General features: G+C 72.2%; 105 protein-coding genes, 1 other RNA gene and 3 pseudogenes (2 of these 109 running past the window's edge). 38 read left to right on the forward strand and 71 right to left on the reverse strand.

All coding sequences use genetic code 11. The features are described 5' to 3' along the window. Nucleotides 1-418 carry the 5' portion of a DUF2017 family protein gene (locus ACGIF2_RS05495; RefSeq protein ID WP_396044345.1) on the reverse strand. 239 nt of this gene lie to the left of the window's left edge, so 418 of the gene's 657 nt are visible here — the first part of the coding sequence; its start codon is at nucleotides 416-418; its stop codon lies beyond the left edge, outside the window. After that, entirely contained in the window at nucleotides 418-711 is a 294-nt protein-coding gene (clpS, locus tag ACGIF2_RS05500) for an ATP-dependent Clp protease adapter ClpS (protein ID WP_396044348.1), read from the reverse strand. Before clpS ends, ACGIF2_RS05495 begins: the two co-directional genes overlap by 1 nt. A gap of 49 nt (nucleotides 712-760) precedes the next feature. On the opposite strand from clpS, the gene ACGIF2_RS05505 reads away from it, so the two are divergent. After that, the gene (locus ACGIF2_RS05505; protein WP_396044351.1) at nucleotides 761-2,113 is read left to right on the forward strand and encodes a nicotinate phosphoribosyltransferase; all 1,353 of its coding nucleotides are present in this window, start codon (nucleotides 761-763) and stop codon (nucleotides 2,111-2,113) included. 41 nt (nucleotides 2,114-2,154) lie between these two features. On the opposite strand, the gene ACGIF2_RS05510 is transcribed toward ACGIF2_RS05505, so the two are convergent. The 10 genes from ACGIF2_RS05510 to ACGIF2_RS05555 form a co-directional block, all read right to left on the reverse strand. Further along, nucleotides 2,155-2,313 (reverse strand): hypothetical protein, encoded by a 159-nt coding sequence (locus tag ACGIF2_RS05510; protein WP_396044354.1) that lies wholly within the window; start codon nucleotides 2,311-2,313, stop codon nucleotides 2,155-2,157. Between the two features lie 234 nt (nucleotides 2,314-2,547). Further along, the gene (locus ACGIF2_RS05515; protein WP_396044759.1) at nucleotides 2,548-4,362 is read right to left on the reverse strand and encodes a DEAD/DEAH box helicase; all 1,815 of its coding nucleotides are present in this window, start codon (nucleotides 4,360-4,362) and stop codon (nucleotides 2,548-2,550) included. Between the two features lie 14 nt (nucleotides 4,363-4,376). Next, nucleotides 4,377-4,775 carry a DUF3039 domain-containing protein gene (locus ACGIF2_RS05520; protein ID WP_396044357.1) on the reverse strand — a complete coding sequence of 133 codons (399 nt, stop codon included), beginning with the start codon at nucleotides 4,773-4,775 and terminating at the stop codon, nucleotides 4,377-4,379. A 50-nt stretch (nucleotides 4,776-4,825) separates the two neighbouring features. Next, nucleotides 4,826-5,620, reverse strand: coding sequence for a glucosamine-6-phosphate deaminase (gene nagB / locus ACGIF2_RS05525; protein ID WP_396044359.1), 795 nt, complete (start codon nucleotides 5,618-5,620; stop codon nucleotides 4,826-4,828). Continuing rightward, a complete protein-coding gene (locus ACGIF2_RS05530) occupies nucleotides 5,620-6,612 on the reverse strand; it encodes an ROK family protein (RefSeq protein WP_396044362.1) in 993 nt (330 codons plus the stop codon). Before ACGIF2_RS05530 ends, nagB begins: the two co-directional genes overlap by 1 nt. 1 nt (nucleotide 6,613) lies before the next feature. Beyond that, nucleotides 6,614-7,549, reverse strand: coding sequence for a carbohydrate ABC transporter permease (locus ACGIF2_RS05535; protein WP_396044365.1), 936 nt, complete (start codon nucleotides 7,547-7,549; stop codon nucleotides 6,614-6,616). Then, the gene (locus tag ACGIF2_RS05540) at nucleotides 7,546-8,493 is read right to left on the reverse strand and encodes a carbohydrate ABC transporter permease (protein WP_396044368.1); all 948 of its coding nucleotides are present in this window, start codon (nucleotides 8,491-8,493) and stop codon (nucleotides 7,546-7,548) included. Before ACGIF2_RS05540 ends, ACGIF2_RS05535 begins: the two co-directional genes overlap by 4 nt. Nucleotides 8,494-8,581: 88 nt before the next feature. Then, nucleotides 8,582-9,922, reverse strand: coding sequence for an extracellular solute-binding protein (locus ACGIF2_RS05545; protein WP_396044371.1), 1,341 nt, complete (start codon nucleotides 9,920-9,922; stop codon nucleotides 8,582-8,584). Nucleotides 9,923-10,025: 103 nt separating this feature from the next. Further along, on the reverse strand, nucleotides 10,026-11,138 hold the full coding sequence (locus tag ACGIF2_RS05550) for an ROK family protein (protein ID WP_396044761.1): 1,113 nt from the start codon (nucleotides 11,136-11,138) through the stop codon (nucleotides 10,026-10,028). A gap of 94 nt (nucleotides 11,139-11,232) precedes the next feature. After that, entirely contained in the window at nucleotides 11,233-12,273 is a 1,041-nt protein-coding gene (locus tag ACGIF2_RS05555) for a PfkB family carbohydrate kinase (RefSeq protein WP_396044373.1), read from the reverse strand. 213 nt (nucleotides 12,274-12,486) lie between these two features. Between ACGIF2_RS05555 and ACGIF2_RS05560 the strand changes: the two genes are divergently transcribed. Continuing rightward, nucleotides 12,487-12,849: a GntR family transcriptional regulator gene (locus ACGIF2_RS05560; protein WP_396044376.1), complete on the forward strand. Its 363-nt coding sequence runs from the start codon at nucleotides 12,487-12,489 to the stop codon at nucleotides 12,847-12,849. Between the two features lie 19 nt (nucleotides 12,850-12,868). Here ACGIF2_RS05560 and ACGIF2_RS05565 read toward each other — a convergent pair whose 3' ends face one another. Both ACGIF2_RS05565 and ACGIF2_RS05570 read right to left on the reverse strand, forming a co-directional pair. After that, nucleotides 12,869-13,108 (reverse strand): hypothetical protein, encoded by a 240-nt coding sequence (locus ACGIF2_RS05565; RefSeq protein ID WP_396044379.1) that lies wholly within the window; start codon nucleotides 13,106-13,108, stop codon nucleotides 12,869-12,871. Then, nucleotides 13,101-13,451, reverse strand: a complete 351-nt coding sequence (locus ACGIF2_RS05570) for a hypothetical protein (RefSeq protein ID WP_396044381.1) — start codon at nucleotides 13,449-13,451, stop codon at nucleotides 13,101-13,103. Before ACGIF2_RS05570 ends, ACGIF2_RS05565 begins: the two co-directional genes overlap by 8 nt. 119 nt (nucleotides 13,452-13,570) lie before the next feature. On the opposite strand from ACGIF2_RS05570, the gene pgi reads away from it, so the two are divergent. Beyond that, a complete protein-coding gene (gene pgi, locus ACGIF2_RS05575; RefSeq protein ID WP_396044383.1) occupies nucleotides 13,571-15,256 on the forward strand; it encodes a glucose-6-phosphate isomerase in 1,686 nt (561 codons plus the stop codon). A gap of 23 nt (nucleotides 15,257-15,279) precedes the next feature. Here pgi and ACGIF2_RS05580 read toward each other — a convergent pair whose 3' ends face one another. The 4 genes from ACGIF2_RS05580 to ACGIF2_RS05595 form a co-directional block, all read right to left on the reverse strand. Next, nucleotides 15,280-16,353 (reverse strand): S1C family serine protease, encoded by a 1,074-nt coding sequence (locus ACGIF2_RS05580; protein WP_396044385.1) that lies wholly within the window; start codon nucleotides 16,351-16,353, stop codon nucleotides 15,280-15,282. Between the two features lie 213 nt (nucleotides 16,354-16,566). Continuing rightward, nucleotides 16,567-17,907 carry a S1C family serine protease gene (locus ACGIF2_RS05585; protein ID WP_396044387.1) on the reverse strand — a complete coding sequence of 447 codons (1,341 nt, stop codon included), beginning with the start codon at nucleotides 17,905-17,907 and terminating at the stop codon, nucleotides 16,567-16,569. 119 nt (nucleotides 17,908-18,026) lie between these two features. Next, nucleotides 18,027-19,268 (reverse strand): amidohydrolase, encoded by a 1,242-nt coding sequence (locus ACGIF2_RS05590; RefSeq protein WP_396044389.1) that lies wholly within the window; start codon nucleotides 19,266-19,268, stop codon nucleotides 18,027-18,029. 82 nt (nucleotides 19,269-19,350) lie between these two features. Next, entirely contained in the window at nucleotides 19,351-19,566 is a 216-nt protein-coding gene (locus tag ACGIF2_RS05595; protein WP_396044391.1) for a hypothetical protein, read from the reverse strand. Between the two features lie 250 nt (nucleotides 19,567-19,816). Between ACGIF2_RS05595 and ACGIF2_RS05600 the strand changes: the two genes are divergently transcribed. Together ACGIF2_RS05600 and ACGIF2_RS05605 are read left to right on the forward strand one after the other, a co-directional pair. Beyond that, complete coding sequence (locus ACGIF2_RS05600) at nucleotides 19,817-20,317, forward strand: DUF5994 family protein (protein WP_396044393.1); 501 nt, start codon at nucleotides 19,817-19,819, stop codon at nucleotides 20,315-20,317. A 175-nt stretch (nucleotides 20,318-20,492) separates the two neighbouring features. After that, nucleotides 20,493-20,696, forward strand: a complete 204-nt coding sequence (locus ACGIF2_RS05605; protein WP_066582527.1) for a cold-shock protein — start codon at nucleotides 20,493-20,495, stop codon at nucleotides 20,694-20,696. 60 nt (nucleotides 20,697-20,756) lie between these two features. Here the strand turns inward: ACGIF2_RS05605 and ACGIF2_RS05610 are convergent, their stop codons facing one another. Next, nucleotides 20,757-21,260, reverse strand: coding sequence for a hypothetical protein (locus ACGIF2_RS05610; RefSeq protein WP_396044395.1), 504 nt, complete (start codon nucleotides 21,258-21,260; stop codon nucleotides 20,757-20,759). A 141-nt stretch (nucleotides 21,261-21,401) separates the two neighbouring features. Here ACGIF2_RS05610 and ACGIF2_RS05615 point away from each other — a divergent pair, with 141 nt between their 5' ends. The 3 genes from ACGIF2_RS05615 (at nucleotide 21,402) to ACGIF2_RS05625 (ending at nucleotide 23,199) form a co-directional block, all read left to right on the forward strand. After that, entirely contained in the window at nucleotides 21,402-21,782 is a 381-nt protein-coding gene (locus tag ACGIF2_RS05615; RefSeq protein WP_396044397.1) for an RNA-binding S4 domain-containing protein, read from the forward strand. Nucleotides 21,783-22,042: 260 nt separating this feature from the next. After that, complete coding sequence (locus ACGIF2_RS05620) at nucleotides 22,043-22,495, forward strand: S-ribosylhomocysteine lyase (RefSeq protein WP_396044763.1); 453 nt, start codon at nucleotides 22,043-22,045, stop codon at nucleotides 22,493-22,495. Beyond that, the gene (locus ACGIF2_RS05625) at nucleotides 22,492-23,199 is read left to right on the forward strand and encodes a 5'-methylthioadenosine/adenosylhomocysteine nucleosidase (RefSeq protein ID WP_396044399.1); all 708 of its coding nucleotides are present in this window, start codon (nucleotides 22,492-22,494) and stop codon (nucleotides 23,197-23,199) included. Before ACGIF2_RS05620 ends, ACGIF2_RS05625 begins: the two co-directional genes overlap by 4 nt. 59 nt (nucleotides 23,200-23,258) lie before the next feature. Here ACGIF2_RS05625 and ACGIF2_RS05630 read toward each other — a convergent pair whose 3' ends face one another. After that, a complete protein-coding gene (locus ACGIF2_RS05630; protein WP_396044401.1) occupies nucleotides 23,259-23,906 on the reverse strand; it encodes a dihydrofolate reductase family protein in 648 nt (215 codons plus the stop codon). 94 nt (nucleotides 23,907-24,000) lie between these two features. Continuing rightward, nucleotides 24,001-24,723, reverse strand: a complete 723-nt coding sequence (locus ACGIF2_RS05635; protein ID WP_396044403.1) for an AAA family ATPase — start codon at nucleotides 24,721-24,723, stop codon at nucleotides 24,001-24,003. A gap of 178 nt (nucleotides 24,724-24,901) precedes the next feature. Between ACGIF2_RS05635 and ACGIF2_RS05640 the strand changes: the two genes are divergently transcribed. Further along, a complete protein-coding gene (locus ACGIF2_RS05640) occupies nucleotides 24,902-25,666 on the forward strand; it encodes a metal-dependent hydrolase (RefSeq protein WP_396044405.1) in 765 nt (254 codons plus the stop codon). Nucleotides 25,667-25,773: 107 nt separating this feature from the next. Further along, nucleotides 25,774-27,096: a class I SAM-dependent methyltransferase gene (locus ACGIF2_RS05645; RefSeq protein ID WP_396044407.1), complete on the forward strand. Its 1,323-nt coding sequence runs from the start codon at nucleotides 25,774-25,776 to the stop codon at nucleotides 27,094-27,096. Nucleotides 27,097-27,139: 43 nt separating this feature from the next. Here the strand turns inward: ACGIF2_RS05645 and ACGIF2_RS05650 are convergent, their stop codons facing one another. Together ACGIF2_RS05650 and ACGIF2_RS05655 are read right to left on the reverse strand one after the other, a co-directional pair. Continuing rightward, the gene (locus tag ACGIF2_RS05650) at nucleotides 27,140-28,249 is read right to left on the reverse strand and encodes a DUF1524 domain-containing protein (protein ID WP_396044409.1); all 1,110 of its coding nucleotides are present in this window, start codon (nucleotides 28,247-28,249) and stop codon (nucleotides 27,140-27,142) included. Nucleotides 28,250-28,365: 116 nt separating this feature from the next. Further along, nucleotides 28,366-28,824 (reverse strand): hypothetical protein, encoded by a 459-nt coding sequence (locus ACGIF2_RS05655; protein WP_396044412.1) that lies wholly within the window; start codon nucleotides 28,822-28,824, stop codon nucleotides 28,366-28,368. Between the two features lie 151 nt (nucleotides 28,825-28,975). On the opposite strand from ACGIF2_RS05655, the gene ACGIF2_RS05660 reads away from it, so the two are divergent. Next, nucleotides 28,976-30,535: a molybdopterin-dependent oxidoreductase gene (locus ACGIF2_RS05660; protein WP_396044414.1), complete on the forward strand. Its 1,560-nt coding sequence runs from the start codon at nucleotides 28,976-28,978 to the stop codon at nucleotides 30,533-30,535. A gap of 33 nt (nucleotides 30,536-30,568) precedes the next feature. On the opposite strand, the gene ACGIF2_RS05665 is transcribed toward ACGIF2_RS05660, so the two are convergent. The 15 genes from ACGIF2_RS05665 to ACGIF2_RS05735 form a co-directional block, all read right to left on the reverse strand. Continuing rightward, nucleotides 30,569-32,332 (reverse strand): dipeptide ABC transporter ATP-binding protein, encoded by a 1,764-nt coding sequence (locus tag ACGIF2_RS05665; RefSeq protein ID WP_396044416.1) that lies wholly within the window; start codon nucleotides 32,330-32,332, stop codon nucleotides 30,569-30,571. Continuing rightward, nucleotides 32,329-33,279: an ABC transporter permease gene (locus ACGIF2_RS05670; protein ID WP_396044418.1), complete on the reverse strand. Its 951-nt coding sequence runs from the start codon at nucleotides 33,277-33,279 to the stop codon at nucleotides 32,329-32,331. The genes ACGIF2_RS05665 and ACGIF2_RS05670 overlap by 4 nt, the downstream gene beginning before the upstream one ends. After that, nucleotides 33,272-34,198: an ABC transporter permease gene (locus ACGIF2_RS05675; RefSeq protein WP_396044420.1), complete on the reverse strand. Its 927-nt coding sequence runs from the start codon at nucleotides 34,196-34,198 to the stop codon at nucleotides 33,272-33,274. Before ACGIF2_RS05675 ends, ACGIF2_RS05670 begins: the two co-directional genes overlap by 8 nt. A 99-nt stretch (nucleotides 34,199-34,297) precedes the next feature. After that, nucleotides 34,298-35,923 (reverse strand): ABC transporter substrate-binding protein, encoded by a 1,626-nt coding sequence (locus ACGIF2_RS05680; RefSeq protein WP_396044422.1) that lies wholly within the window; start codon nucleotides 35,921-35,923, stop codon nucleotides 34,298-34,300. A 206-nt stretch (nucleotides 35,924-36,129) separates the two neighbouring features. Beyond that, on the reverse strand, nucleotides 36,130-36,690 hold the full coding sequence (locus ACGIF2_RS05685; RefSeq protein ID WP_396044424.1) for an HdeD family acid-resistance protein: 561 nt from the start codon (nucleotides 36,688-36,690) through the stop codon (nucleotides 36,130-36,132). Between the two features lie 170 nt (nucleotides 36,691-36,860). After that, nucleotides 36,861-38,249: an FAD-binding oxidoreductase gene (locus ACGIF2_RS05690; protein WP_396044426.1), complete on the reverse strand. Its 1,389-nt coding sequence runs from the start codon at nucleotides 38,247-38,249 to the stop codon at nucleotides 36,861-36,863. Nucleotides 38,250-38,253: 4 nt separating this feature from the next. Continuing rightward, a complete protein-coding gene (locus ACGIF2_RS05695) occupies nucleotides 38,254-39,501 on the reverse strand; it encodes an LVIVD repeat-containing protein (RefSeq protein ID WP_396044428.1) in 1,248 nt (415 codons plus the stop codon). Further along, nucleotides 39,501-40,508 (reverse strand): ABC transporter permease, encoded by a 1,008-nt coding sequence (locus ACGIF2_RS05700; protein ID WP_396044430.1) that lies wholly within the window; start codon nucleotides 40,506-40,508, stop codon nucleotides 39,501-39,503. The genes ACGIF2_RS05695 and ACGIF2_RS05700 overlap by 1 nt, the downstream gene beginning before the upstream one ends. Next, entirely contained in the window at nucleotides 40,505-42,052 is a 1,548-nt protein-coding gene (locus ACGIF2_RS05705) for a sugar ABC transporter ATP-binding protein (protein ID WP_396044432.1), read from the reverse strand. Before ACGIF2_RS05705 ends, ACGIF2_RS05700 begins: the two co-directional genes overlap by 4 nt. Continuing rightward, nucleotides 42,049-43,155, reverse strand: a complete 1,107-nt coding sequence (locus ACGIF2_RS05710) for a sugar ABC transporter substrate-binding protein (RefSeq protein ID WP_396044434.1) — start codon at nucleotides 43,153-43,155, stop codon at nucleotides 42,049-42,051. Before ACGIF2_RS05710 ends, ACGIF2_RS05705 begins: the two co-directional genes overlap by 4 nt. A gap of 440 nt (nucleotides 43,156-43,595) precedes the next feature. Beyond that, a complete protein-coding gene (locus tag ACGIF2_RS05715) occupies nucleotides 43,596-44,387 on the reverse strand; it encodes an SDR family NAD(P)-dependent oxidoreductase (protein ID WP_396044436.1) in 792 nt (263 codons plus the stop codon). After that, entirely contained in the window at nucleotides 44,384-45,091 is a 708-nt protein-coding gene (locus ACGIF2_RS05720; RefSeq protein WP_396044438.1) for an acetoacetate decarboxylase family protein, read from the reverse strand. Before ACGIF2_RS05720 ends, ACGIF2_RS05715 begins: the two co-directional genes overlap by 4 nt. A 98-nt stretch (nucleotides 45,092-45,189) precedes the next feature. After that, entirely contained in the window at nucleotides 45,190-45,633 is a 444-nt protein-coding gene (locus tag ACGIF2_RS05725) for a hypothetical protein (protein WP_396044440.1), read from the reverse strand. Nucleotides 45,634-45,703: 70 nt separating this feature from the next. Then, nucleotides 45,704-46,318, reverse strand: a complete 615-nt coding sequence (locus ACGIF2_RS05730) for an NUDIX domain-containing protein (protein ID WP_396044441.1) — start codon at nucleotides 46,316-46,318, stop codon at nucleotides 45,704-45,706. A 22-nt stretch (nucleotides 46,319-46,340) separates the two neighbouring features. Continuing rightward, nucleotides 46,341-47,003 (reverse strand): alpha/beta fold hydrolase, encoded by a 663-nt coding sequence (locus ACGIF2_RS05735; protein WP_396044443.1) that lies wholly within the window; start codon nucleotides 47,001-47,003, stop codon nucleotides 46,341-46,343. A gap of 108 nt (nucleotides 47,004-47,111) precedes the next feature. Here ACGIF2_RS05735 and ACGIF2_RS05740 point away from each other — a divergent pair, with 108 nt between their 5' ends. Then, nucleotides 47,112-48,773 (forward strand): class I adenylate-forming enzyme family protein, encoded by a 1,662-nt coding sequence (locus ACGIF2_RS05740; RefSeq protein WP_396044445.1) that lies wholly within the window; start codon nucleotides 47,112-47,114, stop codon nucleotides 48,771-48,773. Continuing rightward, nucleotides 48,766-50,007 carry a beta-ketoacyl-[acyl-carrier-protein] synthase family protein gene (locus tag ACGIF2_RS05745; RefSeq protein WP_396044447.1) on the forward strand — a complete coding sequence of 414 codons (1,242 nt, stop codon included), beginning with the start codon at nucleotides 48,766-48,768 and terminating at the stop codon, nucleotides 50,005-50,007. Before ACGIF2_RS05740 ends, ACGIF2_RS05745 begins: the two co-directional genes overlap by 8 nt. A 41-nt stretch (nucleotides 50,008-50,048) precedes the next feature. Here the strand turns inward: ACGIF2_RS05745 and ACGIF2_RS05750 are convergent, their stop codons facing one another. Together ACGIF2_RS05750 and ACGIF2_RS05755 are read right to left on the reverse strand one after the other, a co-directional pair. Further along, complete coding sequence (locus tag ACGIF2_RS05750; RefSeq protein WP_396044449.1) at nucleotides 50,049-52,343, reverse strand: LLM class flavin-dependent oxidoreductase; 2,295 nt, start codon at nucleotides 52,341-52,343, stop codon at nucleotides 50,049-50,051. A gap of 1 nt (nucleotide 52,344) precedes the next feature. Then, on the reverse strand, nucleotides 52,345-53,256 hold the full coding sequence (locus tag ACGIF2_RS05755) for an LLM class flavin-dependent oxidoreductase (RefSeq protein WP_396044451.1): 912 nt from the start codon (nucleotides 53,254-53,256) through the stop codon (nucleotides 52,345-52,347). Nucleotides 53,257-53,349: 93 nt separating this feature from the next. Here ACGIF2_RS05755 and ACGIF2_RS05760 point away from each other — a divergent pair, with 93 nt between their 5' ends. Together ACGIF2_RS05760 and ACGIF2_RS05765 are read left to right on the forward strand one after the other, a co-directional pair. Next, nucleotides 53,350-53,853, forward strand: coding sequence for a MarR family winged helix-turn-helix transcriptional regulator (locus tag ACGIF2_RS05760; protein WP_396044453.1), 504 nt, complete (start codon nucleotides 53,350-53,352; stop codon nucleotides 53,851-53,853). A gap of 17 nt (nucleotides 53,854-53,870) precedes the next feature. After that, a complete protein-coding gene (locus tag ACGIF2_RS05765; protein WP_396044455.1) occupies nucleotides 53,871-54,263 on the forward strand; it encodes an HNH endonuclease in 393 nt (130 codons plus the stop codon). Between the two features lie 58 nt (nucleotides 54,264-54,321). Here the strand turns inward: ACGIF2_RS05765 and ACGIF2_RS05770 are convergent, their stop codons facing one another. Then, complete coding sequence (locus ACGIF2_RS05770; protein WP_396044457.1) at nucleotides 54,322-55,569, reverse strand: flavin-containing monooxygenase; 1,248 nt, start codon at nucleotides 55,567-55,569, stop codon at nucleotides 54,322-54,324. 222 nt (nucleotides 55,570-55,791) lie between these two features. Between ACGIF2_RS05770 and ACGIF2_RS05775 the strand changes: the two genes are divergently transcribed. Together ACGIF2_RS05775 and ACGIF2_RS05780 are read left to right on the forward strand one after the other, a co-directional pair. Then, a complete protein-coding gene (locus ACGIF2_RS05775; RefSeq protein ID WP_396044459.1) occupies nucleotides 55,792-57,462 on the forward strand; it encodes an FAD-dependent oxidoreductase in 1,671 nt (556 codons plus the stop codon). Continuing rightward, a complete protein-coding gene (locus ACGIF2_RS05780; RefSeq protein ID WP_396044461.1) occupies nucleotides 57,459-58,877 on the forward strand; it encodes an ATP-binding protein in 1,419 nt (472 codons plus the stop codon). The genes ACGIF2_RS05775 and ACGIF2_RS05780 overlap by 4 nt, the downstream gene beginning before the upstream one ends. Before the next feature lie 9 nt (nucleotides 58,878-58,886). Here the strand turns inward: ACGIF2_RS05780 and cofC are convergent, their stop codons facing one another. Together cofC and cofD are read right to left on the reverse strand one after the other, a co-directional pair. Next, nucleotides 58,887-59,627, reverse strand: coding sequence for a 2-phospho-L-lactate guanylyltransferase (gene cofC / locus ACGIF2_RS05785; RefSeq protein ID WP_396044463.1), 741 nt, complete (start codon nucleotides 59,625-59,627; stop codon nucleotides 58,887-58,889). Beyond that, nucleotides 59,624-60,589, reverse strand: a complete 966-nt coding sequence (gene cofD, locus ACGIF2_RS05790; protein ID WP_396044465.1) for a 2-phospho-L-lactate transferase — start codon at nucleotides 60,587-60,589, stop codon at nucleotides 59,624-59,626. Before cofD ends, cofC begins: the two co-directional genes overlap by 4 nt. A 239-nt stretch (nucleotides 60,590-60,828) precedes the next feature. Between cofD and ACGIF2_RS05795 the strand changes: the two genes are divergently transcribed. The 3 genes from ACGIF2_RS05795 (at nucleotide 60,829) to ACGIF2_RS05805 (ending at nucleotide 64,714) form a co-directional block, all read left to right on the forward strand. Next, nucleotides 60,829-61,863, forward strand: coding sequence for a putative F420-0 ABC transporter substrate-binding protein (locus tag ACGIF2_RS05795; RefSeq protein WP_396044467.1), 1,035 nt, complete (start codon nucleotides 60,829-60,831; stop codon nucleotides 61,861-61,863). 109 nt (nucleotides 61,864-61,972) lie between these two features. Next, nucleotides 61,973-63,262 (forward strand): NYN domain-containing protein, encoded by a 1,290-nt coding sequence (locus tag ACGIF2_RS05800; RefSeq protein WP_396044469.1) that lies wholly within the window; start codon nucleotides 61,973-61,975, stop codon nucleotides 63,260-63,262. 84 nt (nucleotides 63,263-63,346) lie between these two features. Continuing rightward, nucleotides 63,347-64,714 carry a glycoside hydrolase family 10 protein gene (locus ACGIF2_RS05805; RefSeq protein WP_396044765.1) on the forward strand — a complete coding sequence of 456 codons (1,368 nt, stop codon included), beginning with the start codon at nucleotides 63,347-63,349 and terminating at the stop codon, nucleotides 64,712-64,714. A gap of 71 nt (nucleotides 64,715-64,785) precedes the next feature. Here the strand turns inward: ACGIF2_RS05805 and rlmC are convergent, their stop codons facing one another. Continuing rightward, nucleotides 64,786-65,910, reverse strand: a complete 1,125-nt coding sequence (rlmC, locus tag ACGIF2_RS05810; RefSeq protein WP_396044471.1) for a 23S rRNA (uracil(747)-C(5))-methyltransferase RlmC — start codon at nucleotides 65,908-65,910, stop codon at nucleotides 64,786-64,788. A 68-nt stretch (nucleotides 65,911-65,978) separates the two neighbouring features. Here rlmC and ACGIF2_RS05815 point away from each other — a divergent pair, with 68 nt between their 5' ends. Further along, nucleotides 65,979-66,641, forward strand: a complete 663-nt coding sequence (locus ACGIF2_RS05815; RefSeq protein ID WP_396044473.1) for a hypothetical protein — start codon at nucleotides 65,979-65,981, stop codon at nucleotides 66,639-66,641. 26 nt (nucleotides 66,642-66,667) lie between these two features. On the opposite strand, the gene ACGIF2_RS05820 is transcribed toward ACGIF2_RS05815, so the two are convergent. Continuing rightward, entirely contained in the window at nucleotides 66,668-66,979 is a 312-nt protein-coding gene (locus ACGIF2_RS05820) for a DUF1905 domain-containing protein (RefSeq protein ID WP_396044475.1), read from the reverse strand. A gap of 28 nt (nucleotides 66,980-67,007) precedes the next feature. Next, entirely contained in the window at nucleotides 67,008-67,514 is a 507-nt protein-coding gene (locus tag ACGIF2_RS05825) for a MarR family winged helix-turn-helix transcriptional regulator (RefSeq protein WP_396044477.1), read from the reverse strand. Between the two features lie 166 nt (nucleotides 67,515-67,680). On the opposite strand from ACGIF2_RS05825, the gene ACGIF2_RS05830 reads away from it, so the two are divergent. Beyond that, nucleotides 67,681-68,049, forward strand: coding sequence for a DoxX family protein (locus tag ACGIF2_RS05830; RefSeq protein ID WP_396044479.1), 369 nt, complete (start codon nucleotides 67,681-67,683; stop codon nucleotides 68,047-68,049). A gap of 21 nt (nucleotides 68,050-68,070) precedes the next feature. Here ACGIF2_RS05830 and ACGIF2_RS05835 read toward each other — a convergent pair whose 3' ends face one another. Continuing rightward, entirely contained in the window at nucleotides 68,071-69,726 is a 1,656-nt protein-coding gene (locus ACGIF2_RS05835; RefSeq protein ID WP_396044481.1) for a collagen-binding domain-containing protein, read from the reverse strand. A gap of 85 nt (nucleotides 69,727-69,811) precedes the next feature. Continuing rightward, nucleotides 69,812-70,621 carry an SDR family NAD(P)-dependent oxidoreductase gene (locus ACGIF2_RS05840; RefSeq protein ID WP_396044482.1) on the reverse strand — a complete coding sequence of 270 codons (810 nt, stop codon included), beginning with the start codon at nucleotides 70,619-70,621 and terminating at the stop codon, nucleotides 69,812-69,814. 149 nt (nucleotides 70,622-70,770) lie between these two features. Here ACGIF2_RS05840 and ACGIF2_RS05845 point away from each other — a divergent pair, with 149 nt between their 5' ends. Next, complete coding sequence (locus ACGIF2_RS05845) at nucleotides 70,771-71,091, forward strand: DUF5808 domain-containing protein (protein WP_396044484.1); 321 nt, start codon at nucleotides 70,771-70,773, stop codon at nucleotides 71,089-71,091. Between the two features lie 22 nt (nucleotides 71,092-71,113). Here the strand turns inward: ACGIF2_RS05845 and ACGIF2_RS05850 are convergent, their stop codons facing one another. Both ACGIF2_RS05850 and ACGIF2_RS05855 read right to left on the reverse strand, forming a co-directional pair. Further along, on the reverse strand, nucleotides 71,114-71,818 hold the full coding sequence (locus ACGIF2_RS05850) for a DUF4389 domain-containing protein (protein ID WP_396044486.1): 705 nt from the start codon (nucleotides 71,816-71,818) through the stop codon (nucleotides 71,114-71,116). Between the two features lie 86 nt (nucleotides 71,819-71,904). Beyond that, nucleotides 71,905-73,377, reverse strand: a complete 1,473-nt coding sequence (locus ACGIF2_RS05855; protein ID WP_396044488.1) for an MFS transporter — start codon at nucleotides 73,375-73,377, stop codon at nucleotides 71,905-71,907. A gap of 118 nt (nucleotides 73,378-73,495) precedes the next feature. Between ACGIF2_RS05855 and ACGIF2_RS05860 the strand changes: the two genes are divergently transcribed. Together ACGIF2_RS05860 and arr are read left to right on the forward strand one after the other, a co-directional pair. Next, complete coding sequence (locus ACGIF2_RS05860) at nucleotides 73,496-73,981, forward strand: MarR family winged helix-turn-helix transcriptional regulator (RefSeq protein WP_396044490.1); 486 nt, start codon at nucleotides 73,496-73,498, stop codon at nucleotides 73,979-73,981. 91 nt (nucleotides 73,982-74,072) lie between these two features. Next, nucleotides 74,073-74,501: an NAD(+)--rifampin ADP-ribosyltransferase gene (gene arr, locus ACGIF2_RS05865; protein ID WP_396044492.1), complete on the forward strand. Its 429-nt coding sequence runs from the start codon at nucleotides 74,073-74,075 to the stop codon at nucleotides 74,499-74,501. A gap of 7 nt (nucleotides 74,502-74,508) precedes the next feature. Here arr and ACGIF2_RS05870 read toward each other — a convergent pair whose 3' ends face one another. Next, a complete protein-coding gene (locus ACGIF2_RS05870; RefSeq protein WP_396044494.1) occupies nucleotides 74,509-75,111 on the reverse strand; it encodes a hypothetical protein in 603 nt (200 codons plus the stop codon). 1,049 nt (nucleotides 75,112-76,160) lie between these two features. Between ACGIF2_RS05870 and ACGIF2_RS05875 the strand changes: the two genes are divergently transcribed. After that, nucleotides 76,161-76,838, forward strand: coding sequence for a hypothetical protein (locus ACGIF2_RS05875; RefSeq protein ID WP_396044496.1), 678 nt, complete (start codon nucleotides 76,161-76,163; stop codon nucleotides 76,836-76,838). A 47-nt stretch (nucleotides 76,839-76,885) separates the two neighbouring features. Here ACGIF2_RS05875 and ACGIF2_RS05880 read toward each other — a convergent pair whose 3' ends face one another. Next, entirely contained in the window at nucleotides 76,886-77,161 is a 276-nt protein-coding gene (locus ACGIF2_RS05880) for a hypothetical protein (protein WP_396044498.1), read from the reverse strand. 446 nt (nucleotides 77,162-77,607) lie between these two features. After that, on the reverse strand, nucleotides 77,608-78,627 hold the full coding sequence (locus ACGIF2_RS05885; RefSeq protein ID WP_396044500.1) for an aldo/keto reductase: 1,020 nt from the start codon (nucleotides 78,625-78,627) through the stop codon (nucleotides 77,608-77,610). Nucleotides 78,628-78,778: 151 nt separating this feature from the next. Between ACGIF2_RS05885 and ACGIF2_RS05890 the strand changes: the two genes are divergently transcribed. Next, nucleotides 78,779-79,366, forward strand: coding sequence for a TetR/AcrR family transcriptional regulator (locus ACGIF2_RS05890; RefSeq protein ID WP_396044502.1), 588 nt, complete (start codon nucleotides 78,779-78,781; stop codon nucleotides 79,364-79,366). A gap of 38 nt (nucleotides 79,367-79,404) precedes the next feature. On the opposite strand, the gene ACGIF2_RS05895 is transcribed toward ACGIF2_RS05890, so the two are convergent. From ACGIF2_RS05895 to ACGIF2_RS05915, 5 genes are all read right to left on the reverse strand, one after another. Continuing rightward, nucleotides 79,405-80,151: an anti-sigma factor gene (locus ACGIF2_RS05895; protein ID WP_396044504.1), complete on the reverse strand. Its 747-nt coding sequence runs from the start codon at nucleotides 80,149-80,151 to the stop codon at nucleotides 79,405-79,407. Further along, on the reverse strand, nucleotides 80,138-80,746 hold the full coding sequence (locus ACGIF2_RS05900) for an RNA polymerase sigma factor (protein WP_396044506.1): 609 nt from the start codon (nucleotides 80,744-80,746) through the stop codon (nucleotides 80,138-80,140). The genes ACGIF2_RS05895 and ACGIF2_RS05900 overlap by 14 nt, the downstream gene beginning before the upstream one ends. A 47-nt stretch (nucleotides 80,747-80,793) precedes the next feature. Further along, nucleotides 80,794-81,291 (reverse strand): class F sortase, encoded by a 498-nt coding sequence (locus tag ACGIF2_RS05905; RefSeq protein WP_396044508.1) that lies wholly within the window; start codon nucleotides 81,289-81,291, stop codon nucleotides 80,794-80,796. Nucleotides 81,292-81,551: 260 nt separating this feature from the next. Beyond that, nucleotides 81,552-82,397: a DUF4397 domain-containing protein gene (locus tag ACGIF2_RS05910; RefSeq protein ID WP_396044510.1), complete on the reverse strand. Its 846-nt coding sequence runs from the start codon at nucleotides 82,395-82,397 to the stop codon at nucleotides 81,552-81,554. Nucleotides 82,398-82,566: 169 nt separating this feature from the next. After that, complete coding sequence (locus tag ACGIF2_RS05915) at nucleotides 82,567-82,932, reverse strand: substrate-binding domain-containing protein (RefSeq protein ID WP_396044512.1); 366 nt, start codon at nucleotides 82,930-82,932, stop codon at nucleotides 82,567-82,569. A 14-nt stretch (nucleotides 82,933-82,946) separates the two neighbouring features. On the opposite strand from ACGIF2_RS05915, the gene ACGIF2_RS05920 reads away from it, so the two are divergent. Beyond that, nucleotides 82,947-84,143, forward strand: a complete 1,197-nt coding sequence (locus ACGIF2_RS05920; RefSeq protein WP_396044514.1) for a cytochrome P450 — start codon at nucleotides 82,947-82,949, stop codon at nucleotides 84,141-84,143. Between the two features lie 335 nt (nucleotides 84,144-84,478). On the opposite strand, the gene ACGIF2_RS05925 is transcribed toward ACGIF2_RS05920, so the two are convergent. Then, nucleotides 84,479-85,375, reverse strand: coding sequence for an SDR family oxidoreductase (locus ACGIF2_RS05925; RefSeq protein WP_396044516.1), 897 nt, complete (start codon nucleotides 85,373-85,375; stop codon nucleotides 84,479-84,481). A gap of 128 nt (nucleotides 85,376-85,503) precedes the next feature. Between ACGIF2_RS05925 and ACGIF2_RS05930 the strand changes: the two genes are divergently transcribed. Next, nucleotides 85,504-85,842, forward strand: a complete 339-nt coding sequence (locus ACGIF2_RS05930; RefSeq protein ID WP_396044518.1) for a sensor histidine kinase — start codon at nucleotides 85,504-85,506, stop codon at nucleotides 85,840-85,842. Further along, entirely contained in the window at nucleotides 85,839-86,498 is a 660-nt protein-coding gene (locus tag ACGIF2_RS05935; RefSeq protein WP_396044520.1) for a response regulator, read from the forward strand. Before ACGIF2_RS05930 ends, ACGIF2_RS05935 begins: the two co-directional genes overlap by 4 nt. Before the next feature lie 149 nt (nucleotides 86,499-86,647). Here ACGIF2_RS05935 and ACGIF2_RS05940 read toward each other — a convergent pair. Together ACGIF2_RS05940 and ACGIF2_RS05945 are read right to left on the reverse strand one after the other, a co-directional pair. Beyond that, a pseudogene (locus tag ACGIF2_RS05940) lies at nucleotides 86,648-87,115 on the reverse strand (DUF2399 domain-containing protein); the annotation flags it as partial. A 24-nt stretch (nucleotides 87,116-87,139) separates the two neighbouring features. Next, complete coding sequence (locus tag ACGIF2_RS05945; RefSeq protein WP_396044522.1) at nucleotides 87,140-87,625, reverse strand: TIGR02679 domain-containing protein; 486 nt, start codon at nucleotides 87,623-87,625, stop codon at nucleotides 87,140-87,142. Between the two features lie 57 nt (nucleotides 87,626-87,682). Between ACGIF2_RS05945 and ACGIF2_RS05950 the strand changes: the two genes are divergently transcribed. After that, the gene (locus ACGIF2_RS05950) at nucleotides 87,683-88,570 is read left to right on the forward strand and encodes a hypothetical protein (protein WP_396044524.1); all 888 of its coding nucleotides are present in this window, start codon (nucleotides 87,683-87,685) and stop codon (nucleotides 88,568-88,570) included. 454 nt (nucleotides 88,571-89,024) lie between these two features. Here ACGIF2_RS05950 and ACGIF2_RS05955 read toward each other — a convergent pair. From ACGIF2_RS05955 to dcm, 5 genes and pseudogenes are all read right to left on the reverse strand, one after another. Then, a pseudogene (locus tag ACGIF2_RS05955) lies at nucleotides 89,025-89,383 on the reverse strand (transposase); the annotation flags it as partial. Between the two features lie 53 nt (nucleotides 89,384-89,436). Next, nucleotides 89,437-90,492 (reverse strand): PD-(D/E)XK motif protein, encoded by a 1,056-nt coding sequence (locus ACGIF2_RS05960; protein ID WP_396044526.1) that lies wholly within the window; start codon nucleotides 90,490-90,492, stop codon nucleotides 89,437-89,439. A gap of 16 nt (nucleotides 90,493-90,508) precedes the next feature. After that, nucleotides 90,509-93,307, reverse strand: coding sequence for a Z1 domain-containing protein (locus ACGIF2_RS05965; RefSeq protein WP_396044528.1), 2,799 nt, complete (start codon nucleotides 93,305-93,307; stop codon nucleotides 90,509-90,511). Between the two features lie 10 nt (nucleotides 93,308-93,317). Further along, nucleotides 93,318-95,222: a DUF262 domain-containing protein gene (locus tag ACGIF2_RS05970; RefSeq protein WP_396044529.1), complete on the reverse strand. Its 1,905-nt coding sequence runs from the start codon at nucleotides 95,220-95,222 to the stop codon at nucleotides 93,318-93,320. Nucleotides 95,223-95,277: 55 nt separating this feature from the next. After that, nucleotides 95,278-96,645 (reverse strand): DNA (cytosine-5-)-methyltransferase, encoded by a 1,368-nt coding sequence (gene dcm, locus ACGIF2_RS05975; protein ID WP_396044531.1) that lies wholly within the window; start codon nucleotides 96,643-96,645, stop codon nucleotides 95,278-95,280. A gap of 347 nt (nucleotides 96,646-96,992) precedes the next feature. On the opposite strand from dcm, the pseudogene ACGIF2_RS05980 reads away from it, so the two are divergent. Next, nucleotides 96,993-97,238 (forward strand): annotated as a pseudogene (locus ACGIF2_RS05980) (transposase); the annotation flags it as partial. Between the two features lie 742 nt (nucleotides 97,239-97,980). Here the strand turns inward: ACGIF2_RS05980 and ssrA are convergent. Next, nucleotides 97,981-98,350: a transfer-messenger RNA gene (gene ssrA / locus ACGIF2_RS05985) on the reverse strand. Between the two features lie 187 nt (nucleotides 98,351-98,537). On the opposite strand from ssrA, the gene ACGIF2_RS05990 reads away from it, so the two are divergent. Together ACGIF2_RS05990 and ACGIF2_RS05995 are read left to right on the forward strand one after the other, a co-directional pair. Beyond that, entirely contained in the window at nucleotides 98,538-99,092 is a 555-nt protein-coding gene (locus tag ACGIF2_RS05990; protein ID WP_396044533.1) for a DUF6328 family protein, read from the forward strand. A 151-nt stretch (nucleotides 99,093-99,243) separates the two neighbouring features. Further along, nucleotides 99,244-99,456 carry a hypothetical protein gene (locus ACGIF2_RS05995; RefSeq protein ID WP_396044535.1) on the forward strand — a complete coding sequence of 71 codons (213 nt, stop codon included), beginning with the start codon at nucleotides 99,244-99,246 and terminating at the stop codon, nucleotides 99,454-99,456. A 118-nt stretch (nucleotides 99,457-99,574) separates the two neighbouring features. Here the strand turns inward: ACGIF2_RS05995 and ACGIF2_RS06000 are convergent, their stop codons facing one another. Further along, a complete protein-coding gene (locus ACGIF2_RS06000) occupies nucleotides 99,575-100,207 on the reverse strand; it encodes a TetR family transcriptional regulator (protein WP_396044537.1) in 633 nt (210 codons plus the stop codon). 124 nt (nucleotides 100,208-100,331) lie between these two features. On the opposite strand from ACGIF2_RS06000, the gene ACGIF2_RS06005 reads away from it, so the two are divergent. Next, nucleotides 100,332-102,284 (forward strand): FAD-dependent oxidoreductase, encoded by a 1,953-nt coding sequence (locus ACGIF2_RS06005; RefSeq protein WP_396044539.1) that lies wholly within the window; start codon nucleotides 100,332-100,334, stop codon nucleotides 102,282-102,284. On the opposite strand, the gene ACGIF2_RS06010 is transcribed toward ACGIF2_RS06005, so the two are convergent. Further along, nucleotides 102,285-103,343: an ATP-dependent DNA ligase gene (locus ACGIF2_RS06010; protein ID WP_396044541.1), complete on the reverse strand. Its 1,059-nt coding sequence runs from the start codon at nucleotides 103,341-103,343 to the stop codon at nucleotides 102,285-102,287. A gap of 62 nt (nucleotides 103,344-103,405) precedes the next feature. Further along, entirely contained in the window at nucleotides 103,406-104,224 is an 819-nt protein-coding gene (locus ACGIF2_RS06015; RefSeq protein ID WP_396044542.1) for an SDR family oxidoreductase, read from the reverse strand. Between the two features lie 206 nt (nucleotides 104,225-104,430). Here ACGIF2_RS06015 and aroA point away from each other — a divergent pair, with 206 nt between their 5' ends. Genes aroA through ACGIF2_RS06030 form a run of 3 tightly spaced genes read left to right on the forward strand, consistent with a single transcriptional unit; the run spans nucleotide 104,431 to nucleotide 110,788 of the window. Further along, nucleotides 104,431-107,538 (forward strand): 3-phosphoshikimate 1-carboxyvinyltransferase, encoded by a 3,108-nt coding sequence (gene aroA / locus ACGIF2_RS06020; RefSeq protein ID WP_396044544.1) that lies wholly within the window; start codon nucleotides 104,431-104,433, stop codon nucleotides 107,536-107,538. After that, nucleotides 107,535-108,722: an acyl-CoA dehydrogenase family protein gene (locus ACGIF2_RS06025; protein ID WP_396044546.1), complete on the forward strand. Its 1,188-nt coding sequence runs from the start codon at nucleotides 107,535-107,537 to the stop codon at nucleotides 108,720-108,722. Before aroA ends, ACGIF2_RS06025 begins: the two co-directional genes overlap by 4 nt. Next, nucleotides 108,719-110,788, forward strand: a complete 2,070-nt coding sequence (locus tag ACGIF2_RS06030; RefSeq protein ID WP_396044548.1) for an FAD-dependent oxidoreductase — start codon at nucleotides 108,719-108,721, stop codon at nucleotides 110,786-110,788. The genes ACGIF2_RS06025 and ACGIF2_RS06030 overlap by 4 nt, the downstream gene beginning before the upstream one ends. Before the next feature lie 46 nt (nucleotides 110,789-110,834). On the opposite strand, the gene ACGIF2_RS06035 is transcribed toward ACGIF2_RS06030, so the two are convergent. After that, nucleotides 110,835-112,262, reverse strand: partial view of an ATP-dependent DNA ligase gene (locus ACGIF2_RS06035; RefSeq protein WP_396044550.1) — the 3' portion only. The gene runs 114 nt beyond the window's last position; only the last 1,428 of its 1,542 coding nucleotides appear in the window; its start codon lies beyond the right edge, outside the window; its stop codon occupies nucleotides 110,835-110,837.

A 112,262-nucleotide genomic window follows, 5' to 3' on the forward strand; every position in this document is an offset into this window, starting at 1 on the left:
TCGCGGCCACCCCCGCGCCCTGGTCGCCCGGGACCACGAGGGCGTCGGCCAGCCAGCCGTCGCCGGGTCCGCGCACCAGGGCGTCCCACAGCCACACGAGCCGGTCGACCTTGACGCGTCGCAGGTCGTCCTCGGTGAGCCGGCGGAACTCGGCCGCGACCTCCTCGTCGTCGACCGACGCGTCGGGCAGCAGCCGCCGCACCGCGTCGTCGTCGGGCGGCTCGATCTCCTGCGTGCGCATCGTCACACCGAGCGCGGTCGTCTCGGGCGTGGGGCTGGGCTCGTCGCCCGAGCGCTCCTCGAGCCGGCCGCCGCCGAGCAGGTCGACCACGTCGGCCACGACCGCGGCGAACACCCCGCGCTCGGTCGCGTCGAGCTCGGCCACGTAGGCCCCCCGCTCGCGTCGGAACGCGCGCATCACTCGCCTCCCCGCTGCAGCGTGGCCCAGAGCCCGAACGAGTGCATGGCCTGGACGTCGACCTCCATCTGCTCCCGGTTGCCGGTCGAGACGGCGGAGCGCCCTTCCTGGTGGACCTGCCGCATGAGCTTCTCGGCCTTCTCCCGGGGGTAGCCGAAGTAGCTCTGGAACACGTAGGTGACGTAGCTCATGAGGTTGACGGGGTCGTTCCACACGATGGTGACCCACGCGTCCCCGAGCCGGGTTCCCGCCTCTGACGCGGTGGTCTCCTCGGGCGCGATCTGGACTGACACCCGCCCACTGTAGGTGCGCCGCGTGTGCACGTCGTCCTACGTTGTGCCCATGAGCGCCCCGACCACCCCCGCCCGTCCGAGCACCGCGTTGCTGACCGACCGCTACGAGCTGACGATGCTCGAGGCCGCCCTGCGGCGCGGCACCGCGGACCGGCGCTGCGTGTTCGAGGTCTTCACGCGGCGGCTGCCCGCCGGGCGGCGCTACGGGGTGCTCGCGGGCACGGGCCGCCTGCTCGAGGCGATCCAGGACTTCCGGTTCACGGCCGATGAGCTCGAGTGGCTCGCCGCGGCGCGCGTGGTCGACGACGCGACGATCGAGTGGCTGGCGGGCTACCGGTTCACGGGGTCGATCACGGGGTACGCCGAGGGCGAGGTCTTCTTCCCGTACTCCCCCGTGCTCGTGGTCGACGGCACGTTCGCCGAGACCGTGCTGCTCGAGACGCTGGTGCTGTCGGTGCTCAACTTCGACTCGGCGGTCGCGTCGGCCGCGTCCCGCATGACGAGCGCGGCGGTCGACCGCCCGTGCCTCGAGATGGGGTCGCGTCGCGCGCACGAGGACGCCGCGGTCGCTGCCGCGCGGGCAGCGGTGGTCGGCGGGTTCGTGGGCAGCTCGAACCTCGAGGCCGGGCGCCGGTACGGCATCCCGACCATCGGTACGGCCGCGCACGCGTTCACGCTGCTCCACGACGACGAGGAGGAGGCGTTCCGCGCGCAGGTCGCGGCGCTGGGTGCCGGCACGACGCTGCTCGTGGACACCTACGACGTGCGGCGCGGCGTCGAGCTCGCGGTCGAGGCGGCGGGCACCGGGCTCGGCGCCGTGCGGCTCGACTCGGGCGACCTGGGGGTGCTCGCGCTCGAGGTGCGTGCCCAGCTCGACGCGTTGGGCGCGCGTGCGACGAAGATCACTGTGACCTCGGACCTCGACGAGTACTCGATCGCGGCCCTGGCCGCGGCGCCCGTGGACTCGTACGGCGTGGGGACCTCGGTGGTGACCGGATCGGGCTCGCCGACGTGCGGCATGGTCTACAAGCTGGTGGCCCGCGAGGGTCGCGACGGGGCGCTGGTGCCCGTGGCCAAGACGTCGCAGGCCAAGACGGGGACCGGGGGCCGCAAGGCGGCTGCCCGACGACGCGGGGCCGACGGACGGGCCGTCGAGGAGGTGCTGGTGACCGGGGCGGACGAGGACGTCGCGGCGTGGGTGCCGCAGGACGACTCGCTGCGGGGGCTCCAGGTGCCGCTCGTGTCACGCGGCGAGGTCGACGGCCGCTGGACGGGACCAGGAGGGTTGCTGCTGGCAGCAGAAAGGCACCGGACCTCCCGTGACGAGCTGCCACGGGGGGCCCGGCGCCTGTCCGCGGACGAGGCCGCGGTTCCGACTGTCACGCTGCGCCTGGGCGGCTGAGCGCGGCAGGGGGCCTGCCCTGCCGCCCGGCGCAGCGCCGGTCAGATCCTTGCGCCGCGACCACGCCCCACGAGGCCGAGGATCAGGCTGACGACGAGGACGACGACGCCGATCCAGATGAGGAACTGGCCGATGTTGGTCGCGACGCCCAGGACGACGAGAACAGCACCGACGATGATGAGGAGGAGCCAGGAAGGCATGAGCCACACCCTTTCTCTTGCTCGGAACCGACCCCCGGGGGGATCCGGAGTCGGTGGCACGAGAAGAAGATTGGCAGTGCTGCGCGGGTTCGGCATCCCGAGGACAAGAGTTGCGAATCCGGCGACTTTTGCTAAGTGGTCACGTGTCCAGGGCTCTGACCTGCGGTTTTACGTGGCAAGCCCCTGTCCACCATCTGAGACGATCTCTCTCCCGGTCCGGTGCGGGACCACGCCTCAGCGCTTGCCGACGAACCAGCCACGCAGCAGCTCGAGGCGTGCCGCGAGCTGTGCGGGGTCGGCCAGCGCGACCTCCGGCCCGCCGCAGCGGCGCCGCAGCTCGGTGTGCACCGAGCCGTGCGGCTGCCCGCTGCGCCGCGCCCACGCCCCCACGAGCTGAGCCAGCTCCTTGCGCAGCTCGGCCTGCTTGCGGTGGTCCATCTCCGCGAGCTCCTCGGCCTGCTGCTGCGCCGAGCGCCGCGACCGGCGACCGCTCTGCTGCTCGGCCTGACGCTGCTTGAGCAGCGTGGTGACCTGGTCGGCGTCGAGCAGCCCGGGCAGGCCCAGGAAGTCGAGCTCCTCGGCCGAACCGAGGTCTGCCCCGGTGCCGAACTCACCACCGTCGAACAGCACCCGGTCGAACGACGCCTGCGCCTCGAGCGCCTCGAACGCGCCCGCCTTGCCGTCGGGCCCCACGGCGTCGGGCCCGTTGCGCTCCGCGTTCGCCTCGCCGAGCAGCGCGTCCTCGGGCGAGAACACGTCGCCCTGCTCCTCGGCCGTGAGCGGACGGTCGAGCGCGTGGTCGCGCTCGGCCTCGAGCGTGTTCGCGAGCGCCAGGAGCTGCGGCACGCTCGGCAGGAAGATCGAGGCCGTCTCGCCGCGGCGACGGGCCCGGACGAACCGGCCCACGGCCTGGGCGAAGAACAGCGGCGTCGCTGTGCTCGTGGCGTACACGCCGACCGCGAGACGCGGCACGTCGACCCCCTCCGAGACCATCCGCACCGCCACGAGCCAGCGCGAGTCGGAGGCCGAGAACTCGTCGATCCGGTCGCTCGCGCCGTCGTCGTCGGAGAGCACGACGGTGGGCGACGTGCCGGTCAGCCGCGCCAGGTGGCCCGCGTAGGCCCGCGCGTCGTTCTGGTCGGTGGCGATGACCATCGCGCCCGCGTCGGGCACCGTGCGCCGCACCTCGGTGAGGCGACGGTCCGCGGCGGCGAGCACGGACGGGATCCACTCGCCGTTCGGGTCGAGCGCCGTGCGCCACGCCTGCGCCGTCAGGTCCTTGGTCAGGGCCTCCCCGAGCCGAGCGCTGACCTCGTCGCCGGCCTTGGTGCGCCAGCGCATCGAGCCGCTGTACGACAGGAAGATCACGGGCCGCACGACGTGGTCGCGCAGCGCTTCGCCGTAGCCGTAGGAGTAGTCCGAGGTCGAGCGGCGGATGCCGTCGGGGCCCCGCTCGTAGGACACGAACGGGATCGCGGCGGTGTCCGAGCGGAACGGTGTGCCCGTGAGCGCGAGCCGTCGCTTGGCGCCGTCGAACGCCTCGCGCACCGCGTCACCCCAGGACAGCGCGTCGCCGCCGTGGTGGATCTCGTCGAGGATCACCAGCGTCGGCGCGGCCGACGTCCGGGCGGAGTGCAGCGCGGGCTTGCTCGCGACCTGCGCGTACGTGACGGCGACACCGTCGAAGCCGTGCCCGTGACGCCCCTGCGCGTTCGAGAAGTTCGGGTCGATCTTGATGCCGACACGGGCAGCCGCGTCGGCCCACTGCCGCTTGAGGTGCTCGGTCGGCGCCACGACGGTGACGCGACGCACGATCCCCGCCTCGAGCAGCTCGGTGGCTATCCGCAGGGCGAAGGTCGTCTTGCCGGCACCGGGTGTCGCGACCGCGAGGAAGTCCCGCGGGTTGCGGACCCGGTACAGCTCGAGAGCCTCGGCCTGCCAGGCGCGCAGCTTGCCTGCTGTCCCCCAGGGCGCACGCGCGGGGAACGCCGGCGGCAGCTGCGAGGCTGCCGACGACGACGCGTGGCTCGCTGGTGACGAATCAGGCAGGCGCTGCGGGGCGCTCACTTCCCGCCGGAGGAGTCGCCCGAGCCCTTGCCACGGCCGAAGCCGCCCCATCGGCGACCACCGCCCGAGCCGCCGCCCTCACCGCCGGAGCCACCGTCCTGCGGCTCGCGCAGGCCCTCGTAGATCTCCTTGCACACAGGGCACACGGGGAACTTCTGGGGGTCGCGGCCCGGCACCCACACCTTGCCGCACAGAGCGATCACGGGCTGGCCGCTCAGCGCGGAGTCCAGGATCTTCTCCTTGCGCACGTAGTGCGCGAACCGCTCGTGGTCACCCGGCTCGACCTGCTCGGTCGCCTCGGTGCGCTCGAGCACGCTCGTCGAGGTGCCCGTGCCACCCGGGTCCGAGCTGAACGGGTCGTTCGGTTCGGGGCTGGGAAGAAGGGGCTCGCTCATGCCCACGAGTCTACGGCGGACCGCCGACAGGTCGGTCAGCCGTCCACGCCCTAGAGCCCCTGCCAGGTCGGCTTCGCCGCGTACGCCTCACGGTAGAAGCCGGCGAGCTGCAGCCGGCATGCCGCGTCGTCGTCGACCAGGACGCTCACGTGCGGGTGCAGCTGCAGCACCGTCGCGGGCCACAGCGCACTGACCGGCCCCTCGACGAGCTGGTGCACAGCCTCGGCCTTGCCCCGGCCCGTGGCCAGCAGCACGAGGTGGCGGGCCTGCATGATCGTCGCGAGCCCCTGCGTCAGGCAGTGCAGCGGCACCGCGTCGAGGTCGCCGCCGAAGAACCGGGCGTTGTCGACCCGCGTCCCGTGCGTGAGCGTCTTGAGGCGGGTGCGGGAGGCCAGCGAGGAGCCGGGCTCGTTGAACGCGACATGACCGTCGGTGCCGATGCCGAGGATCTGCACGTCGACGCCGCCCGCCTCGAGGATCGCCGCCTCGTACGCGGCGCACGCCGCCGGCAGGTCCGGCGCGAGACCGTCGGGCCCGTGCACGTCGGCAGGGTCGAGATCGACGCGGGCGACCAGCTCACGCTCGATCACGTTGCGGTAGCGCTCCGGATGGTCGGCCGCCAGGCCGACGTACTCGTCGAGCATGAACGCCTCGACGCCCGCGAACGACAACCCGTCCTCGACGTGGCGGCGCGCGAGCTCGTCGTACACGGCGAGCGGGGTCGACCCGGTCGCGAGACCGAGCACGGCGTGCCCGCCCTCGGTGGCACCGGCGCGCACCAGCCGCTCGACCACGTCCGCCGCGAGCCGCGCGAGCCGGTCCGCGGGAGCGATGACGACCTCCATCAGCTCTCCCCCCGTCCGACCAGTGCAGCACCGACCGCGCCGACGGGCACCCCGCGCGGGGCGAGCCGCACCCGGTCCTCGATCCGCATCGACGCCAGGAACGGCGACGACTTCGACTCCCGGACGAGCGACTCGACGACGACGTCCAGCAGCGGCGCGCCGAGCGCGCTCACACCCCCGCCGATGACCACGTGCTCGACGTCGCACGTGAGCACGAGCACCCGCACCGCGGCACCGACGGCCCACGCGACCTCGTCGCGCACAGCCACGGCCCGGGGGTCGCCCGCCGCGGCCGCCGCGAACAGCTCGACAGGTGCGGGACGTCCCTCTCCCGGAGAGGGCCACGCCTGCGCGATCGCGCTGCCCGAGGCGTAGCGCTCGAGGCAGCCGAGCTGGCCGCACGAGCACGCCCGGCCGCCGGGGACGATCGTCACGTGCCCGATCTCCCCCGCCGACCGGGTCGCCCCCCGGCGCAGCGTGCCGTCGAGCAGCAGCCCCGCCGCGACCCCGGTGCCGAGCGCCAAAAAGGCGAGGTCCCGCACCGGCTCGGGCGAGACGTGCGCCGCCCCCAGGACGGCCGCGTTGAGGTCGTTCTCGAGGTGCACCTGCACCCCATCGAGTGCCTCCCCCAGCATCCTGGCCAGCGGGAACGCCGACTCGATGCCCAGGTTGACGGCATGCTCGACGCACCCCTCGACGGGATCGACCACCCCGGGCACCCCGGCACCCACCCCGCCCAGCCGTGCGACGGGCACCCCGGCCAGGTGCGCGAGCTCGCGCACCGCGCTGGCCGCGGTCGCCACGACCCCGGGCCCGCCCGTCGCGGTCGGCAGACGCACCTCGTGACGGACCGCGCCCGACGCGTCGAGCAGCACCCCCAGCACCTTCGTCCCGCCGATGTCCAGACCCACGCTCCCTCGTCGGGCCACGTCCTGCATGTCCCCGCCCTGCTCGTCGCCGCCCTGCATGTCCTCGTCCTGTCGAGCGCGCACGTCAGCCCTTCACCGCACCCGAGACCAGGCCGCTGGTCATCCGCCCCTGCACCAGCAGGAAGAACACGATGACAGGCACCGCGAGCAGCGTCGAGGCGGCCATCACCTGCCCCCAGTCCACCTCGCGGCTCGCACTGGTCTGCACGAAGCTGCGCAGCCACACGGGCAGCGTCTTGGCCGAGTCGGCCGGGAGCACCACGAGCGCGACGGTGAACTCGTTCCACGCCTGCAGGAACGCGTACACGCCCGAGGCGACCAGGCCCGGGGCCAGCAGCGGCAGGGTGATGCGGACGAACGCCTGCGTGCGGCTCAGGCCGTCGACCATGGCGGCCTCCTCGAGCTCGGCCGGGACACCCGCGACGAAGCCCCGCAGCATCCAGACCGTGAACGGCACGACCGCCGCGGCGTACAGCACCGAGACACCGATCACGGTGTTGAGCAGCTGGGTCGAGCTGAGCATCTTGTACTGCGCGATGAACAGCCCCTCGGCGGGCAGCATCTGGATGATGAGCACAGCGAGGATGAAGCTGCGTCGGCCCCGGAACCGGAAGCGGCTCACGGCGAGCGCCGCGAGGAACGCGAGCACGAGCGCGGCGACGACGGTGAGGCCGGTCACGGCCAGGCTCATGCGCAGCGCAGGCACGAACGAGCCGGAGTCGAGCACCGCGCCGAAGTTGTCGAACGAGCCGCGCGTCGGCCAGAACGTCGGGGCCCCGGAGGTGAGGCGCACGTTGGGCAGCAGCGAGGAGATCAACATCCAGTACACCGGGAACGCCCAGACCACGGCGACGGCCAGCGCGACGAGGCTCAGCAGCGCCTTGCCGACCAGCCGGCCCAGGGGCGGACGACGGTGCGCCGGGGGCCGGGTCGCGTGCCGCGGTGCGGAGCCCGCACGGACGACGGGGGCGGCGGTCGTGGCGTCAGGGGTGGTGGTCATGACTCGTCCTCCTCACGCAGCAGTGCGCGGACGTATCCCCAGCTCAGCGCGATGGTGAGCAGGAGCACGAAGATCGACACGGCGGACGCGGTACCGAAGTCCCCCGAGCCGACACCGACCTGGTAGATGTACGTGCCGAGCAGGTTGGTCTCGCTCGGCACGCCGCCCGCGTCCTGCAGCAGCCGGATCTGCGCGAACACCCGCAGGTCCCAGATGATCTGCAGGAGCAGCACGATCCCGAGCACGGGGCGCACCATCGGCAGGATGATCCCGAAGAAGCGGTGCCAGGAGTTCGCGCCGTCGATCTGCGCGGCCTCGAGGACCTCGTCGGGCACCTGCATGAGGCCCGCGTAGACCGAGAACGCCACGAACGGCACCGACATCCACACGACGATCACCGTCGCGACGAAGAAGAACGAGAGCGGCTGCTCGAGCCACGAGTGCCCGGTGAAGTCGAACCCGAGCCGGGTCAGCAGGTAGTTCACGACCCCACGCTGGTAGTCGAACAGCCAGCGCCACACCGTCATCGCCGCGACCACGGGCATGGCCCACGCGAGCAGCATCGCGACCTGCAGGACGAGCGCGACGGCGCGCGGCACGGCCTTCATGAGCAGCGCGAGCAGCACGCCGACGAGCACGGTGAGGAACGCGTTGACCAGGCAGAACAGGACCGAGCGGACCACGATGGTCCACATCGTGGGGTCCGTGAACAGCCGGACGTAGTTGTCGAGGCCGACGAACTCGGCCGGGGCGCCGAACTGCTGCTTGAGGCCGAACTCCTTCATCGACGTCAGCACCTGCCACCCGACGGGGTAGGCCAGGGCGACGAGCAGCAGCACGATCGCGGGGACGAGCAAGAGGTAGGGGGTGCGCGGGCGTCGCTTCGCTCGCACAGCCACCGGTTCGGCCTCCGTCTCCGGAGCCGCCGCGGTGGTGCGGGACATGAGGGTCTCCTTCGTCCGCCGGGCAGGCGGCCCGGGTCCCGGGAGCGCGGGTGTGCGCGCCCCCGGGACCTGAGGTCAGCTCGTCAGGTCAGCTGCTCTTGCCGTTGAGGATCGGCGTGGCTGCGGCGTCGAACGCCGTGGCCGTGGCCTCGACGTCGGCACCGCTCGCGATCTCGCCGAAGAACTCCTCGAGCTTCTTGCTGTTCTCGAGCGCGGCCCAGCCCGGCGCGGCCGGGGTCAGCTTCGAGTTGAGCGCGGACTCGACGAGCGCCTTGGCGAACTGGTCGTCGCCGAGCGAGCTCACGTAGTCGGAGTTCGCCGGACCCAGCCCGTTCTCGCCCAGCAGCTGCTGGTACTCGGGCGAGAAGATGATCCGCATCAGGCTCTTCGCCAGCTCGGGGTGCTGGGACTTGGCGGAGATGCCGATGTTCGAGCCGCCCGCGAAGACCGGCGCGGCACCCGTGCCGTCGACGTCCGGGAGGGCGAACACGCCGAAGCGCTCGTCGTTCCACTCGCGGACGTCCTTGCCGTCCTTCGAGACCAGGTCGCCGATCGACCAGTGGGCCCAGCCCGGCGCCATGATCGTCGCCGCGTCGAGCGAGTACGACGTGGTGGTGCCGTCCTCGCCCTCGACCGCGTCGGAGTCGTTGAGGTGGTTGTAGGTGTTCGCGTCGGTCGCGTCACGCGGCGCCTTCGACGCGCTCGTCCAGAGCTCCTGGAGCTGGGTGAGGCCCTCGATCGACTTCGGGTCGGACATCGTGGAGACCCACTCGCCGTCCTTCTGGACCGCGAGCTCGCCGCCGTTGGCGAAGATCCACGAGATGGCGTTGCGCCAGTCCTGGCCGCCGATCCAGAAGCCCGAGAGGTTCGGGACGCCGTTCGGCTGCGCGGCCGTGATGCTCGCGACCGTCTTGTTGAACTCGGCGAGCGTCGTGGGCACCGTGGCACCGGCCGCGGCCCAGAGGTCCTTGCGGTAGAAGACGTACCGCGAACCGAAGTAGTACGGGAGCGTGTAGTGCGCGCCGTCGACCATGCCGGCCTCGACGAAGCCGTCGAGCAGCTTGGCGCCCCCCAGCTCGTCGTACATGTCGCTGATGTCGAGGAACGCGCCCACGTTCGTGAACGTCGAGGACTGGGTGTTGCCGAGCTCGACGACGTCGGGGGTGTTGGCCGCGTCGGGCATCGACGTGGTGAGCTTGGTGACGAGGTCGGACCAGTCCTGCTGCTCGATGACGAGCTTCGAACCCGGGTTCTGCGTCTCGAACGTCGTCGTGAGGTACTCGCGGAGCTCGTCGGGGGTGTCCCCGCCCGCGAGCCACAGCTTGATCGTCGCGGCCTCGGCCGTGCCCCCGGAGCTGGTGTCCGACGGGCTGTCACCGCTTCCGCACGCCGTGAGCGCGAGTGCTGCCGCCACTCCGACGGCCGCCATACGTAGGATCTTCACGTTGGGGTTCCTCCCAGATGCGAGGCGATCGCCGTACGGCGTCGCCGGGGGTGGTGCGTCCGACCTGCAGGAGGTCGGCTCGGGGTCCTCACGAGACCCCGAGCTGACCGGACAGGACGAGGACAGCGGCCCCGAAGAGCGCGGCGTCCTCACCCAGTGAGGCGGTCCGGAGCCGCAACGCGTGCCCGATGACGGGCATGGTCCGCAGCCGGACGGTGTCGAGCGCCGCCTCCCGCAGAGGTCCGTCCAGCAGCTCCGGCGGGCCGGAGAGCAGGACCTCGGCGAGGTCGAGGGCGCTCACGACGGGTGCCAGGGCAGTGCCCAGCAGCCGTCCGACCGACGCCAGCGCGGCGTCGGAGTCCTGGGGGGTCAGTCCGGCGACCCGGCGGCGCAGGGCCGGCACGGAGAGCACGGTCTCGAGGCAGCCGCGGCGCCCGCACGCGCAGGCCAGCAGCGGGACGCCGTCCGCCTCGTCGCGCTCGTCGACGACGGTCACGTGCCCGATCTCGCCCGCGGCGTCGTGCCGTCCGCGCACGAGGGCCCCGTCGACCACGAGCCCGGCACCGACGCCCTGCCCGACGGTGACGACCATGAGCCCGTCGCCACTGGCCCCGCCGTAGGTGTACTCCCCCAGCGCGCGGGTGTTGGCGTCGTTCGCGACGTGCACGGGCACGCCGAGGTCGCGGGCGAGGTCGGTGGCCAGCGGCACGTCGTACCAGCCGCGGTTGGGGGCCTCGACGACCGTCCCGGCGGGGTCGATGACGCCGGGCGAGCCGATGCCGACGCCGATCACAGGCCGGTCGGCGGCCGCGAGCAGGTCGCGGCACAGGTCGCGCAGCACGTCGACCGCCTCGGTGCCGGTGCGCCCGTCGAGGGCCACCGTGCGTCGTGCGACGACGTCGCCCGTGAGCGTCATGACCGCGCCGCTGAGGCTCGCGTCGTGGGCCAGGTCGACCGCGACGACGTGGAAGTCTTCCGTGCGCATGCCGACGAGCGTCGCGGGCTTGCCCACCTTGCCCTCGGGCCGGGTGCCGAGCTCCTCGACGAGCCCCTCGGTGAGCAGCGCGGCGACGAGGTCGGACACCGTGACCCGGGTCAGTCCCGTGCTGCGTGCCAGGTCGGCGCGCGACGTCGGGCCCGAGTGGAACAGGTGCTGGAGCACCATCGAGCGGTGATGGACCCGGGCGTGCTCGGGCAGCATCTTGGCCGTGGGACGCAGCGTGCGTCCCGGGGCCCGCGCGGCGGCGGTGCTGCTGGTCCGGGTGTCGATCACGTTTGTTAGTAGACCTGCCTTATTAATCGCAGGTCAACACTTCCCTGTGACCGTGACCACACCGTGATGAACCCACCCCCTTCCTCAGGGGGTGTGGTTGATCCGTGAGGGGGTCAGTGGTGGGGGTGGTGGTCCAGCCGCGGGCGCCGGCGAAGCGGACCGAGTGGGAAGCGACCTGGACGGCGGTGTCGAGGGCCTGGGCGACGGTGGTGCCGCGGGCGAGCTCGGCAGCGAACGCGCCGTGCAGCACGTCGCCCGCGCCGAGCGTGTCGACCACGTCGCCCGGCGCCACGTCGGGTGGACGCACGGACCGCACCGGCGTCGGGCCGTCGACGCGACCGGAGCGGTCGATCCAGCGCAGGGGTCTGGCGCCCGCCGAACGCGCGACAGTCCGCGGTCCCAGGGCGGCGACCGCCGCCAGGTCGGCCCACGACCCCGGCTCGGGTCGGTCCCCCTCCCCCGCCACCCGGTCGGACGGCAGCCGGAAGACGGCCGAGAGCACAGCGTGGTCGACGAGCGCCAGGACGTCCTCGAGCCCGTCCTTCCAGCTGCCCCCGTCGAGGGCCACTGGTACCCCGCGCGCACGGGCGTCCTGCGCGACGACCCGCGCCGCGCCGAGGTGGTGCCCGTCGAGCAGGACCGCCGCCGCCCCGTCGAGCAGCCCCGCGGCGGCACGGGCACAGGCCAGCGCAGCGAGGTCGCGCACCCCGGACGCGTTGACCGAGACGACGGCCCGCTCCCCTGTCGCCTGCGTGACCAGCACGGTCGAGACGGCGGGGCTCGCCTGCTCGCCCTCGAGCAGGTCCACCACGTCGACCCCCGCGTCCGCGAGGCCCGCGCGCACGAGGTCCGCGACGGGTCCGCTCCCGATCGCCGTGACCAGGCGCGTCCGCACCCCGAGCGCGACAGCGGTCGCCGCGGCGTTGGCCGCCGGGCCGCCGAACGTCACGTCGAGCCCGTGCGCGACGAGCTTCTCGTCGGCCGCGGGCACGTGGTCGACGACCTGGAGCACGTCGAGCGTGACCAGGCCGCAGCACACCAGCCAGGGGGTGCGGTCGTCCATCGGGATGCCTCCGTCCGGCGCACGCCGTCACATCCGTGCGCGCCGCCCTCACCCTAGGGCGGCCGATGCCGCACCCACGGGATCAGCGTCAGCGACCGGGCGGCAGGTCGGCCGGACGACAGTGCGGGCGGACCTCGGGCCGGCGGGTCCTGCTACCTTGCGACCCCGCCCGCAGCCCTGCGGCCCGCCCGACCCGGCCCCGAAGGTGCACCGATGATCCTGAGCATCGACCCCGGCTCCGCCGTCCCCCCGTTCGAGCAGGTCCGGGCGCAGGTCGCCGAGCAGGTGCGCGCGGGCACCGTGCCGCCCGGCACGCGACTGCCCACCGTGCGGCGGCTCGCCGAGGACCTGGGGCTCGCGACCAACACGGTCGCGCGCGCCTACCGCGAGCTCGAGCAGGCCGGAGTCGTGGAGACCCGGGGACGCAACGGGACGTTCGTGCGGGCGTCGGACGCCGCGACCGACAGCGCCGCCCTCGCGGCCGCCCAGGACTTCGTGCGGCAGGCGCGTGCGCTCGGTCTCGACGACGAGACGGCGCTCGGCTGGGTGCGCGCGGCGCTCCGCGCGGCTCAGTGAGCAGGGGCCGGCGCGGCTGCTAGTCCTGCTCGGTCGGCCCGGACGGGGTGCCCGGGGCCGGGCGCTCCACGAGGTACGCGTGCCCGTCGGGCCCGACCACCCGCGCGAGGGTCGTGCGCAGCTCCTGGTCGCGCCCGCGCTCCTCGGCGCTCGCGGGGCGGAGCGGTGCCTTGTGGTCGCCGAGCTGCGGCGGCCCGAAGATCGTCAGCAGCTTCTCCGTGATCCGCATGCCCAGCGGCGTCCTGCTCTTGTCAGCCATCGTGCCCTCCTCGTGCACCCGCACCGATGCGCTCGCGTCCGTCGCCCCGCGCGTCGACGAGCCACCACGTCGCGGCGCCGAGCACCAGCGCCGCGAGCACGACCGCCGGCCACGCGCCCACCGTCTGCGCCACCAGGTGGGAGCCGACGAAGGCCGCACCACCCACCAGCACCACGACGGCCACGCGCCACCACCCGACGCGCGGCACGGCACGGACCGCGCACCACGCGACCCCGGCGACGAGCACGACGCCCGCGAGCGCGCGCACGTGCGTCACCTGCCCCACCGCGAAGCCGACGACGAGGGTGAGCGCGGCGATCAGCGCCGTGGGGATGCGGGACACCGGACCACTCTAGGCAGCCCGCCTGGACCTGCTGACGCCCTGATCGCTCCCTGGTCCCGGGCGCGCCGGGCCGTCGGGGCAATACCGTGGTGCCACTGACCTGAACGAGAGGGACCCTTGTGACGACCGATCCGATCGACGCGACCACCACGACGGCCTGGGCGGACCTGACCGCGCAGCGTGACGCGCTCGAGCCTGACCTGCGCGCCTGGTTCGCGGCCGACCCCGGACGCACCGAGCGCCTCACGCGCACGGTCGCCGACCTGCATGTCGACCTGTCGAAGAACCTCGTGACGGACGACACCCTCGAGGCGCTCGTGCGCCTGGCCGACGAGGTCGGGCTGGCCCGGCACGTCGAGGCGATGTTCGCGGGCCAGCACATCAACGTGACCGAGGACCGCGCGGTGCTGCACACCGCGCTGCGCCGCCCCGCCGGCGCGAGCCCCGAGCTGGTCGTGGACGGCCAGGGCGTGGACACGGACGTGCAGCGCGAGCTCGACAAGGTCTTCGCGTTCGCCGACACGGTCCGCTCGGGTGCGTGGACCGGTGTGACGGGCGCGCGCGTCGCGACGGTCGTCAACATCGGCATCGGCGGCTCGGACCTCGGCCCGGTCATGGCGTACGAGGCGCTCGCGCCGTACGTCCAGGAGGGGCTGGAGCTGCGCTTCGTCTCCAACATCGACCCGACCGATCTGGCCGAGACGGTCAAGGGGCTCGACCCCACGACCACGCTGTTCATCGTCGCCTCCAAGACGTTCGGCACGATCGAGACGCTCACCAACGCCCGCCTGGCCCGCGAGTGGCTCTGGGAGCAGCTGCTCGCTGCCGGGGCGATCGAGGACACCGACGAGGCACACGCTCAGGCCGTGGCCCGCCACTTCGTGGCCGTGTCGACCGCGCTGGACAAGGTCGCCGCGTTCGGCATCGACCCGACCAACGCGTTCGGCTTCTGGGACTGGGTGGGCGGCCGCTACTCGGTCGACTCGGCGATCGGTACCTCGCTCGCGATCGCGATCGGCCCCGACGGGTTCCGCGACTTCCTCGCCGGCTTCCACGCGGTCGACGAACACTTCCGTACCGCTCCGTTCGCGCAGAACGTGCCCGTGCTCATGGGCCTGCTGAACGTCTGGTACGTCAACTTCCTCGACGCCGCGACCCACGCGGTGCTGCCGTACGCGCAGCTCCTGCACCGGTTCCCGGCGTACCTGCAGCAGCTGACGATGGAGTCGAACGGCAAGTCGGTCCGCTGGGACGGCAGCCCGGTCACGTCGCAGACCGGTGAGGTGTTCTGGGGCGAGCCCGGCACCAACGGCCAGCACGCGTTCTACCAGCTCATCCACCAGGGCACGCGCCTGGTCCCGGCCGACTTCATCGCGATGGCCAACCCCGCGTACCCGCTCGAGGACGGCGGCACCGACGTCCACGAGCTGCTGCTGGCGAACTTCTTCGCGCAGACCAAGGCGCTCGCGTTCGGCAAGACGGCCGAGGAGGTGCGCGCCGAGGGCACCGCGGAGGAGATCGTCCCCGCCCGCGTGTTCACGGGCAGCCGCCCCACGACGTCGATCCTGGCGCCGTCGCTGACGCCGTCGGTGCTGGGCCAGCTCATCGCGCTGTACGAGCACATCACGTTCGTGCAGGGCGTGGTGTGGGGCATCAACAGCTTCGACCAGTGGGGCGTCGAGCTCGGCAAGAAGCTCGCGCTCGAGGTCGGCCCGGCCGTCTCGGGCGATGCCGAGGCCCTCGCCGCGCAGGACCAGTCGACGCGCAGCCTCATCGAGTACTACCGGGCGCACCGCACGCGCTGAGCCCGCACGCCGTCGGGGTCCGGTCAGCCGGCCGGACCCTCGACGAGCGTCACGGTCGCCGTGCGTGCGGTGCCCGTGGCCTTGCTGACCCACCCGACCCGCACCCGGTCGCCCGGCTCGTGCTCGTCGATCCGGGCGCTGAGCTCGTCGGCCGATCTGACGTCGTGCCCGTCGAACGTGGTCACGACGTCTCCCGTCACGAGTCCGGCGCGGGCGGCGGGGGTCCCGGGCAGCACCCCGGCCACCGGGGCGCCGCGCACGGAGCCGAACGTCGTCGCCCAGGGAGCGCCGACCTGGGTGCCGCCGGCCAGCGCGCCGGTGGGGCCCTCGGTCGCGCCGAGCACGAGCTGCACCCCGAGGAACGCGGGGTAGCCGATGGTGACGGTGCCGCTCTCGTCGCCGCTGAGGACCTGCGCAGCGATGTCGAGCACGTCACCCACCGGGATCGCGTAGCCGCGCAGGTCCTCGTCCCCCACCGACGCCGCGGTCGTCATGCCCACGAGCTCACCGTCCGCGTCGAGCACAGCGCCGCCCGAGTCGCCCGCGACGACCTCGGCGTCGACCTCGATCAGCCCTTCGAGCTCACGTCCCACGGCGCTGCCCTGGGCCCGCGTCGTGATCGTCCGGTCGAGCGCCGTGACCATCCCCGCGGCGGCGACGAGGCTGTCGGCGCCGCGGGCGTTGCCGACCACCGTGACGCTGTCGCCCGGCGCCAGGTTCTCGTCCTGGTCCACCCGGACGGGCACGAGACCGTCCGGGTCGTCGATCTGGAGCACGGCGACGTCACGGTGCGCGTCCGACCCGACCACGGTCGCGGTGTAGGTGACCCCCGGTCGTCCGACGGTGACGCGCACCTCGGTCGCCCCCGCGATGACGTGGGTGTTCGTCAGGACCACGCCGTCGGCCGTGAGCACGAGGCCCGTGCCCGCCGCCTGGACGCCCTGGTAGCCCAGCGTCGTGTCGACCATCGCGACCCCGGTCTGCTGGTCGGTCCCGGCGGCGACAGGCTCGCGGGCGATCGTCGTGCCGGGCGCCGGCGCAAAGCTCCACGACCCGGGGTTCGGGCCCGAGGCGAGCGCCGACCCTCCGGCGAGCATGCCTGCCGCGAGCACCAGACCGGCGCCCCCCGCAACCGCCCTCCGCCGCGGACGGCGCCGTCCGGGCGCGCCCCTGCTGACCGGATCGTTGACCGGATCGCTGACCGGCTCCTCGCCCATCGCGCACCCCCGCACCGGCGCCCCTCCGGCGCCGCCCCCTGTCTCCAGGAGAACTCACGGCGGCCGAACCGGCCTGCGGTGGGGGCGTGCGCGTCAGGCCGCGGGGCCCTCGGCGAGCGTGACGTCGGCCGTCTGCGTGGTGCCGTCGGCCGCGCTGGTCCAGGTCAGCGTCACGGTGTCGCCCGGGTCGTACCCGGAGAGGGTCTGGGACAGCGCGTCGGACGAACCGACCGCGGTCCCGTCGACGGCCGTGATGGTGTCGCCCGCCGCGAGGCCAGTGCCGGCCGCGGGGGTCCCGTCGATGACACCGGCGATCGTCGCACCGGCCGGCGTGGTGCCGCGCTGCGGGGAGGCGCCGGGGCCGCCGGGCAGCACCTGCATGGTGCTGCTGCTCGTCCCGAGCTGCACCCCGAGGAACGCGGGGTACCCGATGCTCACGGTGCCCGACTCGTCGCCCGCGAGGATCTGCGCGGCGATGTCGAGGGCGTCGGCGACCGGGATCGCGTAGCCCGTGATGGCGGCCGCCCCGGACGAGGCCGCGGTGGTCATCCCGACGACCTCGCCGTCCGCGTCGTACACAGCACCGCCCGAGTCGCCGGCCACGACGTCCGCGTCGATCTCGATGAGCCCGTCGAGGGTCCGCCCCGCGGTGGTGCCCTCGTCCTGGGTCGTGATGGTCTCCTCGAGCGCCGACACGACGCCCGGGGCGGCGAGGAGCTCGCCGCCGCCCTCGGCGTTCCCGACGGCGGTCACGGCGTCGCCGATCGCGAGCGAGCCGTCCTGGTCGATCGCGGCGGTCGTCAGGCCCGAGGCGTCGTCGAGCTGGAGCACGGCCACGTCGTGCGTGGCGTCGGTGCCGACGACCCGCGCGGGGTACGTCTCACCGTTCTCGCCGAGGGTCACCTGCACCTCGGTCGACCCCGACACGACGTGGTTGTTGGTGAGCACGACCCCGTCCGAGGTCAGCACGATGCCGGTGCCCGCCGCGGCGGCCTCCTGGTACCCGAGGGTCGTCTCGATGATCACGAGCCCGGCCTGCTGCTCGGCGGACGCGGTGGTCGCCTCGAGCGTCGCCGACGACGACCCCGACCCCCCGTTCCGGGTGCCGCCCCAGCCGCCCCACCGCTGTGCGCCGCCACCTCCCGGCGCGGGCACCTCGAGCACAGGCGCCGAACCGCTCGTGGTGCCGGGCACGACGACGCTCGCAGTCGTCGGGCCGTCGGCCGGCGCGAGCACCCTGCCCCCGACGAGGAGCCCGCCCCCGAGGACGAGGGCGGCTCCCCCCGCCAGGAGCCGCCGCGCGAGGCGACCGCGCGGCGGCTCCTGGGGCGACGACGGTCCGGTCTCCGTGGGCGGGGTCCCCGGGCACTGACCACCGTGGCCGGGCACGTGTGTGCGTGCCTGCTGGTCGTCGAAACCCTGGCTGTGGTCCATGAGACGCCTCCCCACGGCACCCCGGTGGCGCCGTCCTCCTCAGGAGACCGCGCGAAGCCGGACGTTCGCTGTGAAGCCGCTGGACCGCAGCGATGGATCGGGGCCGGGTCCGAGGGGGCTCAGGCCTCGAAGCGAGCCGAGCGCTCGACCACGCGACCCTGGTGCGCCTGCGCGTCCCACGTGTAGACGCTCATGCCGTCGATCAGCACGTGCTCGGCACGCGAGGCCACGTCGAGCGGGTCGCCCGACCAGACCACCACGTCGCCGTCCAGCCCGGGCGCGAGCGCACCCACGCGACCGTCCAGGCCCAGGAACGAGGCCGGGTTGACCGTGAGCGCCTCGAGAGCCGTCTGGCGCGGCAGGCCGTCGCGGACGGCGAGCGCCGCCTGGAGGACGAGCAGGTTGATGGGGACGACCGGGTGGTCGGTGGTGATCGCGACGCGCACGCCGGCCGCGGCGATCGTCGCGAGGTTGACGATCGCGCGGTCCCGGAGCTCGACCTTCGAGCGGCTCGTGAGCATCGGTCCGAAGATCACGGGGACGTCGCGCTCGGCGAGCACGTCGGCGATCTTGTGGGCCTCGGTGCCGTGGTTGACCACGAGGCGGTAGCCGAACTCGTCGGCCAGCCGCAGCGCCGTGGCGATGTCGTCGTGGCGGTGCGTGTGCTGGTCCCACACGAGCTCCCCGTCGAGCACGCGTGCCAAGGTCTCGAGCCCGAGGTCGACCGCGAACGGCTCACCCTTCTGGGACGCGGCCGCCCGTGCCGCGCGGTAGTCCTGCGCCCGGGTGAACGCGTCGCGGATGACCAGCGCCGTGCCGAGCCGCGTGGAGGGGAGCTGCTTCTTCTCGGCGTAGACGCGCTTGGGGTTCTCGCCCAGCGCCGACTTGACGCTCACAGCGTCGCTGATGACCTGCTCGTCGATGGTGCGCCCGCCCCACGCCTTGAGCGCGACGCTCTGGCCACCGATCGGGTTGCCCGATCCGGGCTTGACCACGATCGAGGTGACCCCGCCCGAGAGCGCGTCACGGAAGCCCTCGTCGTCGATGTCGATGGCGTCGATCGCGCGGACGGCCGCCATGTTCGGCCCGGTCATCTCGTTGGTGTCGTTGCCCTCGAACCCGACGCCCTCCTCGTGGATGCCCACGTGCCCGTGCGCCTCGACGAACCCGGGCAGCACCCAGCGTCCGGTGGCATCGATCACGTGGGCGCCGGCCGGCACCACGACGTCGGCGCCGACGGCGGTGATGCGACCGTCCTCGATGAGCACGGTGCCGCCCTCGATCGGCGGGGCGGACACGGGGACGACGTAACCGCCGGTCACGGCGACGACGGACGGGGCGGAGGCGGGGCGGTAGGTCATGGACCCACCGTACGTCGCACGCACGCGGTCACCCGGGCCCGGGCCGCCCCGTGCGGAGCGTCCCGGTACGCGGTGGTGCGGGTCAGGCGAACGTGTCGAGCGTGGCCGTGCCGGCCTGCGAGATCGCGAGCTGGTCGGCCGTCACCGCGGCCTGGTCGGCGGCGAGGGTGGCCCGGTCCGCGCCCGCCCTCTGGTGCTCGGAGAGTGCCCGCTGGTCCACGAGCAGCTGGCGGCGCAGCGCTGCGAGGCTGGTGCTGGTGCTGGTGCTGGTGCTGCTGGTCGAGCTGGAGATCTCCATGAGGTGACGGTCCCTTCACGCGGGCGGCTCTCGCCCTCGTCCCGCTGATCGGCCGAGACGCCTGGACATGACGGTTCGGAACCTGAGGAGAACCTGTGGATCTCGCCGGTCCCACCCGGTCGGCCGCACCCGGCTCACCGGAGGCGGGCGTACCCTGAGCACCGCGGGGCCTCTTCGAGCGTCGGCGGTCGGCCGCTGCGAGGACCCGCTCTCCAACGACACCCGGGCCAGGCCCGGAGTCTGGTGTCTGATGAGCATCGCGTCGCACGCCCGCCCCCACTCGTCACCCTCGACCCGCTCGGCCCGGAGCTCCTCGGTGTGCCTGCCTCCCGAGTCGTGGTTCCGCGAGCCTGCGCCGGAGCCGACGGTCCGGCTCGAGCTCCACACCGACCCGGGTGAGAACCCGGTCGCCGGCGCGTGGTGGCCGTGGAACCGCGACCTCGCCGCCCAGGCCCCCGCCCTGCTGACCGCCGTCGGTGCCGCCTTCCGCTCGAGCGTCGTGCACCTCGTCTACGACCGGGCCAGCTGGTCTCCGGTGCCGCACCGCCTGCCGATCGGGGGCGGGTACGTCAAGGCCGGCTGGTTCGATCTCCAGGACCCGCACCAGGTCTCGCTCCGCATGTACGACGGGCACCGCGTGGTGCTGCTGGTGGTGCCGCCCGAGGCGGGTCGTCGGACCGCCCTGCGGGCGATGCACCAGGCCGCGGACCCGTACAACCGGCTCGGACCCGCGCAGATCCTGCCGCGTTGACCTACGCCTCTGGCCTTGCCCGCGAGAACCGTGTACAGTGACGAAGGATTTGCTGTGCTTGCACGTCATACATCGCCTGGTTTGACCGGGCGCGCGTTCCCGCAAGGGGCGGACGACGAACACCGTAATCACTAGGTCCCGAAATCCGGGGTCGTCTGCATTTGAGGAGAACAACATGGCTACTGGCACCGTGAAGTGGTTCAACGCCGAAAAGGGCTTCGGCTTCATCGCTCCCGACGACGGCGGCGCCGACGTCTTCGCGCACTACTCGGCCATCGCGAGCAGCGGCTACCGCTCGCTCGACGAGAACCAGAAGGTGCAGTTCGACGTCACGCAGGGCCCCAAGGGCCCGCAGGCCGAGAACATCACGCCGCTCTGATCGAGCGCGTCTGACTCACCAGGAAGCCCCGGCCGGGAACGGCCGGGGCTTCCTGGCGTCTCAGGTGCCGACTGGCGGCATCCCTGCAGGTGCGAGGGTGTCCCAGAGCCTGATCTGACGCGCCTGGGCCGCCGCGAGCTCGTCCGCACCCACTGTGACCTCGATGATCTGCCCGCTGCCGCGGATGCTCACGACGAGATCGTGATCCGCCTGTGCCGGCGCGAGGCGCAGGACCCACGCCGCGCGGGTGGGGGACGTCGAGGTGCCGTGCAGCGCGTGGGGCTCGTGCACCGGCGTCCCGAACGTCAGGCCGGGCTGCCGTGCCACGACCACGACCCCGTGCTCCGTGTCGTCTCCGGCCCTGGTGAGCATCTGCACCTCGTGGGCCGGCACCGGTGACCCGGGGGGCTCGTAGACCGTCACGAGGTACTCGATCTGCGCGTCCCACACCCACAGCGGCCCCACCACGTACGCCATGCCGTCGATCCGCCCTGCGAGCTGCACGTTCGCCACGCACCCCGGCACCACCATCTCGGCGTGGCGCACTTCGCCCGATCCCGTCACGGCTCCCCCTCGTTCCCGGTCGGCGCATGAGGTCTCGCGACCACGCACCACGTGAGTCCACCGAACACCGGAGCACCCCGGGCGGCAACCGCTCGGCGACCCGTGGACCGTCCGAGGCGCCGTTGCGCCTATCGTCGAGGGATGAGCACAGCCCCGAGCGCGGAGACGACCCGCCTGGACCGCTGGCTGTGGTCGGCCCGGCTGTTCCGTACTCGTGCCCTCGCCGCCGCCGCCTGCCGGTCAGGACACGTGCGCATCAACGGCTCGCACGCCAAGGCCGCCGCACCCGTGCGGGTCTCCGACGAGATCCGGGTACGGGGCGAGGGCCGCGAACGGATCGTCGTCGTCTCCCGTGTCATCGAGAAGCGGGTCGGGGCGGGCGTGGCCGCCGACTGCTTCGTCGACCACACTCCCCCGCCGCCGACGCCCGAGGAGACGCCGGGCGTCCCCGTGCGGGACCGCGGCGCGGGTCGCCCGACCAAGCGCGAGCGGCGCATCCTCGACCAGCTGCGCGGCCGCTGAGCTGCACAGGCTCGGCTCGAGGGCTCCGTTCGAGGGCTCAGCAGTCGAGCAGCTGCTGGCACCCGGCGTCTCCCGCACGGGTCAGGTGCGGCGAGAATGGGTGCCGTCGCCCTCCCACCAGGTGGACGTGTGCCCCGGAACGTTCGGTCCCGGGCCGTGTCCGTGGAATCCTCGGGGTGGCCCGCGGGTTCTTCTCGTGCGAGAGAACCCGCCGACGACCCGCACCGACGAGCAGAAGGCCCACCGTGAACCAGCCCCGCATGAACGTCGAGTCGTTCAACCTCGACCACCGCACCGTCGCCGCCCCCTACGTGCGGCTCGCCGACACGAAGGTCCTGCCCGGTGGCGACAAGATCGTCAAGTACGACGTGCGGTTCTGCCAGCCCAACCAGGACCACCTCGAGATGCCGTCGCTGCACTCGCTCGAGCACCTCATGGCCGAGCACTCGCGCAACCACTCCGACCGGGTGATCGACATCTCCCCCATGGGCTGCCAGACGGGCTTCTACGTGATCCTGCAGGGCGAGTGGGAGTACGACGCTGTGCTCGACCTGGTGCAGGCCACGCTCGAGGACGTGGTGCAGGCCACCGAGGTGCCTGCCGCGAACGAGATCCAGTGCGGGTGGGCCGCGAGCCACACGCTCGAGGGCGCGCAGGCCGTGGCTGCCGCGTTCCTCGCGAAGCGCGACGAGTGGGCGCAGGTGAGCGCATGATCGCCATCGACGCCATCGTCGTCACGGCCATGCCCGACGAGTCCGCGCCGTTCATCGAGCGCGCCGACTTCGTGGGCCAGCCCACCCAGGTCGGTCACGCGGTGCACCGAGCCCTGACGTTCGGCGGCCGCGGCGTGCTGCTCGTGCAGTGCGGCATCGGCCTCGTGAACGCGGCCACCGCCACGGCCGTCGCTGTCAACGCGACCAAGGCCCACGTGGTCGTCAGCGCGGGCAGCGCGGGCGGCATCGGGGCCGACGTGCGGGTCGGTGACGTCGTCGTCGGTTCGGACTACATCTACTCGGGGGCCGACGCGCGCGCCTTCGGGTACTCGCTGGGCCAGGTGCCGGGCATGCCCACGCACTACGTCGGTGACGAGGCGCTGCTCAAGACGGCCGCGAACGCCGACGTGCCCGATCTGCGCGTGCTGACCGGCACCATGATCTCGGGCGACGCGTTCATCGACGGGACCATGGTCGACCCGATCCGGGCCGCCTTCCCCGCCGCGCTGTCGACCGACATGGAGTCGGCGGCGATCGCCCAGACGTGCCACCTGTACGGGGTGCCGTTCCTGTCGGTGCGCGGCATCTCGGACCTGTGCGGCCCGCAGGCCAACGACGACTTCCTCGGGCACGTGGACGACGCCGCGGACCGCTCCGCACGCATCGTGATCGCGTCCCTGCCGGAGATCGCCTCGCGGTACTGACCACGGCGGGCCGCCTCCCTCCCGACGGTGCGGCGGGGAGGCGACCCGAGGTCAGCCGGTCATGCCGTGCGGGTCAGGCGCACGTGGGCGACGGACCCTGAGCTCGCGAGCTCGGTGCAGCTGTAGGCGTCGGACGCTTCGCTGACCCGCTCGAAGAGCCGCTCGCCGCTGCCCAGCAGGATCGGGACGATCGCCACGTGCAGCTCGTCGACCAGCCCCGCGCGCAGGTACTGCTGGATGGTGGACGCTCCCCCGCCCAGCCGCACGTCCTGACCGTCGGCCGCGGCGAACGCCTGCTCGAGCGCCGACTCGATGCCGTCGACCACGAACGTGAACGTCGTGCCGCCCTCCATGGTCACGGGTGGGCGCGCGTGGTGGGTCAGCACGAACACCGGGTGGTGGTACGGCGGGTCCACGCCCCACCAGCCGGTCCACGTCTCGTCCGGCCAGGCCCCGCGCACGGGGCCGAACATGTTGCGTCCCATGATCGTCGCGCCGATCCCGGCGTCACCCTGCTCGATGAAGTCGGCGTCCATGCCGACGTCCCCTCCGGGCAGGTCGTGGCTCTCCCGGAAGGGCCGCGTCGCGAAGACCCAGCCGTGCAGGCCCTCCCCGCCGATACCGAGCGGGTGGTCGAGGTCCTGCCCGGGACCCGCGGCGAAGCCGTCGAGCGAGACGGCGAGGTTGTGCACGCGCAGCTGGGGCATGGTCGCTCCGTCGTCGGTCTGTCGTGACCTCCTGGATGCCTTCGATCCTGGTGCATCCGAGCCGGTCGAACCACCCAGCCGACGCCGACGCGGGTCAGGGGGTGTCGAGCACGTGCCGCAGGTAGCGGCGGGGGTCGTCGAGGAAGCCGCGCCAGCGCAGCACGACCTCGAGGTCCTCCCACGCGCTCGTGCGCAGCCCCCACTCGCCGACCTCGGTGATCTGCGCGCCGGGCAGCGCGGCCAGCACCGGCGAGTGGGTCGAGAGGATGACCTGCGAGCCGCGCGCGACGAGGTCGTGGAGGTGCGCGACCAGCGCCAGGCAGCCGGTGAAGGACAGCGCGGACTCGGGCTCGTCGAGCACGTACAGCCCGTGCCTGGTCATCCGCTCGGACACCAGCGCGAGGAACGACTCCCCGTGCGACATCTCGTGGAACGCCGGTTCGGGGCCTCCCGGGTTGTCCTCGAGGTAGGTGTAGAACGCGTGCATGGTCTCGGCGCGCAGGAAGAACCCGCGGCGCGGCGCCCCCGCCTCCCGGCGCAGCAGCACGTGCCGCCACAGCTCGGACTCACTCGTCCGGGTGACGTGCATCGAGCCGGTCGAACCACCTTCGGGACCGAGCCCGAACGCGAGCGCCACAGCCTCGACGAGCGTCGACTTCCCCGCCCCGTTCTCCCCGACGAGCACAGTCGCCGGGGCCAACGGCCAGCCGTCGTCGAGCACCTGTGCCACGGCAGGGACAGCCCGGAACCACGCGTCGGCGGGTGGCCGGTGACGTGGGTCGGGGACGACGGCTCGCACGATCCCCGCAGTGGTCATGGCCCTATGGCTAGCACACGGCACCGACGTCGGGGGCTCGTGCGACGCGCCACCCGTTGCTCCATTCGGGGTACCCTCCCTGCTGCCGGACGGTCGACCGATCGTCCCGGTCCAGGAACGTCAGCCCTGCGCGGTCGCAACGGGATGTGCGACAGCGAGCGGAGCACCGAGCACCATGATGGGCGCGCACCACGCAGCGACCGGCGCGGCGGCATGGGTCGCCGTCGCCGGCACCGTCCCCTTCACGTTGGGCTGGTACCCGGTGTCGAGCTCGGGGCTGCTGGTCGGCTCGATCGTGTGCGCGGGCGCCGCGCTGCTGCCCGACGCCGACCACCACGCGGGCACGATCAGCCGGTCGCTGCCCCCGCTGTCGAAGGTCGTCACACGGGGCATCGCCGCCGTCTCGGGCGGCCACCGCCACGGAACGCACTCGCTGCTGGCCATCCCGCTCGCCACCGCGCTGGCGTTCGCGATCGGGCTCGTGGGGCTCGAGAGCGAGACCTTCGGCCGCATCGCGATCGGGGCAGGCCTCGTGTCGGTGCTGCTCGTCGCGTACGCCCTCAAGGGGTTCCACCTGACGCGGGAGGGATCGTGGCGGCTCGCCTGGTTCCTCGCCGTGACGATCTCGGTGGCTGTCACCCTCTTCTCGTCGAGCAGGTGGGACTGGCTGCCGGTGTGCGTGGGGCTGGGGGTGGCCGTGCACATCGTCGGCGACATGCTCACCAAGGGCGGCGTCCCGCTGCTGTGGCCGTGGGAGCCCCGCCCACCGGCCTGGTGGAACGAGATCCCGGTGCTCAACGACATCTGGCAGCGCGGCGGTCGCATGGGGCTGCCGATCCTGGGCCGCACGGGATCGATCCGCGAGTGGGCGCTCGCGATCCCGGTCTCCCTGTACGCGAGCTACGGGGCCGTCGCGGCCGTCATGGGGATGCTCGGCCGGTGACGCACCCGCACACCTGCGGACGTGCTGTGGCCGGAGCGCCGCCGACACGGTAGACCGGACCAAGGCGGGCGGTGCCGGGCCGGTCGCGCACCACGGGGGGTGGAGCGATGAGTGTCGCCAGGACGGTCGAACCGCTGCTGCGGCAGTCGCTGGGCCAGGACGTCCCGATCCGCATCAGGTGCTGGGACGGGAGCACGACCGGGCCCGCGACCGCCCCCGTGCAGCTCACGTTGCGGCGCCGCCGCGCGCTCCGGCACCTGCTCTGGTCCCCCGACGAGCTCGGCTTCGCCCGGGCGTTCGTCGCCGGCGACCTCACCCTCGAGGGCGACCTCCTCACGGGCCTCGAGGAGCTGCAGCGGGTCGCCGCGCCCGGTGACGGCCCCGGGGTGCAGGTGACCACGGCGACGAAGCTCGCGCTCGCGCGCGCGGCGATCCGGCTCGGGGTCGTCGGGCCGCGCCCCCGGCCCCCCGCCGAGGAGGTGCGCCGGCTGCGCGGTGTCCGGCACTCGAAGAGCCGCGACGCCCAGGCCGTCTCGCACCACTACGACATCGGGAACGACTTCTACCGGCTCGTGCTCGGCGACACGATGACGTACTCGTGCGCGTACTGGGACCGCCCGGACGCCGACCTGGACGCCGCCCAGATCGCGAAGTGCGACCTCGTGGCCCGCAAGCTCGGGCTGCGACCCGGCATGCGGGTGCTCGACGTCGGCTGCGGGTGGGGCACGTTCGCGCTGCATGCGGCGCGCACGTACGGAGTGCACGTCGTGGGCGTCACGCTCGCCCGCGAGCAGGCCGCGTTCGCACGCAAGCGCATGGCCGACGAGGGGGTCGCGGACCTGGTGGAGATCCGCGTGCAGGACTACCGCGACGTGCACGACGGCCCGTACGACGCGATCGCGAGCGTCGGCATGGCCGAGCACGTCGGTGCAGCGATGCTCTCGACCTACTCCGCCGACCTCTTCGCGCTGCTGCGCCCCGAGGGTCGGCTGCTGAACCACGCGATCGCCCGGAGACCCCGGGCCGACGACGACGCCCCGGCCCCCCGGCGCGGTCTGCGGGCGTCGACGTCGTTCGTCGACCGCTACGTCTTCCCCGACGGCGAGCTCGAGACGCTCGCCACGATGGTCGGTGCGATCGAGGGCGCCGGGTTCGAGGTGCGCGACGTCGAGTCGCTGCGCGAGCACTACGCCCTGACGCTACGGGCCTGGGTCGCGAACCTCGAGTCGCGCTGGGACGAGGCCGTGGCGGTCACGAGCGCCGGCCGTGCACGGGTGTGGCGGCTGTACATGGCGGGCTCGGTGCTCGCGTTCGAGTCGGGCCGGATCGGCGTCAACCAGGTGCTGGCCGTCCGACCGGCCAGTGGTGGGACGAGCGGCATGCCGAGGACCCGAGAAACGCTGCTGGCCCGGCAGGTCGCCGCTCCCTGAGCGCACCGACCCACCGGGCACGGAACCAGGCGACCGCGTCGCGTCAGGGGCGGTTCTCGCAGCCGACGCCGTCACCATCCCGGTCGAGGTGCTTGCCGTAGCCCGGCGAGCCCAGCAGCACGGGTGCGGCGCCTGCCGCCCACGCCGCGGTGCAGTTCTTGAAGTAGACGGCATCGCCAGCGACCTCGGGTGCCGGTTCGGGTGCCGGCTCAGGCGCCGGTGCGGCGGGAGCGGGCGCCGGGGCGGGGGCGGCAGGTTCGGCCGCGGGCGGCGTCTCCACCACCGGCTCCGGGGGCACGGTCGCCCCCGACGGCAGCGGCTCGTCGGGACATGTCGAGAGCACGCTGACCATGGCGTTCTGCTCGGCCTGCGTGACCCACAACCCGTAGGTGTACTTGACGCCCACCTGACGTGCGACGTACGCGCACCGGTAGGCCTTGTGGGGCGGCAGCCACGTCGCGGCGTCACCGGCCTGCTTCTGCTGGTTGAGCGGGCCGTCGACCGCGAGCAGGTTGAGGAAGTCGTTGGCGAACTTCTCGCGCGTCGCCGCGTCCCACGCCTGAGCGCCCTTCTGCCACGCGTCCGCGAGCGCCACGACGTGGTCGATCTGCACCGCCGACGAGGTGCTCTGACCTCGCTCGAACGCGATGCTGGCGCCGCTGTAGGGATCCGCGAGCACCCCCGACAGGACCACGCAGCCCTTCGTGCCGGGCTTGAGGGCGATGTCGGTCAGGTCGCGGGCGAGCACGTCGTTGCGCTGGTCGCAGCCGTTGCGGTCCACGTCCTTCCACGCGCCGCCGAACTGGTCGCGTGCGTAACCCGTCTTGGGCGCACGGCCCTTGACCTCGAGCAGCATCACGGTGGCCAGAGCGGTCCGAGGAGTCGCACCCGCAGCCGCCTGGGCGACGTCCACCTCGTCCGCGAGCTCAGGGGTCGCCAGCGCGGCGACCTCGTCCGCGAGCAGGGCGGCGTCCGAGAAGTCGGGGTCGGACGACTCGTCGGCGGCCGACGCTGCCGACGTGCTGAGGGTCGGGCTCGCGGCCGTGCTCCCCTGTCCCGCGCACCCCTGCGTCAGCAGGACCGCACCGAGGACACCGCCGAGCAGGACGAGACGTCGGGCAGCCCGGGGCCGACCCGGGATCGCGGTGCGCATGCCCCGGTCATCGGCAGACCGAGTGCCGAATGGGAGGTCTCCGGTGGGTGACGTCGACCACGGGCGGGCCCGCGTTCGCGGCTCACGGGAAGATCGGACGGCCTCGGCTTCGGTCGCTACGACGCGCCGACGACGAACTCCTCGTCGTCGATGAGGACCGTCAGGTCTGCGGCGTCCGGAGCGTCCGGAGGCAGCCGCAGAACACTTGTGGTCTGTGCCGAGTCAGCCGTGCAGATCTCGTCCGGGGTCACGTCTCGTTCCAGCGTGACGCGCAGCACCTGCTCGTCCTCGTCCCAGGTGGCGCTGACCGGCACGTGGGGGCAGCTGGAGCTGCCCAGCGTCACGACGAGAAGATGTCGAGGGTCGTCGTCGGTGGACACGGCCAGGGGGACCGGGGTGGCGACGTCGGGCGGCGCACCGGGTCTGACGGTGGCGAGGTCGGCAGGGTCGGTCGACAGTGACCGGTCGCTCTCGGTCGACGCTGACCGGTCGTCGCAGCCCGGCACGAACAAGGCCACGCCCAGCGCGACCGCGCCGAGTCGCCACCGCCGAGGTCGTTGCGCTTGCGACGTCATGGGGAGCACCTCCGATGCCGGCCACGATGAGGGGGTGGGGCCACCTGGATGGTGTCGTCAGCCCCCCAGTCCTTGCGGGCCGCGTCCGTCCACGCCCCTCCCAGCGTCGTCGACCGCGCGCGGCTCGGGGGCCCACCGCCATACTCGGCGTGTGAACCGCACCGTGTCCGCGTCGCTCGCCGGTGTCGCCTCGGGGGCGCTCACGCTCGGGGTCGCCTCGCTCGCCGCCGCCGTCGTCTCGCCGCTGTCGGACCCGCTGCTCGCCCTCGGCGGCGCGTTCGTGGACGCGACGCCCCGCTGGCTCAAGGACGCGGCCGTGCAGCTCTTCGGCACGAACGACAAGCGGGCGCTGACGGTCGGCACCGTGCTGGTCGTGGCGGCGCTCGCCGCCCTCGCGGGGGTGCTCGCCGAGCGGTGGTGGGCGCTCGGAGCCGGGCTGGTCGTGGTGCTCGGCGGGGTCGCCGCCGTCGCGGCGGCGACCCGGCCCGACGCCGGGGCGCTCGCACCGCTGCCGAGCCTGCTCGGGGCCGGGGCCGGGCTGGTCGCGCTGCGCCTGCTGCTCAACCGGCTCGACACGTCCGACGCCCCGACCACGCCCGACCCCGCGGACGAACCCACGGCCCTCCCGCCGGCCGCCGGTCGACGCACGTTCCTGCTCGCCGCCGGGGCGGTCACGGTGGTCGGCGTGGTCGGGGCCGTGGGCGGACGGGTGCTGGGGGCGAGCCGTCGCGCGGTCGATGCGGCCCGCGACGCACTGCGGCTGCCCACCCCGACCCGCACCGTGAGCGTGCCTGCGGGTGCGGGCGCCGCGCTCGACGGCACGGCGGTCGGGGGCCTGGACCCGTGGGTCACGCCGAACGCCGACTTCTACCGCATCGACACCGCGCTGGCGGTTCCTCAGGTCGACCCCGCGGCGTGGTCGTTGCGGGTGCACGGCCTGGTCGAACGCGAGGTGACGCTCACGTTCGACGAGCTCCTCGCGGACGACCTCGTCGAGGCCTGGGTCACGCTCGCGTGCGTCTCGAACGAGGTGGGCGGCGACCTGGTCGGCAACGCGCGCTGGCTCGGCCTGCCGCTGCGCACGCTGCTCGCCCGGGCCGTCCCGCGCGACGGCGCCGACATGGTCCTGTCGACGAGCGCCGACGGCTTCACGGCGTCGACGCCGCTCGAGGTCCTGACCGACGACCGCGACGCGCTGCTGGCGGTGGGGATGAACGGCGAGCCCCTGCCGTTCGTGCACGGCTTCCCGGTGCGGATGGTCGTCCCGGGGCTCTACGGGTACGTCTCGGCGACCAAGTGGGTCGTCGACCTCGAGGTCACCCGCTTCGCCGACGCCACGGCCTACTGGACGGACCGCGGCTGGTCGCCGCGCGGACCGGTCAAGACGCAGTCGCGGATCGAGGTTCCGCGTGCGGGCGCCTCGGTCGACGCCGGGCGCGTCGTCGTCGCGGGCACCTCCTGGGCCCAGCACCGCGGGGTCGTGGGTGTCGAGGTGCGGGTCGACGACGGTCCGTGGCATCAGGCCACCCTGGCGGCCGACGGCGGCATCGACACCTGGCGCCAGTGGGCGTACGCGTGGGACGCCGAGCCGGGCCGCCACACCCTGCAGGTCCGCGCGGCCGACCCCGACGGCCCGCAGACCGGGAAGGTCACCGGCACGGTGCCCGACGGCGCGACCGGCTACGACACCGTGACCGTCGACGTCAGCTGACCTCGCCTGAGGTGATGTCAGGCCCGCGGACTGCTACACGACGTCGGCCACCTGGGCTGCGTCGGGGTCCCCCGGCGCGGGGGTCTCGAGCCGGGACCCAGGGATCGCGGCCAGCAGGTCGCGCGTGTACTGCTCGCGCGGGTGGTCGAAGACCTCGTCGGTCATGGCCGCCTCGACGATCCGTCCGTCCTGCATCACGCAGACCTCGTCGGCGATCTGGCGCACCACCGCCAGGTCGTGCGTGATGAACAGGTAGGTCAGGTCCAGCTCGGACTGCAGGTCGTTGAGCAGCGTGAGGATCTGCGCCTGCACCAGCACGTCGAGGGCGGACACCGCCTCGTCGCACACCACGACGTCAGGTTCGAGCGCGAGGGCCCGCGCGATCGCGATGCGCTGGCGCTGGCCGCCCGACAGCTCGTTGGGGAACCGGCGCAGCGTCGACTGGGGCAGCGCGACGAGGTCGAGGAGCTCGCGCACCCGGGCCTCGCGCGAGCGGCGGCCCCCCACCCGGTGGACGCGGAGCGGTTCCTCGATGGTGCGGAAGATCGAGTACATCGGGTCGAGCGAGCCGTACGGGTTCTGGAAGATGGGCTGCACGCGACGCCGGAAGTCGAAGAGCTGGGCCCGGTCGAGCGTGCTCAGGTCGGTCCCCTCGAAGAGGATCTTCCCGCTGGTCGGGTCGAGCAGGTTGAGCACGATGTTCGCGACCGTGGACTTCCCCGAGCCGGACTCCCCCACGAGCGCCGTGGTGGTGCCGCGCCGCAGCGTGAACGACACGTCGTCGACGGCCGTGAACTCCTGGGTGCGGCCCGGCCGTCCGCCGGGCAGCCGGAAGACCTTGGTGAGGTGGTCGACCACCACGAGGTCGTCGCGGCGGTCGATCTCGGCCTGGTCGCCGCCGGTCGGCGCGAGCAGCTCGGTGGCCTCGACGCCCCGCTCCTTGGCGCTCTGGATGCGCCGCGACGCGAGCGAGGGCGCCGACGCGACGAGACGCTGGGTGTACGGGTGCCGGGGAGCGCCGAGGATCTCGCGCGCGGGGCCGGACTCGACGACCCTGCCCTGGTACATCACCACGAGGTGCTCGGCCCGCTCGGCAGCGAGGCCCAGGTCGTGCGTGACGAGCAGCACCGCGGTGCCGAGCTCACGCGTGAGCCCCTCGAGGTGGTCGAGGATCGTGCGCTGCACCGTGACGTCGAGCGCGGACGTCGGCTCGTCCGCGATGAGGAGCTTGGGGCGTGCTGCGAGCCCGATCGCGATGAGGGCGCGCTGCAGCATCCCGCCCGAGAACTCGTGCGGGTACTGCTTGGCCCGCCGCGGCACGTCGCGCAGCCCGGCCTCGGCGAGCAGCTCGTGCACGCGGGCGGTCGCGGCGGCGCCGGTCGCGACGCCGTTGGCGACCAGCGTCTCCTTGACCTGGAAGCCGACCTTCCACACCGGGTTCAGGTTGGACATCGGGTCCTGCGGCACGAACCCGATCTCCGAGCCGCGCAGCGCCACGATCTCCCGGCGTCCCGCCTGCGAGATGTCACGACCCTCGAACAGGATCGACCCGCCGGTGACCCTCCCCGTGCCCGGCAGCAGGTCGATCACGGCGTGCGCGGTGGTGGACTTGCCCGATCCGGACTCGCCCACGATCGCGACGGTCTGGCCCGCGTACACCGTCAGGTCGACGCCCCGCAGGGCGCGCACCGGACCGTTCGCGGTCGAGAACGACACCTCGAGGTCGCGGATCTCCAGCAGCGGGGTGTCGACAGGGGTCCGGGTGTCCGCGGTCGTCGCGGCGGTGACCAGGCTCATCTCTTGCGCGCCTTCGGGTCGAGGGCGTCGCGCACGACGTCGCCCATCATGATGAAGCTCAGCACCGTCAGGGCGAGGGCCCCGGCGGGGTAGAACAGCACCTCGGGCCGCGTGCGCAGCGAGGCCTGGGCCTTGGCGATGTCAGCGCCCCACGACGTGATCTGGGGCGGCAGCCCGATCCCCAGGAACGACAGCGTGGCCTCGGCGACGATGTACGTGCCCAGCGCGACCGTCGCGGTGACGATGACGGGGGCCGAGGCGTTCGGGACCACGTGCCGCACGAGCGTCCCGGCGCGCGTGGCCCCGAGCGCCTTGGCAGCCGAGATGAAGTCCGCGTGCTTGACGGCCATCACCGCCCCGCGCGTCACGCGGGCGAGCTGCGGCCAGCCGAACAGCCCCAGGACGAGCACCACCGTCAGCACGCTGCGGTTGTCCTTGAACATCTGCATCACGACGATCGCGGCGAGCACGAACGGGACGGCGAAGAAGATGTCCGTGACCCGTGACAGGAGCGCGTCGAACCACCGGCCGTAGAAGCCGGCCACGGCCCCCACGATCCCGCCCACGACCACGACCATCAGCGTGGTGAGCACCCCGACCGCGACCGAGGCGCGCGCACCGTAGACGGTCCGGGCGAAGATGTCGCAGCCCTGCCGGTCGAAGCCGAACGGGTGACCGTCGGTCGGGCCGCGCAGGCTGTTCCCGAGCTCGCAGAACCGCGGGTCGAGCGAGGTGAACAACCCCGGCGCGACGGCGGCCGTGACCACCAGCACGATGAGGCCCGCGGCCACCCAGAACAGCACCCGTCGCCGCAGGTTGCGCCAGGCGTCGGTCCACACGCTGGTGGGTGCGACCGACTCGTCGACCTGGTCGACCGCGTCGAGCCCCGCCGCGTCGAACGTCGCGACGACGTGCTCCTGGTACGGGCGGACGCGGGCGTCAGGCATAACGGATCCTCGGGTCGAGCGCGGCGTAGAGCAGGTCGACGCACAGGTTGGCGACGATGTAGATCACGACGAGCACGGTGGTCAGCGACACGACGGTGGTCGCCTGGCCCTGCTGGATCGCCCGGAAGAGCGTCCCGCCCACGCCGTTGATGTTGAAGATCCCCTCGGTGACGATCGCACCGCCCATCAGCGCACCGAGGTCGGTGCCGAGGAACGTCACCACCGGGATGAGCGAGTTGCGCAGCACGTGCACAGTGACGACCCGGTGCCGCGGCAGCCCCTTGGCGGTGGCGGTGCGGACGAAGTCGGCCGTGAGGTTCTCGGCCACCGACGTGCGGGTCAGCCGCACCACGTAGGCGAACGACACGGTGCCGAGCACGATCGCCGGCATCAGCAGCGTCCGCAGGCTCACGTCGGACCCGACGGTGGGGGGCAGCCAGCCCAGCTTCACCCCCACCACGAACTGGAGCACGAAGCCGACCACGAACGTGGGCACCGAGATGAGCAGCAGGCTCACGACGAGCGCGGACGCGTCGAACAGCTTCCCCTTGCGGAGCCCTGCGACCAGGCCCACGACGATGCCGAGCACAGCCTCGAACGCCAGCGCGAGCATCGCGAGCTGGAACGTGACGGGCAGCGCGTCACCGATCACCTCACGGACCGGTCGCCCCGAGAACGTGGTGCCGAAGTCGAACGTGAAGATGCCCTGGAGGTAGAGCAGGTACTGGACGAAGAACGGCTTGTCGAGGTTGAACGCCGCCCGGATCTGATCGGCCACCGCAGGGTTCAGGTTGTGCTGGCCCCCCAGCGCGAGCACCGGGTCACCCGGGAGCGCGAAGACCATCGCGTAGATCAGCAGCGTCGCCCCGAGGAAGACGGGGACCATCTGCGCGAGCCGTCGGCCGATGTACCAGGCCACCGCTCCTCCTTCTCGTGGAGCGCGTGCGCGGACGCACGCGGCGGACGTACCAGGCGGCGGAGGGTGGCCCCTGACGGGCGCCACCCTCCACCGCGGAGGTCAGTCCTTGTGGACCTGGTAGAGCAGCGGGACGCTGTTCCAGCCGAACTCGACGTTGCTCACCGTGTCCGCCGAGCCACCCGTCGCGTTGGCGTACCAGAGCGGTACGGCCGGCAGGTCCTGGAAGAGCAGCTCCTGGACCTTGTCGTAGACCGCGTTCGCCTCGTCGACCGACGACGCGGCCGAGCCCTCGGCGAGCAGCTTGTCGACCTCGGCGCTCGAGTAGTCGCCGTCGTTCGATCCGGCCCCGGTGCCGTAGAGCGGGCCGAGGAAGTTGAACAGGCCCGGGTAGTCGGCCTGCCAGCCCGAACGGAACGCGCCGGTGATGGTGCGCGCGGTCACGTCGCCGCGCAGCTCCTTGAACGTGGCGTACGGGTTGCCCTCGGCGCTGATGCCGAGCGTGTTGCGCAGGCCGTTCGTGACCGCGTCGACCCACGCCTGGTGGCCGCCGTCGGTGTTGTAGCCGATCGTGAACGTGCCCGTGTACGGCGAGATCGCGTCGGCCTGGGCCCAGAGCTTCTTGGCCTTCTCGGGGTCGTACTTCAGCACGTCCGAACCCTTGATCTTGTCGGACCAGCCGGCGATGACCGGGGAGGTGAAGTCCTTCGCGGGGGTACGCGTGCCCTGGAAGATGGTCTCCGTGATCTGGTCGCGGTCGATCGCCAGCGAGATCGCCTGGCGCCGGAGGTTGCCCTCCTCGCCCGAGAAGTGCTCGAGGTTCTGCGGGATGGTGAACGACTGGAAGATGGCCGCCGGCTGGTTCACCGCGCGGTCACCTAGCTCGCTCTCGAACGTGCCGTACGCGCTGTCCGGGACGTTGTCGAGGATGTCGAGCTGTCCCGCCAGGAGGTCGTTGTAGGCCGACTCGAGCGTCTCGTAGAACTTGATCGTGACGCCGCCGTTCTGCGCGGCCCGGTCGCCCGAGTAGTCCTTGTTGGGCACGAGCGCGATCTGCACGTTGTGCTCCCAGGCGCCGTCGGCCTCGAGCTGGTACGGACCGTTGCCGATCGGGTTCTCGCCGAAGGCCGCCATGTCGGTGAACGCCGCCTCGGGCAGCGGGTAGAACGCCGAGTAGCCGAGGCGCAGCGGGAAGTCCGACTCGGGCTGCGTGAGCTTGACGGTGAACGTCGTGTCGTCGACCACCTTGAGGCCGGTGAGCTCGGTGTCCTCGTCGTACGAGAAGCCCTCGATGGGCTCGAAGAAGTAGCTCGAGAGCTGCGCGTTGGAGAGCTTGGCACCGAAGTTCCAGGCGTCGACGAAGCTCTTGGCCGTGACGGGCTCGCCGTTCGTGAACGTCCAGCCCTTCTTGAGCGTGATCGTGTAGTTCTGCGCGTCGGTCGTCTCGATCGACTCGGCGACCTCGTTGTGCGCCTCACCGGAGGCGTCGTAGTACACGAGACCCGAGAACACGAGGTCGAGGATCTTGCCGCCCTGCACCTCGTTGGTGTTGGTCGGGACCAGCGGGTTCTGCGGCTCCCCGCCCCACTCCAGGACGATCCCTGTCGACGCCCCGTCAGCCGAGGGTTCCGTGCTCTCCTCTGCGCCGCTGCCCCCGCCGCACGCACTGAGCGCCAGTGCCGCCACAGCGACCGCTGCGGCCAGGCCTGCCGTACGCCTGATCTTCATCGTTCCTCCTGGTGGGGATGAGAGTCTCGAGCACATCGACGGCGCTGATCACGTCGTCGTGGTCGGCGTCGGGGGCGGTCCGCGGGCGAACCCCACGGCACGAGGGCGAGACTACGGACGAACTCCCCCGGTTCGTGGCAGAGTCGTGCGAATGTTACATAACCGAAACTGACCGGCAACGCGAGCTCGCGACGGCACCGGGGCGATCAGGCGGGCACGGACTGCGGGACCTGCTGCGCCGTGGCGCTCGCCCGCAGACGGCCGAGCGTGACGAGAGTGAGCCCCTCGACCACGATCTGCACACCGAGCAGCACGCCCAGGAGCGTCAGGGTCGCGACGACGGGGTTGATCAGCACGTACACGCCGAGGCCGATCGACACCAGCCCGCTGACCGCCAGGATCAGCTTGTGCTGCGGCGACTGGAACGCCGCGACCACCCGAGCGAGTCCGCCCGTCAGGAAGAGCGCGCCCGCGAGCATCGTGAGCGTGACCGCCCCGATGATCGGGTTGCGGAGCATGAACAGCCCCAGCACCGTGAGGACCGCGCCGCCGAGAGCGGCCGACCACGCGCCGCCGGAGCGGATCCGGAACAGGGCACCCACGAGCATGACGATCCCGCTGAGCAGGCTCGTCCACGCGATGAGGAGGACGGAGACGACGGTGGCGAGGACGACGTCACCGAGGACGACGAACCCGCCCAGGACGAGCAGGATGCCGAGGACGACGTCCCAGCCGGTGCGACGTCGTTCGAGCACGAGAGTTGCCATGTGACTTGTCCGATCTCTGGTCGAGGCACGAAGGCGGCGCGGCAGCGCGCGAGCTCGACCGTCGCCGTCCGGCCGACGTCATGAACGTAGCGGCAGGCACGGCGAAATACCCACGAAAGGTGGCAAATCGTCCCGTGTCGCGGTCGACAGCCCTGTAGGACAGGAACCCGTCAGAGCTTCTTGCCCGGGTTGAGGATCCCGAGCGGGTCGAACACCGCCTTGAGCGCCCGCTGCAGCCCACGGACGGTCGGGCCGAGCTCCGCGTCGACCGCACCCAGCTTCTCGGTGCCGATGCCGTGCTCCCCCGTGACCGTCCCGCCGAGCTCACCGGCGAGGTCGAGCACCTGCCGGTGCGCGTCGGCCGCGGCCTCGACCTGCCGGGCGTCGGACGGGTCGTAGGCGATCACGGGGTGCAGGTTCCCGTCGCCCACATGGCCGCCCGAGCCGATCACGAGCCCCGTGCGTGCCGCGATGACCGCCAGCCCGGAGATGAGGTCGGCCAGGCGGGCGCGCGGCACCGCGACGTCCTCGTTGAGGCTCGCCCCACGCAGCGCCCGCATGGCCGGGTTGAACGCGCGGCGCGCGGTCAGCAGGTCCTCGACTCGGCTCGGGTCGTCGGCCGTCGCCGTCGTGAGGGCGCCGTGCGCCACGCAGGCCGCGGTGAACGCCGCCAGGTCGTCCTCGGCGCCCGCGCGCGCGTCGGTCAGGGCCAGCAGCCAGGCCCGCGCACCGGTGGGCAGCCCGGCGTCGGGGACGTGGGCCGCGACCGCGGCGAGCACCACGCCGTCGAGCAGCTCGAGCGTGCTGGGGCGGTGCGGGCCGGCCATGATCGCGTTCGCGGCCGCGAGCGCGTCGGCCACCGACGCGAACGTCGCGCTCGTGCCGCGCACCGGGCCCGGCGCGGGCAGCAGGTCGAGCGTGGCCTGCGTGACGACCGCGAGGGTCCCCTCGGAGCCGACCACGAGCCCGGTCAGGTCGTACCCCGCCACGGCCTTGACCGTGGCCGGGCGCGTCCTGAGCACGGTGCCGTCCGCGAGCACGACCTCGAGCGAGCGCACGACGTCGCGGGTGACGCCGTACTTGACGCACCGCATCCCACCGGCGTTGGTCGCGATGGTGCCGCCGACCGTGGCGCGGTCCGACGACGCCGGGTCGGGCGCGTAGAACAGGCCCTGCGCGGCGGCGGCCCGGGCGAGGTCGTCGACCACCACGCCGGGCTGCACCACAGCGACCTGGTCGACAGGGTCGATGCGGACGATCGCGTCCATCCCCGACAGGTCGAGCAGCAGCGCGCCCGGGACCGCACTGGCTCCCCCGGCCAGCCCCGTCAGCGCCCCCTGCGGCACGACGGGCACGCGGTGACGGTGCGCGACCGTGAGCGCGGCCGCGACCTGCGCGGTGTCGACGGGGCGCAGCAGCGCGAGCGGTCGACCCGCGGCGGGCACCCCCGACGCGTCGGTCAGCCGCGCGTCGACCCGGTCGGAGGCGGTGACGACCGCCGCGGCGGGCAGCACCGCGCGCAGGTCGGCGAGCACGCCCGCCGGGTCCGTCGTCGTCATGTCCTCAGCCCTCGTACTGCAGGACGTAGAGCCCCGCGTTGTAGTCGGTCATGTACGCGACGCCCTCGGCGTCGACGAGCACGTCGAACGACTGGATGACCTGCGGCCGACCCGGACGCGTGTCGACCATCCGCGCGGGGGCCGGCGGCACCCAGCCCGCGACGAGCTCGGGCCGGTAGGGGTCGGTCAGGTCGTAGGCCCGCAGCCCCGCGTTCTGGTACGTCGCGAAGACCAGTGTCTCGCTCTGGAAGCTGCCGGGTCGGTTCTCGTGCAGGTTGTGCGGGCCGAAGTGGCCGCCCTTGGCCACGAAGTCGTCCTCGGCGGGCTGCGGGAACGTCGAGATGCTCGTCGGGTTCGCGGGGTTGCGGATGTCGAAGACCCAGGTGTGCTTGACCCCGTCGGCCGCGTGGTCAGCGATGCCCTCGTCGGCCACCACGAGCAGGTCGCGCCCGGGCAGCGGCAGCGCGGTGTGCGTGCCGCCGCCGAACGGGTCCGACCAGTTCCGCGCCGAGATCAGCCGCGGCGCGGAACGGTCCGCGACGTCGAGCAGCGTCAGGCCGCCGTCGCGCCACGAGGCGTACGCGGTGTCGCCGTGCACGATCGCGTGGTGCAGCCCGTACCGCCACCGCGTGTCGTCCCACGTGGGGCTCTCGCCGCCGGCCTGGTGCATGCCGGGCAGCGCCCAGCGGCCCACGAGCTCGGGCCGGGTCGGGTCGGCCAGGTCGATCGTCACGAAGATGTAGTCGCTGTACCCGTCGAGCAGCGCCGACGCGTACGCCCAGCGCCCGCCCGTGTACCAGAGCCGGTGCAGCCCGACGCCCTCGACGGGCAGGAACGCGATCTCCCGCGGGGAGCCGGGTGTCGCGATGTCGAAGACCCGCAGCCCGGCCGCGTAGCCGCGCTCGGCACGCAGCGCCGCGTCACCCACCGAGCGGCCGTAGTAGTCGTCCTCGCGCGTGAACGCGGCGTCCTGGAACAGGTCCTTGGCGTTGACGACCAGCAGCAGGTCGTCCGCGGTCTGCAGGTGCACGCTCCACGTGCCCGGGGGCGCGGGCACGAAACCCGTGAGCACCGGCTGGCGCGGGTCGCGCACGTCGATCACCGAGAAGCCGCCCGAGAACGCGTGCGCGACGTACGCGAACCCGCGGTCGACCATGACCTGGCAGCCGTCGGGCCGCCCGCCCTGGTCGGTGTGCCCCAGGAACGAGAAGCCCTGGGCGAAGTCGGGGCGGTGCTGCGTGGGGGTGCTCATCACTTGTCCTTGCGGAGGAAGGCGAACGCGAGGGCGATCGCGAACACGCCGCCCTTGACGATGTCCTGGGCGTAGTACGGCACGTTCATCATGGTCAGCCCGTTGAGCAGGATCCCGATGAGCAGCGCGCCCAGCAGCGTGCCGATCACGCTGGGCCGCTTCTGCCCGAAGATCGCGTACCCGACGTAGGCGGCCGCGACCGCGTCCATGAGCATGGGTGCCCCGGCCGAGATCTGGCCTGAGCCGATGCGGCTCGTGAGCACGATGCCGCCGACGGCCGCGAGCAGACCGCTCACGACGTAGGCGATGGTCTTGAGCCGCCCGACCGACAGGCCCAGGTGCCGGGCCGCCTCCGCGTTGCCGCCCACCATGAACATGTGCCGGCCGACGGTGGTCCGGGTGAGGAACAGGTGCGCGACGACCACGACCGCGAGCAGCAGGAGCACGGCGAACGGCACCCCCAGCACGTCGCCCTGCCCGATGAACAGGAACGACGGCACGATGATGCCGGTCGCCGGGCCGCTCGCCGTCATGACGCCCGGGTAGATCGAGTACCCGTTGGTGTACGTGAGCTGGATGCCGTTGACGATGAACATCATCGCGAGCGTCGCGAGCAGGTCCGGCAGCCGCAGCCGGACCACGAGCAGCGCGTTGACCAGGCCCACGACCGCACCGAGCAGCAGCGGCACGAGGATCGCGACGAACAGCTCCTGGCGGTGGTAGACCATCGCCGCGGCCGCCCCGATCGTCGCGAGGCTCGCGACCGAGCCGATCGACACGTCGAAGCCGTCGACCACGAGAGAGAACGTGACGCCGAGCGCGAGGAACGCGCTGACCGACACCGAGCGCAGGATGTCGGTCATGTTCTTGAACGTGAGGAAGTTGTCGTTGACCACGGCGAAGAACGCCACGACGGCCAGGATGACGAGCACCCCGGCATAGCGGGACAGGAACGTGCGCACCGCCGCCCGGCTGGGCAGCGTGGGGGTGAGCGTGAGCGCGGTCACGAGATCTCGGCTTTCTCTGGTGCGGGCCTGGGGGCGGGCTCGGCGGCGAGCATGAGGTCCAGCGGTTCGAGACCGTGGGCGGGGCGGTCGGCGACGGGTCCGGTGCGGTCGAGCACCACGACCCGGTCGGCGATGCGCAGCGCGTCGTCGGGCTCGGCCGTGAGGTACACGACCCCGGTGCCGGCCGCGGCGCTGCGCTCGATCGCCTGGAAGATGGCCTCCTTCGCGGAGACGTCGACACCCTTCATGGGCTCGTCGAGCACCAGGACACGGCGTCGGGCGCCCGACCACTTCGCGATCGACACCTTCTGCTGGTTGCCGCCGCTCAGCCGGCGCACGAGCTGGTCCGGGGTGGTCGGCTGGATGTCGTACTCGGCGACCAGGCGCCGGGCGTGCGCGTCCTCCCGGCGCGGGCGCACGAGCCCGCGGAAGCCGAGGGCCAGGTGGGTGCGCACGTCCTCGTCGAGCCACAGGCCGTGGTGGCGGCGTTCCTCGGGCACCAGCCCGAACCCGAGCCGGGCCGCGTGCGCCGGGCCACCGACCTGCACCGGGCGTCCGTCGAGCTCGACCCGGTAGGGGCCCTCGAGCCCGAACAGGGTGCGAGCCAGGGTCGTCTTGCCGGTGCCGAGCTGGCCGAAGACCACGACGACCTCGCCGTGCCCGACGCTCAGGTCGAGCGGCCGGCGACCGCGCCCGAGCGGCAGCTCCCGCACCCGGAGCGCCGGGGCGCCCGTGGGGGCGTCGGGCGGCGCGGCCTCGCCGGTCGCGTCGGTGGCCGTTGCCTCCGGGGCCGTCGGCTCGCTGCGACGCCGGGCGACCGCGAGCTCACCCGTCATGGCCTCGACGACCTGGCGAGAGCCCGTCGCGGTCGTGGGCGCGGCGAGGACCGTGACGCCCTCGCGCAGCACCGTGACGCGATCGGCGAGCACGAAGACCTCGGCGAGCCGGTGCGAGATGAAGACGATCCCGATGCCGTCCGCCACGAGGCCCGCGACGATCCGGTAGAACCGCTCGGTCTCGGCGGCGTCGAACGACGCGGTGGGCTCGTCGAGCAGCAGGTAGCGGGCGTCCCCCGCCACGGCGCGCACGAGCGAGAGGACCTGCTTCTCGAACAGCGACAGCGACGCGACGGTGCGGTCGACGTCGAGGTCGACGCCGTGGTGCGCGAGCAGCTCGCGGGCCCGCTGCCGGTTGCGTCGCGGGCTGAACGACCGCAGGCCCCGGGCGCGGTCGAGACCCGCGGTGAGGTTCTCGTGGACCGTGAGCTGCGGCACGAGCGCCCGGTCGACCTCCTGGGCCAGCAGCACCACCCCGGCGCGCGCCGCGTCGCCGGGATGGTCGAAGCGCACCGGGGTGCCGTCGAGCAGCACCCGGCCACCGGTGGGCGTGTGCACACCGGTGGCCAGGTGGACGAGGGTGCTCTTGCCCGCGCCGTTCATCCCCAGGAGCGCGTGGACCTCTCCGGGGGCGACGGTGAACGACACGTCCCGCAGCACGGGACCGTTGCCGTAGTCGTGGGTGATGCCCTCGAGCGCGAGAGTCACTTGGAGCGGAGCTCCAGCGCCGTGACCCACTCGGGCCACTCGACGCTCGTGCTCGACCACGCCGGGACGACGTCGGCGAGCTCGGCGAACGTGATGGGTTCGGCGGGAAGGTCCTTCTTGAGCACGAGCGCGGGCTCGACCTCGACCGACGTGCCCACGTCCTCGCCGGCGACCTTCTGGTAGGCCAGGCGCACCTGCGACTGGCCGATCGTGGCGGGGTTGGTGGCCGACGCGGCGACGAAGTTGACGCCCTCGTCCCAGAAGTACGGCAGCTCCTGATCGGTCAGGTCGACCGAGTACACAGCGACGTCCGTGCGACCTGCCTGCTTGAGCGCCTCGAACGCACCACGGGTGAACTCGTTCCAGTGCGACCAGATCGCGTCGATCTGCCCGGGCTGCGGGTACTGCTTGAGCAGCGCGTCGACCTGGGCCTGGGTGTCGAGCGCCGAGTTGCCCGAGACCTGGCCGATGCGCGCGACCTCGGTCGTTCCGGTGTGGGCCGCGAGGAACGAGTCGACCACCGCCGCGCGGCGGTCGAGCGGCGGGTAGCCGGCGACCGAGAGCACCACGAGGTTCGCGTCGTCACCGAGGTCGGCGGCGATCTGGTCGAGGCCGTTGCCCGCGAGCGCGGCGTCGTCCTGGTTGATCGCGGTGATGCCGTCGAGCGTCAGGTCGCTGTCGTAGGTGAGCACGACGATCCCCGCGTCGAGGGCGGCCTGCACGGGGCCGTCGAGCGCCTCGGCGGTGCCGTTGTTGACGAGCAGGACGTCGACGCCGGAGTTCACGGCGGTGTCCACGTTCGAGGCCATCCGGCTCAGGTCGTTGTTGGAGTCGTACACCTGCAGCGACCCGCCGAACGCGTCGACCTGGGCGGTGACGGCACGGGCGTACGTCTCGTACCACGAGCCCGTGGTGATGCGGGTGACGAGGGCGACGTCGAGGGGCTCGGCGAGCGCTTCGGGGATCTCGACGTCGGCGCCGACCGTCGCGGTGGACGTGGGGCCGGTCGCGGACGTCCCTGCGGCGGTCTGCTCGGAGGCGCAGCCCGTCAGCAGCAGGGCCGACGGGACGGCGACGGCGACGATGTTCTTCCACAGCGACATGGCGGGGTGCTCCTCGGGCGGGGTGGCGTGGACCGACCGACCGCGGCCGCGGTGAGCGGACGGGCGGGGCGGCTGTGGATCGGGGGCGGTGACGGCCCGGCGGCGCGGGGCGGGTCACCTGGGGCGCACCGGATGGTTCCGGTGCGCGGGGCTCAGGGGTGAGCGGGCTGGGTCAGCAGCACTCGGCGCTGAACGCGCACATTCGACATCGGGTGACCCGCCGGGCGCCGGACCGCACGACTCGACCCGGCGCGATCGCGCTGGTGGTCGTCGTGAACATGTCGGCCTGCCCTCGTCCGGACCGCTGGTCTCCCGCGGTCACCTGGTGGAACGTCGACGAAACTAGCCATCCACCTGGGCGATTCCAACTTGTGAACGCTTTTCGCTCACCATCTGGACACATGACCTGATTTCGTCCCGGTACGTCACGTTCCGGGGGGTCACCGCTCGGCGCCGAGCCCGATCCGGTCGCTCGCGATCACGTCGTCCACCGCGTCCCGCACCCGGAGAGGCAGGCTCCCGAACACCCGCGCGAGCACGCCCAGCCGACGCGGCACGTACACCGCGAACCGGCGGCGCTCGATCGCCCACATGACCCCACGACCCACCTGCTCGGCCGTCACCGCGCGGAACCCCCGCTGAGGGGTGATCCCCGCGCCCATCGCGGTCGCCGCGAGGTAGGGCAGCACGACCGAGACCTGCACGCCCGTGCCCCGCAGCTCGCGGCGCAGCGCCTCCGAGAACCCGACCACGGCCGCCTTGGCGCCCGAGTACACCGCGAGCCCGGCCATCGGCTTGCTCCCGGTCGCGCTCGCGACCTGCACGACGACCCCCCGGCCCCGCGCGAGCATGCGCGGCAGCACCAGGCGCGTCGCGTGCACGACGGCCCGGTAGTCGACGTCGACCACCAGGTCCGCGGCCGCCGCGTCCTGGTCCGTGAACCGGCCCGTCGGCATGACGCCCGCGTTGTTGACCCACACCTCGATGGGCCCGATCTCGTCCTCGACCTCGTCCACGAGGCGCGCGAGCAGCACCGTGTCCCGCACGTCGAGCCTGCGCGCCACCACGTCAGGGCCCAGCGCGGCGGCCGTCGTCCGCGTCACCTCGAGGTCGAGGTCGCCCAGCACGACGGTGAAGCCGCGGGCCACCAGCTCGGCCGCGACGGCCCGCCCGATCCCCCGGGCGCCCCCGGTCACGACCGCGACGCGCACCCCCGGCGCGACGTCGCTCACGCGCGCACCACCCGCTCGCCGAACACGACCGAGGCATCGGTCAGCACGACCTGCGCCACGGGCTCCCGGCCCGCGAGGTGTCCGAGCGGACCGCCGGCCGCGACCTCCCAGCGTGCCGCGAGCCGGTGCACCCGGGCGACGACCCGGTTGTGCGAGACCACGGTGCGCCCGTCGAGCCGCTGCGCGGTGGGCAGCGGCACCGGGACCCGGCCCGGCAGCACACGCCCTCCGACGCGTGACGTGAGCCGCACGACCGGCTCGCCGGCCACCGTGCGCACCTCGGTGCGCACGGCCCCCGACGACGCCGCCTCACGTCGCACCTGCGCGATCTCCTTGGGGATCCCCCACAGCTCACGCCCCCCGGCTCGCGACTGCGGGCTCGTGACCCAGATCTGCGGGATCGTCACGCGCAGCGCCGCACCGCACCGGGTCGGCAGCGCCGTGAGCAGCTCGTCGTAGGCCAGCACCCCGCCGGGCGCGTACCCGACCACAGCGAGCCCGACGACGGTGTCACCGCCCAGCACCACCGGCCGGTGACCGGCCGGAAGGGCCTCGTCGAGCAGCGGCACCTCACCCACCGGCACCCGGAAGACCGCCAGCAGCAGGCTGCCTCCGAGATACCAGGGCTCAGGCGGGTAGACCGTCCCGTCGGCCGACTCGTGCCAGCCGGCGGGGGCTGCGGACCGCGCGGATACGTCGTGCACCACGTCCTCCTGCGTCTCTGGCCGTGTGGGCGACGGCGCCCGCGACACCCGCATCGTGCCACGGCGCCGGGCCGTCCACCCGTCCCGCGCGGCCTCGCTCACCCGGCCTGCGCGACGTCGCCACCGGCGCCGCCCTGGTCGTTCCGGCCACCCGCCGTGGGACCCGGGTCCACCTCGAGGACGTGCTCGCGCGTGAGGACCACCCGGTCGCCGTAACGAGGTCGCCGCAGGTAGAACGGAACGTTGTCGAGCCGACCGACGAGGTGCTCGCCGTCGACCTCCTCGAGGCGGACCCACATCCGCTCGGTGCGGATCGGCCAGCGCCGCTCGAAGACCAGCTTGACCGTGTCCCCGGGCGCCAGCCTGTCCGTGACCTCGTCCGACGGCAGGTCTCCCGGCACCTCGACCCCGGAGCCGGGCACCCAGAACGCGTCGGTCTGCGCGGTACGCGGTGCCGCGACCACGACCAGGCGCCACCGGAACAGCAGGCGCCCCACGAGGTCGACCCGTGATGTCGCGGGCGGTCGACTGGTCCGTCTCACCCGGCGAGGGTAGGCCCCCGCCCCACCCCGCCGACAGGGCCGAACAGCGGCAGCACCTCCGGGACACCGGTCAGGTGGCGGCCGGTGCGGCCCGCCGGTGTAAGAGCTCGGCCAGCACCGTCGCGAGGCGGTCACCGAAGCCGGGCGGCGTGCGCCCGGGCAGGGCGTCGACCGCGAACCACGCGACGTCCTCGCTCTCGGCGCTGGTCACCGGCACGGCGGCCTCGTCGGCGAACGCCACGAAGCCCACGTCCCAGTGCGTCCGGCACGCACCGAAGCTGCCGCTCAGCCCGTGCCGGTCGACGTCGACGGGCAGCGGATCGGGGGTGTGCAGGGCGACGATGCCACCCTCCTCGCGCGCCTCCCGGTACGCGGCGGCTGCCATCGACACGTCGGTGGCCTCGACGTGACCACCGAGCTGCACCCAGAACTGCCCCTTGCGGTGGTAGCAGAGCAGCACGTGCGTGAGGTCCGGGGTGAGCACGAAGCAGCTCGCCGTGAGGTGCTCGGGCCCGCCGTCGCGGGCCACCGCCGCCGCACCCGCGGCGCGCACGAACGCCACGTACTCGTCCGCGAGCGCCCGCTGCGCCGGGTCGGCGGGGAGCCAGACGAGCAGCCGGTCCTCGGCGTCCTGGGCGAGCGTCGCGTGCGTCGCGTGCGTCGGCGGGTCCGTCACGTCCGTCATCGGGCCAGCCTAACGAGCGGGCTCAGACCTGCAGCAGCCGCCCCACGAGCTCGTCGGGCCGGGCGAGCGCGACCAGGTGCCCGCCGGGCAGCACCTCGACGGGCAGGCCGAGCCGGTCGCGGGCCACGGCTCGCTGGAACCCGAGCGGGAAGAACCGGTCGTCGGCGCCGGCCAGGACGTGGACCGGGGCGCCCCACGCGGTGAAGTCGCACACCGAGCCGAACACGGCGTCCGCCTCGCCACGGGGTTCGCCCCCGGTCGCCAGGACCTCGGGCGGCACGTCGTGCAGGAACACCACCTCGGGGTCGAGCCCGTGCGGGTAGCCGCCGTCCGCCGCGGCCCTGGCCTGCGCATCGGCCCAGCCGGTGGCCTCCCACCACTCGCCCGGGGTCTCCCCCGGGACGGGCACCATCGCGTTGACGAGCACGACGGCCCGCACGGCGCCGTGGGCGGCGACGAGCGGCGCGGTGAAGCCGCCGAGCGACTGCGCCACGAGCACCACGCCGGTCCGGTCGCCGATCGCGTCCCGGACGAGGCGCGCGTACTCGGGCAGCGTGGCCGCGGGGTCGTCGCCCGGCAGGTCGACCGCGAGCGCGTCGTGCCCGGCCGCCCGCAGCAGCGGCACGACCCGGTGCCAGTACCAGGCGTCTCCCCCGGCCCCCGGGACGAGCACGAACGCTCCCATGCGCCACCTCCAGACGTAGCCAGATACTCCCATACCAGGACACACTGGCCCCCGAGGGTGCCGCGGCCCGGCCGGCCGGCACCGCGCAGACCTGGAAGGACGTGCCGCATGAGCTATGACCCGACCCGGTTCAGGACGTACCTCGAGCACGAGCTCACGTACGTCGCGGGGTTCCGGCGCAACGTGCAGCGGTACGCGAACCGTGTGGCGCTGAGCGACCCGCCCTCGGGCCAGGACTGGACGTACGCGCAGCTCGGCGAGCAGGTCGACCGGACGGCGCGGGCGCTCGCCGAGCGCGGCGTGGGGCGCGGCGACCGGGTGGTGTTCCAGCTGTACAACGGGGTCGAGTTCGCGCTGCTGTACCTGGCCACCCAGCGGCTCGGCGCGATCAGCGTGCCGATCAACTACCGCCTGGCCCCGGCCGAGACGGCTCACGTGCTCGACGACAGCACGCCGGTCGTGCTCGTGGTCGACGCGGAGTGCGCACCCGCGGCCGAGACCGCACTCGAGCTCGCCACCGCGGTCCCGACCGTGCTCGTGGTGGGACCAGGACGCAGCGGCGCGCAGAGCTTCGAGGAGGCCGTGGGGCAGTCAGCGGGCGAGCTGCCCCCGCTGCCGGACGACTTCTCGACGTTCGAGGAGACCACCCGGCTGTACACCTCGGGCACCACGGGCATGCCCAAGGGCGTGGCGCTGCCGTCGCTCGTCGAGGTGCTGAGCGCGCACGACGTGATCATGCACTTCCCCCTCACCCCGGACGACCGCACGCTCAACATGACGCCGTGGTTCCACCGGGGGGGCCTGCACTCGGGTGGCCCCACCCCCGCGTTCTACGTCGGTGCGGGCGTCGTGCCGCTGCGCAGCTTCGACGCCGCCACCGTGCTCGACTGGGTCGCCGCCCACGGCCTGACGTTCCTGATCGGCGCCCCGGTCACGCTCGCGATGCTCGCCGCCGAGCAGGAGCGCGCACCGCGCGACCTCGCCACCCTCCGCGGCATCGTGACGATGGGGGCGCCGCTCGACCGGGCCGCCGCGCTGCGCTACCAGCAGGTCCTCACGCCGCGCCTGTTCAACGGGTACGGCACCACCGAGGCGTTCTGGAACACGTTCCTGCGCCCCGAGGACCTGCCCGAGCGGGCCGGGACGGCGGGGCGGGCGTGCACCGACGACGACGTCGCAGTGGTCCGGGTCTACGAGGACCGCCTGGCCTCGCCCGACGACCTGGTGGCGCGCGACGGCACCGAGGCCGGCGAGGTGATCATGCGGTCCCCCAAGTCGGGCTACGGCTACGTCAACCTCACCAGCGCCGACGAGGAGAAGTTCCACCACGGCTGGCTCTACCCGGGCGACATGGCCACGTGGGACGCGGACGGCTACGTGACGATCCTGGGGCGCAAGGACGACATGGTGATCTCGGGCGGGGAGAACGTGCACCCCGTCCAGGTCGAGGCGGTGCTGGCCGAGCACCCGGGCGTGCTCGACGCCGTGGTGGTGGGGGTGCCCGACGCGCACTGGGGACAGCGCCTCGTCGCGTACGTGGTACGCCGTGACCAGGACCTCACGGCCGACGACCTCGACGCGTTCTGCCGGGCGCACGACGGCCTCGCGAACTTCAAGCGTCCCCGCTCCTACCGGTTCGTCGAGGCGGTGCCGCTCACGGCCACGGGCAAGAAGATGCACTTCCGGGTCGCGGAGCTGGCGGCCCACGACGACGCCGCGGGGCTGCTCGAGACGCCCGTCGCCACGACCGGGGCGGTCCCGCGTGCCTGAGGACCACGAGCGCGTCGTCCTGACCGGGATGGGCGCCGTGACCCCGCTGGGCCTGACCTGGAGCGCGACGTGGTCCGGTCTGGTGGCGGGGCGCAGCGGCATCGACAAGATCACGGCCTTCGACGCGTCGGACCTGCCGACCCGGATCGCGGGCGAGGTGCGGGGCTTCGACCCGGCCGACTTCCTGCCCGTCAAACGCATCAACCGGTCCTCGCGCGCGTCCCAGCTCGCTGTCGTGGCCGCGCGTGAAGCCGTCGCGGACGCGGGCCTGGGCACCGACCTCGAAGGGCTCGACGCCGCTGTCGTGCTCAACAGCGCGGTCTCGGGCTTCCCCGAGATCCAGGCGTCGACCGAGGCCTACGAGCGCGGCGGGGTCCGTGCGGTGCACCCGAGCTTCGTCGCGTCCTCGCTCACCAACATGGCGGCCTGCGAGGTGGCGATCGACCTGGGGGTGCACGGGCCCGTCAACGCGAGCGCCCTGGCGTGCGCGAGCGGCACGCACGCGCTGCTCGAGGCCCGCCGCACGCTGCTCGCGGGGGACGCCGAGGTCGTGGTCGCGGGCGGCACCGACGCGGCGATCACGTCGGTGATGTTCGCGGGCCTGACCGCGATGCGCGGGCTCTCGCGCAGCAACGACTCCCCGCAGGAGGCGAGCCGGCCGTTCGACGCCGAACGCGACGGCTTCGTGTTCTCCGAGGGGGCCGTGGTCTGCGTGATGGAACGGCTGTCCCGGGCCCGGGCGCGCGGCGCGCGGGTCTACGCCGAGGTGCTGGGCGGGGCGATGACCTCCGACGCGTTCCACGTCGTGGCCCCCGACCCCACGGGCCGGTACGCGGCACGGGCCATCAGCCAGACGCTCGAACGCTCCCGCCTGGACCCGGCCGACGTGGACCTGGTGTGCGCGCACGGCACCTCGACCCAGGCCAACGACCGCACCGAGACCATGGCCCTCCGGCAGGTCTTCGGGGCCCACGCGGACGCGCTCGCGGTCACCGCGCCCAAGTCCATGACCGGCCACCTCATCGGGGCCGCGGGGACCCTCGCGTCGCTGCTGTGCGCGATGTCGATCGTCGAGGGCGTCGTGCCGCCCACGATCAACTACACGACCCCCGACCCGGCGTGCGACCTCGACTACGTGCCCGGCACCGCGCGCGAGATGCCGGTGCGGTACGCGGTGACCAACGCGTTCGGCTTCGGCGGCCAGAACTGCGTGCTGGCCTTCGGGCCCGTGTGACGGGCAGCCCCTGCCACCGCCACGCCTCGGGCCGTCGCCCCTCAGGCCACCGGCACCGCCGCGGGGTCGGGCTCGAGGTCGGGATCGGGGGTGATGTTGAAGTTGTCGCGGAACACGTTCTCGGGGTCGATCCGGGACTTGAGCGCGCGCAGCCGGGCGAGCGTGGCCGGCGGGTAGGCGTCGAGCAGCCGCTCGGGGCGCGGGTCGGTCTCGAAGCTCAGGTACAGGCCGGTGAAGTGCGGCTGCATCGCGTCCCACAGCGCGTCGAGGCGTGCGCGGTTCGATCCGAACGCGATCAGCGAGAAGTTCGCGCTGCGGTGGGCGTACGCCGTGGCGTCGGGCGCGACGTCGGCGACGGCTCCCCCGACCGAGCGGATCTGGAAGAAGTGCACCGCGCCGCTCGCGACGAGGTCGGCCGCTGCCCTGGCCAGCTCGGGCGTCAGGTGCTCGACGAGGGCCGAGCGGGTCACCGGCTCGCCCTGGCCGTCGTGCGGACCCTGGGGCAGGTCGACGACCGCGGGGTACGGCAGGATCTGCACGCGCTGGTCGAGCAGGGGCGCGATCTGCGCCACGGGCTGGAGCCGGTCGATCACCGTCTGCGGGTCGTCTGAGTCGACCGTTGCCAGGACCTGCGCCACGACGGGCTGACGAGCACGGGGGCGCCCCATGATCAGGAAGCTCGTGACGTCCCGGGGCGCGGACTCGACCCAGGCGCCCCACCGTTCGAGGAAGTCCGCGGTGTCGCTCGCGTCGAACGCGAGCTGCGCGAACCCGACGTCACCCACCGCGTCGGCCTCGAGCTCGAACGCCGTGACGATGCCGAAGTTGGCCCCGGCACCCCGCACGGCCCAGAACAGCTCGGGGTTCTCGGTGTCGCTCGCGCGGACCTGGCTGCCGTCGGCGAGCACCATGTCCACGGCGCGCAGGTGGTCGATCGTCAGGCCGTGCTCGCGCGCGAACCATCCGATGCCGCCCGCTGTCGCGAGCCCGCCGACCCCGACGCCTCCGTGGTCGCCCGAGCTGAGCGCCCAGCCGTAGGGCGCGAGCGCGGCGGCGACGTCGCCCCACCGGGCGCCGGGACCGATGCGCACCCGGCGCGTGGCCTCGTCGAGCACCTCGATGGTGTCGAGAGCCCCGAGGTCGAGCACGATGCCGCCGTCGTTGGTCGAGCGGCCGCTGATGCCGTGGCCAGCGCTGCGCAGCGCCATCGGCACGGGCTGCGTGCGGGCGAACGCCAGGGCCTCGACCACCTCGGCCGAGGTGCGCGGGCGCAGCACGAGGCCCGGTGAGCCGCCGCGCAGGTACGTCGAGCGCACGCTCGCGTACGCGGGGTCGCCGGGTTCGACGGCGGTGCCCGCGAGCGAGGCTGGCACCGCGTCGTAGTCGATGCCCTCGCGGCGGCGGGACCGCACGAAGATGCTCGGGACAGTCCGCTCGACCGTGCCGGCCGATGCGCGCTCGCGGGTCACGGCCTCGCGCAGCGCGGGCGCGACCTCGGCGGCGAACCGCTCGATGACGTGCGGGTCGTCGTCGGCCAGCAGGACCGTCCCCACGCCCTCGTCCAGCACGAGCGGGAGCAGCTCCTCGACCCACTGGTCGCCGGGTCCCACGAGGAAGCCGCCCGGGGTCCGGGCGAACCGGCCGGTGACGGTCACGAGCCGACGGATCTCGCGTGGGTCGCGGCCGGCCTCGGTCGCGGCCTGGTCGATCACGGCCTGGGCCGCGCGGAGCCCCGCGAGCGCATGGTGCCCGGGTGCCGGGTGGTCGGACGTGTGCTCGTCGAGGGACGTGAGCCAGCCATCGGCCTGCCGCCCCACGAGCCGCAGCATCGCGGGGTCGGACCCCGGGAGCCAGATCGGCATGCGGTGCGCCGGGGCGGGTCCGCGCTGGGCGCCGTCGACCCGGTGCACCGTGCCGTCGACGTGCAGCGGCTCGCGCTCGCCGGCGGCCCAGATCCCCCGCACCACGTCGACCGCCTCGCCGAGCGCCGCCAAGGAGCGGCGGGGCGCGTCGGAGGTCAGGCCCGCACCCAGGGAGAGCGCGATGCGCCCACCGGTGAGCAGGTCGAGGCTCGCGGCGGCGCGCGCCACGACCGCGGGCGGCCGCACGGCGACGTCGAGCCCGGTCGCGGCGAGGTGCACCCGCTCGGTGCGGGCGCCGACCCAGCTGAGCAGGGTCCACACGTCCAGACGTTCGGGCTGGTCCGGGTGGTCCGCGTACGTGACGAGGTCGAGTCCCAGCTGCTCGCTCAGCAGGGCCCGGGAGACGGCGATCTCGGGCGTGATCGAACCGCCGCGCAGACGCGTCCCGAGCTGGAGCGGGTGTCCGTAGTCCACGTCAGTCCCCCGCCCCGTCGGTGCCGCGCTTGGCGGCGACGAGCTCGCGCAGCGCGGGCGCGACCTCCTGGCCGAACCGCTCCAGCTGCGTGGCGTCGTCGCCCTGGAGGATGTAGCCGCTGAAGCCGTGCTCGAGCGTGAGCACCGCGAGCTGCTCGACCCACTGCTGCGGGGGCCCGGCGAGGAGCCGGTCGCTCGGCGGCCCGAACTGCCCGCCGACGTTGAGCAGCCGGCGGATCGCCGCAGGCTCGCGCCCGGCGTCGTGCGCGGCCTGGTCGATCACCGCGTTGGCGTCGCTCAGATCGGTCAGCGACTTGATGTAGCTCAGCGACGGCAGCCAGCCGTCGGCCTTCGCGCCGGTCAGGCGCAGCATGCGGGGCTTGTAGGCGCCGAGCCAGATGCCGATGTCGTGCGCCGGGGCCGGGCCGCGCTTCGCGCCGTCGAGCGCGTAGTACGTGCCGTCGACCCGCAGCCGGGTGGTGCTCGCGGTGTCCCAGATGCCACGGATCACGTCGATCGCCTCGCTGAGCGCGTCGACGGCCTGACCGGGGCTCAGGCGGCGGGCGCCCATCGCGGCGATCGCGTCCCAGAAGGCTCCGGCACCGAGCCCGAGCTCGAGGCGTCCCCCGCTGAGCAGGTCGAGGCTCGCGGCGGCGCGGGCCAGGACGGCGGGCGGGCGCAGCGGCAGGTTGATCACGTTCGGGGCCAGGACGACCCGCTCGGTGCGGGCCGCGACGTAGGACAGCAGCGTCCAGGTGTCGAGGAAGCCGGGCTGGTACGGGTGGTCCTGGAAGGTGACCAGGTCGAGGCCTGATCGCTCGGACGCCTGGGCCAGGGCGACGACCTGCTGCGGTGCGGCGTTGGTCGGGGTGATGAACGACCCGAGGACGAGGTCGTGGCCGTAGTCCGGCATCCGTGCGCCTACCCTTCAAAATACGTTGTCCAGCAGATCATATGTTCGGCCGAAGTGTTGAGCAACCACGGACCCGCGGCTAGGATCGCGACCATGAGCAGCACCCAGGACGACCTCGGCTGGCACCTCGGCGTGCTGCTGCGCGCCTACCAGTGCTCGGTGGCCCGGCTGCTCGGCGACCTCCCCCACGGCACCCGCGGCTACCAGGTGCTCGCCGCCGTCGAGCACGGCGACCAGCCCAACCAGCAGGCCCTGGCCGCGCACCTCGGCATCGACCGCACCGTGATGACGTACCTCATCGACGACCTCGTCGCCGCGGGCCTGGTCGAGCGCCGGCAGAACCCCGCCGACCGCCGGGCCCGCAAGATCGTGACGACCCCGCGCGGCGCCGTGCACCTCGCCGACCTCGAGAGCGAGGTCCGCCGCGCCGAGGACGCCCTCCTGGCCGACCTGGACCCCGCCGAGCGCGACACGTTCCGCACGCTGCTGCGGCGCGTGGCCTGCGGCGTGCGGGACCTCGACCCCGCGGTCGACGTGTGCGACGCGGTCGCGCACGCGCTGCCCGGCGCCCCACCCTCCCCGGCAACGGTCGCCTGAGCGCCTAGCCTGGGCCGATGGCGGTCATCCGGAGTCGCAAGGTCAGGGCCGCCCGCAAGCGCAAGCGCCGGATGGACCGTGTCGAGCACGACCTCAGCGACGAGCAGTGGGCCGCCCTCAAGGACGCGTGGGGCGGCTGCGCCTACTGCGGAGCGACCGACAGACCCCTCCAGCGCGACTGCGTGCTGGCGCTGTCCCGCGGCGGGCGGTACACCCTGGACAACATCGCGCCGGCCTGCGGCTCGTGCAACGCCAGCAAGTGCAACGACGAGGTCACCGGCTGGCTGCGACGCAAACGGCTCGACGAACGCGCCTTCCTCGTGCGTCACCTCGAGATCCGCACGGCGCTCGCACAGCGGTTCCCGGCCCCGGACGCTGCCCCCGAACCGGCGGGGGCGCCACCTGAGTGATCGGGCATCGGCCGGATGCACCGCGCCGACCCGTGGCGCACCGGCGCCTCCCCACGACCTACCGCGTACGCCCGCCCACGGGGACGGCCGGATCCCCCACCGCCACCCGGGCACCACCTGCCCGGGCACCACGGGCACCACCCGCCCGGGCGCGCCGACGGGCGACCGCGCGGGCGATCCGCACCGCGTCGATCCGCAGCTCGCGGAACATCCCGCTGATCGGGTTCGTGTAGCCCGTGAAGTACAGCCCCGGCGCGCCGACCGGCGTCCGCGGGCCGTGCGCGACGGGCAGGCCGCGCGCGTCGAGCACGCCCAGGTGCCCCACGATCGGCTCGAGCCCGCGCAGGTACCCCGTCGCGGCGATGACCACGTCAGGGGTGAGCCGCGAGCCGTCGGCCAGCAGCACGTCGGGCCCGTCGACGGCGTCGAGCGCCGCGACCGGCTCGACCGTCCCGGCCCGGACCGCGTCGATCAGCCCGACGTCCTGCACCGGGACCGAGCCTTCCTTGACCCGCGAGTACAGGCCGGTGCGCGGGCGCGGCAGCCCGTACCGCCCCAGGTCGGGCACCTCGACCAGGGCGAGCAGACGCGCGATGCGGTCCACGACCGGCACCGGCAGCCGCCGCACCAGGATCCCGGTGAGCTGGGCGGGCCACCCCGCCGAGCTGCGCCGGACGATGTGCGGCGGGGTGCGGACCGCCAGACGCACGCGTCCCGCGCCGCCCTCGACCAGGTCCACGGCGATCTCGGCACCGGTGTTCCCGACGCCGACCACGAGCACGTCGCGCCCGCGGAACGGCACCGGGTTGCGGTAGTCGGCCGCATGCAGCAGCTCACCCGTGAAGGTGTCGACACCGGGCCAGCGCGGCGGCACGGGCGTGTGGTTGTACCCCGTGGCCACCACCAGCTCACGGGCCGTGAAGGTCTCGCCCCCCGCGGTGCGCACCACCCAGCCCGCCGGGCCCCGTTCGACCCGGGTGACCTCGACCCCGGTCCGCACCCGCAGGTGGTGGCGCGCCGCGTACGCCTCGAGGTAGCGCACCACGTCGTCCCGGGAGACCCACCGGCCGAAGCGGCGCGGGATCGCCATCCCCGGCAGCCCCGACAACCGGCGCGGGGTGTGCAGGTGCAGCCGGTCGTAGTGCCGCCGCCACGACGCACCCACGGCGTCCGAGCGTTCGAGCACGAGCGCGCGCACGCCCCGACGGGCCAGGGCTGCCGCGACCGCGAGCCCTCCGGGTCCCGCGCCGAGCACGATCACCGGCTCGGCGGACGCAGGGTCGAGCGACGGACGACGCACGTGCACCCTGGGCACCATCGCCCCATTACCCCACCGGCGCACGGCCGCCGTCCATGCCTGCCGCCCACCTGTTCCGCCCGCCGCCCGACGCCGGCCGGCCAGGGCTGGCGACCGGGCGGCACGGGCGCGATAGTCGAGGTGTCCGCGAGCCACCCCGCCGGAGGACCGCATGACGACGATCGACCGCTGCCCGGACCCCGGGACCGGACCTGACCCCGAGGACGGCCCGTGAGCCCGCGCCCCGTGCTGCTCTCGGTCGACGACGACCCCACCGTGGGCCGGGCGCTCGGGCGCGACCTCCGACGCCACTACGGCGAGACCCATCGGGTGGTGCGCGCCGACGACGGCCCGTCGGCGCTCGCGGCGCTGCGCGATCTCGCGCTGCGCGGCGAGCAGGTCGCCCTGCTGCTGGCCGACTACCGGATGCCTGGCATGTCCGGGGTCGAGTTCCTCGAGGAGGCCATGGACGTGGCCCCCTCGGCCCGCCGGGTGCTGCTCACCGCCTACGCCGACACCGACGCGGCGATCCGCGCGATCAACGACGTCGACCTCGACCGATACCTGCTCAAGCCGTGGGACCCGCCCGAGGAACGGCTCTACCCCGCGCTCGACGACCTGCTGGCCGAGTGGGCGTCCGACAACCGGCCCGCGTTCGAGGGCATCACGGTGCTGGGCGACCAGTGGTCGCTGCGCACCCAGGCGCTCAAGGAGTTCCTGGCCCGCAACGCGGTCCCGTTCCGCCACCTCGACGTGCGCAGCGAGGCGGGCGGTCGGCTGCTCGAGGCCGCGCAGCGCAGCGCCGACCCCGCGTCGCTCCCCGTGGTCCTGCTGACGGACGGCGAGGTCCTGGTCCGGCCGTCGCTGCCCGAGCTCGCGGACCGGGTGGGGCTGTCCACGACCGCCGGGCACCCGTTCTACGACCTGGTGGTGATCGGCGGCGGCCCGGCCGGGCTCGGCTCCGCGGTGTACGGGAGCAGCGAAGGCCTGAACACGCTGCTCGTGGAGCGCACCGCGACGGGCGGGCAGGCCGGGCAGAGCAGCCGCATCGAGAACTACCTCGGCTTCCCCTCGGGACTCTCGGGGGCCGACCTCGCGCAGCGCGCCCGCGCCCAGGCCCTGCGCTTCGGCGTCGAGATCCTCACAGCGGTCGAGGCCGTGGGCATCGAGGAGCACGGCGAGGGCCGGGTCGTGCGGTTCGCCGACGGCAGCGCGGTGACGGCGCTCGCGGTCGTGCTGGCCACGGGCGTGAGCTACACCCGCATGCAGGAGCCCGTCGACGCCTTCGCGGGCCGCGGGCTGTACTACGGCGCGGCTGCGCACGAGGCGCTCAACTGCAAGGACCAGGACGTCTACGTGGTCGGCGGCGCGAACTCGGCCGGGCAGGCGGCGCTGTTCTTCACGCGCTACGCCCGCCGCGTCGTGGTGCTCGTGCGCGGGGCGGACCTGCGCACCGGGATGTCCGAGTACCTGGTGAACCGGATCGAGGCCGAACCCGGCATCGAGGTGCGCACCTGCACCGAGGTCGTGGGCGCCGCCGGGGACGAGCACCTCGAGCAGATCGTGCTGCGGGACAGCACCGACGGCTCGCTCGAGACGGTCCCCGCGTCGTGGCTCTTCGTGCTGATCGGCGCCGCCCCCCGCACGGACTGGCTCGGCGCGGTGCTGGCGCGCGACCCCCGGGGGTTCGTGGTGACCGGACCCGACCTGCTCGACGCCGAGGGGCGCCCACCCGCGGGCTGGCCGCTGACGCGTGACCCGTACCTGCTCGAGTCGAGCATGCCGGGGGTGTTCGTCGCCGGCGACGTGCGGGCCGCGTCGGTCAAACGCGTCGCGTCAGCCGTCGGCGAGGGGGCCATGGCGGTCTTCCTCGTGCACCGCCACCTCCAGGAGACCCGATGAGCAGCACGCGCATCGACCGGGACGAGCTGCGCAGCCTGTTCCTGTTCGAGGCCCTGACCGACGACCAGCTCGACTGGCTGGTCGCCCGCGGCGAGCTGCGCACGTACGACGCGGGCACGGTCGTGGTGCGGGAGGGCGAGCCGGCCGCCGGCTTCTACGTGCTGGTCGACGGCGCGCTGCGCCTGACCCGGCAGATGGGTGGCGAGGACGTGCTGCTCAACGAGACCAGCCACCGCGGCTCGTACGGCGGCGCGCTGCGCGCGTACATCGGCGACGAGCAGGTGTACGCCACCAGCATCACGACGACCGCGCCGAGCCGTTTCTTCCGTCTCCCGGCCGCCGACTTCGGGGAGTTCGTCCGCACCACGTTCCCGATGGCGGTGCACCTGCTCGACGGCCTGTTCGTGGGCATCCGCAACAGCGAGGCGCAGATCCGCCAGCGCGAGCACCTCGCGTCGCTCGGCTGGCTCTCGGCGAACCTGGCCCACGAGCTCAACAACCCGGCGTCGGCGGCCGTGCGTGCGACCGCTCAGCTGCGTGAGCGGGTCGCCGGGATGCGCCACAAGCTCGCGGCGGTCGCGGACGCGCGCATCCCGCCCGAGACCATCGCCCAGCTGGTCGACCTGCAGGACCGGGCGATCGAGCGGGCCTCGAAGACGGACCTCGACCTGGGCCCGCTCGCGCGCTCCGACGCCGAGGACGAGCTCGCCCTGCACCTCGACGCCCTGGGTGTCGGGGGCGCCGACGACCTCGCCGCGATCTACGTCGCCGCGGGCCTCGACCCGTCGTGGGTCGACGAGGTGGTGGAGGTCACCGAGCCGTCGTCGCCCGAGGCCCCGCTGCGGTGGCTCGCGTACTCGCTCGAGAGCGAGGCGCTCATGGAGGAGCTCGAGGACTCGGCGTCCCGCATCTCGACGCTCGTCGCGGCGGTCAAGCAGTACGCCCACCGCGACAGCGCCGCGCCGACACCGGTCGACCTGCGACCCGGGCTCGACTCCACCATCGTCATGCTGGGCGCCAAGCTCGCGGGCCTCGCGATCGAGCGCGACTACGACCCCGGCCTGCCGCCCGTGCCGGTCTTCCCCGCCGAGCTCAACCAGGTGTGGACGAACCTCCTGGTCAACGCCGAGCAGGCGCTCGGCGGCCACGGCACGATCACGGTCCGCACGCGCCGCGACGGCGAGCAGGCCGTGGTCGAGATCGCCGACGACGGGCCGGGCATCGACCCCGGCGTGCTCCCCCACGTCTTCGACGCGTTCTTCACGACCAAGGCCGCGGGCGCGGGCAGCGGGCTGGGGCTCGACAACGCCCGGCGGATCGTCGAGCGGCGCCACGGCGGCAGCATCGAGGTCGACTCGTCACCCGCGGGCACGACGATGCGCGTCCGGCTCCCGCTCGAGGTCGCGGCGGGCTGACCGCGTCCCTCAGCCGCCGCCGTCGCCCGGTGCGCCGTGTGCACCACGGGCGCCGCCGAGCGTGGCGGTCACCGGCACGGCGCGCGCCACGCGCTCGCGCACGTCGGCGGCCAGCACCGACCAGTCGTCGATCACGTCCAGGTCGACCGCTGTCCCGGGCCGGGTGACGACCGCGACGTCCAGCCCGAGCCGGTCGGCCTCGCGGCGGTGCGCGGCGAAGCTGTCGGTCCCGAACCGGGTCCGGAACCCCGCCGCCGGCGCGTCCAGGACCACGGCGTTGGTGCCCGATGCGCGCCGGTCGGGGGCGAGCACCACGGGTGCCGGGCTCGCGAGCAGGGCGCGGACGTCTGCGGCGCCCAGCGCGGGGAGGTCGGCGTGCACCACGAGCACGCGTCGGGCAGGTCCGGCCGCCGCGACCTCGCGGCCCACGTCGACGGCCGCGTTCAGCCCGGGCCGGTCGGCCGGCTGGGTGACGACCCGCAGCCGGGGCCCCGCCGGCCCCAGGGTGCGGGAGACGAAGCCCGGGTCCTCGGTCACGACGACCACCTGGGCGACCTCCGCGACGGCGAGCAGCGTCGTGACCACGTGCCGGGCGAGCTCCGCGACCAGCAGCCCCCGGTCGCGCGGGCCCAGGGTGGCCGCGAGCCGGCTCTTGCCCGAGTGCCCGTCCCGCAGCGGCACGACGGCCGTGACGGGGCTCCCGGCCGGTGCGGCGTCCGGGTGACCGCCCGCGTCGTCGTGCACGCTCACGCGGCGCCGGCCGCCACGAGCAGCTCGCGCGCGAGGCGTTCACGGTCCTCGGGCCCCTGCATCACGGCCTGCGTCACCAGCACCTCGATGCCCAGGTCCTCGATGGGGGCGGCGAGCTCGCGGTCCTGCTCGTCGATGCACAGCACGTCGAGCAGGCCCTGGTAGAGGCGCGCGACACCGAGCGCCGAGACCTCGTGCCCGAGCCCCCGCAGCATGTCCGCGGCGGGCCCCTTGAGCGCGTCGCCCGCCACGATCGGGCTCACGCCCACGCGCCGGGCGCGGGTGCCCGCGAGCGCGGCACGCACCCCGGGCACGGCGAGCACCGGGCCGATGCTGACGAACGGGTTGGACGGTGCGAGGACGACGACGTCGGCGTCCGCGAGCGCGGCCAGCACCCCCGGCGCGGGGCGCGCCGCGTCGATGCCGTCGAACGTGAGCCCCACGACCTCGTCCTGGTGGCGTCGCGCCACGAAGTACTCCTGGAAGCCGAGCGTCCCGGCGGGGGTCTCGACGATCGTCGCGACGCGGTCGTCCGTCATGGGCAGCAGCCGGGCGCGCACACCCAGCGCTGCGGCGAGCTCTGCCGTCACCGCGGACAGCGGACGCCCCTGGCGCAGCCGGTCGGTGCGCAGCACGTGCGTCGCGAGGTCGCGGTCGCCGAGCGTGAACCACGTCGGCTCACCGAGCCGCTGCATGGCCCCGAGCGCCTCGTACGTCTCGTCGATCACGCCCCACCCGGTCGCGGGGTTCGCGACCCCGGCCAGGGTGTACATGACGGTGTCGAGGTCCGGGCTGATCGCGAGCCCGTAGAGCTCGACGTCGTCGGCGGTGTTGACGACGACCGTGAGGTCCTCGACGCACCGCGCGAGCCCCTGCGCGAGCTTGGCGCCGCCGACGCCGCCCGCGAGCACGGTCACGGTGGGCGACGCTCCGGGCACGTGCTGGTCCTGTGATCCGGTCACCGGGTCCTTCTCTCGCCGCAGCCGACGCCGACGCGATGGTCGGCAGGGTCTGCCGTGCATCCTCGCACCGCGCGCGGCGGACCGCGGACCGCGCTCGACGCACCGCGCGCGCTCGGCATAGATTGCACGCAGTGGACCCGGGGCCGCCACTGGCCCCGCGAGCTGGCTCCGCACTGGAGGGCAGGTCCCGACGCAGGATGCGCGTCGTCCCCCTCGTCCGACCCTGCCGGAGGTCTCGCATGCCCGCGCCCCGTCCCACCCGATCCCGTACCCGCGCCGTGCTCGTGCCCGCCCTCGTGGCGGCCGCGCTGCTCGCGGGGTGCACGGCGACGCCGGGTGACGACGCCCCCGCCGCCGCCACGAGCGCCGCGCCGACCGCGACCGACGCGGTCACGTGGCCGGTCACGTTCGACAACTGCGGGTTCGCCGTGACCGTCGAGAGCCCTCCTCAGCGGGTCGTGACGATCAAGTCGAGCACGTTCGAGATGATGCTCGCCCTCGGCCTGGGCGACCGTGTCGTGGGCGCGTCCTTCCTCGACGGACCCGTCCCGCCGGCGTACGCCGACGCGGCCGACGACGTCGAGGTCCTCTCGGACGGTGCTCCCGGGCAGGAGGCCGTGCTCGCGAGCGAGCCCGACCTGGTCTACGCGGGCTGGGAGAGCAACTTCGCCGACGAGACCGCGGGCCGGCGCGACACGCTCGAAGGGTTCGGCGTGCTGAGCTACGTGTCGCCCTCGGCGTGCAAGGACGCCGACCACCGGCCCGACCCGCTGACCTTCGACGGCGTGTTCGCCGAGATCACCGAGGCCGGGGAGCTCTTCGGCGTGCCCGACGAGGCCGCCGATCTGGTCGCCGAGCAGCGCGATGCCCTCGCCGCCGTGACCCCCGACCCGAACGGCCGCACGGCGCTGTGGTACTCGTCGGGCTCGGACACCCCGTACGTGGGCGCGGGGATCGGCGCACCGCAGATGATCATGGACGCCGTGGGCCTGACCAACGTGGCCGGTGACGTCCACGACACCTGGACGTCGTTCGGCTGGGAGCAGGTCGTCGCGGCCGACCCCGACGTGATCGTGCTGGTCGACGCGACGTGGAACACAGCCGCGAGCAAGATCGCCCAGCTCGAGGCGAACCCGGCGACCGCGACCCTGACCGCGGTCCGTGAGCACCGGTACCTCACCGTCCCGTTCGCGGCGACCGAGGCCGGGGTGCGGAACGTCGCCGCCGCGCAGGACCTGGCCGACCAGCTTGCCGCCCTGGGGCTCGACGGCTGACCCCGCGCGGTCCACGGCACGGCAGCCTGACGGCGGCCCCCCGGAGCACATCGGGTCGGTACGGCCGCGCCGTCACCCACCACACATCCACATCGACCAAGATGTGGGGGTGACTGCCACAACGATCGTCGCCGACCGACCCGAGCCCGTCCGCAGCTTCCGGTGCGCCCTGTTCGTGGACTTCGACAACGTGTACATCGGGCTGCGCCGCCTCGACCCGGCGGCGGCCGACGCGTTCGCCAACAACCCCGCGCACTGGCTCAGCGAGCTCGAGCAGGGCACGGACTCGGAGGGCGAGTTCACCCGGAGGTTCCTGGTCCGCGCGTGCTACCTCAACCCCTCGGCCTTCTCGCAGTTCCGCCCCAACTTCACGCGGGCCGGCTTCCAGGTGGTCGACTGCCCGTCGCTGACCCAGCAGGGCAAGTCGAGCGCCGACATCAACCTGGTGCTCGACGCGGTCGACGCGCTCATGGCCACGACGCGGTACGAGGAGTTCGTCATCGTCTCCGCGGACGCCGACTTCACGCCGCTCGCGCTGCGGTGCCGGGCGGACGACCGGCGCGTGACCATCATCACCGCGGGTCCGGCCGCCGCCGCCTACCGGGCCGTGGCCGACGCGGTGGTCACCGCCGACGACCTGGCCGAGATGGTGATGCCCGCGGTCGAGACGGCCACCGTCGCCGAGGTCGTGGCCGCCCCCGAGGTGAGCCGCGGGCGCACCGCGCCTGCGGTCGTGGCCGAGCCCGTCGTCGTGCCGGAGTCCAGCTCGCCGGGCCGCCGGGCCGCGCTGCGCAGCGTGCGCGCCGCGGACCGTCCGATGCTCGCCGGCACCGTCGCGCAGCTCGCCCAGAAGGCCGACCCGACGCTGTCCACCACCCGCTGGGAGGGCACCGGCAGCTTCTTCGCGTGGCTGGCTCAGCACGTGCCCGAGGTGTCGGCCGCCTCGCGCCCGGCCCCCGGCTTCGTGTGGGACCCGAAGCGCTTCGGCGAGGCGGACCTGCCGGGCGCGGTGGCCGACGTGGACCCGAGCGCGCTCCAGCGCCAGGTCGTGGCGGTCACCGACACCCCGGGCCTGAGCGCCAAGCAGTACCGCGTGGTGCTGACCGCGCTGGCCGCCGATCTCGCGACCCACCCGTTCGAGCGAGCCGAGACGTCGCGGCGCGTGCGGGACGTGTGCCGCGCCGAGGGGGCGCTCGTCGGACGATCGACGGTCAACTACGTCATCTCGGGCGTGCTGTTCTCCGGGCTCACGCTCGAGCCGGGCACGAGCGCACGCGACCTCGCCGAGGCGTGGGCCGCCAACGTCGTCGGGCTGTGCCGCGGGGCACGCATGGAGCTCAGCCCCGGGGACGTCGCGGCGATCCGCGCGTGGGTCGGAGGCGGCCTGCTCGACGCGTGAGCGAGGTCACCGCGCCACCCCCTGGAAACACCCCCGCAAGGTTTCGCACCATGGTGGGCGACCAAGGGGAGGGCGGTGAGCACGATGACACGACGACGACGGTTCCTGACCTGGACCGCGACCTTTGCGGCCCTGGTCCTGATGTTCGCGGTGGTGATCACCACGGGCGCCGGGAGGGGCTCGGCGAGCGCCGGACCCGGCGTGACGTCCGCCACGCAGACCCCGTCCACCACGGCCGACGCGACCCCGACGACGACCCCGACCACCGAGCAGTGGCGCGGCTACTGGGTCGACAGCTTCAACGAGGGCATCTTCAGCCCTGACGAGGTGTCCCAGGTGGTCGCCGACGCCCGCGCGGTGGGGGCGAACGCTCTCGTGGTGCAGGTCGCGCGGTGGTTCGACTGCTTCTGCGACGACGCCGCGTACCCCCGCAGCGACTTCGTCGAGCCCGGGTACGACCCGCTCGAGGAGGTCGTGGACCAGGCGCACGCCGCGGGGCTCGAGGTCCACGCGTGGGTCAACAGCACCACGCTGTGGTCCAGCAGCACCGCGCCCACGTCGCCCGACCACGTCTACAACACGCACGGCTTCTCGGCGTCGGGCGCCGACCGCTGGCTCAACAAGCGGTCCGACGGCACCGAGCAGGTCGGCACCATGACGTATGCGGACCCGGCGAACCCGGCAGTGGTCGACTACGTGACCGCGGGCGTGCGCTCGATCGTCGAGCACTACGACGTCGACGGCGTCAACCTCGACTACATCCGCTACCCCGACCACAGCACCGGGGACTACGTGAACGACTGGGGCTACTCCGAGACGTCGCTCGCGCGGTTCGCCGCCGAGACGGGACGCACCGACGTGCCCGCACCGTCCGACCAGCAGTTCAGCGACTGGCGTCGGGCGCAGGTCACGAACCTGGTCCGCAGCGTGTACGACGCGATGAACGACGTCGACGCGGGCGACCGGCTCAGCGTCAACGCCGTGACGAACGGCGACGGACCGCAGACCCTCGGCGGCTGGGAGGCCACGCGCCCCTACCGCGGCGTGCTGCAGGACTGGAAGGGCTGGCTGAGCGAGGGCATCGTGGACACCGTCATGACGATGAACTACAAGGAGGAATCGAGCGCCGACCAGGCCCGCCGCTTCGACGAGTGGAACGCCGCGGCCGTCGAGTACCGGGCCGGACGGCAGGTCGTCGCGGGCCCCGGGCTCTACCTCAACGACGTCGCGCAGTCGGTGGCGCAGGCCCAGCGGGCCCTCGCGTCGGGCGTCGACGGCTGGAACGGGTACAGCTACGCGAACGCGACGCGCGCGGCCGCCGACAGCGGCGGTGACGTCGCCCTCCAGCGCAGCGAGCGGGCTGCCCTGACGAGCGCGCTCCGGTCCGGCGTGTTCGCCGAGGACGCCGCCGTGCCCGCGATGCCGTGGAAGGCGAGCGCCGACCAGGGCTGACCGACCCCGGACAGCACAGCCCCGGACTGCACGGGCCCCGCGCGGCAGGACGCCGCGCGGGGCCCGTCGTGTCAGGCGCGCTCGAGCAGCGTGAGCACCTCGTAGTGGGACGTCTGCGGGAACATGTCGAGCAGCCGCGCCCGCCGGGGGCGCAGCGACGGCATCGCCGCCAGGTCGCGGGCCAGCGACCCCGAGTGGCAGCTCGAGTAGACGACGTGCTCGACCGAGGACTCCTCGAGCCATCGGCTCAGCTCCTCGCCGAGCCCGCGCCGCGGCGGGTTGACCACCACGAGCCCCGGCGCGTGCGGGGCGCCGAGCGCGAACGCCGTCGCGTCGCCCACCTGGAACGTGGCGCAGCTCAGGCCCGCCTCGTGCGCGCTGAGCGTCGCGCTCGCGACCGCCTCGCGGCTCGTCTCGACGCCCAGCACCGCACGCCCCGGTGCCGCGCAGTGCAGCGCGAACCCACCCACGCCGCAGTACAGGTCCCAGACCGACGACGGCGCCAGCTCGTCGACCCAGGCGGTGGCCTGCCGGTACAGCGCGGCAGCGACCTCGGTGTTGGTCTGGAAGAAGCTCTGCGGCCGCAGGTGCATGTCGATGCCGTTGAGCCGCATGCGCAGCGTCTCCTGCTCGGTCAGCAGGATCTCGCGCTCCCCCTCGACGACCGCCTTGTGCTCGGGCAGCAGGTTCGCCGAGACCACCCGCAGGTGCGGCAGCTCACCCAGCAGCACCGGCAGGTGCTTGCGGATCCGCGCGACGGGCTCCTGCGAACGGAGCACGAACCGCACCATGAGCTCGCCGTCGGGCGACTCGGTGACCAGCAGGTTCTTGAGCTCGCCGCTGCGCCGCGCGACGTCGTACGGCGTGAGCCCCGCGCGGGCGACGAAGTGCGCGAGCACCCCGAACGCCGCCTGCAGCCCCGGGGTGTACAGCCCGCAGTCGCGCAGGTCGATCCCGCGCCCGGTCGCGTCGAGGATGCCGAGCGTCGGCTGCAGCGCCGTCCCGCCGACCACCATCTTCGCCTTGTTGCGGAACCCCGACTCGGGGCTCGTCACCGGTGCGAGCCAGTCCAGGTCCGCCCGCGGGCCGAGCACCTGCTCGACGTGCCGCTGCTTCGCGGCCAGCTGCTCGGGGTACGACTGCCCCATCAGGGTGCACGAGCGGCACAGGTCCGCGGCGAACGACGAGCAGTGCACGGCCCGGAGTCTACGTTCCTCCCCTCGGGCCGCCCCACGGATCGCCCCGCGGGCGTAGCGTGCGGCGGATGGACCTGGACGTGGTCGTCGTCGAGCGCGTCGCAGGGCTGTGCGGCGAGCTGGTGCTGCTGCGCCGCGGCGCCCACCACGAGATCGTCGCGAACGGCACGTTCCTCATGGACACGCGCGGCGGGGCGTCCGAGCGCCTGCACGTGGGCGTCGCGGCCGACCGGATGCCAGCACCGGGCCGCATGCTCATCGGCGGGCTCGGGGTCGGGTTCTCGCTGGCCGCGGCGCTGACCCACCCGGGCGTCGGCGAGCTGCACGTCGTCGAGCGCGAGCCTGCGGTGCTGAGGTGGAACCGCGGGCCGCTCGCACCGGTCAACGGTGGGGCGGTCCTGGACCCGCGGGTCCAGGTGCACGAGGCCGACGTGGTCGACTGGCTCGACCGGGCGGCGCCGGGGTCGCTCGACGCGATCTGCCTCGACGTGGACAACGGCCCCGAGTGGTTGCTCACCCCCGGCAACGCGCGCCTGTACGGCCACGACGGGCTGCGCACCGCCGCACGGGTGCTGGCTCCGGGCGGGGTGCTGGCGGTGTGGTGCGCGGCGCCCTCCCCCGGGCTCGTGGCCCGGATGGGCGAGCACTTCTCGGACGTCGACGTTCTCGAGCTGTCGGTCGGGCGCGGCGAGCCCGACGTGCTCGTCACCGGGCACGCCGCCGCCTACTGACCTCGGCCCGTCAGCCGGGCACGACGTCAAGCAGGACCGTCGACGAGCGTGAGGCGCACGTGGACGACGTCACCCAGGTCGATGCCCTGCGCCTGACGGACGGCCTTCTTGACCGGCAGCGCGTACGTGCCCTGGGAGTCGTCGGGGAAGATCGACGTGCGCCACACGGTCGCGCCCACCGCGACCTCGACGCGCAGCGACCCGAACCCCCGGGCGTTGTGCCCCGCGGTCTCGAGCACCCGGTCGGCGATGTCGGTGGGCAGGCTGACGAACGTCCACAGGTCGGCGCGGCGGGCCTGCCACTGCCAGAGCGGCGCGTCGAACTCGTAGGTGGTCATCAGCGACGGCGCCCGCGCGGGTTCATGCTCAGCGCTCCGGGGCGCTGGACGCCGAGCACCAGCCGGTGAGCCGGTTCTCGGGGTCGATCCGGGGTGCGATCGTCTCGAAGATCGCCTTGAGCTGCCGCGTCTGCGCCGCGCTGAGGTCGGAGAAGACGAGCGACCGGACGGTCTCGACGTGACCGGGAGCTGTCGCCACCACCTTGTCCCACCCGGCGTCGGTCAGCACGGCCATGGTGCTGCGCCCGTCGCCCGGGACGGGTCGGCGCTCGACCCAGCCCGCACCCTCGAGCCGGTCGACCAGGTGCGAGAGCCGCGACATGCTCAGGCTCGCGCCGTGCGCGAGGACGCTCAGCCGGATGGCCCGCTCGGGCGCCTCGGACAGTGCCGCCAGGACGGTGTACCCGGCGTGCGTCAGCCCGGCGTCGCGCTGCAGCTGGGCGTCGAGGACGCCGGGCAGCAGCATGATCGAGGCCATGAGCGGGCGCCAGGCGGCGGCCTGCTCGTCCGTCAGCCACGTCGTCTCCTCGCTCACCGGGTCACCCTCGCACGGATCACTTGATGCCTCAACCTCCCGCGACCGCCAAATCAGTTGACGCCTCAAGTAATTCAGCTCTACCGTTCGCTCGTCGCGCCAGACGTCGACCGGCAGGCTCGGGTGATCGCTCCCGGGTGCCGCACCGCACTCGAGAAGGACCACCATGAACATCGCACTCTGGGTCGTCACCGCGCTGCTCGCCGTCGCCTTCCTCGGCGCCGGGCTGATGAAGGTCTCACGCACCCGCCCCCAGCTCGTCGCCTCGGGCATGGGCTATGCCGACGACTTCACCGACGGTGGGGTCAAGGGCATCGGCGCGCTCGAGGTCCTCGGCGCCCTGGGGCTGATCCTCCCGGCCGTGCTCGACACCGCGACGATCCTCGTCCCCCTCGCGGCGCTCGGCCTGGCCCTGGTCATGGGCGGCGCGGTCGTGGTGCACGTGCGCCGCAAGGAGCCGTTCGTTCCGCCGCTCGCCCTCGGCGTGCTCGCGCTGCTCGTCGCGATCCTGCGGTTCACGACCTACGCGTTCTGACCGGACCCCCTGCCGCCGGGATCACTCCCGGCGGCCGACGGTGCGTCGCAGCACCACCAGCAGGGTCAGGCCCGCGGCGAGCAGCACGCCGGCGAGCGCTCCCAACGGAGCGCTGTCCGAACCGCTCTCGGCGAGCGTCACGCACGCCCGCTTGGTCGGGGTCGAGCCGGGGCTCCCTGCCGGGGTCGTGGTCGACGGCGTCACGGTCGAGGCGGTCGTCGACGGCGTGACGCTCGGGCACGTGGGCGTCGGTGTCGGGGTGGGCGTGGGCGTCGGGGTGGGCGTAGGCGTCGGGGTGGGCGTGGGCGTCACGAAGGTGTTGACGATGCGGCACGTGACGTCGCCGCCCTCCGGCACCGTGACCGTCAACCCGGTGAGGGTCCCGCCCTCGCACACCCAGCTGCCCGGCTGGTAGCCGGTGGGCCCGGACTCGCTGAGCTCGTAGTCGCCCGCCTCGACCTCGATGTCGGTGACGTCCGGCGAGCCGCTGGGGCCGGACACCGACGTGGGCCCGGTCGCACCGAGCGTCCAGTCGCCGGCAGACGCGGACCCGCCCACGACCTCCTTGACGAGCGTCAGCTCGGCGAGCACCGGGTCCTCGCCGCACGTGATGGTGGTCGCGAACGGGAAGTCGTGGATCTCTCGCGAGATCAGCCGTCCGGGGGGCCCGTGAGTGAAGTTGGCCGCGATCACGTTCCCCTCGATGTTGGCCGTCACGTTCCAGGTCAGGTCCGCGTTCGGGGCGTACAGGGTGCCCTCGAGCGAGTCGCCGCCGGTGACCGTGATGGTCGTCGCGTCCGGGAAGTTCCACAGCATGTACGGCGCCTCGGCGTTCGAGACGCCTGCCAGGTTGGGGATGTCACCCGTGAACGACGTCCCGGTCACGTTGACGACGAGCGGCGTATCAGCCGTCGGGGCGTTGCGGAACGTGATCTCGCCGAGCTGCGCGAGCTCCTCGGCCGTGAGCTCGAGGACGTTGGCCTGCCCCGGGACGAGGGTCAGGAACGCGCTCGTCACGGTGAGCGGGCGGGGCAGCGCCTCGCCCTGGGCGTTGGTGAGCTCGACATCGGGCGCGCACGCCGCGATCTCGGTGGTGAGCGTGCGATACGTGTCGTACGCCGAGGGGATGTCGATCAGGTCGGTCCCGACGGGGGTGCCGATCGACGCGGGCGTCTGCCTGTTCGTCCCGGTGATCGCGGGGGTCGACTCGTACACCGCCCCCGGCTGGACCAACCGGTAGTTGACCTGGGCACCGTTCGAGTCGGTGTTGTACGCCGTGTAGGTCGAGGTGTCGAGCACCTTGGTGTTGCCGCGCAGCACCTGAAGGATCGACGCGTTCGCCGGCCACTGGACCCCGCCTCCGACGTACAGCGTCGTCGGCGCGTCGTCACCCGGGGCCGTGAACGTGTCGAAGACACCCGCACCGAGGCCCACCTGGTAGTTCGTGTTGAACGACAGGTCGCCGCCGGCGGCGATCGTGCCCTCCGCCTCGTCGAGGTCGAGCGCGACGTCGCCCTCGACGAAGACCAGGAACCCGCTGTTGGCCGGGTGGCCGTTGACGTCGACCCGCACCGGGTTCACGCCGTCGATCTGGGCCGCGGCCGGGGTGGCGGTCACGACGAGACCCGCCAGGGCGGTGGCGAGGGCGACGACGAGTGGACGCGCGGCGATCTTCATCCGCCCATAACACACCAAATAGGTACATTGCGCACCCGCCCGTGCCGGGACCCGCGTCGGCGGTGGCCGTCACGTCACGACGACGTCAGCCGAGCAGATCCTTCATCTGCCGCTGGATGAGCCCAGCGGCCCGCTTCGGCGAGAGCCGCGCCATCAGGTCCATCGTCGTGGCATCCCTGCCGACCGTGACGCGGTACGCGTCGCGCTCCATCCCGGCGAGGATGATCCGCGCAGCGTCGGACGGCGAGGTCATCGCCCGCCGGGGCTTCGAGGCCGCGGCGGCGGCGAGCCTGCTCGTGTCGACACCCGAGTTCTCCGTGATCCGCGTCTCGATCGCCCCCGGGAACACCACTGTCACCGAGACGGGCGTGCCGGCGAGCTCCGAGCTCAGCCCCTCGGTCAGCAGCTTCACGGCGGCCTTCGACGCGCCGTAGACCGTCTGCCCCGGCACCGGGAGGAACCCGCCCATGCTCGAGACGTTCACGATGTGCGCGACGGGCCGCTCGACCAGGTACGGCAGGAACGTCTTCGTCGTGTACGTCAGGCCCCAGAAGTTCACGGCCATCACGCGCTCGATCGTGTCGTAGCCCAGCTGGAGCAGCGGCACGAAGGGCTGGATGATCCCCGCGCAGTTGATGAGCCCGTCGACGTGGCCGTGCGCCTCGATGATCGCGTCCGGCAGGGCCTCGACAGCGTTCCGGTCGGTGATGTCGACGACATGGGTGGACAGCCGCTCCCCCGGGTCGCCCGCCAGCCCGACGGTCTCCTTGAGGCTGCCCTCGTCCCGGTCGAGCGCGGCGACGCGTGCACCGCGTGCGAGGAGCCCCAGGACCAGCTCTCGTCCGATCCCGTTGCCGCCACCGGTCACCGCTACGGTCTTGCCTGCCACCTTCATCGGAAGCCCTCCACACCGTTGGTGCTGACGTCGTTGTCGAGCCCGATGCTACTCATTGGTACGGCGTCCGCAGTCGAAAACGCACGGCCTCTGGTCTCGACACCCACCCGGGTGGATCATGTGAGGTCACCGTCGGCGAGGAGGCCATCGTGGGTTCGCACCACCAGTCGGGCACCACCAAGAAGCGCAACGGGCTCCAGAGCCTGATCCGGTTGATCACGCTCGCGCTCGTCGCCGCCGCCGTCGTGAAGGAGCTCCGCACCCCGGCGCAGGACAGGACCTGGAACGGCGTCGTCGCCGGGTTCGTGCCCTACGACTTCCGGGTCCCGACGGCCACCCGCATCCGCGAACGGATGTGGGCGCCGCACGACCGGCGCGTGATCACGCCCGAGGTGTTCGGCGTCGGCTGGACCGTGAACGTCGGGAGGCTGGTCGCGCTCGTCCGGCACAAGGTCACCACGACCGACTGACCCGCGGGACGGTCCGGACCGGTCAGGGGGCTGCTGCCACCGCTGCCACCGGCTCCTCGCCGCCCTGGTCGAGGCGGAACGGCGGGTACTCGTCGGTCAGCAGGAAGGCGTAGGCCGCGACGCGGAACGTCCACCGCTGCAGCCCGACCACGAGGTCGAAGATCGAGCGCGGGTACCGCCCCGAGAACAGCAGCGCGATGGCCGCGAACAGCACGAGCAGCCCGATCAGGCCGCCCGCCCACCACCACTGGTCGCCGCCGTCGTCCCCGCCCGAGGTCGAACCACCCCCCGAGAGGATCGTGACCACGAGGTACTGCGGGATCGCGAGCAGCCACCACTTGACCAGCACGAGCCCCCGCGACAGGCGCTCGGGGTAGTCGATCGAGAGACGGGCCGGGTAGTCCGGCACGTCGTAGAGCGAGAACGGCGGGTACCGGTCGGTGCCCAGCACGCCGTACGAGTAGAACGAGACCCGCCAGCCCCACCGGAACACCCCGACGTTCAGGTCGAAGATCGAGCGCGGGTAGTGGGCCGTGAACAGGATCGCGAAGAACGCGACCACCGTCAGGACCATGAACACGAGCCACAGGACGAACAGCACGAACAGGTGCGGGATCACCAGCAGCCACTTGACCAGCCAGAGCCATCGGCTCAGACCCGGATCGAGTCGCGCCTCGACGTGCACCGGATAGACCGGATAGACCGGGTAGACCGACGAGGGGTCCATCTGTCTCGCCTCCGAGTCCGAGAGGAGCGAATTCTCACCATCTCACCCCTCTCGGACGTCGGCGACAGGCCACAGACCCGCGGGCGTCACACCACGGGGACGGACCGTGCTTCGGGCGTCACGGCGTCGGCACCGTTCTCGTCGCCGTCCGCGCTGCCCTCCGCGAGGCGACGACGCACCGGGATCGTCAGGGCGATGAGGCCCGCGGCGACGGCCATGACGCCCGCGATGAGCAGGCCGGCGCGGAACCCGGCCTGGGTCGGCACCAGGTGCTCGCCCAGGGGCGCGCTCATCTGTGCGAGGACCGCCCCGACGACGGCTGCCGACACCGTGGTGCCGATCGAGCGCATGAGCGAGTTGAAGCTGTTGGCGGAGGCGCTCTGGGACTTCGGCACCCCGCCCAGGATGAGCGCGGGCATCGAGCCGAACGCGAAGCCGAGGCCGGCGCTCGTGATGCACGTGCCGATCATGAGGCCGACGGGCGAGCCCATCACTGCGATGTTCGTCGCGTAGCCGGCGGCCATGATGATGCTGCCGACGATCAGCGTGGCCTTGGGGCCCCGAGCCCGGCTCAGTCGCGCCCCGGTGGGTGACAGCGCCATCATCGCGAGCCCGGACGGGGCCATCCACAGCCCCATCTGCAGCATCGACTGCCCGAGCCCGTACCCGGTCGCCCGCGGCAGCTGGAGGATCTGCGGCACGATGAGCGACTGCGCGTAGAGCGCGAAGCCGACGACGATCGACGCGGCGTTGGTCAGGAGCACGGGGCGGAGCGCGGCGACGCGCAGGTCGACGAGCGGGTCGCTGGTGCGCAGCTCCCACCATCCCCACGCGAGCAGGACGACGACGCCGGCGACGAGCGTGCCGAGGGTCGTCGCGCTCCCCCAGCCCCAGGTCGAGCCCTTCGAGATCGCGAGCAGCAGGCAGATCAGGCTCACGCCCAGGCCGATGGCACCGACCATGTCGAACCGCGCGTGGCGCTCGGGTCGCGGGGGCGCCGGGACGATGCGCACGACGAGCGCGCCCACGACGAGGCTCAGCACCGCCGTGCCCCAGAACAGGAAGCGCCAGTCCGCGAGCTCGGCGACGGTCGCGGCGATCGGCAGGCCGAGCGCGCCGCCGATGCCCAGCGACGAGCTCATGAGGGCCATCGCCGAGTGGACCTTGAGCGGCGGCAGCACCTCGTGGAGCAGGCTGATGCCGAGCGGGACCATGGCCGTGGCCAGCCCCTGGAGGGTCCGCCCGACCAGCATGGGGACGAGCGACGTCGCGAGGGCGCAGATCACCGAGCCCACGACGAGCGGCACGAGCAGGACGAGGATCATCTGCCGCTTGCCGTAGGTGTCCGCGAGCCGTCCGGCCACGGGCATGCACACCGAGCCGGAGAGCAGCGTCGCGGTCACGACCCACGACGCGCTCGAGGCCGTGGTGCCGAGGATCTGCGGCAGCTGGCCGATGAGCGGGACGACGAGCGTCTGCATGAGCGAGGCGACGATGCCCGCGAAGGCGAGGACGGCGACGACTCCCCCGGTGCGGTCGGACGTGTGAGGCGTGGTCACGATTCTCCCGGTGTCGAGGACTGAACGATGTGCATCGTACATACGAGTTGTATGATGCACAACGCTCCAGGTGGGAGGCTGGCCGCGTCGAGTGGCGGTTCACGAGGGAAGGACTGACGTGGAGGACGCGATCCGAGAGGTCGAGCTCGAGACGATGCTGCTGGGGCGTCACCTCACCCGCATCGGCAGCGAGGGCGGCACCACGCGGCGCCGCCTCGACCGCAGCGCCTACACCCTGCTCAGCCGGCTGATGATCGAAGGCCCCATGAGCATCGGTGAGCTCAGCGAGGCGTTCGACCTCGACACGTCGACCGTCCACCGGCAGACCGCGTCGGCCATGCGTGACGGCCTGGTCGAACGGATCCCCGACCCCGACGGCGGGCTCGCCCGCAAGTTCCGGGTCACCGACGAGGGCCGCGACCGCGTCGAGGCCGAACGGGACGCCAACACCGTCGCGCTCGGGCGGATCTTCCGCGACTGGGACGACACGGACGTCACCCGGCTCGCCGAGCTGCTCGGCCGGTTCAACTCCGACATCGAGAGCCTGTCAGGGCACCCCTGGCCGCGGGGCGACCGACCGGCGCCATCGACCACGCACCCTTGATTCCCCACACCGCCGGGAGCAGCATGGGGGCTCGCCGCCGCGCCGCTCGGGCCGGCGGGGTGGATCCCGAACCACCGACGACGGGGTGTTCATGGAGATCGATCCGACGCCGTCCGAGGTCCGCGACAGCGGGCCGTTCTTCCACGGCACCAAAGCGGACCTGGCGACGGGCGACGTGCTGGAGCCCGGCCGCAGCTCCAACTACGGGGAACGACGCACCGCGAACTACGTGTACCTGACGGCAACCCTCGACGCGGCCACCTGGGGCGCCGAGCTGGCGGTCGGTGACGGGGCCGGCAGGATCTACCGGGTGGAGCCCCTGGGCCCTCTCGAGAACGACCCGAACCTGACCGACAAGAGGTTCCCGGGCAACCCGACCCGGTCCTACCGAACCCAGCACCCGCTGCGAGTCGTCGGCGAGGTCGTGGACTGGGAGCCGCACTCCCCCGACGTGCTCCAGCAGATGCGGGACCATCTCGTGGAGCTCGAGCGGCTCGGCATCGAGGCGATCAACGACTGACCGCGAATCAGGACCACCGGCGTCCTGACCGCGGCGAACCGCACGCCTCCCGCACGCGCTCCTGCGGCAGGTCGCCCGCGGACGGCCGCCAGCCGAGCACGGCGTCACGCAGCTGGTCGGTCGTCAGCGTGCTGTCGAGCCGCAGGACGGGGCAGGGCAGGGTCGACAACCATGCCTCGTGCGTCGTGCGGCTACGACCGTCGAAAGACGGGTCGTCGTACCGACGAGCCCAGGCGAGGAACACCGCCAGCGCCTCCTCGTCCACGGGTCGGTTCTCCCGTTGCACCCGCTCACGTGCCTCGAGACGCCGCATGCGCTCCGTCGGGTCGAGCGTCAGGAACACCACGGCGTCGCAGCGGGAGATCACCTCGTCGCCCCACCCCACCATCGAACCGGACAGCACCCACGCCTCACGCGGGAGGAAGACCTGCTCCATCAGCGCGACCCGGTCACCCGGCGGGCGGATGTGAACGTAGGGCGGATCTGTCGGCAGCCAGAAGTAGTCGTCGGCGTCGGCATGCGGAACCGCCCAGACGTCGGCGACCGCCCGCGCCAGCGTGGTCGTTCCGGAGCCGCTCGCGCCCATCACGTGCAGCCGGGATCGTCGCATCCCGGCATCCTCCCAGGCGCGCCTGTCCGGGCGCGATCCTCGGGCGCACCGGAGGCGTTCGCCGCCCGGCCCCGCACCACGCGCGGCCGCACCACGCCCGGTGGAGCGACGACGCTCAGGCGGAGAGGTCCGCGTACCGATGACCCTGAAGTGAGCGAGCCTCCTGCCCAGCCCGTGCCGTCGTGGCTCGCGCGTCGGCCTGGGCTGCGGTCGCGCGCGGATGAGAGCGCGGCATCGGGACCTCTGCATCGGCCCGGACGACGCTGATCCCGGCGTCAGGTCCTTCACCGGGCCGCCCCACGTGCCGATGACCCAGCGTGCGGACGAGAGCGCGGGAGGCGACGAGGTGAGTGCGTCAGGACGCGGGAAGCACACGCGCGACCCGTCGGTCCTCCCGCCCGTCGACGCGGAGCTGACACAGCTGTCGGAGCGCTGGACGTATCGCGCGTTGCGGTCGGTAGCCGCCGTCTGGGTCGTGGCGGGCCTGGTGGGCGCCTACTACGACGCCAGCAGCCGCCACGCGTACCTGACCTGGAACCTGATGCTGGCAGGGCGCGGCGGGGCGGGCTTCTGGTGGGACCGCCAGGTGCCCCAAGGAAGGCTCGCGGTCTTCGCGCTCGCCGTGACGGGCCCCGCTGTCGTGGCCTCGCTCATCGGTGCGGCACGGATGTTCACGGCGGCGCGCACGGGACGCCCGCATCATGGCCCGTCCCGCTGGTCCATCTTGGGCGTCGTGCTGGCCATCAGCCTGAGTCCTCCCACCGTCGCAGGCTTCGTCCTCTCGGACGTCTACTCACCGACCTCCGACGCGGTGCTCATCGCCGGGTTCGCCCCCCAGATGCTGGCAGTGCTCGGTGGCTCACTCGTCATCGCTCTCGTCAGGACCCGGTACAACCCCTGGACGTGGACCGGTCGACGGCGCCGTGCCGCTTCCACGGTCAGGAACGAGCGCCGACCAGGCGCGCAGGTGCTGGCCGTGCGCCTCGACGAGGGCGCGTCGGTGCTGACGGCGACCTACGCCGACGGATCGCTGTACGAGTACGCAGGGGGTGAGCGCCGAGGATCACGAGGTCATCTCCGCGGCGCACCAGGTCGACCAGGGCGAGTTCCTCCGCCGGATCGCCCGCGCCAAGCGGTTCCGTCGTCGCGGCGAGTCCGCGTGGCGGCCGGCGCCGAGCACCGACGAGATCGGACTTCCTCCCGTCGACTGGGTGGCGTTCGCAGGGGACATGCTGATCGGCGAGAAGCCTCGTGCACGTGGGCTTCGTCCACGGTCTGCGCGCGTTCGCCGCGCTCACCGCGCCGGAGCGGACAAGGTCCGCGTCAGCGCCGAGGGCGTCGCCTGGCGCACCCTCACGGGGCGAGACCGCCACATCCCCGCTGCCAGGATCGCCGAGGTGCGGTTGACCGAGGTCGAGTTCGGCACGGTCGTGGTCGCCTATGCCTTGGTGCTCGACGTCGACGGCTCAGCGCTCCTGAGGGTCGCAGCGGGCGGCGGGACAGGAGTCTCGAGCGTGGACGGGAAGCGTCGCCTGTCCCATATGTGGGCCCCCCTCAACCTCCCGGTGTCCCGGCACTCCGGCATGTTCAGCCGCCCCAAGGACCTGCGGCGTTCCTGGCCCGAGGCGGTCTCCTGGGCGCACGCATACCCGTACCTCTCAGTCCTCGGCACAATGGGCCTGTGGGTGCTCATCGCTGTCCTGGTGGAGCACCTCACCACGTCGTGACGGGGTCGGCCGGGCCTGCCCCCTCGCGTTGCCGCGACGCCCGGCCGTCACACGTCGAGGGGTGCCGTCTCCTCGAAGAACCCGGCCTTGAAGTTGGCGGCGTTGTTGACCAGCACGTCGAGCTTGACCGCGAGCAGGTTCTCGGACGCGCCAACCGCCTGCGTGACCCTGTCGGGATTGCGGCCCGTGGCTACCACCGCGTGCCCCGCTGCCACGGCCGCCTGTGCGATGTGCAGGCCCCGGCCAGCACCGGTGACCACCAGATCTGCTGAGGCGTCATCCGTCGACTTCTGTCGGGATGCCGCACCCTGCTCGTCGGGCAACTCGACCCGTTCCTACCGGACCTAGCACCCCCTGCGGGTCACCCGCGAGGTCACGGACTGGCAACCGCACCCCCCGGAGGTGCTCCAGCAGATGCGCGACCACCTCGTGGAGCTCGAGCGGCTCGGCATCGAGGCCATCAACGACTGAGCTGCCCGGGGGTCAGCACGACCACGTGGAACGGCGATGCTCCGATCGCCCGGATGGCGTCCGGGGCAGACCGTCGAACCGGCGGCACACTCGGGTTGCGGGGCCACGACGGGCACCTCGGCGAACCGTCGCTCGAGCTCGGCCTGGATCCGCAGGTGCCGCTCCAGGAACGCGCGCTCGCTGGCCGGGGCGACGTTGTCGAGCGTGTACCGGCCGCCACGCGATGGCGACGGCGCCGCGCGTACCGGCCCTTGCGGCTGCGGTCGGTGGGCATGGGCTGGACGGTACGCCTCCGCGCTCAGCGGCGCCGTAGTGACGCGTCGAGCAGCGCCGGCGGAGCGTCGAACTTCTCGTCGGGAGCGAGGTCGACGCCCGGGGCCACGATCGCGTCGATCGCGTCGAGCACGTCGACGGTGAGCACGGTGTCCGCTGCGGCGAGCTGAGACCGGAGGTGGTCCATCGTGCGGGGCCCGATGATCGCGCTCGTCACCGCGGGGTGCGCGGTGACGAAGCCGAGCGCGAGCTGGATCATCGTCAGCCCCGCCTCGTCGGCGACCGTCGCCAGCTTCTCGACGGCGTCCATCCGAGCCCGGTTGGACGCGATGGTGAGGTCGAAGCGCTGCGGCAGGACGGCGGAGCGATGGGTGGCGATCTCGCGCCCCTCGCGCACGGCGCCCGACAGCCAGCCTGAGGCCAGCGGGCTCCACGCCAGCACGCCGAGCCCGTGCTCCTGGGTCACGGGCAGCACGTGCGTCTCGATGCCGCGCTGCAGGATCGAGTAGCTGGGCTGCTCCGTGACGTAGCGCCCCAGGTGGTTCTCCCGGGCGGCCCACTGGGCCTGCACGATGCGGTACGCCGGGAACGTCGAGGAACCGAAGTAGCGGATCTTGCCCGCGCGCTGCAGGTCGGTCAGCGCCGAAAGCGTCTCCTCGTCGCTGGTGGTCGGGTCCCACCGGTGGATCTGGAACAGGTCGACGTGATCGACGCCCAGGCGCTGGAGGCTTCGGTCGAGCTCGGCGACCAACCAGCGGCGTGAGGCGCCCTGGTGGTTGAGCCCGTCGCCCATCGGCAGGCTCGCCTTCGTGGCCAGCACGATGTCGTCGCGGCGGCCGACGATGGCCTTGCCGACCATCTCCTCGGACCCGCCCTGGCTGTACATGTCGGCGGTGTCGATGACGTTGACACCGGCCTCGAGGGCGACGTCCACCATCGCGGTGGCCTCGTCCTGGGTGGTGTCGCCGATCGTCCCGAAGTTCATCGCGCCGAGCGCGAGCGAGCTGACCTGCACACCGGTGCGGCCCAAGGTGCGGTAGAGCATGGTTCCTCCTGGATGGGTGGGGCGGCGTGGAGCGAGCCGCTTGCTGACGCGCCTCGTGGTCTGCCATGCTCAGAAAACCGGAGCATCGCTCCGGTGAACTATACGGAGCACCGTTCCGGATAGCAAGGGATCGACAGAGATGAAGGGCACGATGGCTGACGTCCACAGCGCAACAGGGCCGGCGGCGCCGCAGAAGCGAGCCGATGCCCGGCGCAACGAGGAGACGCTGCTCGCTGCAGCCGCCGCCGTGTTCGTCACCTCAGGGGTCGAGGCACCGGTGCGCGACATCGCCGCCAAGGCCGGCGTCGGGATGGGCACGATCTACCGCCACTTCCCCACCCGGGCCGATCTGATCGTCGCCGTCTACCGGCACCAGGTCGAAGCGTGCGCCGAGGCCGGACCGACCCTGCTCAGGACGAGCAGCACCCCGCTGGCGGCTCTGGCGGCCTGGATCGACCTCTTCGTGGACTTCCTCGTCACGAAGCACGGCCTCGCCGAGGCGCTGCAGTCCGACGACGCGTCCTTCGACGCCCTGCACGCGTACTTCGTCGATCGGCTCGTCCCGGTGTGCACACAGCTGCTCGACGCGGCTGCCGCGGCAGGCGAGATCCGGCCTGACATCGACGCCTACCTGCTCATGCGCGGCATCGGGAACCTCTGCATCGGTTCGGACGACAACCCCCGCTACGACGCCCGTCGCATGGTGGAGCTCGTCATCGCGGGGCTGCGCCGGCAGTAGCGGTGGAACCGCGTCGCCACATGGAGACGCTCGCCCCGTCAGACGTCGAGGGTGCCGCGGACGATCGAGTCGCCTGAGTGGGCCGGGTCGCCGTCGAGCGGCTCGGCGGACACGTCGACGACAGGGAACTCGTCCACGTCGAGGTCGTCGGGCAGGGCGAACCGTCCGGTGTCGCCCGTGAGCAGGCCCAGGCTGACCAGCCCGGACACGTCGGGGCGCAGCAGCCAGACCTCGCGGAGCCCGTCGTCACCGGGCGCCACGCCGCTGACGTCCACGACGAGCACGCGAGAGCCGTCCGCGGCCGTCTCGAGCTCGGCCGTGCCGTGCGCCTCCCAGCCGGGCAGCGCCTCGAGCGTCGCGCTCGCCACCACGGTGGGCGCCGGCTCGCGGGTCGCCCACCAGGTGCCGACCCCACCGATCACCAGGCCGGCAGCGGCGGCGCCAGCCACCCAGGCCCAGGCACGACGCGCGCGCAACGGCACCACGGGGGCCAGCTGCTCCTCCGGCTCGGCGTCGGCTCCGGGTGCGGAGTCCACCTCCATGGGGGCGGGGTTGAGGCCCAGCTCCTCGGCCACCCGCTCCCACACGTGCGGCGCGGGCGCCACGAGCGGCCCGTCGGCATCAGCGGCCCGTGCCACGCCCACGAGCGCGCGCAGGTGCGCCAGCTCGTCAGTGCACCCCGGGCAGGTCGCCAGGTGCTCCTGCTCCTCGACGGATCCTGCGTCCTCACCCAGGGCGAGGAGGCTCAGCGCGTCGTCGTCCACGTGCGCGTCACTCGGCGACACCCTCCACCTCCCATCGGGTCCGCAGCCTGGCCAGGCTGCGCCGGACGTGACTCTTCACGGTGCCCAGCGGCAAGTCCAGGCGCCGCGCGATCTGCTCGTGCGTCAGGTCGTCGTAGAAGGCGAGCCGCAGGATGGTGCGCTGCGGGTCGCCCAGGCGGTCCAGCTCGTCGCGCACGACCACCCGCTCCACCACTCCGTCGTCATGCCCCGGGGCCGTGGCGGTGCCCGCGGTGGCGGCGGAGACGCCGGCTGCCATCTCGAGCCGGCCGTCGCGCGCCCGGCGCGCATGCGCGTCCGCGACGGCGTGCCGCGCGATGCCGAGCAGCCAGGCGGGCAGGCGCGAGCGGGCGGGGTCGAACCGGTGGCGGCTGCGCCACGCGTCGACGAACACCTGCTGGGTGACGTCCTCGGCCTCGGCGACCGTGCCGAGCGAGCGCAGCGCCACGGTGTGCACGAGCGTCGCCCAGCGCCGGTACGCCTCCCGGACGGCCGCCTCGTCACCGGCGGCGAACGCCTGGCCCAGTGCCGGGACGTCGTCGACCTCCGCGCGTTCCGGTCCCGCCGACGGGTCGGGCGGGGGAACTGCCACCGCCACGGACGACTCCTCACCCGGCGCCAGGACCCGAGCCGGCTCCGGCACGGTCAGCCGCCCTCCGGGACGGCCGTGACGACGACGTTCTCCGCATAGTGTCGGACCTCGCGGTCGAACGCACCTCCACAGGTCACGAGAACCAGCCGCGGCGGTCCCCCGCGGTCGAACCACTCCCCCACCGGCGCCGCGTCCTTCGACACCCGGGCGACGTCCTGCACGCGGTACTCGTGCGTCCTCCCGTCTGCTGTGCTGACGACCACCTGCGCGCCCGGCTCCACGTCGTGGAGCCTCGCGAACGGGCCGATGCCGGTGGTCAGCGAGTCGACGTGCGCCGCGATCAGCGTGGACCCCTCGGCGGTGGCAGGCGCGGGCCCGAACTCGTACCAGGCTGCGACGTCCGCCCCGTCGGGCAGCTCCATGTCCCCCTCGGGCGCCACGCCCGCCGCCTCGACCGGCATGTCGATGTCGACGTCAGGCACCTGCACGCGCACGGGCGGGGCAGCAGCAGGTGCGGTGGTGGCGCCGAGGGCCGCGTCGGTCACGGGCACCGGCCCGGCCGCGGCGCCCCCGGGCGATGGACTCGGTGAGGACGTCGCCGGCGCGCTGGCGGCCGCGGGGTCCGACACCGCCGGTGCGTCGCTGCTGCACGCCGTGAAGGCGCCGAGGGTCACCAGCGCCGCCGCGACCGCGTGCGCCACCCCCCGACGACGTCCGGGTGTGGCGGCGCGGGGGGCCGCAGCCCGGGGACGGACGGCTCGCGCCGCCTCTCGCCCCCGGGCCGGGCCGTTCTGCGCCGAGGTGGGCACGATCAGCGGTCGTCCTTCGCCGCCGCGACGCGGGTGCGCCGTGCGACCAGGAGGACGCCGACGCCCAGCACCGCGAGCGCGCCCGCCGCGACCATCCACGGCTGCGTCCCGGAGTCGTCGACCAGGCCCGCCTGGCCGGCCTGCACGCCGGACGGGTCGCTGTGCAGCCCACCCACCACCTGCGTGGCGAGCGCGAGCGTGGACGGCGTCGAGCTGGCGCTGCCCCACGCGTAGACGATCGTGTTCGAGCCCTCGGCGACCGTCACGTCCGCCGGGCCGAGCAGCGCCGGCTCCGTCGTGCCCGCCGCGACGACCGTGGCTTGCACCGTGCCGGCCGGGAGGTCGAGCGACTTCTCGTTCGGGTTCGTCAGGTTGGTGATGACCGGCTGCCCGCCCGCGAGGACGTCGACGGCCGGAGCCGCAGCGACGTGACGGACCGTGAGCCGGCCCTGGCCCGCCGCGGTGGGCGACGTGTCGTTCGTGAACAGCGTCGCGGTGGGCGACCCCGCGGTGTCGAGGTGCGCGACGGCGGTGTAGTTGCCGCCCGCGTCGAGCGGCAGGTCCACCGGCCCGATGGCCGGGGAGCTCGCGTCGGTCGCATCGGCCGCCGTGATGGCCACGGTGTACGTGCCTGCGGGCAGGTCGAGCGGGCCGGCGAGGCTGCCGGGCGTGAAGTCGTCGATCGTGCGCTCGCCGTTCACCCACACGTCCACGGTGAGGCCGGGCACTCCGTGGAGCACCGAGAGCTGGGCGTTGTCACCGGTCGCGGCCTGTGCGGGCACGGCGGCGAAGGTCAGTGCAGCGACGGCGATCGTTCCGGCAGCTGCGGCGAAGGGTCGTGCTCGCATGGCGTCCTCCAGGGTCGGCCCGCGGGGCGGGCGGTGTCGTGCTGACACCTCTACTTCCGCCCGAGAGCCGCCGGTGGATGCACCTGAGGGCACCTCTTGTCGCCGTGAGCCGGCGTCTCTGGAGGAGCGGTTCAGCGGCGCACGTCCAGATCGAGTCGACCGGGCCGGGTCAGGCCGACGCGCGCCAGACCACCTCGGTGTCGAGCAGGGCACCGCCCGGTTCGACCTCGGCGCCCTCGATCTGCCCGATCACGATCTCGGCGGCGCGACGACCCATCAGGCGCGCGGCGTGGCGCACGGTGGACAGCGCTGGCACGCAGCGCACCGCCCAGGCGCTGTCGTCGAACCCGACGACGCCGACGTCACCCGGCACGGAGCGGCCGGCTTCGCGCAGCGCCTCGAGCACCCCGGCGGCGACCGCGTCCGACGCGGCGAAGATGCCGTCGATCCCGGGCTCGCGGCGCGGGCCGTTCGGGTGGCCACGTCGCGTCGAGCCCAGGTGTGAAGATGAGCACCGTGACCGAACACCTACCATCTGGTTCCCTTGCGATGCCCGGCGTGGACACGAGCGCAGGCGGCTCCGTCGTCACCGACGAACGCGAGCGTCCTGACTGGAACCCCCGAGGCCCGAGCGTGCGCCGGGACGCACGCGCCGCCTACGACGACATGCGGGCACGGTGCCCCGTCGCACACGGGCCCGACGGTGCGTGGACCCTCTTCACGCACGCCGACGTCACCGCCGCCGCCCTCGACCACGAGACGTACTCCAACGCCGTCTCACGCCACCTGCAGGTGCCCAACGGGCTCGACGGCGACGAGCACACGTCGCTGCGGGCCGTTGTCGACGGGTACTTCACCCCGGAACGCATGCAGGCCGTGGAGCCGGCCGTGCGCCGGGTGGCCGAGGACCTGGTCGCGCAGCTGGACGTCCCGGGCCGCCTCGACGCGGTCGAGTTCGGTTCGCGGTTCGCGGTGCGCGCGCAGAGCATCTGGCTGGGCTGGCCGACCGACCTGGAGGGCGAGCTGCTGCAGTGGATGGCGGACAACCACGCCGCCACGCGCTCCCGCGACCGTGAGCGCACAGCGGAGGTCGCCCGACGGTTCGACGCCATCATCCGCTCGCTCACCGACGCGCGCCGTCGCGCGGGGGCCGACGCACCCGCCGACGTGACGAGCGACCTCGTGCGGGAGCAGGTGGACGGCAGGGCGCTGACCGATGAGGAGATCGTCTCGATCCTGCGCAACTGGACGGGCGGGGACCTGGGGTCGATGGCGCTGTGCGCAGGCGTGGTGCTCACCTACCTCGCCGACCACCCCGACCTGCAGGCCAGGCTGCGCTCCGGCGTCTCCGACCAGGAGCTGGACGGCGTCCTCGACGAGATCCTGCGGATCGACGACCCGTTCGTCAGCAACCGCCGGGTCGCCACCGCACCGGTCACCGTCGGCGGCCGCCACATCGCCGCAGGCGACACGGTGGTCCTCAACTGGACGTCCGCCAACCGCGACCCCGAGGCGTTCGGCGACCCGGACACGTTCGACCCCGACGCGAACGCGCCGTACAACCTGGTGTACGGGATCGGCAAGCACGTGTGCCCCGGTCGACCCCTCGCGACCCTCGAGCTGCGGGCGCTGACCCGGGCGGTCCTGGAGGCGACGACAGCCGTCGAGCCCGACCCCGACCGGCCCCGCGAGCGTGAGATACCTCCCCTCGGAGGCTTCGCCGTGGCCCCGCTGCGACTGCGCTGAGGGGCGCCGCAGAACCGGGCAGCTACCCGCAACATCCGGGACGGGCGGCGCGCCTGCAGTCCTCGGTGTTGCGATTGTCGCGCCCGCGATTCCTGACGACCAGCAGACCTGGCTGCGTGTGGCTGAAGTCGCCCTGGGCGTCAGCACGATCGTGGTCGCCGGCGTCTCCATGCTGCGACGGGTTCGCCCCGCCCAACCGTGATCACCGCCCGGGGAGAGGTCGACTGCGAGCCGCCCGCTCCCCGGGCTGTGCGTGACCGGCTCATCACAATCGAGGGTGTCGTCGGGGTCTGAAAGGCGACACGGTGGTCCTCAACTGGACGTCCGCCAACCCGTCAGGGGACGTTCGCACCGCCGTTGACGTTGATGACCTCACCCACCACGAAGCTGGACTCCGGCGAGGCGAGGAACACGTAGGCCGGCGCCTGCTCGACCGGCTGGCTGGTCCGGCCGAGCCAGGACGACTCCCCGAAACCGTTCAGCTTCTCCGTGGGCTGCCCGTCGGAGACCTGCAGCGGCGTCCACACCGGCCCGGGTGCGACGGCGTTCACCCGGATGCCGCGGGGCGCGAGGTCGGCGGCGAGCGCCTTGGTGAAGCCGATGATTCCGAACTTGGTCGACGCGTAGTTGATGATCATCGGCGAGGGGTTGTAGCCCTGGACCGACGTGCTGTTGATGATCGTCGAACCCGGGGGAAGGTGCGGCAGGGCGTCGCGCGTGATCCAGAACATCGCGTACATGTTCGTCTGGATCGTGCGGTCCAGGTCCTCCTCGTCCAGCTCGTCGAAGCTCTGGTGGTACACCTGGTGCGCCGCGTTGTTCACCAGGATGTCGAGCCCACCGAGGCCCTCGACCGCTCCAGCGACCATCGAGCGGCAGAACTCGCGGTCCCGGATGTCACCGGGAAGCAGGACCGCCGTGCGACCTGCCGCGCGCACGTGCTCCGCGATGGCGTCGGCGTCGACCTGCTCCTCCGGCAGGTAGCTCAGGGCCACGTCCGCACCCTCGCGCGCGAACGCGATGGCCACCGCCGCGCCGATGCCCGAGTCCCCGCCCGTGATGAGCGCCTTGCGGCCCGGGAGTCGACCGGTGCCGCGGTAGCTGGTCTCGCCGTGATCGGCCTTGGGGTCGAGCTCCGCGTCGAGGCCCGGCAACGGCTGCCACGAGGCGTGCGGCTTGATGTGGGAGTGGCGCTCGACCGGGTTGTCGAACGTGAGCTGGTCCTGCGACATCGTGATCTCCTTTGCGGAAGCCGCAGGACACCTGGTGGGACCCCGGTCCTGCCCTCGCGACCATAGCGGCGAACCGTGCAGGGCGATGGCACGGCCTCGTCGAGCAGACCCGGCAGGCCAGCCAAGCCGTGAAGTACACCGAAGAGGGCAGCCCGCCCGACACCGCCGGCAGCGCCGAGGTCACGACCTACCGTGTGGTCCAGGAAGCCCTGACGAACGCCCTCAAGCACGCCCACGGCAGCCGCACCACCGTGCACGTGCGCGTGCGCCACGGCGCCGAGGACATCACCGTGGAGGTCAGCACCGACGGCTCCGGCTCGCACGCCAGGATCGTCGGCGGGAGCGGGCGGGGCCTCGCCGGGCTCCGGGAACGCGTCGACGTCCTCGGCGGCGAGTTCAGCGCAGGGGCGCAGGCCGGCGGCGGCTTCGTGGTCCAGGCCCGCATCCCCGCCGGGAGCCCGTCATGACCGAGCCGATCCGGGTGCTGGTCTGCGACGACCAGCCACTGATCCGCACCGGGTTCGCCACCATCATCGGCGCCCAGCCCGATCTCGAGGTGGTCGGCGAGTGCGGCGACGGGCGCGCCGCGGTCGACCTCGCCGCCAGGGTCAAGCCGGACGTGGTGGTCATGGACGTGCGGATGCCCGTGCTCGACGGCATCGAGGCCACGCGCCTCCTGGCCGGCGTCGGCGTGGCGAACCCCGTCAAGGTGCTCGTGGTCACGACGTTCAACCTCGACGAGTACGTGTACGAGGCCCTGCGCGCCGGAGCCAGCGGCTTCCTGCTCAAGGACGCTCCCCCGGCCCAGCTGCTCCACGGCATCCGCACCGTCGCCACCGGCGCCGCACTGCTCGCACCCGAGGTGACCCGACAGCTCGTCGGCCGGTACGCCAGCCGCATCAGCCCACCCGAGCGCACCCCCGACGACGGTTCGCTGACCCCACGTGAGCTCGAGGTGCTGCGGCTCATCGCCAGCGGCATGTCCAACAGCGAGATCGCCGCGACGCTCGTCATCAGCCACGAGACCGTCAAGACGTACGTCTCGCGGATCCTGGCCAAGCTCGACCTGCGGGACCGGGTGCAGGCGGTGGTGTATGCCTACCGCAGGGGGTTGGTGACCTGAGCGCGCGCCCACGCCGACGGCGGGCCGCCCGGCTGGATCGCGGGTGCGCAGAGTCCGGCTCAGGGCACCAGCTCGACCCAGCCCTGCCGTCCGCGTGCTAAGGGGCGGGGTCAACGGCGCCGTCGCGCCCGCACGACGACGTCGGGCACCTACTCAGCGCCCCGCCCGGCCGGAGTGTCACGTTCGCGCATGCCGTCGTGCAACATGTCCCACACGGTCTCTTCGAGGACCGCGACGCCGTGCCGGCGCATGACATCAGCCTGTTCGTCATCCCAGGGCGCCGGAGTGACTCGGCCGACGGCAGCCCCGTGCGGGGCTACGTTCGCTCGGTAGTCAGCAGCGGACATCCGCCAAGGCTCGGCACCCGTCGATGTGATCACGTGCGTGGCGATCCGAATTCCCTCACCGTCGAGGTCGCCGTGGTAGAGCAGCCGATGGCCAGCGCTCGCCAACCCGACGAGCAGGTCCACAGCCGCATCGCTCAGCCAGCCGGAGACGCAGATCACCGGTGGCGGGCCCTCGGCGAACGCACTCAACGACAGTGCCAGGACCGCCGGGTTCTCGACGACGCACACCGTGGTGCGCGCTCCAAGGGTCGACACACCCGCGCGCACGTCATCGAGAGTGAGGCAGACCGCTGATCAGCCCTCGAATCCGATCCGGGACAGACGGTCCGACCGCGTGTGCCCCACTGTCGCGAACCCGGCCACACGCACCATCGAGGAGAGCGCGTCGTCGGTGACTCCGACGCTGCGCCACAGCTCACGCCTGCTGGCAGCGCGTCCGGGCCGGGGCAGACCTTGATGGACGGCGACTGCGCTCAGAACGAGGGTGGACAGCCTGGTCGACGGGTCAAGGGCGCGCGGGTCGTTCAGGACGCGACCGGCAAAGGCCAGGAGCGGTTCGTCGTTAGCCGGAAGCTCCCCGAGCACGACGAGCGCCTGGTCGAGCGCGGCGCGCATTGCCTCGACGGACGACCGCACGCCCCGTGCCCGCGCTTCTGCGGCCCAGCTCTGCATGTGCTCCTGCAACGCCTCGAGGCGTGCACCGAGCGCATCCCGGCGCCGCAGACCGCGTCGGCCTGGGCCGACAGCAGAGTCGATGAACGTGGACAGCAACTCGCGCATCAGGTCCGGGGACGCTTGGGCTAGCTGATCGTGCAGAATCGGGCAGGGTCGGCACTCATGGTTGCGGTCATCATCGTGGAGCCCTTCTTCGAGTCGGTTGTGAGAGATCACTCGAAGGGTCACGCGGTGACCGCATCCTCGTCTACGACACGATCTCCGGGCTACCGGTACACCACTCTGGCGGACTCCGTTCTGCTCCGCGTGCACCGCCTGGTCGATACGCTGCGCGTCATGCCAAGCCATCCCTCTGTCCAGAGCACCGTCGTACGACTCGACAAGGCGCTCACAGCCGCACGCCAGTTGTTCGAGCTCTATCCAAAGCCGCGCCCTGTTGGCGCTCCGCAGAAGGTCTATCGAGGCATCCCCCCGGCCGTTGTCCAAAGCGTGACCGCCGGGTTCGAAGCTTTCGCAGAAGAACTCGTCGTGGTCGTAATGCTGGCGCACGGCCACAGTTGGGCTCAGATCGCGGCGAACGCAAACCTGACCAATCCCACACTTCGGACGCTGTCGGAGAGCCTGAAGCACGTTTCGGGTATCGACGTCAGCCGTGCCGGCACATGGTCGCTGAGGGTATGGCGCCAGAGCGGCGCAAAGATGACCTCCTGGTCGCGCACGCGCAGTCGCAGTTGGAACGACGTCCTTGACGATGCCGACGGCTGGATGCAGGTCCGTCATTGCCTGACTCACGGACTCGTGACGGGAACGGAGCCAGCTGTGTGGCCCGGCCCGGTGACGAGGAAGTCGTTCGCAAGCCAAGCGGGAGTCGCAGCGGCATCCCACGTCCTAGCAGAGTCCGGCACCAAGCGGGCGCTCCGACTCTATTCGGCGCTGAACGCAGGACTCGTCTATTCGCACGGGGCGGCACGTATCGCCGACACAGTCGCTGAGTCCCTGGGCGAGATCGTCGATACGACGAAGCTCACCACAAAGTTCGATACCGTCTAGCTCGGGAGCGCCGCTAGTAGTACTCGCGGATGTAGCCGAGCGCCGTCTCGAAACCCTCGTTGTCGCGGATCTTGAACTGGACGCAGAGGGTCTTGCGGAGTGCCTGTCGGACTTCCTGGTCTCCGCGGATAGTCGACTGCCAGCCGTCGAAGCGGAGCCCGGACCACGTCGTCGATCCGGCTCACGATGTTCTCGACGATGATCGGGGTCTCATCGGTCTTGAGTGCCTCGAAGATCTCGGTGAGCGCAGGCTTGCCCTGCTCCTCGCGTGGGACCTCGTTGACGACCTTCTCAGCCGCCGCGTGTCGCGGGCCAACTCCAGGAGTTCGCGCAGGAAGTCGAGGCTAGGAGCTCGCGTGGGAAGTCGAGGCTGGATTGCTGGATGGCCCCGTAGTTCTCGCGGGGCGCGTGGAGCCTCGTGCCAAGCTGACGCAACGCCGCGCTGTTTAGGGGCTCATCGCATTCGAGGGTGTAGCAGTGGTCTGAAGCCGCCGGTCTCCAGCAGTGATCTGACAATGTAGTGGGTGAGGTTGCGGAAGCCGAGGGCGGAGCCGCGGAGGTGTTCGAGTCTGCCGTTGATCGCCTCGGTGGGACCGTTGCTGGTGCCGGGGCGTTCGAAGTAGGCAAGGACGTCGACGGCGCGCTTCTTGAGCGTCCGCCCGAGGGCGATGATCTCGGTCAGTGCGGCCGGGACCCCTGCGCTGACCGCAGCGATCAGCTGCTCCATCAGTTCAGGGTCCTGTCGGTCTCACGGTAGGCCGTGACCATCCGCTGGTAGATGCCCCAGGTCGCCTCGGCCCGGACGTACTCGTCGACAGGAGCATTAATGGTCCTGAGCGACGATTCGTCGGATCACGTGGATCCGCCTACCCGATGATCGCGGCGGCTACCTGGTTCGCCCCATTGATCGGATTACCCGCGCTCGCGGCCACTGGCATATTCACGCGGAACTTGACGGATCCGATGTCGACATGCGAGCGGACCATGACGTCCTGCCTGCGCAGCACTTCAATATCGATGTCAGACATGTCATAGGCCCGGAAAAACGACGTAAGGAAGCCGATCGCGAATGTTGCGTCCGATGCCTGTGTGCGATGGTCGTAGCCGCCCCCGAAGCTCACGCCATACTCCGAGACGTGGAAAAGGAACTTCTCGACGTCGCTATCTGCGAGTCCAGCCGCCGACATGCGCGCGAGGATGCGCTCTACCAAATACGGGATCGTAAATGCATTGCCCCCATCGGCCCCCGGTTCGAGACCGATGCTGACCAGGAAGAGACGGTCCTCAGGAGTGCCGCCGCCGGAGCCGTCATCGCGCTCGACCTGGTGGACGCCCTCGACTGGGTGTGCTGACGTTGGGCCGATGGTGGTCTTGACCTCAATGCCCGTGGTGCCGACGGTCAAGTCACGGGAAGACCGTTTCCACCCGTCCCACCCAGAGATGATATTGGCCACCCGAGCGTCCGTTGCGCGTCTACACAAGGCGTCGATCACCAGGAGTTCCCCGGCTAGACCAATGATGGCCGAATTTGAGAGGGCGTGACGCTCAATCGCAAGTTCGATGATGGGCTCTGTCTGAATGAAAGCGCGCGGAAGTGAGGCGTCGGCGTCGCCACGGAGTAGCTCGGCACAGATGAACGCCGCCACCTGGTCGAAGTGCGCCAGTGCAGGCAACCGGAGTCGGTTGGCGTCGAAGGATGGCTGCCTGTCGCGGTGAACGACGCGGAACTCGATTGCATCTCGGACGATGGCCGAAGACGGGTGGAGTTTTGCGCCCTTGAGGAACACCTCAACGCGTCCGTCGGTGTCCCTGGCCACGCCAACGACCTGAGCGTCCGACATCCACGTGACATCGCGGATACGTGCATCCCTGGCCCGCGGAACACTCGCAATTACCTGGCGGGCTTGTTCGTAGGTTGTCATCGAGATGAGACCTCCATCATGTCGCCACAAGTGCCGAGGCCCGGGTGGCGGCGAACTGCTCGGGACCACCCGCTGGGATGCATACCCCGACCGCAATGGCAGGATATGCCTGCCCTGGAAGCTGGTTGACGTAAAAGAGTATCTGGCCATGTGACCCAGGCGGACGCCACGGGCTGCCGCTCACAAGGCGTGGGACCCGCTCACCGCGGTGGTAGTAGTCGAAGAACTCGTCGCCTCGGTAATCGAGCGGGCCGGCCGCGGGGTTGTTCGCACCCCACTCCGTTTCGAGTACACCGCGCGGACCCACCCGCTTCGTAGTGGCCCGGATGTTTAGGGTTTCGAGCGGCCCGGAGTTGATGGGGTCGCCCGCGCCATAGCGGACGCCCACCGAAAACGTCGGCTGGTGCGCCTGCTTCTCCCGGAGGTCGGCCATCGACCAGAGATCGGATGGCGCCCCGGTGACGAACAACCCGCGAACGTTCCTGGTCAGGCATGCATCCCATAGCCGTAGGTAGGCCGCTATGGAATACGGGCAGTTGGGCCTCACCGGCGGAGGATCCTCGCCGTCCGGAGCCTCCGGGGCGCGATACAGCCGCGATCCGGCGGGAAGTGGGCGTTCGGCCGTGACTCGCGCCTGGACCTGCGACCAAAGCTCTGCGAGCCGGCTCTCCATCCCCGGGCGGTAGCCGTCGTAGGTGAGGCCTCCAAGCAGGTCGGCGGCCTCGCTCAGCGACAGTGTCCGATCCAATGCGAGTCCCCGCGTGCTCTGCCCGACAACCAGTTCTGACGACGTACCCGACGCGAAGAGCTTTGCGACCAGTTTCGTGTTCGGGTCAGTTGCCTCGCCGCTGTTGATGAGCGTCACGAATGGCTTCGAGCTCGGGCACAGCGGGGTACGAGCGAGGTTCGCAATCTTGCCTGTCGCAAGAAAATGGAGCCCGTGCAGCATTACGGGCGAGGGAGCATCCCCTGCCATCGCGTCTGCGATCGCGATTCGGACGGCTTCGTCGATGTCGTGGTAACCCCGGAACAGGTCGATTTGCAGCGGAGTCGCGAACAGCCTGCACAACTCGATGTGCCTGCCACGGTAGCCGAACCACCGCTGCATCTGCATCTGTGTGTCGGCGAAGGGAATGCTCGCGCTACGCCGGAATAGCGCCGTCGTCAACCCCTCGAGCGTCAGCCCGCGTGCCATCACATTCCCGGAGACGAAGATAGTGGACAGATCGCGCGCCGCGCGCCAACTGCCGACTTCCTCGTCGAACGAAGGCTTGTAGTCAGGGCGGTCGTCGGCGCTCGGGTCGCTGTTAACTACCGAGACCCTTGTGCCTGGAATGATCTCGGTCTCCAAGAGTTGTCGGACCACCGGCCAGTCCGGGATCGTCCGCGGGTTGATGACGTTGAACTGCGTTCCGAGTTCGTTTGACGAGCGCCGGTAGCGGTCGATCCATGCGGCCCAGAGCGGCTGCTCTCCCAGCATCCTCGCGATCAGCTCGTCGGGCAGGCGCGCGTCCCCGGACTCGAGTAGTTCGCGCGCTGTCTGTCGGTCACCTAGGCCCGCCCACGTCAGAATATCTTCCGCACCCTTGAAGTGCTCCTCGATATCCGCGGCTGGGTGGAACAGCATCGAGTGCGGGTCCGGTGACGCCACCTTCGCAGCAGATTCGCTCTCGAACTGTGCGCCAGAAATCGACGACGGACCGAACGTGCCGGCTGCCCAATGGAGCCTGATTGCACCAGCGACGAGGAAAGCTCGGATCGACTCGCCGAGGTCGTCGTCAGGCTGGCCGGTGAGTTCAACACACAACTGCGCTGAGGCGCCGCGCCGGTAATAGACCTCGCCGCCTGTATAGAAGTTGTCGAGACCGGTCGGCTCCGGGTAGGTGGACGAGCGCTGTGCATCTGCGCGCGTGAGGTCGACAGGGTGACCGATATCGAGCGGCGTTCGCAGGGAGATGACAAAATCGCGCGGCGCTAGAGGGTTGTGATCCTCTTGGAGAAGGTTCGCCTGCGGGGTAGCGGTATAGCCGACGTACGTCGTATACAGGTTTGCTGGGGCAGCCTCCGACCGAGGATCCCAGAGATCCGCAATGGCACGTGGAATCTGCTTAAATCCGGACCAGAGCGGGTTTTGTCCTGCCTCGACAACCGCGTCAAGTACAGACCCGTCATCGGCTTCATCGTCGAGCACGAGCATATGCACCGGTCGCCCGATCTCCCACACCGCGGGAAACACGCTATTGCGCAGGTTGCCCCCCAGCGCATAGAGGTGGTCCGTCTGTTTCATGGCGACCACGACCAGCGGGCGACCACTGCCAAGCTTCCTTCTAACCTGCGCCGAGGAGAGCCGGTAGGTGTCATGGAGCGAACCCGACGCGCCCGAGAGCGCAACGCCCGGCGGTGGGCACAGGAGGCGCCGGTTCGCCTTCGCGGTACCGTCCTCTCCGGAGTCCAGTTGCTCAGCCAACCGCTCGTAGGTCTGACGCCACAGTGAGAGTCGTGTGCCGGCGAGGATGACGACAACATCGACGCCGCGATCGAGAGAAAGCGCGGTGACGCCGAGCATCGACGCGGTCTTGCCCGACTGGACCGAACCCATAACTAGGCCGGTTCGCACCTGGCCGGTCCAGCCACCGTCACCTGGGTTGCCTGAGCCGAAGATGCCCCGGTCCAGGATGTAGCCACAGTCGGCCTCGAGCGCCGACCGGGCAGTCGTCGAAACCCCAGTGAGCGCGGCGGTATAGCGCTCCCACCACGAGTCGCGTTTGGGCGGCGGCGCGTCGAAATAGATGCGCTCGATCTCGGGACTGTTCATGCCACCACCGCTACTCCGCCTTCGGGAGGATCGAGCCGATGAGAGACTCGACGCCGGAAGAACCGAAGCGCGCGCGTATCGCATCCGATGCCGCCAAGATGTCGACTCCCAGCTTCTCGACCACGCCCTCTGCGATCCGCGCGATGTAGTCCCACTGCGTTCGCGTCTGGGTCTTGGTCGGGCGCTTCCACTCCTTCAGTGTCGCTTCGCGGATCGCGTCAGCGGACGCCTCGATGCGCTCCTCGATGTCATCGGGAGCACCAGCGGAGGCAACCGCGATGCCGACGAGGGAGCCGACAAGCTGGAGGTCCTGCCATTTTGAGGTCTTGCCGTCGCCGCGGAATTTGGCCGGCCAAAGTTCGTCGTGCGATGCGTGGAGATCGGCAGCCTCCGCGATCAACCCGAATAGGTCCGCGATACGCGCCGGTTCGCGCAGGGGGTGCGACTCACGCTCTTGCACGTGCCCGAGCAGAAGATCTGTGTGGCGAGCCGTCGAGGGCAGCAACTTGCCGCCCGTGTCATTGACAAGTACGGCAACGATCGAACCGAGCACCTTCGTGCGCCGGTAACGCGCTTGGCCGAAGCCGTAGTCTGCCAGCGTCTTACCCAGGTCGGCAATCCCAGGCACGCCGTCGAGTGACGGCGCAACCTCGGCGATGCTGCTGCGCGAACTCGCGTCGCCTGCCGCCACGAGGATTGCGCGAGTGAGTTCGACATCGTGGTAGATCGCGTTGCGAATCTCCTCGGCGTTGAGGTGCATGCCCTGCTTGTTATAGAGCTTGAACACCTCATGGATCTGTCGCTGCGACGCCTTGGTGTACTCGATTACCGGCACCTTATAGGCGACCACGGCCTCGAATAGGTCGCTGATAGTCACACCCTCGTCAGCGACGTTGATGATGCTGTCCCGGATCTGCGTGAAGTGCTTCCCGCGGAGCGGTTCGAGATCCGGTCCGACGAGAGCCCCCCTGGCATCGTTGCGCAGCTTGAACGGGAAGTAAAAGTCGTCCTCCAGCTTCGCTGTCAATGGGAAGCCCATGGCCTTCCGCCACATCACTCGAAACTTTGGATAGTCGTCTCTGAAGAGCCTGCCGAGCCCAGCCTCAGGGTGCAGTTTGTCCGCTTCGGCGACCTTCGCGATAGCCGTGGGGTGTTTACCGACGAACCGCAGGATAGCCGTCAGTCGCTGCTTGCCATCAACGACTTCGTGCGGAGTCGACGCTCCGGTGCGCAGAAGAATCACCGATGGCAGCGGGATCCCGCGGAGGATAGACTCGATGAGTGCTTGCCGATCGCCAGTGCGCCACACATCGCCACGCTGGTAGGAGGGGGCGAGGTTCAGCTTCCTGCCCGCCAACTGGGAGATTGGCCACACGTCGGCCCTAGCCGTCACCGGCTCGGGCGTCACGATCTCGGTTGCGTCCCCCTCGGCCTCCCATGCCTCGGACCAAGACGCGGTGGCCGAAGCCCTGCTGCCACCATCGGCATCAAGGTCTGCGAGGAATGCGTGCTGGAGCCGAGCAGCGAACTCGGCTCGCTCGCTCAGCCGCTCCAGTGCGCCCTCGGTCAAGCGCGGTACCCCCTGGGTCACCTCGACGCCTTCCGCCGGGTTCTCAAACCCGAGGCCCGCGGCCAAACTCGTTACAAAGGCTGCCGGGTCGGCTTTGGGGAGGTCGTCGCTGAAACGAAGCCACCCTTGGACATCGGCCAGTCGACTCATCCACGCATCGGAGTCGAGCCTGACGTCGCTCGCCGAAAACTGGGCACACGCTTGCACACCGTCGGGCGAATCCGCTGCCTCTGAGAGCTCTGCTAGAAGTTCGGAGATGTGGTCGTGCAGCTGCGCACGCGAGTCGTCTTCAGGTAGTTCGTCGGGAGCCTCTACGAGGTCTTCCGACGCGGTCGGCTCAGTCATCGCGATCCTTGTCTCTCGCTTTTCCACCATGCGACAGGTGGCGTTGTCCGTCTGGCTACGCCGCCTTCGGGCGCGATGGGCCGCTCACGGCGGCCAAGCCGGCCAGCAATGGCTCAGCGATGGCGTGAACTACGCGCGCGTTCACCGCATTGCCAAGAGCCTTGTAGGCTGCCAAGTCGCTCGCAGGCAGATCAATGCTGCCCAAGCTCTGGAGTTCGGCACATTCCTTCGGGGTCATGTACCGTCGCCCGCCCGTACCGGAGATGTTCGCACCGAGGATCGGGACCTGGGTATGCGTCATAGCAATTAGACTCGGTGCGGTTGTCGGGCGCTTGACACGAATACCAGACGCCCGCACCTGGAGGATGTAATCGTCGATGTCGCGCTTGCCACCCTGCGCGTTCCACTCGAATTTCTGGAAGCTGGAGCAGAACTCCCACGGCTGCCACTTGTCGAGCCACGGTTCGATCCACTTGCGGTTGTCTCGGTGGAACTCCCGGTTCTGACGGATGTAGGTCTGCTTCCACGCCGGGAACTCGAAGTCCCCATCGCGCCGGGAATGGCTCGGGATGAGGGGGCACTGCTCGCGGCTGGTGAGGTCGTCGAGCGGGAACCCGAACGAGCCCGCGTAGCCGTCGAGTTCACGCGGGCGCTTACGAGCCCATGCCAGCGGCGGTGTGGTCCGCTCGTACGGGTAGGTCGCGCGAAATTCCATCGCCCAGATCGGGAAAGATGGGAGCTTTGTATCCTCCGGGGAGCGGCGTAGGAAGTCTTTCCACATGTCGATCGCCCGCAGCGTCTGCTCGGGGATTGCGCGAGCGGCTCCGGTCTGGGGATGGAGCGCAGAGTCGATTGTCGTGGGCTTCCCGAACTCCGTCGGCCACTCGAATCCCTCAAGGCCGTCGAGCGATCCGACGAAATACGCACGTTCGCGTACCTGCGGGATGCCGAACTGGTGCGGCGACAGTCGGTGGATGTCGACGGCGTAGCCGAGATCTTCGAGCTTCTCGCGAATGGTCCGAGCGGTCCTGCCGCCGTCGTGGCTGAGGATGTTGGGGACGTTTTCGAGGATGAAGCGGCGCGGCTTCTTTATCCGGAGGATGTCGTGCACCTTGAAGAACAGTCGCCCCTGCTCGGTGTGCTCGAACCCCTGTTGCTTGCCGGACTTCGAAAACGGCTGGCAGGGGAATCCTGCAGTGAGTACGTCGTGCTCCGGAACCCTCTCGACGATCAACTTGTCGTCGAGCTCACTCACATCGAACCAGGGAGCGACGCCGAAGTTGTGCTGGTAGAGAGCATTCAGGCAAGGCTCCCACTCGGCGGCGAACACGCCCTCACCTCCGAGTTCGCCGAGCGCCACATGGAAGCCACCGAGGCCTGAAAACAGGTCGATGAAGCGGAACGGTGGCGTCAGGCCTGCCATCCGATGTGTCCTCCTTATGTCCGTACGGCTGGTGTGAGGGTTCGTCCAACTCCGCGGGCTCCTGGATTCACGGAGTTGATTCTTCTGTGCGAGGCACCCATCGAAGGAGATCCACTTCCTCCGTCAGCGCCAGCAGCGACCAGCACCCCCGCGAGTCAAACCTAGCGGCGACGACCGACGCTCCGCGGTCGCCGCGCGGCGACCGCCGTGGTGAAGTTCCTGGGGGTGGTGTAGTGGACCGCGCCCGGCTTCCGTAGAGGCTCTCAATCCACGGAGGATGAGAGTCATGGCAGCACCGAGGAAGTACCCCGAGAGGCTTCGGGAGCGAGCGATCAGGATGGCCGTGGATGCGCGGCGTGACCCCGCGACGCGGGCCAAGGGCGCTGCGCAGGATCGGCGACCGGCTCAGGATCAATGCCGAGACGTTGCGCAACTGGGTCACCCCGGCCGAGGTCGACGCGGGTGATCGGCCCGGGACGAGCACGTCGGAGGCGCAGCGGCTCGCCGAGCTCGAGCGGGAGAACCGTGAGCTTCGCCGTTCCAACGCGATCTTGCAGTCGGCGTCGGCTTTCCTCGCGGCGGAGCTCGACCGCCCACAACGGTGATCGTCGAGTACATCGACGACCACAATCAACATGTCGCTGTTCCTGGCGGCGAGCGCGAACGACGTGCGGGAGGCCGTCGTCGGCGAGGACACCGTCGAAGTCGCGGGCAACTCGCAAGTCGGCCGAGTCGTGTTCGACGGCGGGGCGAGTCCAGGACGTGCCTGCATCGCAGGCCCTGGCGGACCGCCTCGGAGAGCGTGGTGAACGAGGGCGGGATGCCAGCGTTCCACGCGCACGAAGCCGCGAACCTCACTGAGCCTCACAATCCGGGGCCGCTCAAGCGCTTCCTCGAGGCGCCTCTTCTTCGACGACCAGAAGGGCAACCTCGCGAGCGCCGCCAAGGTCGCTCCGAGCGTGCACGTGCCGTTCGGAGTCATCAATCAGGATCGCGATGCCACTGGGGAACCCGACGCGGAGCCCGCGCTACCCTGCCCACCTGCAGCAAAATCGCGTGAGGCCACGAAGATCGTCCCCGCATTCCACGAAGACCTCTCAATGCCGAGACGGGAGCCGAACCGGCTTCCGTGACTGGACCCTCCCGTGCGCGACACGCTGCCGGACATCACAGGCGGAACGACGCTCGATGCACCGAGCGCGGGGCCGAAGCACTCAGCTTTCCGGTTCGGGCACAACAGCGAGCCCGAACCAGCCCCAGACACAAGAAGGACCGCCACCCCCGGCGAGAGGGATGACGGCCTTCAGGTGCGCGATCAGCCTTGCGGCGATCGCAGCGTGGAGGTGGCGGGAATCGAACCCGCGTCCGATGACGTGGAACCAGGACTTCTCCGGGCGCAGCTCGCTGCGCTCTTTCTCAGCCCTCGCGATCTAGCAAGCGTGTCGCGAAAGCGGGCTCAGTTGTCTAAAAGTCCCCACAACCCCGACAACGAAGGCTGTGAGCAGTGGCTCTCTAGATGACGCCAGTTACCGAGTCGAGAGCACTCTCGGGCTGACGGACTTCAGGACTCGCTCAGGCGGCGAGTGCGAAGTCGGTGCGCTTGGAATCGGCACCTATTGGTTTGCGCGGATCGTTAACGAGATAACCGTGCGTCCTCGGCCCGCTTCTCCTGGCTGAACGACCACCGTCGAAACCGATCACCCCCATGTGCAGTTGTCAACCGCACGTCCTCCCCGTGGGGCGGTCGTGCACTCTCCAGTCTACGTGAGAACACGCGGCCCGTCGCCATCATTCCGGGCCCGACCTGCGGGGCCGGGCGGGGCCGCTCGGCGCGCGCGAGCGGCGGGCGGGCGGCACGATGCTCTCACCGCACGACCCCCGAGGTGGAGCACATGACCGCGCCCGACTCAGCCCCGCTCGACGACGACCGGCACGAGACGCCGACCGAGCGCATGGACCGCAACTGGAACGAGCTGCTCCAGGAGCTGCGGGTCACGCAGACGGGGGTGCAGATCCTCACGGGCTTCCTCCTGACGGTGCCGTTCCAGCAGCGGTTCGGGGACCTGGACGCGTACCAGCGCAACCTCTACCTGGAGCTGGTGGTGCTGGCGATCGTGACGACGGGGCTGATCGTGGCGCCGGTGAGCCTGCACCGGATCCTGTTCCGCAAGCGGCTCAAGCGGCAGCTCGTGACGGCGGCGGACCGCCTGGCGCGGGCGGGGCTGGGCACCCTCACGCTGGTGCTGGCGGGCACGACGATGCTGCTGTTCGACGTGGTGGTGGGGCGCACCGAGGGTGTGATCGCGGGCGTGGTGGTGCTCGTGGCGCTGGTCGTGCTGTGGGTGCTGCTCCCGCTGCGGCTGGTGCACGTGGCCGAGGCGAGGGCGGCGCGCGCAGCCCGGCACGACGACCCGCGCGAGGGCCCGCCCCACGACGCGTCGCGCTGACGGGCGGTCCTGGCCCGCGCTTCCGACGCCGCATTGCCGCAGCCCAGCCCGTGACCCGTCTCGCTGGGCCGCATACGACAGTACGGGTGAATCCATGGCAGGTCCTGCCGATTCAGGACATCAGCCCCGCCGGCACCCCTTTCGTGCCCGCGTGATCTTCTTCGGGTGGGGCCGCCGCAGCAAGACCCAGCAGACCAGCCCGAACCAGGCGTTGGTGCTCGGGTTCTCCTACTTCCACATCTTCTGGCTCTTCCGGGTGTCCTTCGGCCTCAACTACAGCCTCGCGACGTTGACGGAAGCCGGGTGGGCCACCCGACCCTGTCCGCTCTCGAAGCGACGTCGATCGGTGCCCCGACTGCACTGACGTTGCACTGGTGGTGGAGGTTCGGTCTCCTGATCGCCATCGCGGCGATCGTCGCCATCAGCGTGCTCGGCTCGCTCACGTGACCAACCCTCGACGTCAGGCCTAGGTCTGAGCTCCCTCAGCGGCTCGTGAGCTCGCGCGTCGCCGGTTCGAACAGCTCGCGCACGGTCGCGTCCAGCAGGTCGAGCGCCGCGTCGAGGGTGAGGTGGCCGGCGGACCACGACTCCATGACGGATCCCAGCACGCCGCGGACGCCGAACCCGATGGCCTCGGCGACCGCACGGCTGTGCGGACCCTGGTCGGCGGCGGACGCGAGGACGTGGGCCGAGAGGAGCTCGGCCCAGCCTGCCCCGAGCCGCAGCGCCCAGTCGGGCGGGAGGGTCGGGTCGTGGGTGAGGACCGCCAGGCGCAGGCGGTAGAACTCCCTGTCGGCGTCGTCGTACCGGATCGAGGCGCGCACGGCGGCGATGACCTGGTCCAGCGGGTCGCCGCCGACCAGGAGGTCGTCGCGCAGGTGCCGGGCGACAACCTCCTGGTTGGCGGCGTAGTCCTCGCCGAGGAGGTCGACCTTCGTGCGGAAGTAGCGGAAGAAGGTGTTGCGACCGATGCCGGCGGCGTGGGCGATGCGTTGCACGCTCGTGGCCGCGTAGCCGTGGGCGGCGAACTCGCGCATCGCGGCGTCGCGGATGGCGCGGTGCGTCGTCGCACGCGGCCTGCCGACGCCCGTCGAGGGCGGCTCGAGCACGGTCACGGGGGTTCTCCTCGCGGGGCTGGGTGAGGGAGACCTTATCGGGACCATGGGCCCGTCCGGACCTTTCGGTACGACAGTACGTTTCGAGTACCAGAACTGCCTGACCCGTACGAAGGAGTGCGTCATGGTCTACCCGCACCTGTTCTCGCCGCTGACGATCCGCGGCGTGACGCTCAAGAACCGGGTCGACTTCCCGGCCATGGCGACCAAGATGGGCGCCGACGGCGGGTACGTCACCGACGCCCTCATCGACTACCACGTGGCACGCGCACGCGGAGGCTGCGGGCTGCTCACCGTCGAGGCGACCTCCGTGCACAAGCCCACGGCGCCCCGCAACTTCCTGGCGATCGCCGACGACTCCTACCTGGAGGGCTGGACACGCTTCAACGAGGCCGTCCACGAGGCAGGCGGCAAGACCTGCATCCAGCTCTGGCAGGGCGGCTTCATCCCCCCGGGCCAGGACCCTGACACCTACGCGGTCGTCCCGAGCGAGATGCCGTTCGGCCCGGGCGTCGTCCTGCCCGCGGCGTCCGTCGAGCTCATCGCAGAGGTGGTCCAGGCCTGGGGCGAGGCCGCAGCCCGTGCCGTCGCGGCCGGCTTCGACATCCTCGAGTTCCACGCCGGCCACAACTACTCCCCGGAGATGTTCCTCTCGCCGGGGTTCAACCGGCGCACCGACGAGTACGGCGGCAGCGCCGAGAACCGCATGCGCTACCCGCTGGAGTGCATCGACGCGATCCGCGCGGCTGTTCCCGACGACGTCCCGCTCATGATGCGCGTCTCCGCGGGCGACGACGGCGTGCCCGGCGGCAACACGGTCGATGACGTCATCGCCTTCGCGGCCGTCGCGCGCGAGCACGGCGTGGACATGGTCAACGTCTCGCGCGGCACCCCGATGAGCGTCAACCTCCAGGTCCCGACGATGGACCACGACCGCGGCTTCAACGTCCACAACGCGGCCAAGTTCAAGCAGGAGACCGGCCTGGTCACGGTCGCCGTGGGCCGGATCAACGACCCCCAGCAGGCCGAGGACATCATCGCCTCCGGCCAGGCGGACATGGTCGTCATGGGGCGCGCCCAGATCGCCGACGCTGAGTTCTGCGCCAAGGCCATGGCGGGCGAGGACTGGCGGATCATCCGCTGCATCGGGTGCAACCAGGGTTGCTTCGACCGGATCGCCGCGGCGAACGCCTCGTCGTTCCCGCACATCTCCTGCCTGCAGAACCCGGCGGTCGGACGCGAGGCGGAGTTCCGGATCCCGAAGACCGACACGCCCCGCACGATCCTCGTCGCCGGCGGTGGCATCGGCGGCATGGAGGCGGCCGAGCGGCTGCACGCGCTGGGTCACAAGCCCATCCTGTGCGAGGCATCGGCGAGGCTCGGCGGCCAGTTCTACATGGCGGGACTAGCGCCCCGGAAGCAGGAGATGAGCGACGCGGCACTGAGCCGGGCGAGCACGCTCGAGCACTTCGGGGTCGACGTGCGCCTCAACACCCCCGTGACCCCGGACGTCATCGACCAGACGGCGCCGGACGAGGTGATCATCGCGATCGGCTCGACCCCCATCACCCTCGACCTGGACGGTTCGGACCAGAACACCGTCATCGACACGGAGACCGTGCTGACCGGGTACTCCCCGCTCACCGGCGACGTCGTCGTCATCGGCGGCGGGCTCGTCGGCCTGGAGGTCGCCGAGTACCTGGCGGAGCGAGACCCGCGAGTCACCTCCGTCACGGTCGTCGAGATGGGGGCGGAGGTGGGCGCCGACCTCGGCATGCTGCGCAAGCAGGAGGTCATGACGCACCTCGGCCTGAGCGACGTCACGACCCTGGTGCACACCCGGTGCCTGCGGATCGACGCCACGGGCGTCATCGTCGAGCGCGACGGGCAGGAGTGGACCATCCCCGCGACGGGCGTCGTGGTCGCCGTCGGGTCGCGCTCGTTGGACACCACGGCGCTGACCGACCACTGCCTGGCCCGGAGGATCCCGTTCCACATCATCGGTGACGCGCGCTCGCCGCGGCGGGCGATCGACGCCGTCGCGGAGGCGGCGGAGGTGGCGATCTCGGTGCGGTGACTAGGCGCCCGCGGCCAGCACGTCCGCGAGCGCGTACGACACGGGCTCGTCGAGCTGCGCGTAGGTGCACGACGCGGGGTCGCGGTCGGGCCGCCAACGCCGGAACTGGGCGACGTGCCGGAACCGGTCGCCCTCGAGGTGGTCGTACCCGACCTCGACGACGAGCTCGGGGCGCAGCGGGATGAAGGACAGGTCCTTGCCGGCGCTCCACCGGCTCTGCTCGGACTCCCGTGGGGTGCGCCCGGTCGCATGGGCGCCCCACGGGTGGTCCTCGAGCGAGGTGACCAGCGGGGCGAGCTCGGTGACGAGCTCGCGGCGCCGCGCCATCGAGAACGCCGCGGCGACGCCGACCGAGGCGAGCACCCCGTCGTCGGTGTAGAGGCCGAGCAGCAGCGAGCCGACGGCGTCGTCGCCGGACTTGTGCGGGCGGTACCCGGCGAGCACGCAGTCGGCGGTGCGTTCGTGCTTGATCTTGGACATGACTCGCTTGCCGGGCTGGTAGGTCAGGTCGGGCCTCTTGGCGACGACCCCGTCGAGGCCGGCGCCCTCGAACGACTGGAACCACTCGGCGGCGACGGCGTCGTCGTCGGTCTGGGCGGTGACGTAGACGCCGGGGTTCGGCGCGATCGCCTGCTCGAGCAGGGCGCGGCGCTCACTGAACGGTCGGGAGGTGAGGTCGTCGTCACCGAGCGCGAGCACGTCGAACAGGATGAGCAGGGCAGGCGTCTCGTGCGACAGGAGCCGCACGCGTGACGCGGCGGGGTGGATGCGCTGCTGGAGCGCGTCCCAGTCGAGCCCGCCCGTGGCGGCGGACGGCACGACGATCTCGCCGTCGACCACGCACCGCTCGGGCAGGTACGCGAGCGCGTGCTCGACGACGTCGGGGAAGTAGCGCTCCATCGGCCGGGTGTTGCGGCTGCCGATCTCGACCTCGCCGCCGTCGCGGAACACGATCGCGCGGAAGCCGTCCCACTTGGGCTCGTACAGCTCACCCGCGGGGATCTTCGGCACGGACCTGGCGAGCATCGGGTCCACCGGCGGCATCACGGGCAGGTCCATCGGCTCAGTGTGGCCTGAGGTCGCCCCCGCGGCCAGATCTGCGCGCGGCGGGGACGGCGGGTTCATTCCCGCCGCGGCCGCGGGGGCAGCGCGATCGGCGGCGTGGTGTCGACGTGGAACGGCGGTGCGGCGATCGACAGCCCGCCGTCGACGACGATCGTCTGCCCCGTGATGTACCCGGCGCCGGGCGAGAGCAGGAAGTCGACGGTCGCGGCCATCTCGTCGACCGTCCCCGCGCGCCGCTGCGGGATGCGGGCGAGCACGCTCTCGATCGGCGCGATGCCGGGCATGCCGTAGAAGTAGTCGAGCGAGTCGGACTCGATGAGCCCGCCGCTCACGGCGTTGACGTTGATGCCGTAGCCCGCGAGCTCGACGGCCATGAACCGCACGAACGACTCGACGGCCGCCTTGTACGAGCCGAGCGCGGCGTACGTGGGGAACGCGCGGGCGCTGCCGTAGCTGGTCAGGGCCACGATCCGGCCGCCGTCGTCCATGAGCTTGACGGCCTCCTGGACGCCGAGCACGAACGGGCGCACGTTCACGGCGTACGCCCGGTCCAGGTGGTGCGGCTTGAGGTCGACCACGTTCTTGAACGCGGCCGCCGCGGCGCTGTTGACGAAGTAGTCGAGGCGTCCGTACGCCTCGGCGGCCGCATCGAACAGGTGCGTGACCTCGTCGGGGTGCTCGAGGTCGGCCTGGACCGCGAGCCCTCCCCCGCCGAGCGCCTTGAGCTCGCGCACCACGTCCTCGGCGAGGTCGGCGTTCTTGCGGTACCCGACCACCACCTGGCAGCCCTGGGCGGCGAGCCGCTCGGCCACCCGTCGCCCGATGCCGCGCGAGCCTCCGGTGACCACGGCGATCTTCTCTGTGCCTCGTCCCACGCTGCTGCGTCCCACGCTCGACCCCCTGCCGGACCAGCCTGCGCTGGTGCCCCGATCCGCCGGCGTCCTCGCCCGGCGGCACCCCGGGGCCAGTGTGGCCCGCGGCGCGGCGCGCTGGCTACACCGCGCCGGTCACCCGTCCGACGCGCCTTTGTCCTAGATTGTCCGTATCAACCGAGGTGAAGCGCGACGGCAGGGGGGCCGCTATGTATCTCTCGGTGCTCGGCACCCACGAAACGATCGGCGGCACGGTCCAGGTCCCGAACTCCAAGTACCACGCGCACCGCGCCCTGATCCTCGCCTCGCTGGCCCCGGGCGTCAGCCGCATCACGGGGCTCACCGACGCGCGGCACGTGCAGTACACGGTGGCGATGCTGCGGCGGCTCGGCACCCGGATCGAGATCGAGGACGGCACGTTCGTGGTGCACGGCGGCCCGTACCGCCCGGTCGGCGACAGCGTCTCGGCGGGGAGCTCGGGCACCACGCTGTACTTCATGGTGGGGCTCGCGGCCCTCGGGTCGCGCGACGTGACGGTCACCGGGCAGAAGTACTTCCAGCGCCGCCCGATCGGCCCGCTGCTGTCGGCGCTGCGGCAGATGGGGCTCGAGGTCACCTCCCCCGACGACTGCCCGCCCATCCGGGTGCACGCCGCACGCCCGCGCGGCGGCGAGGTGCACATCGCGGGCACCCTGTCGCAGTGGGTCTCGGGGCTGCTGCTGCTCGCGCCGTTCGCCACGTCGGCCACCACGATCGTCGTGGACGGCCCGCTCAACGAGCGCTCGTACCTGCAGCTGACGGTCGAGACGATGCGCCGGTTCGGGCTCGAGGTGCAGGTCTGGGACGACTGGCGCCGGTTCGAGGTCGCCCCGGACCAGCAGGCGGTCCCCACCGAGCTGCGGATGCCGCCCGACGTGGGCTCGGCGGCGTTCGGGATCGCGGCAGGCGCCCTGCACCCCGCCGACATCGTCCTGTCGGGACTGCGCTCGGTCACCTCGACGGGCTCCGACCACCCCGAGGCCCACTTCCTCGACATCGCGCAGAGCATGGGTGTGCCGATGTCCTACGACCCGGACGTCGACGCGGTGCGGGTGCGGCACACCGGCACCCGCCTCCAGCCCGCCGACGTCGACTGCCGCACGGTGCCGGACATGCTCCCGGTGCTCGCCGTGATGGCGTGCTTCGCGGACGGCGAGAGCGTGTTCCGCGACGTCGGGCACGTGCGGCTCAAGGAGTCCGACCGGGTGGCGGCCATGCTCCAGCTCAACAGCATGGGGGCCGACGTCCGCATCGAGGGCACCGAGCTGCGCGTGCGGGGCGTGCCGGGGCTCAGCGGCGCCGACCTGTCCTCGCTCAACGACCACCGCGTGCTGATGTCGCTCGCTGTCGCGGCCACCGCCGCGGAGGGCCGCAGCACGCTCACCTACCCCCACGCCTACCGCATCTCCTACCCGGAGTACCTCGCGTCGATGACCACGTTCGGGCTGCGGATGCGCGTCGAGGAGGGCCGGGTGCTGCGACCCGCCCCGCACCGGCCCGCGGCCCGCACCGCCCGCGCGGCACGGGCCCGCACGATCGCGGGGGCGGCGGCGGTCGACGACGCCGCCCGGGTGACGGGCGCGCAGTGGGTGCGGCGCTGGGCCGACGAGCGCCCCAACGAGACCGCGGTGGTCGACGCCCGGCCCGGGCGCACCGACCACCTCACGTGGGCCGAGCTCGACGCCGCGTCCGACCGGGTCGCCGCGGCGCTCGTGGACCTGGGCGTCGGGCGGGGCGACCGGGTGGCCTTCCAGCTGCCGAACGGGCAGGAGTTCGTGACGCTGACCGTCGCCGCGCTGCGCATCGGCGCTGTCGTCGCCCCGATCATGCCGATCTTCCGCGAGCGCGAGGTCACGTTCGCGCTGCAACGCTCGCGGGCGAAGGTGCTCGTGGTGCCCGCCGCGTTCCGGGGGCGCTCGCCCGCGCTCGAGGTCGAGGGCATCCTGCGCGCAGCGACGGCGACGGGGGCGGGGCCGGGATCGGGCACGGGGGGCGCCGACCCGGGCGACGGGCTGAGCCTCGAGCACGTCATCGTGATCGACGACGGCGAGCCCCACCCCCTCCCGACCGCGACCCCCGGGGGCGTCGGCCGGTCGCCGCACTGGCACCGCTGGCGCGACCTGCTCGACACGGCCGCCGTCGACCGCGCCGTGCTCGACACCCGCGCGCCGCTGCCCTTCGACGCGGCGCAGCTGCTGTTCACCTCGGGCACCACCGGGGAGCCCAAGGGGGTGGTGCACCGGCACGCGACGCTGAGCCGGGCCGCCGCGATGGAGGTCTCGCACCTGGGCCTGACCAGCGACGACGCCGTGTTCGTCCCGTCGCCGCTGGCCCACCAGACCGGGTTCCTGTACGGCATGTGGCTCTCGTTCGTGCTGGGCTCGCCGCAGATCCTGCAGGCCGTGTGGGAACCCGGGCGGGCGCTCGACGTGCTGCGCGGCTGGAAGGGCACGTTCGTCCAGGCGGCCACGCCCTTCCTCACCGACCTGGTCAGGGCGGTCGAGGCGGGCCACCCCGCACCCCCGAGCCTGCGCATCTTCGTCAACACCGGGGCCGCGGTGCCACGGCACCTGGCCGAGCGGGCGACCCGTGTGCTCGGGGCGGCCGTGTGCGGGGCGTTCGGCACCACCGAGACGTGCCTCGGCACGCTCGCCACCCCGCAGGACGACCCGGCGCAGCGGTGGGGCACCGACGGGCGGCTGCTCGATGGCGTCCTGGCCCGGATCGTCGACGACCACGACCGTCTGCTGCCCGCGGGCACCGAGGGCAACTTCGAGGTGCGCAGCCCCACGATGTTCGACGGCTACCTGGACCGCCCCGACCTGACCAAGGAGGCCGTGACCGAGGACGGCTGGTACCGCACGGGCGACCTCGCGACCCTCGACGACGCGGGGTTCCTGCGGATCACGGGCCGGGTGCGGGACGTGATCAACCGCGGCGGGGAGAAGATCCCGGTCGCCGAGATCGAGCAGCTGCTGTTCCGCCACCCCGCGGTCGACGACGTCGCGATCGCCGCGATGCCCGACGCCCGGCTCGGCGAGCGGGCGTGCGCGTTCGTGGTGCCGGCCGCCGGCGCCGCGCCGAGCCTCGACGACCTCACGGCGTACCTGGACGCCCACCAGGTGTCCAAGCACTACTGGCCCGAGCGGCTCGAGCTCGTCGAGGAGCTGCCGCGCAACGCGGTCGGCAAGATCCAGAAGTTCGTCCTCCGGGACCTGGCCCGGACCCTCCCCCCGCACCGGCCCGTCGCGGCCGCCACCGACAGGAGCACCCCGTGAGCCTCCCGACCATCACCGCCGACGGCCGCGGCTCGGCGATCCCCGAGGCCGAGTTCGACGAGCTGCTCGCGCAGGTCACCGCGTGGGTCGAGGGCCCGGGCGAGATGTGGGCCGAGCGGATCGAGCGCGAGGAGTCGGTGCCCGACGCGCTGTGGCACGAGCTCGACGACGCGGGCTTCCTGGCGTTGGCTGCCCCCCGGGACCTGGGCGGCCGCGGCCTGAGCTTCGTGCAGTGGATGGGGCTGATGGAGGTCTTCTCCCGCTCGCACGCGTCGGTGCGGATGATCGTGCACGTGCTCAACGGCACGTGGCGGGCCATGAACCCCTACGCCGACGATCTCCAGCGCGAGCAGTTCGTGCGCCCCGCCGTGGCGGGCAAGCTCCGGGTCGCGTTCACCCTGACCGAGCCGGGCAACGGCACGGGCGCCGACATCACGTCGTCGGTCCGGCGCGAGGGCGACACGTACCTGCTGACGGGCCGCAAGCACCTCATCACGTTCGGGGTGCACTGCGACTACTGGCTGCTGTTCGCCCGGCTGGAGGGCAGCACCGGCAAGGACGGCACCGTGGCCCTGCTCGTGGACCGCGCCACGCCGGGCGTGGTCGTCGAGGACAGCTCGCAGACGATGGGGGTGCACGGCACCGACCACGCGACGCTCACGTTCACCGACGCCCCGGTCCCGGTCGCGCACCGGCTCGGCGCCGAGGGCGACGGGCTGCGGGTCGCCCTCGGCGGCTTCCTCACGCCGAGCCGGATCTCGGTGGCGATGAGCTGCGTCGGGCTCGCGCAGCGCGCGCAGCAGCTCGCGGTCGAGTACGCCACGCAGCGCGTCACGTTCGGGCGCCCGCTCGCCTCCCGGCAGGCCATCGCGTTCCTGCTCGCCGAGAACGAGGCCGACATCGAGGCCGCGAAGGCCCTGACGCTCACGGCCGCGCAGGCCTGGCAGGACGACCACGACCGCGCCCCGGCGCTGTCCTCGATGGCCAAGCTCACGGCCGTCGACATGCTGACCCGCGTCACGGACAAGGCGCTGCAGGTGCACGGCGGCATCGGCTACTGGAAGACGATGCCCATCGAGCGGGTCTACCGGGACGCGCGCGCACAACGCTTCGAAGAGGGCACCAACGAGATCCAGAAGACGGTGATCGCCCGCGACCTGTTCGAGCGGGCCGCGCGGCCGTGACCGGCAGCCGGGTCTTCTCCCCCACCCGGATCGGGACGCTGCGCCTGCCCCACCGCATCGTCATGGGCTCGATGCACCTCAACCTCGAGGACGACCCGGTCGCGCTCGCCGCGTTCTACCGCGAGCGCGCCCTCGGCGGCGCCGGGCTGATCGTCACGGGCGGCATGGCCGTCAACCGGGTCGGTGCCGGCGGCCGGCGCTACCTGGTGCTCGACGAGCCGGGGGCCGGGTCGGTGCTGGGCCCGACGGTCGAGGCCGTCCACCGCGCCGGTGCGTCCCTCGCCCTGCAGCTCTTCCACGCGGGCCGGTACGCGTCCGAGGACACCACCGGCCTCACCCCCGTCGCACCGTCGGTCGTCCCCTCCCGGTTCTCCCGCAGCACGCCGCGGGCCCTGGACGAGGACGGGATCGCCGCGACGATCGCCGACTTCGCCGCGGGCGCGGCGACCGCCCGACGCCTGGGCTTCGACGCGGTCGAGATCATGGCCTCCGAGGGGTACCTGCTCAACCAGTTCGCCTCACCGTTGACGAACCTGCGCGACGACGCGTGGGGCGGTGACGACGAACGGCGTGCGGCGTTCCCGCTGGCAGTGCTCGCCGCGGTGCGCAGGGCCGTCGGACCCGACTTCCCGGTGATCGTGCGGACGTCGGGGGCCGACCTGGTGCCCGGCTCGAGCACCCAGGGGCAGAGCGCGGACCTCGCGGTGCGGCTCGCGGCCGCCGGGGCCGACGCGCTGAGCATCGGGATCGGCTGGCACGAGTCGCGGGTGCCGACCGTGCAGGCGCTCGTGCCGCACGGCATGTGGCTGGGCGTCGCGGGGCACGTCCGGCGCCGGCTCGTGCAGGCCCGGGTCGCGGTGCCCGTGATCGGCTCCAACCGGGTCAACTCGGTGCTGCTCGCCGAGCAGGCCCTCGAACGGGGACAGGTCGACCTGGTGTCGATGGCCCGGCCGTTCCTCGCGGACCCGCGCATCGTGGCCAAGTCCCGCGCGAGCGAGACCCGGCGGGTCAACACGTGCATCGCGTGCAACGAGGCGTGCATCGACCGCTCGTTCGGCGACGAGCCCGTCTCGTGCCTCGTGAACCCCCGCGCCGGACGCGAGAGCACCTTCCCGCCGTTCGTCCGCGCGCCCGGCCCGCACGCCCCGCGGGTCGCGGTGGTGGGTGCCGGGCCGGCGGGCATGCAGGCCGCCCTGACGCTCGCCGCGGGTGGCGCCCGGGTCGACCTGTACGAGTCCGGGGTGGGGATCGGCGGACAGCTGCGGCTCGCCGGGCAGGTGCCGGGCAAGTCCGACTTCCTGGAGACGATCCGCTACTTCCGCCACGAGCTGCCCCGCCAGGGCGTGCGGGTGCTCACGCGAACCCCGGGCGTCGCCGCCGGGCTCACCGGCTACGACCACGTCGTCCTCGCCACCGGGGTGCGCCCCCGGCACGTCGACCTGCCCGGCGCGGACCTGCTGCCCGTGCTCGACTACCAGCAGGCCTTCGCCGCGCCAGGTCGCATCGGGCACCGGGTCGCGATCGTCGGGGCGGGCGGCATCGGCCTCGACCTGGCCCACCTGCTCGCCGAGCACGCGCCCGGCGCCTCCGACCGTCGCGCCCCCGAGTCCCCCGCCGAGGCGCTGCGCCGGTTCGCCCGGGAGGCGGGACTCGACCCGGCGGGGCCGCGACCACCGGAGCCCACCCGCGAGATCACCGTGCTGCGCCGCACGGGACGGGTGGGCGACGGCATCGGACCCTCGACCCGCTGGGCCGTGCTGCAGGCCGTGCACGCAGCGGGGGTTCGGACGCGCACCGGCGTGCACTACCTGCGCGTCACCCGGCGCGGGCTCGTGATCCTCGACGAGCACGGCACCGAGGAGACGGTGCCTGCCGACACCGTGGTGGTCGCCGCCGGGCAGGTGCCCCACGCGTCGCTCGCCCCCGAGCTCGCCGCGCTCGGCGTGCCGCACACGGTGATCGGCGGCGCGCTCGACACGACAGGGCTCAACGCGGTGCGTGCGTTCGACCAAGGGCTGCGTACCGGCACCGCGGTCGCCGCAGCACTCACGGGCGCCACCGCCTGAGCTCCATGCCGGTGGTGGCCCGGGGCCACGTCCGGGGTGGCTGCAGTCAGGTCCCGGACGGCAGCGCGAGCGACCGGACGGTGTCGATCGTGTCCGCCTCGTCGGCGGTCTTGTCGTCGCGGTAGCGCAGCACCCGGGCGAACCGCAACGCGAGGCCGCCCGGGTACCGGGTCGACCGCTGGATCCCGTCGAACGCCACCTCGACGACCTGCTCGGGTCGCAGCCGGACCGTCCACCCGTCGTCGTCGACCGCGAGCTCGGTGAACCGCTCGGTCTGCCACGCCAGCATCTGGTCGGTCATGCCCTTGAAGGTCTTGCCGAGCATCACGAACCCGCCCGCCGGGTCGCGGGCACCCAGGTGGATGTTCGACAGCAGCCCGCTGCGGCGGCCCGAGCCGCGCTCGACCGCGAGCACGACGAGGTCGAGGGTGTGCCGCGGCTTGACCTTGACCCACGCGCCGCCGCGCCGTCCGGCGGCGTACGGCGCATCGGCGTCCTTGACGACCACGCCCTCCTGCCCAGCGGCGACCCACCGCGCGAACGCGTCGTGCGCGACGTCCGCGTCGTCGGTCACGACCCGCTCGACGGTGTGCCCGGGTGCGAGCGCGTCGAGGGCCGCGAGCCGCTCGGTGAGCGGGACGTCCAGGAGGTCGCGGCCGTCGAGGTGCAGCACGTCGAAGAAGAACGGGGTGAGCCCGATCCCGGCGGTGGGCTCGAGCTCGCGCGTCGCCCCGCGGGCTGACGTCTCCTGGAACGGTCGGGGCCGCCCTGCGGTGTCGACCAGCAGCGCCTCGCCGTCGAGCACCACCGAGCGCACCGGGAGCGCGCGGGCGACCTCGACGATCTCCGGCACGCGGTCCGTGACGTCGTCGAGGCTGCGGGTGAAGACGTGCACGTCGTCCCCGTCGCGGTGCACCTGCACCCGGATCCCGTCGAGCTTGGTGTCGACGACCACCGCGCGCCCCGCGAAGCCCTCGACGGCGCTCCGCACGTCGGGCGCCGAAGCCGCGAGCATCGGGCGCACGGGTCGGCCCACGGTCAGGGTGAACGTGTCCAGGGCGGCGAGCGCCTGCTCGGGCGACCCGGCGCCGAGGGCCGCCGAGGCCACCGGTTCGGTCGCCCCGGCGAGCATCGCGGCCCGCCGCACGGCCTCGGGCGGCACTCCCGCCGCGTCTGCGACAGCGTCGAGCAGCAGCGCGTCGAGCGCCCCCTGCCGCAGGTCGCCGCTGACGAGGCCGCGCAGCAGGCGTTGCTCGGGAGCCGTCGCGGCGCCGAACAGCTCGGTGGCGAGCGCCGACCGCGCGGTCGACGACCCCGGCCCGGCGAGGACCGACATCCGCTCGAATGCAGCATCGACCGCGAGCACGTCGAGCGTCGGCTCGTCCGCCGGGGCGGGGAGCGTCGCGAGCGAGCGCAGACCCAGCCCGGTACGGCGCTGCCGCAGCTCGCCCGCGAGGTACCGGGCCACGACCGG

It is taken from the genome of Cellulomonas sp. P22, assembly GCF_044392165.1.

What these genes read in the sequence shown, in the direction of transcription:
- ACGIF2_RS05505 (WP_396044351.1), top strand. Translation starts at nt 761, where the DNA reads ATGAGCGCCCCGACCACCCCCGCCCGTCCGAGCACCGCGTTGCTGACC.
- ACGIF2_RS05510 (WP_396044354.1), bottom strand. Translation starts at nt 2,313, where the DNA reads ATGCCTTCCTGGCTCCTCCTCATCATCGTCGGTGCTGTTCTCGTCGTC.
- ACGIF2_RS05520 (WP_396044357.1), bottom strand. Translation starts at nt 4,775, where the DNA reads ATGAGCGAGCCCCTTCTTCCCAGCCCCGAACCGAACGACCCGTTCAGC.
- nagB (WP_396044359.1), bottom strand. Translation starts at nt 5,620, where the DNA reads ATGGAGGTCGTCATCGCTCCCGCGGACCGGCTCGCGCGGCTCGCGGCG.
- ACGIF2_RS05535 (WP_396044365.1), bottom strand. Translation starts at nt 7,549, where the DNA reads ATGACCACCACCCCTGACGCCACGACCGCCGCCCCCGTCGTCCGTGCG.
- ACGIF2_RS05540 (WP_396044368.1), bottom strand. Translation starts at nt 8,493, where the DNA reads ATGTCCCGCACCACCGCGGCGGCTCCGGAGACGGAGGCCGAACCGGTG.
- ACGIF2_RS05545 (WP_396044371.1), bottom strand. Translation starts at nt 9,922, where the DNA reads ATGGCGGCCGTCGGAGTGGCGGCAGCACTCGCGCTCACGGCGTGCGGA.
- ACGIF2_RS05550 (WP_396044761.1), bottom strand. Translation starts at nt 11,138, where the DNA reads ATGCTGCCCGAGCACGCCCGGGTCCATCACCGCTCGATGGTGCTCCAG.
- ACGIF2_RS05555 (WP_396044373.1), bottom strand. Translation starts at nt 12,273, where the DNA reads ATGGACGACCGCACCCCCTGGCTGGTGTGCTGCGGCCTGGTCACGCTC.
- ACGIF2_RS05560 (WP_396044376.1), top strand. Translation starts at nt 12,487, where the DNA reads ATGATCCTGAGCATCGACCCCGGCTCCGCCGTCCCCCCGTTCGAGCAG.
- ACGIF2_RS05565 (WP_396044379.1), bottom strand. Translation starts at nt 13,108, where the DNA reads ATGGCTGACAAGAGCAGGACGCCGCTGGGCATGCGGATCACGGAGAAG.
- ACGIF2_RS05580 (WP_396044385.1), bottom strand. Translation starts at nt 16,353, where the DNA reads ATGCTCGCCGGAGGGTCGGCGCTCGCCTCGGGCCCGAACCCCGGGTCG.
- ACGIF2_RS05585 (WP_396044387.1), bottom strand. Translation starts at nt 17,907, where the DNA reads ATGGACCACAGCCAGGGTTTCGACGACCAGCAGGCACGCACACACGTG.
- ACGIF2_RS05590 (WP_396044389.1), bottom strand. Translation starts at nt 19,268, where the DNA reads ATGACCTACCGCCCCGCCTCCGCCCCGTCCGTCGTCGCCGTGACCGGC.
- ACGIF2_RS05595 (WP_396044391.1), bottom strand. Translation starts at nt 19,566, where the DNA reads ATGGAGATCTCCAGCTCGACCAGCAGCACCAGCACCAGCACCAGCACC.
- ACGIF2_RS05600 (WP_396044393.1), top strand. Translation starts at nt 19,817, where the DNA reads ATGAGCATCGCGTCGCACGCCCGCCCCCACTCGTCACCCTCGACCCGC.
- ACGIF2_RS05605 (WP_066582527.1), top strand. Translation starts at nt 20,493, where the DNA reads ATGGCTACTGGCACCGTGAAGTGGTTCAACGCCGAAAAGGGCTTCGGC.
- ACGIF2_RS05615 (WP_396044397.1), top strand. Translation starts at nt 21,402, where the DNA reads ATGAGCACAGCCCCGAGCGCGGAGACGACCCGCCTGGACCGCTGGCTG.
- ACGIF2_RS05620 (WP_396044763.1), top strand. Translation starts at nt 22,043, where the DNA reads ATGAACGTCGAGTCGTTCAACCTCGACCACCGCACCGTCGCCGCCCCC.
- ACGIF2_RS05625 (WP_396044399.1), top strand. Translation starts at nt 22,492, where the DNA reads ATGATCGCCATCGACGCCATCGTCGTCACGGCCATGCCCGACGAGTCC.
- ACGIF2_RS05630 (WP_396044401.1), bottom strand. Translation starts at nt 23,906, where the DNA reads ATGCCCCAGCTGCGCGTGCACAACCTCGCCGTCTCGCTCGACGGCTTC.
- ACGIF2_RS05635 (WP_396044403.1), bottom strand. Translation starts at nt 24,723, where the DNA reads ATGACCACTGCGGGGATCGTGCGAGCCGTCGTCCCCGACCCACGTCAC.
- ACGIF2_RS05640 (WP_396044405.1), top strand. Translation starts at nt 24,902, where the DNA reads ATGGGCGCGCACCACGCAGCGACCGGCGCGGCGGCATGGGTCGCCGTC.
- ACGIF2_RS05645 (WP_396044407.1), top strand. Translation starts at nt 25,774, where the DNA reads ATGAGTGTCGCCAGGACGGTCGAACCGCTGCTGCGGCAGTCGCTGGGC.
- ACGIF2_RS05650 (WP_396044409.1), bottom strand. Translation starts at nt 28,249, where the DNA reads ATGCGCACCGCGATCCCGGGTCGGCCCCGGGCTGCCCGACGTCTCGTC.
- ACGIF2_RS05655 (WP_396044412.1), bottom strand. Translation starts at nt 28,824, where the DNA reads ATGACGTCGCAAGCGCAACGACCTCGGCGGTGGCGACTCGGCGCGGTC.
- ACGIF2_RS05665 (WP_396044416.1), bottom strand. Translation starts at nt 32,332, where the DNA reads ATGAGCCTGGTCACCGCCGCGACGACCGCGGACACCCGGACCCCTGTC.
- ACGIF2_RS05670 (WP_396044418.1), bottom strand. Translation starts at nt 33,279, where the DNA reads ATGCCTGACGCCCGCGTCCGCCCGTACCAGGAGCACGTCGTCGCGACG.
- ACGIF2_RS05680 (WP_396044422.1), bottom strand. Translation starts at nt 35,923, where the DNA reads ATGAAGATCAGGCGTACGGCAGGCCTGGCCGCAGCGGTCGCTGTGGCG.
- ACGIF2_RS05685 (WP_396044424.1), bottom strand. Translation starts at nt 36,690, where the DNA reads ATGGCAACTCTCGTGCTCGAACGACGTCGCACCGGCTGGGACGTCGTC.
- ACGIF2_RS05690 (WP_396044426.1), bottom strand. Translation starts at nt 38,249, where the DNA reads ATGACGACGACGGACCCGGCGGGCGTGCTCGCCGACCTGCGCGCGGTG.
- ACGIF2_RS05695 (WP_396044428.1), bottom strand. Translation starts at nt 39,501, where the DNA reads ATGAGCACCCCCACGCAGCACCGCCCCGACTTCGCCCAGGGCTTCTCG.
- ACGIF2_RS05710 (WP_396044434.1), bottom strand. Translation starts at nt 43,155, where the DNA reads ATGTCGCTGTGGAAGAACATCGTCGCCGTCGCCGTCCCGTCGGCCCTG.
- ACGIF2_RS05730 (WP_396044441.1), bottom strand. Translation starts at nt 46,318, where the DNA reads ATGACGGACGTGACGGACCCGCCGACGCACGCGACGCACGCGACGCTC.
- ACGIF2_RS05735 (WP_396044443.1), bottom strand. Translation starts at nt 47,003, where the DNA reads ATGGGAGCGTTCGTGCTCGTCCCGGGGGCCGGGGGAGACGCCTGGTAC.
- ACGIF2_RS05740 (WP_396044445.1), top strand. Translation starts at nt 47,112, where the DNA reads ATGAGCTATGACCCGACCCGGTTCAGGACGTACCTCGAGCACGAGCTC.
- ACGIF2_RS05755 (WP_396044451.1), bottom strand. Translation starts at nt 53,256, where the DNA reads ATGCCGGACTACGGCCACGACCTCGTCCTCGGGTCGTTCATCACCCCG.
- ACGIF2_RS05760 (WP_396044453.1), top strand. Translation starts at nt 53,350, where the DNA reads ATGAGCAGCACCCAGGACGACCTCGGCTGGCACCTCGGCGTGCTGCTG.
- ACGIF2_RS05765 (WP_396044455.1), top strand. Translation starts at nt 53,871, where the DNA reads ATGGCGGTCATCCGGAGTCGCAAGGTCAGGGCCGCCCGCAAGCGCAAG.
- ACGIF2_RS05780 (WP_396044461.1), top strand. Translation starts at nt 57,459, where the DNA reads ATGAGCAGCACGCGCATCGACCGGGACGAGCTGCGCAGCCTGTTCCTG.
- ACGIF2_RS05795 (WP_396044467.1), top strand. Translation starts at nt 60,829, where the DNA reads ATGCCCGCGCCCCGTCCCACCCGATCCCGTACCCGCGCCGTGCTCGTG.
- ACGIF2_RS05805 (WP_396044765.1), top strand. Translation starts at nt 63,347, where the DNA reads ATGACACGACGACGACGGTTCCTGACCTGGACCGCGACCTTTGCGGCC.
- ACGIF2_RS05815 (WP_396044473.1), top strand. Translation starts at nt 65,979, where the DNA reads ATGGACCTGGACGTGGTCGTCGTCGAGCGCGTCGCAGGGCTGTGCGGC.
- ACGIF2_RS05820 (WP_396044475.1), bottom strand. Translation starts at nt 66,979, where the DNA reads ATGACCACCTACGAGTTCGACGCGCCGCTCTGGCAGTGGCAGGCCCGC.
- ACGIF2_RS05830 (WP_396044479.1), top strand. Translation starts at nt 67,681, where the DNA reads ATGAACATCGCACTCTGGGTCGTCACCGCGCTGCTCGCCGTCGCCTTC.
- ACGIF2_RS05835 (WP_396044481.1), bottom strand. Translation starts at nt 69,726, where the DNA reads ATGAAGATCGCCGCGCGTCCACTCGTCGTCGCCCTCGCCACCGCCCTG.
- ACGIF2_RS05840 (WP_396044482.1), bottom strand. Translation starts at nt 70,621, where the DNA reads ATGAAGGTGGCAGGCAAGACCGTAGCGGTGACCGGTGGCGGCAACGGG.
- ACGIF2_RS05850 (WP_396044486.1), bottom strand. Translation starts at nt 71,818, where the DNA reads ATGGACCCCTCGTCGGTCTACCCGGTCTATCCGGTCTATCCGGTGCAC.
- arr (WP_396044492.1), top strand. Translation starts at nt 74,073, where the DNA reads ATGGAGATCGATCCGACGCCGTCCGAGGTCCGCGACAGCGGGCCGTTC.
- ACGIF2_RS05870 (WP_396044494.1), bottom strand. Translation starts at nt 75,111, where the DNA reads ATGCGACGATCCCGGCTGCACGTGATGGGCGCGAGCGGCTCCGGAACG.
- ACGIF2_RS05885 (WP_396044500.1), bottom strand. Translation starts at nt 78,627, where the DNA reads ATGCTCTACCGCACCTTGGGCCGCACCGGTGTGCAGGTCAGCTCGCTC.
- ACGIF2_RS05890 (WP_396044502.1), top strand. Translation starts at nt 78,779, where the DNA reads ATGGCTGACGTCCACAGCGCAACAGGGCCGGCGGCGCCGCAGAAGCGA.
- ACGIF2_RS05910 (WP_396044510.1), bottom strand. Translation starts at nt 82,397, where the DNA reads ATGCGAGCACGACCCTTCGCCGCAGCTGCCGGAACGATCGCCGTCGCT.
- ACGIF2_RS05915 (WP_396044512.1), bottom strand. Translation starts at nt 82,932, where the DNA reads ATGGTAGGTGTTCGGTCACGGTGCTCATCTTCACACCTGGGCTCGACG.
- ACGIF2_RS05920 (WP_396044514.1), top strand. Translation starts at nt 82,947, where the DNA reads ATGCCCGGCGTGGACACGAGCGCAGGCGGCTCCGTCGTCACCGACGAA.
- ACGIF2_RS05925 (WP_396044516.1), bottom strand. Translation starts at nt 85,375, where the DNA reads ATGTCGCAGGACCAGCTCACGTTCGACAACCCGGTCGAGCGCCACTCC.
- ACGIF2_RS05935 (WP_396044520.1), top strand. Translation starts at nt 85,839, where the DNA reads ATGACCGAGCCGATCCGGGTGCTGGTCTGCGACGACCAGCCACTGATC.
- ACGIF2_RS05945 (WP_396044522.1), bottom strand. Translation starts at nt 87,625, where the DNA reads ATGCGCGAGTTGCTGTCCACGTTCATCGACTCTGCTGTCGGCCCAGGC.
- ACGIF2_RS05950 (WP_396044524.1), top strand. Translation starts at nt 87,683, where the DNA reads ATGGTTGCGGTCATCATCGTGGAGCCCTTCTTCGAGTCGGTTGTGAGA.
- ACGIF2_RS05960 (WP_396044526.1), bottom strand. Translation starts at nt 90,492, where the DNA reads ATGACAACCTACGAACAAGCCCGCCAGGTAATTGCGAGTGTTCCGCGG.
- ACGIF2_RS05965 (WP_396044528.1), bottom strand. Translation starts at nt 93,307, where the DNA reads ATGAACAGTCCCGAGATCGAGCGCATCTATTTCGACGCGCCGCCGCCC.
- ACGIF2_RS05970 (WP_396044529.1), bottom strand. Translation starts at nt 95,222, where the DNA reads ATGACTGAGCCGACCGCGTCGGAAGACCTCGTAGAGGCTCCCGACGAA.
- dcm (WP_396044531.1), bottom strand. Translation starts at nt 96,645, where the DNA reads ATGGCAGGCCTGACGCCACCGTTCCGCTTCATCGACCTGTTTTCAGGC.
- ACGIF2_RS05990 (WP_396044533.1), top strand. Translation starts at nt 98,538, where the DNA reads ATGACCGCGCCCGACTCAGCCCCGCTCGACGACGACCGGCACGAGACG.
- ACGIF2_RS06005 (WP_396044539.1), top strand. Translation starts at nt 100,332, where the DNA reads ATGGTCTACCCGCACCTGTTCTCGCCGCTGACGATCCGCGGCGTGACG.
- ACGIF2_RS06010 (WP_396044541.1), bottom strand. Translation starts at nt 103,343, where the DNA reads ATGGACCTGCCCGTGATGCCGCCGGTGGACCCGATGCTCGCCAGGTCC.
- aroA (WP_396044544.1), top strand. Translation starts at nt 104,431, where the DNA reads ATGTATCTCTCGGTGCTCGGCACCCACGAAACGATCGGCGGCACGGTC.